This window comes from Nostoc sp. (assembly GCF_036919555.1).
Taxonomy (GTDB): domain Bacteria; phylum Cyanobacteriota; class Cyanobacteriia; order Cyanobacteriales; family Nostocaceae; genus Nostoc.
Window position 1 is genome coordinate 1 of the sequence record NZ_JBALCS010000122.1, and the last position, 98248, is coordinate 98248.

Sequence of the window (98248 nt, forward strand, 5' to 3'; positions counted from 1 at the left end):
TGGATGAATGAGGATAAAAGGTGGATGAATGAGGATAAAAGGTGGATGAATGAGGATAAAAGGTGGATGAATGAGGATAAAAGGTGGATGAATGAGGATAAAAGGTGGATGAATGAAGATAAAAGGTGGATGAATGAGGATAAAAGGTGGATGAATCCCAATACTGTTCGGTTAAGAATATAGCGATTCTCAGTTTAGCCCAATACAGACCTAACCCCCAGCCCCTTGCCTTCTAGGGAAGGGGGGTAAGATTTAAAGCCTCTCTCCTTTTAGGCTAGGGTGTACACACAAGTCATCGAATTACCCAAAACAAAAACCTCACCCTGTCCTGACTTTAATCCCTCTCCTTACCAAGGAGAGGGACAGGTTTTGCTACGCAAAACCAGGGTGAGGTTTCTTTGGAGTATTCGATAAAGCGTAAATTGCTTCAAGACAGATTTGTGTGTACACGGTAGGTCAGAGTGTATTGCATACAAAGAAGAACCGCTACACATTTCTATTTTTTAGGCAAAACCTACGCAGTATTGCCTCTTACTTTATCTCCTCACTACCTATTCTTCGTTAATCGGTAAATTCGTTGCCAGAGAAGATTAGCACTATCCGCATCTCCTTGATGTTCTTTGAGTAATGCCAGATGAGTCAGCGCCTCTTCGTGAGTAGGTTGTAAATAAATAGCTTTTTGAAAAGATTGTGCCGCCCGCTCATTTAGTGCCATCGCTTGCTGCACCTGACCGAGTAAAAGATATGCTTCAGTACTCACCTGATTTTGGTTGAGATAGTCGTTGCATAGTTTAACCGCCTCATTCAAACGACCTTGGTCGGCCAAAGCTCTAGCTATTTCTAACAAATTTACCTTTAGGTCTTTTGGCGATATGGGGTTCTGGGGAGCAACATTTAACCTCTCTTGTGCAGCAAACTTAGAATGGGTTTTTTTCGATAGCTGTCGCCTGTTGAGAATATCTATATTTTTGCCTGTTAAGCCTTGTCTTTGAAGATTGGGATGATGATTTTTGCGAACATTTTCGCACGCTGTGGACTTTCGATGAGCAACTACTGAATATTGACGAACTGATACCAATTGAGTTTTTAACAATAACCAAGCTTCAGCTTGTCCAACAAATAAGAAGCCTTCTGGCCTTAGCAACCTTTCTAGGACTTGAATGGTGCGATCTTTTGTTGTCAGATCGAAGTAAATCAACAGGTTACGGCAAAAGACTACATCATAAAGCGGCCTGTCAGCTAGAAAAGCCGGATCTGCCAAGTTACCATTAATAAAATTCACCATGCATCTCACCTGTTCACACAGGTGGTATCCTGACTCAGTTGGCTGAAAATAGCTCTCTTGAAATGATCGGCTATTGCTACGAAACGAGTATTGATTGTAGATTGCTCGTTGAGCTTTTAGCAAGCACTTTTTGCTAATATCAACAGCATCGATGTGAATCTTTATAGGATTTAATCCTGCTTCTAATAGAGCGATCGCAATGGAATATGGTTCCTCACCTGTTGCACACGGGACACTCAAAACCCGCAGTACGCCCTGGGGATTTGCTGGCAACCACTCAGATAATACGTAATGCTTCAGAAATGCAAAGGACTCTGGTTCTCGAAAAAACCAAGTTTCTGGAACAATTACGCTGTCAATCAGTGCTTCCCATTCTTGGGTAGATGCTTGCAATTTCCCCAGGTAGTTAGCAATATCCGTTATACCGCAATCTGCCATCCGTTGAGATATTGCGCTTGCGATCGCATCAGTACCAATAGAGTTTGCATCTAAACCAATCTTGCTTTTTAGTAAAGCTTCAATCACAGATTGTGCCATTTATTGAGTCTTCAGACCAATCTAAAATCAAGTATTGTGATCACTTTCTGGCAAGAGATTGAGTTGCTGTGCTTCTGAGAACAAGTACTCAACGCGAAGACACTGAATCATCCCTTGCTCGTCTACAATCATTTTGCCCAAATATGGCGCTCTATCTATCTGGATATTGGGATTAACAAATTCAGACTCAGACTTGTGTAATGTTTCTACAACTTGTTCTGTCATCAAACCCAAAATATAAGGAGCCTTAAGTTCTGGATTATTACTCCCCCAATAATTGACTAATACAATTCTAGTACTCAGGTACTCACAAGAGGGTTTGCCACGCATCAACTGACATAAATCGATTACTGATACAATGCGTCCGCGATAGTTAAAAACACCAGCGATATACTCAGGCTGGTGGGGCAAAGTTTTGAGCAGGACAAGTGGTATTACTTCTACAACCTGTCGGCTTTCTATGGCATATCGCTCATTCCCGATGTTGAGAAGTAACATTAACATTAATTTACACCTCCAGGGCTACCTTTTGTATTCCTTGTAAGCTATGCAAGACGCCTATCCTACGGTGATGAAAAATTTATTGCAGGCATATTCTAAAAACTATATGTTACTTTGTCAGAGTTTTAGGGAAATCTATTACTAGAACCTTAGATATGAATAAAAGTAGATTTTTTCCGATATTTACTTCTATGTAATGACGTATTGTATAAATCCCCATTGTCCAAAACCTGTTGACCCACTGAATGCAAACAACCTTATTTGTCGTAACTGTGGGTCAGAAATACTGTTGCAAGGTCGCTATCGGGTAATTAAACAACTAGGACAAGGTGGCTTTGGTAACACTTTTGAAGTTGACGAGTGTGGGAAAACTAAAGTCTTAAAAGTGCTGACTGAGAATAACCTCAAAGCCATTGAACTGTTTCAGCAGGAAGCAAAGGTTTTGAGTCAGCTAAACAGTGCGGGTATTCCCAAGGTAGAACCAGATAGTTATTTTACTCTTTTACCTAAAAATAGCTCTGTACCATTGCACTGTTTAGCAATGGAGAAAATTGAAGGCGTAAATTTAGAGCAGTGGATGGAATTTCGTAATTATCAACGTATTTCTGAAGCTAAAGCTCTCAATTGGCTCAAACAAATTGAACGAAATTGAAAAAGCGTTACAAATGCCTAAAATACTATGGCAACAAACGACAATTCAATCAACCAATGGGTCTAAATCTGCTGCGTCATCTAGTTCTGTCGTTACTATATCGCTTGGTGGAGTCAAATCACTCAATGCTGCTTCTAAGCAAACTCAGACAAGTAAAAAACCTTGGCAAATTTTTATCGGCTTAGGAGTGGGATATTTTGCTGTTGTTACTGCTGCTCTTAACCTACCAAACAGTAAAAGCCCAGTTTCTGTTTCTCCTCAAGAAAAGGCCCCACTGGCTATTCCTAGTTCAGTTCCTTCACCAGTTACCAAAGTTGATGAAACCCCAACAAATGCTCAACCTCAACCCACAATAAGCCCTCTAACTTTGCCTACATCGGACACACTAGAAATCGAACAAGCTCAAAGAGAAGCTATAGAAAAAGAAAAAAATCAGGCTGCTTTAAAAGTAGAGCAAGAGAGACAAGCGGCTATTAAAAAAGAAGCTGCTACAGCAGAAAGAGAGCAGCTAGAGGCTGTGATAAGAGAAAAAGAACATCAAGATGCTTTAGTAGCACAAAAAAGGCAACAAGCCGATAAAGACCGACAAACAAAAATTGAACTTGAAAAGACTCAAGCTCTCACTGTAACATCAGAGTTTGATAACCAAGCTTCATTATATATGGGGCAAAATCTGCCAATTTCGGCTCAAGCAACTTTTCCTAAAGGTAGCAAAATAAAGCTAGAAGTTGCGCGAACACAAGAACAGCAAATGATGGGCCTGATGTATCGACCCGCTTTACCAGATAACCGGGGTATGCTGTTTGTATTTCCCTCAACCCAACCAGCAGTCAGATTCTGGATGAAAAATACCCCCGTATCTTTGGATATACTTTTTCTTCACAATGGGGTAATCAAGTATATTGAGACTGCTGCACCTCCCTGTAATAGTGAGCCTTGTCCCACCTACTACAGTCCTTACGTACCAATAGACCAAGTAATTGAACTGAGGTCTGGACGAGCAAAAGAATTAGGTTTACAGATAGGTGATAATGTCAAAATTGAGATTAACTAACCATATAATCCTACCCACCCAACCACCTTAGATATCGTAGTTTATAGGTTAGGTTGACGTAAGAAAACCCAACAGCAACAAACTTAATTTTTATCAAAAATACCTGATACCCTTAATTTCAGGTTGCCATGTATGACAATATCTGTAAATTCATTGCCGAAAACTTCAAAGATGACTTAGCAACTTGGTTACTTGGTTCACCGATTAAATTAACAGAACTTAGCCCTACTGAATTATCAAGCGAACCAATTCGCGCCGATTCATTAATTTTATTGCAATCTGATGATTTAGTTCTGCACACCGAATTTCAAACCGACCCTGATGAAGGTATCCCCTTTCGGATGTTAGATTATCGGGTTAGGGTTTATCGGCGCTTTCCTAACAAAGCAATGCGCCAAATAGTAATCTATTTGAGAAAAACAAGTTCAGAATTAGTCAGGGAAAACAGTTTTAGATTAAACAACACTTACCATCAGTTTGAGGTAATACGCCTGTGGGAAAAACCTACAGACAGGTTTATGAGTATTCCAGGTTTATTACCCTTTGCGGTGCTAAGTCAGACAAACGATCCTACAATGGTATTAACCCAAGTAGCCAAAGCAGTTGAAGCAATTACCGAGCGCCATCTGCAAAGAAATATAGCTGCTGCTAGTGGAATTTTAGCAGGTCTGGTGTTAGATAAAAATGTAATTAGCAAGATTTTAAGGAGTGAGATTATGCGCGAATCAGTCATTTATCAACAAATCCTAGAAGAAGGCGAAGCCAAAGGCGAAGCTAAAGGCGAAGCCAAAGGTAAAGCAGAAACAACAAGAAAGTTGGCTTTAAATTTGTTGGGAATTGGAATGAGTTTAGAGCAAATTGCTCAAGTTACTGAATTACCTATTGAGCAAATTCAAGTTTTACAAGAGGAGATTCAAAAATCTTAACTTTAACTAATCACTTTATAAAATCGCGGCTACACAAGCAAAACCCGCGATCGCTTGCACCACTACAACAGGTCTAATTCCGGCTTGTTCTGTACCAACAACGGGATTGAGATCACACAAAAGCACATCTCCCCGTGTGATATCTACCACTGAATTTCCCCACGCGCCAAGCGTTCTTCATAATCTTCTAAATTAGATAAATAGTCAGAAAAATCTGATTACACTATTTCCACTGACTCGCTAAACTGAAGCCATAGTTCCCAGTTTTTAGCGCTATGCTTCATTAGTAGGAAGTCTATAAAATCATTCACTTCATGAAGTAAAGATTCTGGCATTTGCCGGATTTTACCAATGGTTTGATCCTGTATGCTCATAATAAATGTTTTTAGCTCGATTTATCTTTATCGACAAAAAACAAAGACCTGGAGATTATAAAACCCAGGTCTAAAATTCAAACTAAAACTCAGCACTTTGCGGTGTACGCGGAAACGGAATCACATCACGAATATTTCCCATACCCGTCATAAATTGCACGAGTCGTTCAAAACCCAAGCCGAAACCAGCGTGGGGGACAGTACCATAACGACGCAAATCAAGATACCACCACAAGTCTTCTGGGTTTAATCCTTGTGCTAGCACTCGGCGTTCTAGAACTTCCAAGCGTTCTTCGCGCTGGGAACCGCCAACAATTTCGCCAATTTTGGGTGCGAGAATATCCATTGCGCGGACGGTTTTTTCATCGTCGTTTAAGCGCATATAAAAAGCTTTGATTTGCGCTGGATAATCTGTAACGATCGCAGGCTTTTTAAATAATTGTTCAGCTAGATAGCGTTCGTGTTCTGATTGTAAATCTAAACCCCAACTCACAGGGTATTCAAATTTCACATCAGCTTTTTCTAAAAGTGCGATCGCTTCTGTATAAGTTAGGCGCTCAAATTGATTATTAATAATATTTTCGGCTGTTGTCAACACAGATTTATCAATGCGTTCATTGAAAAATTCCATATCTTCTGGGCAAGTTTCCAACACATATTTAAAAATGTGTTTCAGAAACGCCTCAGCTAAATCCATATCGCCTTCTAGGTCGCAAAAAGCCATTTCTGGCTCAACCATCCAAAATTCTGCTAAGTGGCGGGAAGTATTGGAATTTTCTGCACGGAAGGTAGGGCCAAAGGTGTAGACGTTAGAAAACGCCATCGCCATCACTTCTGCTTCCAACTGGCCGCTAACTGTTAAATATGTGGGTTTGGCAAAAAAGTCTTGGCTGTAATCTACTGCTTGGTTTTCTGTGCGGGGAATATTCTTTAAATCCAAACTGGTAACGCTAAACAGTTCACCCGCGCCTTCGCAATCGCTAGCAGTGATGATCGGTGTGTGTACCCACAAAAAGCCTCTTTCGTGGAAAAATTGATGAATTGCTGTCGAACAAGCATTTCTGACCCGGAAAACTGCACCAAAAGAATTGGTACGCGATCGCAAATGTCCAATGGTTCGCAGAAACTCAAAGGAATGGCGTTTCTTTTGCAGGGGATATGTATCGGGATCAGCTTCTCCGTAAACTTTCACTGTTTCGGCTTTCAACTCAATTCGCTGTCCTTTACCAAGAGAAGCCACTAATACCCCTGTCACCTCAACAGCAGCACCTGTATTCAATTTTTTCAATATAGCTTCATAGTCTGGCAAATCTTGATTAATGACGACTTGCAAATTAGCTAGTGATGAGCCGTCATTGACTTCAATAAAAGCAAACCCTTTGGAATCGCGTTTCGTCCGCACCCAGCCTTGCACTTGGAGAGACTCATCAGGTTGACCACTTCGCAATATTTCTGCAATCCGTCGATTTACCATATTTACCCAGCATAAGACTTTAATATCCAGCCTATGATAACGCCCATTCCACCAAAGCGGACGACTTGCCAGAAAGGTTTTTTCAGGCTACGCCAAGAAAATAACTGGCTTTCTAAGTTTAGTTCTAGCATTTCCAACTGCTGTTGAATTTGCCGTAACTCTGCTTTGAATTGTGGTGTCTGAGATTTATTGTGCTTCAGTTGATCCCGGTGCTGTTGCCATTGTGCCTGTTGTTGGCGATCACGTTGCACTTGATCATACCGCTCTTTTAAGGACAGGAGCGATCGCTCTACTTCCTCTAGTTCTTGTTCAAAATCTGGTTCTGGAGTTTCCCCTGGCGGTTGTGATTGTTTAGACGGCTTCATGTACAAGTAGTAAACTAAGATGAATATGAGCCAAACTTTAAAAGTCAAGAGTCACTGGTTATTAATCAAATGACAAATGACAAATGACAAATGACAAATGACAAATAACAAAAATTATGTCTCAATCTACCCAGCTGCCTAAAACCAGTCAACTGAATGAACTTAGTACTCTGGAAATAGCTCAAGCCCTAATGGAAAGGCTGACTATTTCCCCTAATGATTGGCATCGCCTCAAGTCTAACCGCAATTCCCGCGCTAATGAACAAGTGGCAGCAGCTATTGTGTATCTTTTAAAAAATCAGCCACAAGAAGCTCAAGCTAGATTAGAACAAGCAGTTGGTTGGTTAGATCGCTCTATTTCTGCGCCTCCCTGTCCGACTCACGGGAAAAGTTAGGAGTTAGGAGTGATGAGTTAAAAGTTTTAAATTATTAACTCCTAACTCCTAACTCTTAACTCCTAACTACGTTATCGTCGCAGAGATAATCCCCGGCGATTTTCCATTTGTTTACAAAGCCTCAATTCTGTGCCTTTGCGATTCCACTCTACCTGATCAAAAATTTGATGGAGAAGAGATAAACCACGACCACTTTCTGCCTCATCTGGTGGGAGATAGTCTGTTAATTCTTCATCACTACTAGATGAAGGAGTAAAGCCGCTACCCTGGTCTGATATTATCCACCAATATTGATTATCTATTAAGGAAAAGCGCACTACAACTGTTTTACTTGGATCAAGATTATTGCCATGTTTAGCGGCGTTTACTAGGGCTTCTTGAAGTCCTAGCCGCAATTCTGCTTGTAACTTTGCTGGAATTTCTGCCAACAGTAAATCTAATATTGGACAAAGATAGAGGGTTGAGGCAAAACTAATAGTGCCCCAATAACGTCCAACTGGACGGAGTGAAATAGTAATCACAAGAGATACCCCATAGCTTTCAGTTAGCTAGACATCAGTTTGCTATTACAGGCACCCTGATAAAACTTGAGGTGGTCATGCTGCCTTCAAACTTGCGTCTTTAAAACTAAATTTTGAAAATGCTAGGGAGCATTGACTTCATGTATGAGTTGGGATTGTTTAGATATATAGCGGCTGGAATAAGTTTGATAATCAAGTCAGCAACTTAAAAAGATGCTAGTAATTTAAGAGAGTATTGGCATACTCTAGCTAATTGCCGATTTGTAATTTACACAATCCAATTTCACATTTTTAAGAGCCTATGCAACTTGAATTTCTTTAAACAAAACGAATTTCTATTTTTAGCTTAATTCAATTTTAGCATCTTTAGTATGCAGTAGACTAAAAATTTCAAATTTCAGTTTTTGTAAAGGAATTATCACCCTTGTCCAAATGTGATAGCACAAGAAAGGCGGCAGCTTCAACATGAGCAGTTTGAGGAAAAAAATCAGCAGGTTGCACCCGTGTGATAGTATATTGCCCATCTTGACAAAGCAATTTCAGGTCGCGGGCGAGGGTAGCTACTTTACAGCTGACGTAAACAATCCGAGATGGTTTCAATTCCCGTAAAGTGTCGAGGAGGGCGCGATCGCACCCTTTACGTGGCGGATCGAGTATTACTACTTCTGGTGTTGTGCCCATTTTTGGCAGCAATTTTTCTACTGCCCCGACTTGGAATGTCACATTATCAATTCCGTTGTGGTGGGCATTCAAAATAGCTTGGTCTACTGCTGCTGGTTGCACTTCTAATCCTGTAGCTTGGCGTACTTTTTTGGCGAGGGGTAAAGTTAAAGTTCCAATACCACAATAGGCATCAACTAGCAACTCATGCCCTTGAAGATTGAGTTCTGATTGAATTACCTGCAATAGTGCCTCTGCTGTTTCTGTATACACTTGGAAAAATGTATCTGGGCGTACTTGAAATTCCAGTCCAGCAAAAATTTCACGCAGGTGGGGGACTCCAGCGATGCAACGGGTTTGTGATCCAAAGATAGCATTTGTGCGATCGCCATTGCGATTGAGCGACACTCCCACTAACTGGGGATAGCGCTTTAACCATTCCTGGGCTTGGGTTTCAATTCCTGATAAATTCCAGTCCTTCACCACCAAAGTCAGCAACATTTCCCCAGTGTGTCGGCCAATGCGTAAACCGAGATGGCGAATTTTTCCAAGGTGGCGCTGTTCGTCGTAAATTTGCCAACCCTGCTGCTGAATATCCTGCTTAACTTCCGCAAGTAAGGGATTTAATCGCGCGTCTTGGACTGGACATTGATTTAAGTTAATTAATTGGTGACTACCTTTTTGGTAGTATCCAGCTTGTACCTGTCCAGTTGCCGATTTGCCCAGAGGATATGTAGATTTGTTACGGTAGTTGAAAGCAAAAGGGGCAGCGAGTACCTGATCTACCGGTGGTTGGACAAAACCGCCAATGCGTTCCAAAGCTTGGATAACTTGATTTTGCTTGGCTACTAGCTGGTAATTATAATCAATATGCTGCCACTGGCAACCACCGCACTTGTCAGCCACAATACAACTAGGTCTAATCCGGTGGGGTGATGGTTCCAATAGCTCCTGGAGCTTCCCGTGGGCGTATTTGGGTTTAACATGTACTAAGCGGACGATCGCGCGATCGCCTGGTACACTATCTGGGACAAACACTACACGCTCATCAGCGCGTCCCACTCCATCGCCTGTATCACTCAGATTAGCGATCGTAACTTCAATTAATTCACCTTGTTGCCAAATCATTTTAGTCATTGGTCATTAGTCATTGGGCATTGGTCATTGGGCATTGGGCATTGGGCATTAGGCATTGGGCATTGGGCACAAGAGGCAGGGCGCAGGGGGCAAGGGGGAGAATTAAAAATTACCTCTTTCCCCTCTGCTCCCTACTCCCCACTCCCTCATCTCCCCAAACAGATAAATTCAATACATAAGTAGCTCCGATCCCTTCACTTGTGTACCTCCGACTCGCTAAACTAACAGATAATATTTCAGGTGATTTCAATCATCATGACTGTAATTAGCCAAGTTATTCTCCAAGCCGACGACGAACTGCGTTATCCCAGCAGTGGCGAACTTAAAAATATCAAAGACTTTTTGCAAACCGGCGTACAACGGACGCGGATTGCGTCTACCTTAGCCGAAAACGAAAAAAAGATAGTTCAGGAAGCAACCAAACAACTTTGGCAGAAGCGTCCTGACTTTATCTCCCCCGGAGGTAATGCTTATGGAGAACGTCAACGCTCTCTATGTATCCGTGATTTTGGCTGGTACTTACGTCTAATTACTTATGGCGTACTTGCCGGTGACAAAGAACCAATTGAAAAAATTGGTTTGATTGGCGTGCGGGAAATGTACAATTCATTGGGCGTTCCCGTGCCTGGAATGGTAGAAGCGATCAATTCCCTCAAAACAGCCTCCCTTGGCTTGCTGAGTGCGGAAGACGCTGCTCAAGCAGCACCCTACTTTGATTACATCATTCAAGCGATGTCTTAATACAAAGTGTGTGCTGGTTCTAGGAGTATACTTGCGGTTTACTAGAGTGAGTGCAAGATATTACCGCTCGATAGGCATAAGATCCCGAATTTGATCATATCTTCCCCACATTTGGTAGTGACTCTGGCAAAATCTCTGTCAAGTTATCAACCAGTTGTGGGGAAATTTTATTGGATATGGGCATTGGGCATTGGGCATTGGACATTGGGCAAATGACAAATGACAAATGACATCCAAATACAAAAAACCGACAGTCCTTGATTAAGGCTGTCGGCAATTAAGTGTGTTCCCTATTAATGACTCGGCTAGAGTTCAGTTGTCATTAATTATGCCAAGCTTGCGATCGCAGGGAGACGATCCTAATCATACATAAATGTGATTCTCGTCACTTGATTGTTACAGCTAAACTGCATATACCGGAATAATCTCTGAGTTTCAGTACATATCCGCAAAATATAGTGTCCTAAATTGCAGTATAATTACTTAGTTAAACTATCTTTAAACATGGCGCTTTAATTTACAGAAAAGTAGAAGTGCGTAGCTTGCCGCCGTAGGCATCGCACTTTGCAACATAAATTAATTTAGCATCCCAAAATACTTTTAACGCCATTCACCAACACAGTTACTAATTCAAGTGATGCGGTGGTTGCAGTAATTGTATTAACCATTGCTGCTACTGCTGCTGATATCGCCTCTATACTAGCTCCTGCTATAAGTATTGTTATTACTGTACTTGCAATAAAAACAATTCCAGTAGCAGCTATACCCGAACCAACTGAAATTCCGCCAACTATAAAAATAACAATAGTCCATTCCAATGGATTAGAACTGTGACAAGCCTGAATAAAGAGGATTATAGGAAAATTCATTTTGCTTACTTAAATGTTGCATTTAGTTAATATTTATTTGACAAATAAGTCTTTATTTCTTAAAATAATTGTGAAATTACTCGAATAATTATCAACCTTCAGCTTTTGGCTAAGAAATTACGTATTTTTGCAGTTGCTTTGATTGAGCAAATCACAATGGCGCGATAAGCTAGAGTTAGCAGCAGAACTGATTTACAACGTCTTGCAACAAACCTAGCTTGGGGTAACGATGGCAACAGAACAAAAGCACAGCACTTATTTATCAGAAGCCGAAAACCGTTTGCGTCAACTTCCTCCTGAGAAGTTGCGAGTAGCTGTTGCAATTATTGCTTATTTACAAAAAACAGAAGAAAGCGAAGCTACTGAAAAACTATTATTAAATATTCCTGATTTTGCCGAATCTTTCCGCGAAATTCAACAAAATGAAGACAAATTAGAAAATACTGCCTCAAATCAGATTGCCTCAGATGAAGAAGTATGGCAGGCTTACTTAGCAGTTGAAAAAAAATGGGAAGAGGTTTTTCGCCGCCTTGCAGACTCCTAAATTCCTGACTATTTCTCAAGTCTTAGATATTCACCAACGCCAAATTCAAAGATTTGGTGGAACATCAGGTGTCAGAGACGAAGGCTTGCTAGATTCAGCATTGGCACAACCTCAAGCCACCTTTGGCGGTGAACTTCTCCATCCAACAATTCACGAGCAAGCAGCAGCGTACCTGTACAATTTAGCAATGAACCATCCATTTATTGATGGCAACAAGCGCACTGCATTTGCGGTTATGAATACCTTTATAACCTTAAACGGCTACAGTTTGAACTTATCGCAAGAGCAAGCTTACAACTTGGTGATTCAAGTAGTTCAGAAAGAAATATCCAAAGAAGAATTATCTGTATTTCTAGAACTGCAACTACAGGGTAAGTAAATCGATAGAATAATGCTCTGTACAATTGGTGCATAATTTCCATGACCGCCACATCTCCTGCTTTCTTTTCTCCCCAAGAAATTGCTGCTGAAGGTTTAAAGCCAGAAGAATATGAAGAAATTGTCCGCAGGTTAGGGCGTCATCCCAACAAAGCTGAACTGGGAATGTTTGGGGTAATGTGGTCAGAGCATTGCTGTTACAAGAATTCTCGGCTTCTACTCAAACAATTTCCCACCGATGGACCCCGCATCCTTGTGGGTCCTGGTGAAAATGCTGGTGTTGTAGATTTGGGCGACGGACTCCAACTAGCCTTTAAGATTGAATCCCATAACCACCCCTCAGCTGTAGAACCATTTCAAGGTGCAGCAACGGGAGTAGGCGGTATTCTCAGAGATATCTTTACAATGGGTGCGCGTCCCATTGCTCTATTAAACTCACTGCGCTTTGGTTCCCTAGAAGATGCCAAAACTCAAAGGCTGTTCCAAGGCGTAGTGGCGGGAATTTCACATTATGGTAATTGCGTTGGGGTACCCACAGTGGGCGGTGAAGTTTACTTTGACTCTGCTTACTCTGGTAATCCTCTGGTGAACGTTATGGCACTGGGGTTGATGGAAACAGCAGAAATCGTCAAATCTGGAGCATCTGGCTTAGGCAACCCCGTGCTTTATGTTGGTTCCACCACTGGGCGCGATGGTATGGGAGGCGCGAGTTTTGCTAGTGCAGAATTAAGTGATCAGTCAATAGACGATCGCCCTGCTGTGCAAGTGGGCGATCCATTTTTGGAAAAGTCGTTAATTGAAGCTTGTCTGGAGGCGTTTAAGACGGGTGCAGTTGTCGCCGCCCAAGATATGGGAGCGGCGGGGATCACCTGTTCTACCTCAGAGATGGCGGCAAAAGGCGGTGTGGGAATTGAACTAGATTTAGATCAGATTCCCGTCAGAGAAACAGGAATGATTCCCTATGAATATCTGCTTTCGGAATCTCAAGAACGAATGCTGTTCGTTGCCCACAAGGGGCGTGAGCAGGAATTAATCGATATTTTCCACCGTTGGGGACTTCAAGCCGTTGTCGCCGGTACAGTCATCGCTGAACCGATCGTGCGGATTTTCTTCCAGGGTGAAGTAGCAGCAGAAATTCCGGCTGAAGCTTTGGCGGAAAATACCCCACTATATCATCGGGAATTGTTAACAGAACCCCCAGAATATGCGCGTCAAGCTTGGGAATGGACTCCTGATTCCTTACCTGATTGCACAACTGCTGGAATAGAACTCCAAGGACACCTGCAAAGTTGGAATGATATTCTGTTAACTTTGCTCGATACACCCACGATCGCTTCTAAAAACTGGGTATATCGTCAGTATGACCATCAAGTACAAAATAATACAGTAATCCTACCAGGTGGTGCAGATGCGGCTGTTATCCGTTTGCGCCCCCTTGAAGAAATCCCCAATCTAAAATCCCAAATCCCAAATCTAAAATCAGGGGTGGCAGCGACGGTAGATTGCAATCCTCGTTATGTTTATCTTGACCCCTACGAGGGAGCTAAGGCAGTGGTGGCAGAAGCTGCACGCAATCTTAGCTGTGTGGGTGCAGAACCTCTGGCGGTGACAGATAACCTAAATTTTGGCTCTCCAGAAAAACCGATTGGTTACTGGCAATTGGCAGAAGCTTGTCGCGGTTTGGCGGAAGGTTGCCGAGAATTGGCCACACCCGTCACGGGCGGAAACGTCTCTTTGTACAATGAAACTCTCGATTCCGAAGGCATCCCACAACCAATCTATCCCACTCCTGTTGTGGGTATGGTAGGTTTGATTCCCGATATAACCAAAATTTGTGGACAAGGTTGGCAAGCATCTGGTGATCTAATTTACCTATTGGGATTACCCATACAATCCAAAATCCAAGTTGCGCTTCCAGCGCCCCAAAGGTGCGACCCAAAATCCAAAATTACTCTGGGAGCATCTGAGTATTTAGCCACTATCCACAGTACTGTTGCTGGAAAACCGCCACGGGTAGATTTTGACTTGGAACGCCGCGTCCAGAAAGTTTGTCGTGAAGGAATTCGTAATGGTTGGGTACGTTCAGCCCATGATAGTGCTGAGGGAGGAGTGGCGATCGCAATAGCAGAATGTTGTATTGCTGGCAAGCTTGGTGCCGAAATCAATTTAGAAATAGCACCAATGCAGTTAAACCGCCTCGATGAGGTGCTGTTTGCCGAAGGTGGTGCCAGAATTTTAGTTTCTGTAGCATCAGAACAACAAGAAATTTGGGAATCATATTTACAGGAACATCTTGGTCAAGAGTGGGAAAAATTGGGTGTAGTTGGTAATTTTGAGACTGATTTGGGGGTTTTCACCACTGATAACCAAACCTTAATCAAAGTTAGTATCGAAGATATGAGCGATCGCTATTCCCATGCGATCGTCAGACGTCTCGCCATCCCCACCAAGACCCCCAAAGAAGTTAGGAGTTGAAAGTGAGGAGTTAGGAATAAAAAGCATAACTCCTAACTCCTAATTCCTAACTCCTCACTCCTAACTGATTTGTTAGGCATAATTACGGTACTGTTTTAATAGATGGTTAAAGATTTGTTAAGAACTCTACCACCATCTATCCAGATAATCCCAGTGACTTGACTACCGATTTTAGATTTTGAATTTTAGATTTTGGATTGGGGGCGTTGCTTCTGGTTCATGTCTTGCTCCTACTGGGCGAAACAAATCTAAAATAGCCACTCTCAAATCCCAAGCCGCATCCCTACTATGGTGCGATCAATCCAAAATCGTCAATCTAAAATCCCAAATTGATTGACCCCCCCACCAGGAGCAAAGCTAGCATGATTTCTATTCATTCTGTCACTTCGGATGAATACCCCGATCAGACCAACAACCCAATCAATAGTCATGAAAATCAGTCTGACAAGCCAGAAGAAGCTTGTGGTGTTTTTGGCATCTACGCCCCAGGAGAAAACGTTGCTAAACTGACCTACTTTGGATTGTATGCCCTCCAGCATCGGGGTCAAGAATCAGCTGGTATTGCCACCTTTGAGGGAACACAAGTACATCTTTACAAAGATATGGGCTTGGTGTCTCAAGTCTTTAATGAATCCATCTTGGATCAATTGCCTGGTAGCCTTGCTGTTGGTCACACTCGTTATTCCACCACAGGTTCTAGCCGTAAAGTTAATGCCCAACCCGCAGTACTGGAAACCCGTTTAGGTTCATTGGCACTAGCACATAATGGCAATTTAGTTAATACTGTGCAACTGCGTCAAGAGTTGGTTGAGAATAAATGTAACTTAGTCACAACAACAGACTCAGAAATGATTGCTTTTGCGATCGCCGAAGCCGTCAATGCTGGCGCAGATTGGCTAGAAGGTGCAACTCAAGCATTTCACCGTTGCAAAGGAGCCTTTAGTTTAGTCATTGGCACTCCTAGTGGCGTCATGGGTGTGCGTGACCCCAATGGCATTCGCCCCCTAGTAATTGGCACTTTGCCTGGTAATCCAGTCCGTTACGTTTTGGCTTCGGAGACTTGTGGTTTAGATATAATTGGAGCCGAATACCTGCGAGACGTGAAACCAGGTGAATTAGTTTGGATTACTGAAGAAGGTCTAGCTTCCTATCATTGGAGTCAACAGTCCGAGCGGAAATTGTGTATCTTTGAGATGATTTACTTTGCTCGCCCTGATAGTGTCATGCACAACGAGAGTTTGTACAGCTACCGAATGCGGTTAGGGCGGCAATTAGCTCAAGAATCTGCTGTAGATGCCGATATTGTCTTTGGTGTTCCTGATTCTGGTATACCTGCTGCCATCGGATTTTCCCAAGCTTCTGGTGTATCCTACGCCGAAGGACTGATTAAAAATCGCTATGTTGGGCGAACTTTCATTCAACCAACACAAATGATGCGCGAGTCAGGTATCCGCATGAAACTCAACCCCCTCAAAGATGTGCTGGCAGGTAAACGAGTAATCATCGTAGACGACTCGATTGTACGGGGTACTACCAGCCGTAAACTAGTCAAAACCTTGCGTGAGGCTGGTGCAGTAGAAGTACATATGCGAATTTCTTCTCCGCCTGTAACTCATCCCTGCTTCTATGGCATCGATACCGATTCTCAGGATCAGCTGATTGCTGCTACTAAGTCAGTCGCCGAAATTGCCAAGCAACTGGAAGTAGACAGCCTCGCCTATCTCAGTTGGGACGGAATGCTAGAAGCGACACGAGAAGACACCAATAGTTTCTGTTCTGCCTGCTTCACTGGAGATTATCCTGTAGCGATTCCTGAGCTAGTGAAGCGTTCTAAGCTGAGTTTAGAAAAGGTAGTGGTGTAGAGGCTCCGACAGACTGAAGTCTGCCGCTACACAAACAAAGCCCGCCTGCGCGGGCTAAATAAATGCTTTCAATCTCAGGTTAGAATTGGTAAATCATTCAACAGTCATGGTTTATGAACCAGCCGATATCTGAGAGAGTGCGCTGGAATACCGCCGATTTAGAGTTGTTTCCAGATAACGGGAACCGCTATGAAATTATTGACGGAGAATTGTTTGTGACCAGAGCGCCTCACTGGAATCATCAAAAGACTTGTGTCAGAATTAGCACTTTTTTGGATAATTGCTCACAGACTACTGGTTTGGGAGAAGTTGTGACTGCTCCAGGCATAATATTTTGGCGATAATGATAATGTGATTCCTGATGTGGTTTGGGCTAGCAACGGGAGATTGCCCTTACTTTTAGACGAGGCGGGGCATTTGACTGGTGCGCCAGAACTGGTAATAGAGGTTCTATCTGCTGGTATTGAGAATGAAAAGCGAGATCGGGAACTTAAGACAACTTTCGCTATTAGACTCAGAAACTAAAGTTTTACTCAGCAAGAGGTGTCAGAGAATATTGGATTGTGGATTGGCGCAGGCAAAAGGTGGAAGTATATCGACGTGAACAAGCGAGTTTAAAGTTAGTTACTACGTTGTTCAATGGTGATGAGTTGAGTTCGCCGATATTGCCTGATTTTACTTGTGCGATGTCTACGACGGGCTACGTCTACGCATCCTTATTTACTTAACACAAGTTCGCAGAATTGACGTAATTTCTTACTATTTGCAATGAATATGGTAGGCAAAACCCAACGCCAGATGTTTCTCCTTTGGCGCTAGCCTCTCGCGGATGGGAGAAGGGCAGACGCTGCGCGTAGCTTGCTTGTATTGCAGGGGTACAAATCGGGGAACCAGTCCAATGCACTAGCTCACCTACGTGTATTTCAAAAATTACAGCAGAATTCAAGTATTTGAACCACATCTGTCGTAGGGGCACAGCAATGCTGTGCCCTTACTGCGTAGTCTATTTACCTGAAAATAGCTGTAAATAGGAGTCCTATATATCTTCATAATAAATGTAGATATTACTTTAATTTTTAAAAAATCTTACCACATTGAAATACTAATACTATATAGGACTCATATCTGATTTTTGAACAAGATTTCGGATAAAACCCTGATCAAACGGGATTTTCAGTCTCAGTATGTTTTCAGAAATCAAATCGGATTCCTATATTTGCAACCATTTAATATTTAAATTTTTATCTTTTTAACGTAATTATGAATTTCAAAAAAGCTAATTAGTGATTATACGGAGACTTTATGATAACTAATTTTTAGCATTCTTTTATAAAAATAAGAATAAATCTTCCGAGAAATATAGACAAGTAAATAAAAAATAAGTATTAATTAATCCATGGGTTCTGTTTTATTAAATCTAACAGTAGCTGCTCATTGCTCTGCTTTTATTGTGTAAATAATAAAAGCAAATTAATATAGCAATCCGAATTTAATCGTGAAAAAATACGGAGATTAAAAGTACGCATTTATTTATAAGTTTTTCAGCCTTTTACTCTCTTACAAATGATTTAGGCTCGCTATATAAATAGCAATATCATCAAGGCTAATCATAAAGTTTAAAAAATCTTGTCTTAAATAAGTTGGGACTATGGAGATGGCTTTTAATTTAGATACAAATTTTCAAATAGATGTAGATCATATTAATTTAAAAGAAGCATATTCAACAGTATTTGGTTTACATAATCCGAAGATTCCTTTTGTCATTTGGTTACTAGAGAATCCTAATAGCCCCTTGGCATTACCTGGTAAAATTAGTCTTCACGATCATGATTATATTCACATACTTTTAGGTAGAGGGATTTCTCCTCAAGATGAAGCTTTTGTAATTGGATTTACTATGGGAAACGATTTAAATACTAATAGAATGCATTTATTGATATTTAAGTTTTTTGCTCAATTTATATATCCATATCCATATAAATTTTCTAAATTAGATTTAATAAATTTTGACTTAGGTTTTATTTATGGCAAAAAAATTAAAATAAAACAAATGAATGAGATAGTTTTTGAAAATTATCACAATGAAACCATAAATTATCTCAGAAATTATTTTGGGATTAGTGCTGATGAGATCCAACTAATACGACATTTTGAAACTTGGTTAATGCCCGATTCTAATTATATCTAAAACAAGAGTATGAAAATGCACCTACCTTATAAACTGAGATTTCTTCCCTCTCACATAGTAACTGTAACAGTACTGCTAACGTTACTTTTATTTATTCCTCAAATTTGGCTTAATTGGCAAGCATATTATCATTTCAATAGGATTACTAAAAATGAATTTCAACTCCAAAAACTCAGTGATAAAATTATCTATTTTGATGAAGTATTAACCATGTCGGCTCGCATGAATGCTGTTACAGGTAAACTTACTTGGGAACAACGGTATCGGCAATTTGAACCTCAACTCGATGTCATCATTAAAGAACTTATTAAACTAGCTCCTAAAACATATGAAAATGAGGACACCAAAAAAATTGATGCTGCTAATCAGCAGTTGGTCAGAATGGAGTATCAATCTTTTGATTTAGTCAAGAAGAATCAAAAAGAAGCAGCCCAATTACTATTGTCTAGTCCCGAATATGAAATTAATAAACACATTTATGCCGATGGTGTTGCTAAAAGAAACCGTAATATCTCACTTCAGTTACAGCAGGCAGTTGCTGAATATCGTCAAAGAATATTTTGGGCAATTTTAGAATCTATCATAAGTTTAATAATACTTATTCCGGCATGGTTTTTGGTATTAAATTTATTGCAAGAATATTTAAAAGCAAAAAAAATCGCTCAAGCTGCCTTAGAAGAAGCTAATTATATATTGGAAAAGCAAGTTGCGACGAGAACAAAAAAATTAAAGCAGAAAAATATTCAACTACAACAGACACTGCAAGAATTGCAAAACACTCAAGTACAACTGATTCAAACTGAAAAGATGTCCTCACTGGGTCAGCTAGTCGCTGGTGTTGCTCATGAAATTAATAACCCCGTTAATTTCATTTATGGTAATTTAATGTATGTTAGAGAATATATTCAGCAATTACTAACTTTAACTAATCTCTACCAGCAACAATATCCTGATGACAACCCAGAAATAACTATTTTAATTGATCAGATAGATTTGGAGTTTCTTATTGATGATCTGCCGAAAATCTTATCCTCAATGGAAGTTGGTACTGATCGTATCCGCGAGATTGTGCTAACCTTACGGAACTTCTCCCGTCTTGATGAAGCGGAAATGAAACCTGTTAATATTCATGAAGGAATTGATAGCACGCTGTTAATTTTGCAGCATAGTCTCAAAGGAAAATCCGAACAGCAAGAAATTACAATTATCAAAGACTATGGTAATTTGCCTCTTGTAGAATGTTATGCAGGAGGATTAAATCAGGTCTTCATGAATATCCTGAGTAATGCTATTGATGCTTTACGTCAACAGGAAATGGAGCGCTTAAAAGAGGAGATTAAACAACACCCTAGTTTCATTACTATTTATACTGAAATTAAAAATCAAGAGTGCGTAGTTATCAGCATTAAAGATAATGGTTCAGGAATAACTGAGGAAGTTAAAACTAGATTGTTTGACCCCTTCTTTACTACTAAACCTGTAGGCAAAGGTACTGGTTTAGGATTATCTATTAGTTACCAGATTGTAGTAGATAAGCATAAGGGAAAAATTAAGTGTGTTTCTGCACCTAAAAAGGGGACAGAATTTGTGATTGAAATTCCTATCAAACAGATAAGGCAAGCAAAAATATTAACAAAGCCAGATAGTAAAGTTAGGGAGTGCCTCTAGGGATAAGCTGTTTAACTGTGCTGCAAAAACTCAACCTTGGGTAATAACGGGTCAGTCACAATACCCACACCGCTAAAACCCCAGCGTTTAAGTAAGTTTCCCAACTGTGTACGTGCAATAGATTCCACAGTAAAGCGGTTTGCTACTTCTGCCGCATGGGTATTGAGATAGCTTAAGGCATCAAAGTTTTCCTGAAACAGCAATAAATAACCTGATGTTTCGGCATCAGGACGAGCGATGAGATAATTACCGTCAGTTTTTGAGCGCACCAAGTAATAGACTTCAGACAGCATGGAGATGAGGTTAAACCAATGACTAATGACTAATGACTAATGACTAATTGAGATTTTCTAGGCGAATGCGTGGGTCGGCGGCTTTTAACATCAAATCGGCGATTAAATTGCCAAGAATCAGCAACACTGCGCCCATTATCAAGCTTGCCATTAACAAATATAAATCTTGAGCTTGTAAAGCCTGTAAAGTCAACCTCCCTAAACCGGGCCAGTTGAAGAAAAATTCGGCGATGAAGGCACCGTTTAATAAACCAGCTAATTCAAAACCCAATAAGGTAATCAAGGGATTTATGGCGTTGCGGAGTGCATGAACATAGATAACGCGGTTTTCTGGCAGACCTTTGGCACGAGCCGTTTGGATATAATCTTGGCGCAGCACATCCAATAATTCGCCGCGAGTGATCCGTTGTAAACCAGCAAAACTTGTAATTGAGAGGGCGATCGTGGGTAAAATCATGTGCCAGCCGATATCTAAGATTCTGCCAAACCACGACAGTTCCGAGTGATTGATGCTAGTCATGCTACCCACTGGGAATAAAGGCGAGGTGAGTTGGGCGAAAACCAGCAGCGCTAAGACAGTGATGAAAATGGGAAAACCTTGTCCGGCGTAACTAATCACCTGTAAAACCCGGTCTGCTAGCTTATTTTGGTTAACAGCAGCAAAAATCCCTAGAGGGATAGCGATCGCCCATGTGACAATTAAAGATGCAATCGCTAATAGCAAAGTCGCTGGAACCCGTTCCCACAACAGCGATGCCACTGAACGTTGATAAATAAAACTCGTGCCAAAATCCCCTTTTGTCAAGATTCGCCATAGCCACAGCCAAAATTGCTCTGGCCAAGACTTATCCAAACCAAACTGCCGCTTGATTTCCTCAATTCTTTCAGGAGATATCTTCGGGTTTTGCCGCAGCGTATCTACATAATCACCGGGAGCGAGTTGAATAATGAAAAACGACAACGCTGCCGCCAAAAACAAAGTCAGTAGTGCCTGCAATAGCCGCTTTGCGACATAAACAAAAGTTTCGCTCGTGACTAGCCTGATTAGCCAATCCCGACCTGTCTCCAATGAAATTCTCGTAGATGTCATTTATCTTTTGTCCTTTGTCATTTATCTTTTGTCCTTTGTCATTTATCTTTTGTCAGTTGTCAGTTGTCAGTTGTCCTTTGCAAATGACTAATGACCAATGTCTAATGACTAATGACAAATAACTAATGACAAATAACTAATATTCAATTAGAGAGATAATCGGCACATCCGGCAAATATTTACGCCCTTGTAAATCCCGTAGCTCGATAATAAACCCAAACCCTACTAGTTCGCAGCCAATCTTCTGTACTAATTTTGCTGTCGCACTCGCAGTTCCACCCGTGGCAATCAAATCGTCCACAATCAAAACTCGGCTCCCTTGGTGTAAAGCGTCTTGATGCACTTCTAGGCAGTCTGTACCATATTCTAGTTCATACTCAATTGAGTGAACGGCTGCTGGTAACTTCCCTTTTTTGCGGACGGGAATAAAACCAACTCCTAATTTATAAGCCAGAGGTGAGCCAAAAATGAATCCCCTCGACTCTATACCGATGACATAATCCGCGGTTATTCCAGCTTCGTTGCATTTTTGTGTTAAAAAGTCAATAGTATAGCGCAGTCCCTCTGGATCGCGCAGCAGCGTAGTAATATCCCGAAATAGAATTCCGGGTTTGGGGAAATCTGGGATGTCACGAACGAGAGACTTCAAATCCATAAAATAGGGGATGGGGAGTAGGGAGTAGGGAAAGTTAGGAGTGAAGAGTGAGGAGTTATTAATTTAAATTCATAGCTATCCCAATCCCCAATGCCTAATTTCAGATACCTGAAAAATCGTACACTATAATGTCATACGCTGGGAGTCGAGGCTGAAGCTTCGCCCTTCATTGACGATAATTGGAATCTAAACCAAGCTAGAAAAGGTATTGCACTAATAAATGAGGTGAATTAACTGATGTTTTAAAACTTTGATTTCAATATAGGGAAATCTTTGAGTAGAAAGAGTTAACTAATGTATATATCAGGTAGTCATGCTACTGCTACAAGTCTAATGTTCAAGTCTTGGCTACCGATCTTAAATTTGTTTTATCTAGTCTGTTGGAACCGCACAAGGTATTTATAGAATGAATGTCTCAGCAAGTTTAACGCCGTTCAACAGTCCAACCCAAGACTCACTGCCGACGGTTCTGGACACTTTACCAGATCCTGCGATCGCTTCCAAGACGTGTCCTCGAAGAACGCGGTTGCAAATTGATCTGATTTTACTGGCAATTGAAGCTTTAGAGCTTGGTGGTTCGGAAGCAATCCTGGCTTTTGCTCAAGAGTTGAATCTTAAAGGAATTGTTAAAGACAGGGTGAATTTATGGCGGATGCGTAGCTCTAACCCGCTACGAAGAGCGCACATGCGCCGTCCCTTAACTATTATGGAAGCAAAAGCTCTGGTGGTTATTGCTTGCTACATGGCGCGGCGTTTAACTGTTGTCATCCGCCAGTTACTAATGATATGTCAACAAATGGAAGAAAAGCAGATTCCATTAGAACAGAATTTGCGCCTATCTAATTACCTAGAGCGGTTTCGAGCGCATTTTAAGAGCCGGATGAATGCTCGCCGTTCTGGTTTACTGGCATTAAGCTCTGATGAAAAATTAGATGAGCTAGCGATAAATTTGTTAGGACAATTACTATTTTGTACCGGTACAGCTGGAATGCAGAGGTTCTGGATTAGTCTTTTTGACGGTGAAGTGGAATGAATATTCAACGTAAGTACAGTCTACCTAATTGTACACTGCTTTTAGAGGGGTTAAGTGATGTTACTAGGGCTGCACAGTTCCAGGAAATGCGCCCGGAATTATCAATATTGGTAAATGCAGAATGTACTTTATCTGGTTACAATCAACCCCTAACGGGAGGGCGAGAATTTTTTGAAAGTTTGGTGAGGGCTGTTAGTGGCTATGCCCAAGAATTTTTAAGTAGTGTACCCAACCCGCAAGCACACAACCAGGAATCGGAGCTAGTAGAGTTTCAGAAAGTTAACAGCAACCGACACAGGTTAATCATACATTCAGAAGGTGTTCCAGAGGGGTTCGAGTCTCACTCTAAAAATTCCAAACGTCCGCCGATTGAAATAGATTTGAATACGGAGCAGTTGTTTGATTTAGTGGAAGCAGTGGATCAGTTTTTTGCTGATAGCCAAACTTTACCAGAATTATCCCTAGAACTACAACCAGTTACCAGACGCTATGGCGGTGCTAGTCAGGCTTTGATCAGGCAAGCAGTTCCTGCTGCTGTGGGAGTATCAACTTTAGCAGTAGCAGCGATCGCTTTTAACTTGATTCCACCTCCCCAAATGCGTCCACCGCAGCCAGATGAGCAAAGTAGCTCTACAACAAAAAGCATCACTCCTCCAGTATCAGTTGCTGCAACTCCCATCGCTGCTGCAACTCCCATACAAACACCAACGCCCACAACTAATGCAAAGCCGGTAGTTAAAGATTTAGAAGCACTTTTAAATACGGTTCCAGAAATTACTGATCCATCGCAGTTACGTGCATTGAATCGCCAAGTGTACAACCAAATTCATCCAGCTTGGACTAATCGCTCAGGATTGAACGACGATTTAATTTATCGTCTGGGTGTAGCTGCGGATGGAGCGATCGTTGGTTATAAAGCATTGAATAAAGAGGCGAATCTAAGAGTCGGGCAAACTCCTCTGCCTAACCTACTTTACAATCCTGCTAACCGCACTCCCATTTCTAATGAACCGATCGCCCAATTCCGAGTAGTGTTTAATACAAAAAGTGTACTAGAAGTTAGCCCTTGGCGGGGATATGCTACTACACCAGAGGTACTCGGCGCAAAAATTACTGACTCTAATATAGTCAAAGGTTTAAACCAAAAACTTTATAATACAGTTCGCCAAACCTGGAGTGGCACCCCCACCTTTACACGAGATTTGAAATACCGGGTAGCGGTTAACAAAGATGGTGTAATTGCTGACTATGAACCACTCAACCAAGTCGCCTTTGACTATTTCCGGGAAACACCCCTTCCCAAGATGTTCAATGCTATCTACGGTTCCAATGTAGCAGCTCCCAACAATAAAGAACCTCTCGCCCACTTTCAAGTGATATTCAAGCCTAGCGGCAAACTTGAAGTCACTCCTTGGGAGGGATATCAATAATAGGGTATTGGGCATGGGGTATTGGGCATGGGGCATGGGGCATGGGGAAGAAAATTAAGTTCCTATTCCCTATTCCCTATGGATTTTAGATAAGCATTAAACTTGAGTAACAGTTCATCAAGAATTGCTTTAAATCTGCTTACCTGTTCATTTGTCAATAACTGTCTGGCGTAGGCTAACCTCAACCAACTGATAGTTTCATACAAAGACCCTCTCGCAATCTTGACAAAACGCCGATTGTCTTGGTCATTGTACCTACCTCTACCTTCTGCGATGTTCGCACAAACACTATCAGCAGACCGAACAATTTGCTTGCCCAGTGTATCTTTAGTGAAATGATCCCATCCTTTAACAATATGCCAAATTTGATTAGCTAGCTTCTCAGCAAGTTGATAAACTTCTAAGTCCTCAAAATCAGGTCTTCTCACAAAAGTCCATTGAGCATTTATTGATCAATAGTTCCCAATGCCCAATGCCCATTTACCTTGTAATCCGTCGCATATAATTTCCCCACAACTGAGCTGCTTGAGCGCTGCTACCAGATGTAGGGGAATTATTGTCGTTTCCTAGCCAAACACCAGTTACAAGCCGCCGGCTGGGGATAAAACCAATGAACCATAAGTCAACGTTTTTATCAGTCGTGCCAGTTTTACCAGCTTCCCCCAGTCCAATGGCAGCACTACGACCAGTACCTCTTGTGATTACGCCACGCATCAAACTAGTCATCTCATCGGCTACACCATTTGGCAGCACTCGTTTGTTAGCATCTGGATCTTGGTCGAAGGAGTAGATTACACGGCAGGTTTTGATATCTTTGCGATCGCGGCAATCACCACTGTCTAAAATTCGGTTAATGGCATGGGGAGGATTCAACACACCGCGATTACCAATAGCACCAAAAGCACCAGTCATTTCCAAAACATTGACCACGCTTTGACCCAGTACCAATCCGGGAACTGGATCGAGGGATGATTTTATCCCCAAACGCTGCGCCATTGCCACGACTTTATCCAGCCCAATTTCTTTGGCAACTCGCAGGGCGATGGGATTTTCTGAAAGCGCCAGCCCAGTAGCAATATCAAAGCTAGTGTCAGCACCAGCACGGCAGGGTTTATAAGTAAAGCCTTGCCAAGTTAAAGGGGCGCAGGAATAACTATTGGATGCTGAAATTCCCTGTTGGATAGCGGCGGTGTAAGTAAAGATTTTGAAGGTGGAACCTGGTTGTCTTTTGGCTTGGACAGCACGATTGAACTGACTTTTTTTATAATCAGTGCCGCCCACCATTGCCAAGATGCTGCCGGTACTGGAGTCAAGAGTTACCACCGCCCCTTGAGAAAAATTAAAATTTGCGCCACTATTATTGACTGAATTCCGCAACGCGGCTTCTGCCTGGCTCTGGTACGCTGGATCGAGCTGGGTTTCAATGATATAGTTTCCTTCTCTTGCGGCTCCCTGCCCCAAGATTGATTCCAACTCAGAGAAAACGTAACTGTAAAAATAAGGAGCGATCGTCTTAGCTTGCTGTTCGCAGACTTTAGGACTAACTTGGACGGTGGAACGTCTGGCTCGGTTCGCATCCTCAGGTTTAATTTTGCCCATCTCCAGCAACCGCTTAATTACACGATTGCGGTATTCAGCAGCTTCTAGCTTATTGTGACTATCCCCACAAAAATCGAAGCCGTTGGGGGCTGGTAAAATTCCTACCAAGGTTGCTGCTTCTGCCAAAGTTAATTCTTTAGCCGACTTCTCAAAGTAATATCGGGATGCATCCTCAAAGCCAGAGGTATCTCCTCCCAAAAAAACCCGATTTAAGTACATCAGCAAAATTTCATCTTTGCTGTAAAAGGTTTCAAGCTTCAGGGCGACAACTGCCTCCCGCAATTTGCGTCCAAGGGTATCCTGTCTGCCTACATACTCGCGGAACAAACTGCGGGCAACTTGCTGGGTAACAGTACTGGCTCCTTGTTGCACATCTCCGCTGCGGCTATTGATCAACACGGCTCGTAAAATCCCTAGAGGGTCAACCCCAAAGTGCCAGTAATAACGACTATCCTCTGAGGCCACCACCGCAGCAGGCAAATAAGGGCCAAATTCCTCTAAATGCTTCATGTCTACATGAGAGGTAGTCCGAGGCTCTCTCAGGGGAGTGGCTCCATCACGAGCATAAACAACCACTGGAGCGCGTGTAGCTGTAGGTAGAGGTTTTACTGAAAATTTCAGCCATTCAACGCCAATTACCAATGCCAAGAGGGCGCTGACACCGCCAATACCATAAGCTGTCCAACTTGCAGCTTTGAAATACCAAGCTGGTGGATCGACGTATTGCAACCGCACAGAAGCGGCGAGTTCTGGAGGTCCCAGGGTGAGAATATCGCCGTGACGCAGTTCCAGGGAACTAACACGACGCTTGCCACGATAAATGCCATTGGTGGAGTTTTCGTCTTTGATGACGAAAGCTGGTGTGCGTTGAGTAGAATTCCGCGATAGCGACAGGTGAATTTGGCTGACAACAGGGTTACGGATGACGATATCGCTGGATTTGGAGCTACGACCTAGAATATAGCGATCGCCCAACAGTGGATATACCTCTGCCTTATCCGCCCCCGCGTCCTGCACCCAGAGTTCCGGTACTTTGGCATTCGGCTTGAGTGCTAATTTGGAAAAATCGACCCTAGCTTGGATAGTATGTACCGCTTGAGTCAGTTGACCAATTAACGTTTGTGGCTTTTGAGGGGGTTGGGGAGAACTCATCGGCTATTCACATCACAGTTTTTAGTGAAGAATCGGGCAAATTACAATCTATTTAGATGTTAGTCTTTCATCATTTTACTCATAAGCCAAAGCATAAATTGGCTATACGGAACTTTTTAATCTAATTTATACTTGAACTTCCCTTGTGACTATAATTAATTTGTGATTTTCCTCACTTATTTACAGAGGTATAAATTTTTGCTCGATTCTCAAAGGCTTATTTTATCTACTATTACTAGTTCAATAACTAGAAACATAGCTTTTGCTTTGTATTATTAAACACTAAATCTCAAGAAACAACAGATTTAATTTTTACCAATTTACATATCCAGATATTCTCAACTAAACCTAAATATCTTCATTTAGGAAGATTTTCTAAATCTTATTGTCTGTTTTAATAGGTCGAGTGTTCCGTTAAGGTTAATTTCAGAATGATGGGAAAATCTCTGACCATGATTGGTACAGCTTTATCTTTGGCGCTCACCGCTAACATTGCTGTAGGTCAATCCAGTAAATCCCCCATAGCCCAATCCAGTAGCGACTCCACTAGCGCACCAGCGGAAATCAAGATGTCGCCAGAAGGGATGAAAATTCTGTGCGAGTATTTTCCGCTCAACTCTCGCTGTCCCAACGGCACAGCTGTCACCCCTAGCGCTCCTAGTAGCACTACAGTACCAGCAGAAACCACGCCCAATAACACCACCACTCCTGAAAGCACTCCAGCACCAGGAAGCATGACGCCTCCTGGATCTAGCACTCCTGAAAGCACTCCAGCACCAGGAAGCATGACGCCTCCTGGATCTAGCACTCCCGAAAGCACTCCAGCACCAGGAACCATAACACCTCCTGGACCTGGCGCTCCTCGCAACTTAACTCCAGCACCAGGTAGCTCAACCCCACCTGAACCTGGCACTCCTGGCAGCACTACCGAACCAGGTAGCTCAACCCCACCTGAACCTGGTACTCCTGGCAGTACTACCGAACCAGGTAGCTCAACCCCACCTGAACCTGGCGCTCCTAGCAACTTAACTCCAGCACCAGGAAGCGTTACCCCACCTGAACCTGGTACTCCTGGCAGCACTACCGAACCAGGTAGCTCAACCCCACCTGAACAACCTGGCACTCCTGGCACTCCTGGCAGCAGTAGCGAACCAGGTAGCTCTCCCAGTACTCCAGGCTCTAGTTCCCCAACAACTCCTGGCAAGGGTAATTAAATTAAAAGCTGAGGCATAATCTAAATACTAGTTTGTCATCAGCGATCGCTGGTGCATCTTCACCTGTTACACCAGTTATGTGAATTGGTGTAAGATAAAAAATCACAATTGCTCGAACTTATAGATCAAGTCTTCGCATATAGGACTGAGCAAGGGTTTTAGTAATCGATAGCCTGGGATTAACCATCCCAGGCTTTATAGTTTAATGTGACCTGCCAGTTGAAGTCGGTGTTTTTTGCAAGGAAGCAATTAACAGGCAAACAATACCGATACTAATAAATGAATCTGCCACATTAAATACAGCAAAGTTAATCAGGCGAAAATCAAGAAAATCAACGACGTAGCCTAAAACAAACCGATCAATACCGTTGCCCATAGCTCCACCTAAAATCAAGCCATAGCCCAACTGATCCCAAAAATTTAAGGTTGGACTAAACAAGGCCAACACTACCAATACTAAACTCACTCCTAAAGATAGCCAGCGCAACCACTCTACTTTCCCACTTAACAGACTAAAAGCGGCACCAGTATTAGTGACATAGGTGAAGTGAAATATTCCAGGTAAGAGTGGTAGGGTCTGCCCTAAGCTAAAGGTTTGCACCACCCAGTATTTTGTTATTTGGTCTAAGAAGAAAGCGATGAAGGCAGCGAAAAAGAAAAGGCGATTTTTTAAACGCATGGCGAATTAGTCATTAGTCATTGGTCATTGGTCATTAGTCATTAGTCATTAGTCATTAGTCATTAGTCATTAGTCATTAGTCATTAGTCATTAGTCATTAGTCATTAGTCATTGGTCATGAGCTTTTGACAAATGACGAAGGACAATGAACTAATAAAACATTAAGTGACGCAATACATATGCTATTACAGTAACGGCACACACCACAGTTAGTTGCCCTGGTAGTGCAAACCAAGAGTATCTGAGGATTGCTTGCATCAAGGGTAGATTTTCTGCGCCTTTCCACTGAAAAATATAGCTAATAATCAAATAAGTAATACCGCATAGGTGGAGAGTTAACAAGCCACAGATGCAACTAAAGGCGAGAGTTTCTAGTCGAGGTCTAGCTTTAAAAGCAAACAAGCCACAAATCCAACCTCCAGGAATAAACCCTAGTAGATAGCCAAACTGAGATAGCTTAACATAACCAATTCCGCCGCCATTGGCAAATATAGGTAATAAGGTTAACCCCATCACTAAATAGGCAATTTGCGAGAGCGCACCGGCATTTTTGCCTCCTAAACAACCCACCAGCAGCACTGCGCCAATTTGAAAACTGACTCCTAAAGAAAAAGTCTGAATTCCGTGCTGACTCCAACTCCAAGGAAGGGTGATGCCATAAGCTTCTAGGAAAGTGCCACCCATTGTTAAGAGTAAGCCAATCATAGACCATAGTAATTGATTGGAAGCAGCAAACATTTATTAGACAACCAAGGAAAGGCAAAAGGGAAAACCAATAGCAAGCAGTATATTCATTAATATTGAAATTAAATTTGTACTGACATCTTAAGAACTAGCATATTTTCTTTTGCCTTTTTGGTATGTAATTTTTCTTTCAGTTCTGCGAATTGTGGCTTAGGTGTCTATTGTCTAATTTTATTAACTGGGGCGTGTTCTGATTCTGGACTTTGACCTAGAATATGGTAAAATCCACATGATCGAGCTTAGTATTTGTAGTGAACTACCTACAAAGTGCTTAAGATATTTCCTGAATGCAGTTTTTTTAGGCGATCGCTCCCCGGATCTCGCTGCACTCTACTCGATACAATTCTTCTTTTTAAACTGCGTTTTATACCCATAACTATGGTTCCTGAGTTTGCGTTGCCCTGGGCTGTACCCCTACGGGGAAGCAAGCTACGTGCAGCGTCTCCTAGAGAAGGGTCGAAGGAAAGTTTTCATTCATAATCCTTTCCTCCAACAAGAACTGCCCTCTGCACTTCGGCAAGTGTTACAGTGAGCCTGCCGAGCTGCTCAGTCACCACCTCCTGCCTTCTCTTATAAGCCTTTTGTTTTTACCACGCTTTATCATCCATCTATTGACATACTTTTTTGATGACTTGACCAACGAACCTAATACTAGGACTTACGCACTGTACAAATTTATTATCTTCTGCATCAACGAGAATACGTCGTTTCAGGCTTTTAGAAATCATCCTTTGATAAATAGCGTAGGCGTAGCCCGCCGCAGGCATCGCCTAAAAAGTGTCGAAAAATCTAGGTTTAATGGCTGAAATCCATACTACATATTTAGTTTTTCCTGTCAATGCGTAAGTCCTATATACTATGAATAAAGTTTTGTAAATAAATTTAATCTATTTTATCTAGTCCTATTTACAACCGAAGATCAAGCTAAGTAGAAGATTTATCAATCAAAACTAAAAATAAGGGTTTGATTTTCATCAAAAAAATGCTTTTTTTTTGCTTTGTTAACCTATTGTTAATCTCAATTGTTGTCCTTTAGGGGTATCTTAGAAACGCTCACCTGGAAATATAATAAAAAATTGATCGCGATGCTCTCACGTCTTAGGGTCATAAAAAATCATCGCCTCACAGGTTCAATTTCAGTGTTAGCACTGACAATCAGCCTAGCAGCTTGTGGCGGACAACAAACTCCAGATAGCACAGCCACTAAGGAAACACCTTCTGGCACTGCTACAGATACTACTGCCTCTAGCCCAACTAAATTAGACCTTGGCGGAACCGTAAAATTAACCGGGGCTGGTGCGTCTTTTCCCGCACCACTGTACGACACCTGGTTCACGGATTTGAACAAGAAATATCCAAATCTGCAAGTTGACTATGCATCAGTTGGTAGCGGTGCTGGAGTTGAGCAATTTATCAAAGGTACTGTAGACTTTGGTGCCAGCGATGTTGCTATGAAGGATGAAGAAATCCAGAAAGTGCCACCGGATAAGGGTGTTATTTTACTGCCTGTAACTGCTGGTAGCATCGTGCTGAGTTACAACTTGCCAGATGTTCCAGAACTCAAGCTGCCACGGGTAGTTTACGCCGATATTCTACTAGGCAAAATCACGTCTTGGGATGATCCCCAAATTGCCAAGGCTAACCCAGGTGCAAAGCTTCCTAAAGATAAGATCGTAGTTGTTTATCGTTCCGATGGTAGCGGAACTACCGGTGTATTTACAAAACATCTCAGCGCTATTAGCCCGGAATGGAAGACTAAAGTTGGTGAAGGCAAAACTGTCAACTGGCCTACGGGAGTCGGTGCTAAGGGCAACGAGGGTGTTACAGCCCAAATCCAACAAACTCCAGGTTCTATTGGTTATGTCGAGTACGGCTATGCCAAACAAAATAATCTCAAGTTTGCTGCTTTAGAAAACAAAGGCGGCAAGTTTATTGTAGCTAGTGAGGAGTCAGCCTCTAAAGCTCTGGCATCTGTAGCTCTACCGCCTGATCTCCGCCTGTTCATTTCCGATCCAGGAGGGGCTGATTCCTATCCCATCGTGACTTATACCTGGATTTTGGCTTACAAGAAATATCCCAATGCGGCAAAAGCTAAGGCAGTTGAAGCTGCGATCGAATACGCTTTAACTGACGGTCAGAAGCAAGCTACTGCACTAGGGTATGTTCCTCTACCCCAAAACGTCATCACCAAGGTAGCTGCTGCTGCTGATCAAATCAGTCCAGAGTATAAAATCTCTGTTGCCAGTGGTAGTAGCGCTAGCAAATAAGCATCAAACACCCCTAATCAATAATTTAATTGATGAACTGGTCGTTTTATGGACATTAGTAACTGGGAACACAGGGTTACTAATATATCAGTCTAAATAGATGATGAAACGACAATTTTACTAATCTGGCTACCTCACACATTTTTGTCTGATTTAATTGTTAAAATCGGTATTCATGACTACAAATTCTCAAAATCTGTCATCAACGATAAAAAATCGCTCTGAGGCAGAAAAGTCCCTAGATCGGGGTTTTATTTGGCTGACTAAAATTTTTGCCTTTGGGGTTGCGGCCACTTTATTATGGATCGGGTCACAAGTTGCAATTGGCGCTTGGCCTGCTATTCAAAAGTTTGGTGTCAGCTTTTTAGCCAACACTACTTGGAACCCAGTTAATGATAGCTACGGGGTGCTACCTCAAATTTATGGAACTCTCTTGAGTTCTTTCATTGGTCTACTGATAGCAGTACCAATTGGGGTTGGTACTGCTGTTGTATTGAGCGAGGATTTTTTGCCCGGTAAAGTGAAGCTGGTACTGGTTTTCGCAGTAGAACTGCTGGCAGCTATTCCCAGCGTTGTCTACGGCGTGTGGGGTATTTTTGTTTTGGTGCCAATCTTAACCAGCTTGGGAAAATGGCTTAATAGTTACTTTGGTTGGCTGCCATTTTTTAGCACTTCTCCTACAGGACCAGGAATGTTGCCTGCGGGAGTCATATTAGCGATTATGACTTTGCCCATCATCACAGCCTTATCCCGTGATGCCTTGATTTCTGTACCCCCCAGTTTGCGCCAAGCCTCTGTAGGACTAGGAGCAACGCGCTGGGAAACAATTTTGCAAATTCTCATCCCAGCAGCCTTTTCGGGCATAGTTAGTGCTGTGATGCTGGGACTCGGACGGGCAATGGGAGAAACAATGGCTGTAACGATGTTAATTGGCAACTCCAACAACATCAGTATCTCTCTTTTAGCACCTGCCAATACGATTTCTTCTCTACTAGCAAATCAATTCTCAGAAGCTAGTGGTTTGCAAGTTGCGGCTTTAATGTACGCGGCTTTAGTTCTATTTTTCTTGACACTGGTAGTCAATATTCTGGCAGAGTTGATCGTTCTGAGAGTCAAGCGAATATAGCTTAGTTTTGGGTTAAATTATGACTTCTAGTTTTCCAGAGCGCAGTTTAACTCGCTCTCCCATGTCTCAGAGAACACTGTTTAATACAGTGATGACTGTAGTCGCATTTACCTGCGGAGTATTGGCACTTTTACCTTTGCTAGCAGTGCTTTCTTACGTGATTATTAAAGGCTTTAGCAGTCTGAATCTGGCCGTATTTGTGGAATTGCCACCCAAAGCTCTACAAAAAGGAGGAGGCTTTGGTAATGCAATCTTAGGCACGCTGCTAATGGTAGGAATTGCTGCCTTGATTAGCATCCCCTTTGGAGTTTTGGGGGCGATTTACATCACAGAATTTAGTTCGGCGAAAGTAGCTAGATGGGTACGTTTTGCGGCTAACGTCCTTAGTGGAGTCCCCTCAATTATTGCTGGGGTATTTGCCTATGGCATTGTAGTTTTAACACTGGTAAAGTTGAACTTAGGATCATATTCCGCTCTCGGTGGAGGGTTTGCACTGGCAATTTTGATGTTGCCAATTATTTTGCGAACTACTGATGAAGCCTTGCAGTTGGTATCGCAAGATTTGCGACAAGCATCTGTAGGGTTAGGAGCGACTAACTTTCAAACAGTGAGTCAAGTAGTTTTACCAGCAGCTTTACCAGCAATTGTAACTGGAGCAACGCTTGCGATCGCCAGAGCATCTGGAGAAACCGCACCTTTACTATTTACTGCTCTGTTTTCCAACTTTTGGCCAGATAGCTTATTCCAACCAACAGCTTCCCTTGCTGTTTTGGTTTACAAATATGCCATTTCTCCGTTTAAAAATTGGCAATCACTAGCTTGGGCAGCATCTTTGATTTTGGTATTGATGGTTTTAATTACAAGTATCATCGCTCGCTGGGCAACTCGTCAAAAAGCCTAGTAAACATCCTATCTACAGTGCAGATCCACATCGCTAAAACTAATACTACACTTAATTTATGGCTACTAATATTAGCACAGTGAATGATACTGAAACAGTTTTACGCACCGAAAATCTTAACGTTTACTATGGTAAGTTTTTAGCCTTACAGAATATCTGGCTAGATATACCGAAAAATCAGGTGACAGCCTTTATTGGCCCTTCTGGTTGTGGTAAAAGTACGTTGTTGCGATGCTATAATCGCCTCAATGACCTGATTGAGTCTTTTCGCGCAGAAGGTCAAATACTTTTTTACGATAAAAACTTATATGCATCCGACATTGATCCTGTAGAAGTGCGTCGTCGGATTGGGATGGTGTTTCAAAGACCAAACCCATTTCCAAAATCAATTTATGACAATATTGCTTTTGGAGCTAAAATCAACGGCTACAAAGGTAATATGGATGAATTAGTCGAACAGAGTTTGCGGCAAGCGGCTTTGTGGGAAGAAGTCAAAGATAAACTGCGACAAAATGGCTCGTCTTTATCTGGTGGACAACAACAGCGATTATGTATTGCTCGCGCGATCGCAGTACAACCTGAAGTTATATTGATGGATGAACCTTGCTCCGCCCTCGACCCTATTTCCACCTTGCGGGTTGAAGAACTAATTCACCAACTTAAAGAGCAATATACCATCGTTATCGTCACCCATAATATGCAGCAAGCGGCGCGGGTTTCTGATAAGACAGCCTTTTTTAATGTTCGGACTACAGAAACAGGTGGTCGTAATGGTTTCATGGTAGAGTACGACGCAACAGAAGTAATTTTCAACAATCCTAAGCAGGAAGACACCAGAGATTACGTTAGCGGCAGGTTTGGATAAATATTACATATTGTTTATGTTGTAGCGATGAGGGATACTCGGAAATTAAAGCTGTGCGATATCCCTCTAGTTTTTTTATCGGAAGTCTAAGGGTTGAAGACCTGTACCATTACACGTAGCTTAAATTTCAGTCGAGGTTTAAATCCCTGTCTAAAATTGTCTAAAATGTTTGAATTTTGTTAGCGCAGCCTAAAGCCTTCTCTTCTCCCAAGGGGAGACGCTACCGCGAACGAGAGGCAACGCCTTCGGCATGGCTTCACTTAAAGCGAATCCGCGTACTCCTGCAAAGAAGCAAGCTACGCGCAGCGTCTCCTAGAGAGCGTCATTTTGAATTGTTAATTGTTCGTCAACTTTGGCGATCGCTTGATCAATTATGGCTGTTTCTTGGTCAAAAAAAAGCAATAATTAAGCTGTTTAACATTAGACTTGCATTGACTGGGCGGGCAAGATACTCACTCTACAATAGTCCGACACATAGCGCAGTAATAGTGTTGGCAAGACTTGCTATTTATTTCATACTTGCAGGTCTTGCGATCGCTACCTACATAGTAGGCATTGCTGATTGAAAAAGTTATTTTAGCAAACCCAGACTTGCTTCTTGCACCAGTGCATCTCAGAGTTTTTTCTAAGCGGGCGGCGGGAATCGAACCCGCATTAATAGCTTGGAAGGCTATAGTTTTACCACTAAACTACGCCCGCGCATTTCCAACCCTCTAAATTTAGCACAGTCTTTACGAAAATTCAAGCATCTATAGGAATCCGATTTGATTTCTGAAAACATACTGAGACTGAAAATCCCGTTTGATCAGGGTTTTATCCGAAATCTTGTTCAAAAATCAGATATGAGTCCTATAGTTGGAATTAGTAGGTTGGATTTTGATCCTGACATACAGATTGCTCAAACCTGGTTTTGTACCATCGTTGTTGTGAGCAGCAATAAAGTTTTCTGTTTTGAAAACTTCGCTGAGGACTTGCTCGTATGTGCTTTTTTGGCTTTGGAGTCTTGCTGGTTCTATTTCTAGAACTACAGCCTGTTGAAAGTTGCCATTGTTATCAATTATTAAGCTAGCCAAGAGCTGTGCTGGTTCAAGTCCAGAATTGTGGACAAGAAAACTTGAGTCTAACTGTTTTGTGTTGCTTCCCTTGTATAAAGCGATAACGTCGGGTAAAGCATCTTGTCGCAATCTTCCTGCTTGTATCAAGTTACTCACTTCATCTTTAGCCAAAGGAGCTACTATTGCTACCGATGCTCCCTCAGTCGGAGTTGGTGGAGTTTCCCTAGTTCGAGTTGGTGAAGTTTGTTTAGTGGGAGTTGGTGGAGTTTCCCTAGTTCGAGTTGGTAAAGTTTGTTTAGTGGGAGTTGGTGGAGTTTCCCTAGTTCGAGTTGGTGAAGTTTGTTTAGTGGGAGTTGGTGGAGTTTCCCTAGTTCGAGTTGGTGAAGTTTGTTTAGTGGGAGTTGGTGGAGTTTTTCTATTTTCAGCTTCCGAAACTGGTGGATTTGATGGAATACCTGTTGGTAGTGGCGTTCCTTTTCCCAGTTTGATTTCTTGACGGCGATTCCAAGGTAAATTACCGACTGGAACTGTAGGTGTGGGTTTTGGTGTGGCTGTGGGTTTCGGCGTGACTGTGGGTTTTGGTGTGGCTGTGGGTTTCGGCGTGGCTGTGGGTTTCGGCGTGGCTGTAAGTGTCGGCGTAGGAACTCTCTGTTGCTTAAAGGGTTTGCTTTTAGGTTGAAATGCGTAAGTTCGGCTCTTTTGCTGGAGATTATCCGCAGAATTGATTGCGCCAAAATCTTGATTTCTGGGCGTAGTTCGTCCTCTTTCTGGTGAAGGTGCTGGTACAGACTTTTGAGTTGAGGATAGTGGCTTTGGCGAAACTGTTTTGACTATTAATTTTGATTTTGTTTTGGGAGTAATGTCTATCAATTCAATGGGAACAGCAGATTGACTTTGCTGGGGAAACCATAGACTAAATGCATTAGATGAGCGCATCAGCCAGAACGCCAGCAAGTGCAGAGAGACTGAACCCATAACGACAGAAATCCACAGACCGGGTGGATCGGTGTGTCGTCTCCAGACCTTGGCTGGAATTGGAGTTTTGTCTGCAACCGATGGTGTCATATTATAGAAACTGGATATGATTAGGCACTCTTACTGATTGCTAATGTTTTAACCGTGTCGCGCAAGTCCCTACCCACAAAAGAGCAAGTTCGGTGGGGATTATGAACACTTCAACCCTTTGGCGCAGGCTCAGGGCAGGCAAGCTCAGTGATCACGGGTGATGAGGATTGTATAAGGGTAGTTCACAATACCAGTCTACATTTTAGCGATTAACGATTATCTCTGGTGTAACAACGAAAGTCAAAACTGTTTCATCTACTCCTTTAAGTTCTAGCGGACTACCTTTAGTAATTTCTTCTTCTTGCAAATAATCTGCCACGGCAGCAGAAACCAGGATAGTACCGGGAAGAGCGGCAACTTGCAACCTTGCAGCAATATTCACACTTGGGCCAATGGCAGTATAATCGGCACGTTCAGCGCTACCAAACATCCCCACAACAGCAGTACCTTGGTGGATACCGCATCGGAACTGTACGCTAGTAAGTTTGTCGCCATCGAATACACCTTGATCTTGCCAGCGCTGGTTCAACTCAGCCAGTGAGTGGTGCATTGCTCTGGCTGTATTGATGGCACGACGCACCTGTTCATTAGGGGTTAGTTCTTCTGGCGCTCCGTATAAAGCTAAGATAGCATCTCCCATAAATTTATCTACAGTGCCGCCATTGGCAAATACAACCTTGGTCATGGCTGCTAAATATTCATTTAGCAACTCTGCTACCCGCCGGGATCTGAGAGTATTTGCTAGCTGTGTAAAACCCACGATATCACTAAACAAAACTGTAATTAAGCGTGGTTCTGGGCGCAAATCTAACATTAAGTCTCCGGTTGCGGCTTTTTGCACCAATGCAGTCGGCAAAAAGCGCTTTAGCACCGATTCTGTTAGATAAGTATTTAACTCCACGATTCGTCGTTCGTTTTCCTTTAATGCTAAAAGATTCCGAACTTCCGCCAAAAGTTCCCGGTCATTGAATGGTTTTGCTAAATAAGCATCCGCCCCATGTTCTGTACCTTCGATGCGGGTTTCCTCGTCTACTTTCGCTGTCAGCAGAATGATTGGTGTTCCTCTCAACTTGTCCTCATTGCGGATCATCTGAATCATCTCAAGTCCGCTCACCAAGGGCATCATTAAGTCAGTCACAATCAAGTTGGGTATAATTTCCTTAGCGATCGCATACCCTTCAGAACCGTTACGAGCTGTCTGCACATGATAGCCGTTGCGGCGGAAAATCTCAGATACATAGTTTCGCAGATCTGGGTTGTCATCTACAACTAAGATTGAGTGCTGAGTCTTAAGTGTTGACTCTTGAGTATCAATACTGGGGGAGAAGTTTCTTGTAATATCTTCAATATTGTCTATTGTTGACTCTAACAGTTCTAAATCAGCCAATTCTACGCTAGCACGGCTCGTGTTCACTTCGATAGACGTTTCTAGTACTTGCTGTGTGGGTAAATGAGCATTTCCAGTCACAAGCCATAAACAAAAGGTAGTGCCTTCGCCGTAAACTGATTCCACAGTGACTTGACCGCCATGTAATTCTACCAATTCTTTAACTAAAGCTAAACCCAAACCACTGCCTTCATAGGAGCGATTTGCGGAACCTTCAGCTTGGCGGAAGCGCTCAAATAGATAGGGAATTTGTTCTTTAACAATGCCAATTCCAGTATCTTGTACTTGCAATATGCAACGATCGCCCTCAGATTTTAGTCTGAGGGCGATCGTGCCACCTTCGGGAGTAAACTTCATGGCATTTGACAGGAGGTTGTAAACCACCTTGTCAAATTTTTCCATATCCAAGTACACCGTAGGACATTCATCTAACTGGGTAGTGAGATGCAGTCCTTTTTTCTCACAGTAGGGGCGAAAAGACTCAACAATTTGGCTGACAAATTCGACTAAATCGCAAGGGTGGAAATTAGGCTGCATTCTCCCCGCATCCAGGCGTTGTAAATCCAGCAGTTGATTTACCAGTCGCAGCAGACGGCGGGAGTTACGCAGGGCGATCGCACTTTGGGAGTAAGATAATCCCTCACCAGCCGCCACCGCCGACTCTAAAGGCCCTTGAATCAAGGTGATCGGTGTGCGAAACTCATGGGAGATATTTTGGAAAAATTCGGTTTTTTGTTTATCTAATTCCAGTAAGCGTTCAGCTTGTTGGCGAGTTTTTTGATACAAGTGTGACTGCTGCACAGCGATCGCGGCTTGAGCTGCTACTGCTTTCGCCAAATCAACATCAGATGATAGCCATCGGCGGACTTTGTTACCTTCATGCAGGGTAATACTACCGATACATTTACCATCAGCCAATAATGGCACAAACATTAGCGATCGCCCTGGCATTTTTAAAGGCAAATTAAAACCTTGTACTCCTAAGAGAGAATGGCTGACATTACCAATTACTACCGGTTCAAGTGTCTGTAGCATTTGTTGGAGGATGGGATTCTCCTGTATAGATGCTTGAGAGTAGGGTATTCTCTGAGTCAATAGGTTCTTATTGCTACTTAAATTTTTGTCTGGGACTGGCGATGCCTGGGTTGGGCTGTGCCTACGCAAATTTTCCGGTTGTTGAAAACTGTCATACAAGCCCACACACTCGGCATACTCATCTTCCTCTGTCCACAAAGACAGGACACAGCCATCGACTTGTAAGGCTTGTCCCAATTGCTGGGTGATCGCCGCAAAGATATCTTGGGGATCTAAGCTAGAGCGAATCGCGCTAGTAATCGTATTAATTAGGGCTTCTCGCTTGGCAAGTCCACGGACTTGTTCGTAAGCAAAAGCTTGAGACAAAGCTAAAGCTGCCTGATCCGCTACCATCAACACTAATTGCACCTCATCATCCCCCCAGAAGCGAGGCACAGAACACTGATGCAGTGCCAGCACTGCCATCAGTTCTTGTTGGCAGATCAGTGGCACAACTAAACTAGAACAAATGTTAGCGGCAGCAAAAGCTGCTTCACGTTGGTGCAGTTCGGGAGTATCCCCGTGAATACGCTCATCATCGATCACATCGTGAATCACCTGGACTTCGCGGGTTTCCCACACCGTCTGAGCCAAAACAGGCAGAGGTTCGGGGATGATCGGACTCAGATCTCCCTTTCGGGAAAGAGGAGAAAGACTTACTGCAACTTCCGTTCTGCTCAAGAGCTCAAGAGCTTCTTCAGAAAGAGCTTTCTGATAAATGAATCCCTTGTCCGCCAACTGCTCATCTTGGAAGGGACGCAACAGACAGACATCCACTTCCAACATCTGTCCGACTGTATCAACAATTGCCTGCAAAATTTGGCGATAGTCTAAAGCACTGCGAATCGTATTTGTAACGGTATTCAGCAGCGATTCTTGTCGGAGTGTGCGGGTAAGTTCGCGGGTGCGGGCTTTGAGGACATTGTGGGTATCCAAGGCTTGGCGTACCAATGCTTTGAGTTCCTCGGCTTCCCACGGTTTGGTGACATATTTGAATACCTTACCAGCGTTGATTGCTTCCACCAGGTCTTCGACATCGGTGTAACCAGTTAAAATAATCCGAATAATATCTGGATATTGAGTTGCTGTCAGGCTCAAAAATTCTGTACCGCTCATCATCGGCATCCGCTGATCGGAGATGATCACTGCGACCTCTCCCTCTTGAGCCAGCAGATCAAGTGCCGCAGGCCCAGAGTTTGCCCTTAGCACCTTATAGTCCCGATAGAAAGTGCGGTAAAGCAAGTCAAGGTTGTCTGGTTCATCATCGACAACCAAAATTTTAGGCTTACTGTTTGCTGGGGATTTCATGCACCGCCTTCCTGCTGCAACGGCAGTCGGATAAAGAATAATCTGATCAGGTAAGGATTTTTCTGAGTCAGGTAAGAGCAGAGCATTTTGACCAATAAGGCTGTTTGGCTACATGACTGCTGAGTGTAGGAGTGTTTACTCACAGTAATTCGTCTCAATGGCTTATGCCCATTACCGTTTGCTTTGGTGCAGTGTAATTGCTTTCATAGTCAGTTTTAGGGTTATAGAGTCGATGCTTGCTTGCCAAATCTTCTTTCACCTCCTGTGAGCAATGTCTGATATCACATACAGCGCTCATAGCTAGCTGAAAAATCCACATGAAGCTGCATACTAAGTTTTCCCTCCGCAGCCGTTTTACTAACACTTGCAAGTAAATTTTATTTTTGGTAGTCATGGTAGAGTCAGCAATATTAAAACAATAAGATTTAAAGCCAAAGTATACTATTAGACAAATACCTCTTTCTAATTTAGCAATCAGAACTATCATTAAGACAAGTCGTAGTGGTTAAGAAGTTAGGGATTAGGAATCTTGCAGATTCTTCCCCAGTAGCTGTACAGCCTGTTCCCATAACCTAGTAGCAAAGTCCTGTTAGTGTAGTGGCAATTGCATAAACAAGTTCAGTACTGCAACCAAAGGTGGTTTGCAACCAGAGTTTATTGGTGGTGTACTTACTTAACAATTTTGTCGGTTATGCCTACGGACAGGTTATGCTATTTATCTACCCATAGGGTACGACTTTACGTTTTTGTGGTGAACACACTGATATCCTCCCTACCTAAAGCAAGGGAAAGATTGTAGATTTATGAAGCTATGAAAAGGAGTCAGAAGTCAGAATCCAGGAGCGGAGCCGGAGACGCTCCGCCTCCGGTCAGAATACCCCAGCAATCAAGTCAGGGGTTTCAAGCAAGGAAAATTTTTATTGATCTCCACGATTAAAATCGGGGGCAAAAGATGCACGATTCATCCACTTTTTCGTTCAGAATACATTCTGTATTCTGGCTCCTGACTCCTGAATTCTTCTTCGGTAACTTCTAAGACTTTTTCAAAAATGCAGGCTATAAAGCTCCAAACTAAAGTGTAAAACTTTGTATGCTGCACAGGCAAAAGCACATTAGCAATCTTAGATCAGTTCAATCTCCTGGGTAGATATGAAGTTTTTATTCAATTTAAATGGTGTTTGAGGATATTTGAGAAAATTTTCGTTAAATAAAATCAATACTAAACTAGCCTTGAAATATCGGTTTTTTCATCCATACCAGCAACAGCCAGTCGATCCAGCTTGCTGCCAATTTCAAATTCGTACAGCTACACCTGCTGATTTAATCGGTGTTGCCCAAATTATTGCTGAAAGCTTTCACTCCCAAAAAGGTATGTGGGGATGGGTTTTTCCATTGCTACGTTTGGGTATTTACGAAGACTTAAGGCATCGCATGGCATCACCTCCGCCGCGTCATATTTGTTTAGTCGCCTTTGAAACTACTACTGGCACGGCTAATAATTTAGTGGGAAGTGTGGAGCTGGGTGTACGTGACAGTGATTCGTGGAGCCAGGTTGGGATAGGTTTTCCTTACTTATCTAATTTAGCGGTTCACCCAAAATACCGTAGACATGGTGTGGCTTCAGGGTTACTGACTAGCTGTGAAAAAGTCTCTCGTGAGTGGGGATTTCAAGACTTATATCTCCACGTTTTAGAAAATAATCATCAGGCAAGGCAACTTTATTTCAAAGCGGGATATCGGGTGCATAAAGTCGAATCAAATTGGAATACATTTTTACTAGGACGCTCAAGCCAGATGTTCTTGCACAAGCACCTGAGTGCTGATTCCACTATGTGAATTTTATTTTGGCAATTGTAAATTTTGATGTTGTAATTAGTTTGGAGAAAATCTATCACCAATATCGACAATCAAAGTACAAACTAATCTAATTAAGAACTTAGTTAATATTAGCTAAATCTAGCTAAATACCTAGATGTATATAGCTTTGGATAATTCTTTTGAGGATATTTCATTTAGAGTTTTTACGACTATTCCTATTCATCAATATTCATAAAAGTATAACTTGGGAAAACTTAATTTAAATAATCAAACGTTAAATTATGTCTTTTTTTATTTTTCTTTAAATAATAATTATTTTAGTTTAGAGTATTTTATATAGAGAAATAAATAAATTCTAATGAAAATAGCTTTACAATTACTTTAGGAAATCAGCAATCCCTCATAATAACTTTGTAATTAAGATATTCATCTTTATAAAAACTTTAAGAAAACACTCTCGGAATTTGGAGACAAATCTAGTTATATCTCATAAAATATGATCACTCAATTACTAAACAATGCCTGTTTATTACTATCTTAGTTAAATTGACCAAAAGACTCTTGATAATAAAAGAATTCCAAAACCTGATTTGACATAACAACTAGTTAAGTTTTGAAGTGCATACTACTACCAAATTCGTTGAAAGTTTAAAAAACATGGATAGCGAACAGCATCGACGCTATCAAACCTCTATGGTATCAACTTATTACCCTGAAACTAGTTTCCTAGACTCTGTTGTCATGGCAGATGGAACTGAGCAATCGCAAGGCTCGGATATCCTTACACGTTTACACAGTGGAAAAGTTTTCATCGTCAATAGTCGTAGACGAAATGGATTAATACTTTTTAAACGCTACCATGCAGAGTTTGCTGGGCCTGGGGCTGCTGTGGGTGGGGATTATGATTGTGATTGCCAAAGGGCATTGCCTATAGGTAATCTGTCTTTATTAACTCCCGAATGTAATGAAGAACGTCAGAAGGCTTACTTGATTAGACGACAGTGGATTCGATTGATCAAACAAATTACAGAAAACCCAGTGCCTGGGCAGCGAGTCCAAAAGATTCTCGATCAATTTGAACAATACTTTCCGCCAGAAATAGTGGCTCTTCTGCCGGATGTTGCTTTTGCTTTTTTAGTAGGTGTGCTGCCACAAACAGTGGGAATAGTACGCCGTTTGGGCAGTGAGGTGGACAGCCAATTTCATTACTGAGTCAATTGCTAAAATTCCAAATTTGCCAAAACAGCTTGGACTCGATTAACGATGCGGGCGTTTTCCTCTATTGTCCCGACAGTAATTCGCAATCCTCCACTAATGTATCGTACAAGGGTGCCGAGTGTTCTAAGTTTCTGGTGGAAAGTTTTTAATGCAGCATCTTGTGAATTAAAGCCATTTTGTTTCAGACGTAGGTAAATAAAGTTAGCAGCGCTTGCCGTAATTTGTAGTTCTGGTTGCTGGGATAAAATTTCGATGAGTTTAGCTCGTTCACTCAGAGTTTGGGGAATTGACTCCAGCAAGAGTGTACGGTTTTGTAAAGCAGCCAATGCTGCTGCTATGGAAAAGCTGGGGAGATTATAAGGTAAACGAACTTTTTCTAAAATGGCGATCGCTTCGGGATGAGCGACGCAATAGCCAACACGGAGAGCTGCCAATCGGAAGGCTTTAGAAAAAGTACGTAATATTACCCAATTCTGACGCTGTGCTAATTCACCTACTAAAGTAGTTTGGCTGAATTCAAAATAAGCTTCATCAATTACTACCAAAATATGCTGTGGTAAACTTCTTAACCATGTCAACTCTGCCGCAGTTAAGCTATTGGCTGTCGGCGAATTGGGATGCACTACGAAAACTACGCGAATCGGGGGATTTTGAGTTTTTTCGAGCGCAGATTGTGCTGCTTTTAAGTCAATTTCAAAATTTGTTTCATTTCTACTCACTGCCACTACAGGAATGCCCAAAGTTTGTGCCAAAATTCCGTACATAGAGAAAGTGGGATTGGCAACTAAAATTGAACCTTCTCCTCCTAGACAGGTGGCGATTAATAAAGAGCGGATTAGTTCATCTGAACCATTTCCAACAGAAATATTGGCAGCAGTATTCGATAGCGAGAGGGCGGCTGACTCATTGACATACTCAGCGATCGCATCCTTAAGTGTTTCATGTCCGCCATCGGGATAACGATTTGTTTCAATTACTTGCTGATACGTCCAGGCCAGCTTCTCTTTTAACTCAGGTGGTAAATCGTAGGGGCTTTCATTTGTATCCAGCCGATCAAACTGTGTGGGGACAGAATCGGCTGTATCGCTACTGGGGTGAGGTTTGTACGCGGTGAATTGTGCTAAATCTGACCGAATGAAGGGAAGCATATCAATTTTAGATTTTAGATTTTAAATCAATACTGTTCAAAAAAGACTTATTTTACCCTAACTATCCTTGATAATAGGTGAATATAGCCTCTTTGGATCTACGAGTTAAGTAGTACTTACTGAAAAATATTCGGTTAGGTCTAAGTTTAATATTTTACAGCCTCAAGGTAATTGGCAAAAGAGGCGAATTGCCTGCCAAGTTTCTTCCATAACATTACCCAAGGCGTGGTAACTGTCGAGTTCGACTAACTCCACCCAAGGACGCGAACGCCCAAAGTTGCGACTGGCTTTGATGGGGATGACTTCATCCTTTTTTCCATGCAAAATCAGGGTGGGGATAGGACGTTGCAAAAGCTTTTCTTGGTATTGAGTAGCATCTGTAACGAAATCGTAACTTAAAGGAAGCGATCGCTCCTCCCCATAGTGGTAGACCATGATATATTTTTCTTGCTGCCAACGCTGTAGTTCTTCATCACCTAGCTTGGGCAACCAATGGGATAAAAACCCAAAAGCTGGGGCTAGTAAAACTAAGCGTTGCACTTGTAAATTTTGCTGTCCCAAGTGGGCAGCAGTCAAACCGCCCAAGCTTGAGCCAATTAGTGTTACTGGCGTAGAATCATTGTTGAATTCTGCGGCAACTTGAGTTAGCTGACGAGTGATTGTCAACTGGGAAAAATCGCCAGCATTCAAGTCGGGAATTTTCAGCTTTGTCTGTATTTGGGTAAAGCGATCACTTATATCCCGCGCTTTGGCAGAATTAGGACTTGAAGCGAAACCGTGAAGATATATGTAGTGCAAAGCTGTAGATAGTTAGGAGTGAGGAGTGAGAAGTTAAGAATTTTAAGTTTTAAGTTATAAGTTTCTTTCTTCAACTCATAACTCATAACTCCTAACTCCTAACTCTTTCGTATTACCGCATTGTGACAAATTCCTCTGCGGCTGAGGGATGGATACCCACAGTGGCATCAAAGTCTTTTTTGGTTGCGCCCATCTTCACAGCGATCGCCACACCTTGGATGATTTCAGCTGCATTTTCACCCACCATGTGAGCGCCTAGCACTTTATCAGTGTTGCTATCAACCACCAACTTCATCATTGTCTTCTCTTGCTTACCTGTCAAACTATGGTACATGGCGCGGAAGCGAGTGTGAAAAATTTTTACAGCATCACCAATTTTCTCCCGTGCTTCGGCTTCTGTCCAGCCGACTGTAGCGGCTTCTGGGTTAGAAAATATTGCTGTGGGTACAGTTTGGTGACTGAATTCGCGGCGGTTATTTCCGAATTCACTATCGGCAAAGGCACGACCTTCACCAATGGCTACAGGAGTTAAATTAATTCGGTCGGTGACATCGCCAACAGCAAAAATATTCGGTTGACTAGTTTGACTATATTCATTGACTGCGATCGCACTTGTGGTAGGATATCCAGGCCCTTCGATAGAACTAGCGACAATATCAACCCCAGCGTTTTTTAAACCTAGTCCATCGATATTGGGAGTCCGACCAGTCGCTACTAAAAACACGTCGGCAATTACTGGTTCTTGGTCGTCCCCTGATAAAGTCAGTTTCAACCCTTCTGGTACGCGTTCAACTGTCTTTACCACATTATTCTTAATCAGTCGAATTCCGTGGTTCGTCATCCCCTCTTCGATTTGTATGCGGACATCCTCATCAAACCCGTTCAAAATCTTTTCACCTCTGGTAATTTGTGTCACCTCAGAACCCAAACCGCGCATAATACAGGCAAATTCCGTGCCGATATAACCAGCACCAATAATAACGATATGTTTTGGTTGTTCTTTGAGATGAAAGATTTCGTTAGAGGTAATGCCATGTTCAATCCCTGATAAATCTGGCTTTACAGGATACCCACCAACAGCAATTAAAATTTTGTCTGCTGTAACTTTGCGTCCATCAACTTGTACAGTGTGGGGGTCTACCAATGTAGCGCGACTAGGAATTAGTTCCACACCCGCTTTTTCTAAAAAGCTGATGTGTAGTTGCGACAGTCGCCGAACTTCCTTATCTATAGATGTAATGAAATGTTCCCAGTCCAACTCCACATTACCCACTTTCCAGCCATAGCCGGAAGCGTCACTGAATAGTGCGGGAAAGTGAGAACCATAGACCATGAGTTTTTTGGGAATGCAACCGCGAATTACACAAGTGCCACCAACTAAATCATATTCAGCGATCGCCACTTTTGCCCCATAGCTAGCCGCTCGTTTGGAAGCCGCCAAACCTCCAGAACCCGCACCAATTACAAACAGGTCGTAATCAAAAGTCATAAATTTATGTATCTCTTTAGTAACAAGTTAGTTCCTGGGAACTTACACAGAATGCGATTGAACTATATAAGGATATCCGGTAAATCCTGTGTAAGTCCTGTCCTTGAATTAATCTAGCGTTAGCAGATGCTATCTCGTCGTAGGGAATATCACTTTTTGCTTTGGTGGCTGTAAAGCCAGTAGTTAACACTTGTTATAATTTTGCCCCTAGCGCTGAGTATAAATCTATGCACCAGCTACGTTGGAAAAACTAAGTTTATAAAATATTGCTACAAGTCTGAAAGTCCTAGCAAGGTCAGGTAGTTCCCCTGTCCTCACAACAATGAGAAATCAACTGATGAGACTTTCTAATATAAGTTACCTCAGCAGTTTGATGTGATTGATATTTGCGAATAGTCTGAGAGGGGTTGCTGTTCCCGTTTCAGTGGGCGGTCTACTACTTCGGTTCTGGTAGAGTTTTAGGTGGTTGGCCGCTGGACTGGAGGAATTATTGGAGGAATTACTGGAGGCTCGATTGGAGGAATTACTGGAGGAGTAACTGGAGGAATCACTGGAGGCTCGATTGGAGGAATTATTGGAGGAGTGACTGGAGGAATTATTGGAGGAGTGACTGGAGGAATTATTGGAAGAGTGACTGGAGGAATTATTGGAAGAGTGACTGGAGGAATTATTGGAGGCTCGATTGGAGGAATTATTGGAGGAGTGACTGGAGGAATTACTGGAGGCTCGATTGGAGGAATTACTGGAGGAGTAACTGGAGGAATTACTGGAGGCTCGATTGGAGGAATGACTGGAGGAATGACTGGAGGAATGACTGGAGGAATTACTGGAAGATTTACTGGAAGATTTACTTGAGGAATGACTGGAAGATTTACTGGAGGAATTACTGTCCTACTACCGTTATTTTTCCCAGGAAGCTGCTGAGTATTTGATAGAACTTGTCCTACGTCTTCAAAGGAATTTAATAGGGAATTATCTTCAATAGGGTGTATTGGGGAATCGTTTGTAATAATGTTGTTGGTGGAGGAAGTTGAAGCACTAGTAGTTAGGTCTGCAAAAGATGGGTTTTCAACTACTCCCTCACCTGTTATTGGCGACTGTGCCCTCAAAGCCGCAGCAGTTTCAGCTTGAACGCTAGCGATCGCTGGGTCAGACTTAGGCGTAAGATTTTGCCTATTCAAATCAAATCCCCGAACCAGATCGCTCGTTTGATAAAAATTTTTGAGATCAAAATCGTATAAGCCCTGAAATTTGCCTTTAACTATAACCATCATCTGTCCTGCTTGCAGCACCTGAGTTTGAGAAGCTTCCTTATTAGAAACTTCAATGCCGCTATTTGTCAGCGCACCCACAATCGTGGTATCTGTTTGTTGGTTGTAGCGGACAAATAATGCTGAACCACGAATTGCTGCTGCTGCACTTGGCGTTTGTATAAGTGTTTGCCCCCTTCCAGGAGGGATAAGCAGCAATGCGGTTCCGTTTGATAGTCTAAAGCTGCGAGTCTTTGGTAAAAATTGAAATATAGCCTGTTCCCCAACTCGTGCCAAAGAGCCGTCGTTAAAACGCAAGTCTGCGAGGGAAGCTCGACCAGTTGACAACCCATCCCCAGGAATCATTGTATCTGATTTGCGTGCAGGACGCTTCTTCTGTCTATCTCTGGGTATCAGTTGTACCAAGTTGCGGAGGTTCTGAATCTCTGCTCGCGTCAGAGGAGTTATGGCATTTACCCGATTTGGCAAAGGTAGTACTATAACTCCCCATAAACCAATCACTAATAGTGGAAAGGATTTATGAAACATAGTTTGAGAATTTGTGAACTTCAACTAATACCAAAAAATTTGAAGATTTAAGCTATTGCTAATTGTTAGAGTAAGTTTTTTTTAGGTAAAATCGTTTAATTTTCAGTTGACATTTAATACATAAAAGACATAATAGATAAACTATGTGTTTAGTTTGTTTAACTTTTTATTCTGAAAGTGACATTGTATGCAATCAAGTCTGTGGCAGATTTCAAAGTTAGTACTTGATATAAACAATTAAATGAGGAGTATTTTAGAGATAATCCTTTCTAATCAGATCAGTCACAGGGTCATGAGTTATGCAGGACAAGAAGTTGTTAGGGGTATGTTGTGAAATGAATCACTGGCTGTATTTCACTAAAGTTCAGCAAAAATCCGATCGAAGCATCTCAGTTTTGCAAAAAAATCTGGGAAAAAATCCGAAAAGCAGCAATTTAAGTTTGTAGTCTCAGTATATACCTACAAAGCTAAAATAGATGCACTCAATTGTATATTCTGAGTCGGAACTTCCGATAAAGCTTGTAGGTCTACATTTGTCAAACGCGATCAACGCGATCTAATCAGATGCGACTCAAGAACTGGAAGAATTTGTTTTTTTGTATTTTGTTAGCGTCCAGTGGTGGAAGTTGGTGTTGCATTAGAGTAGATGCGGCAGAATCTGCAAATACAGATATTTGGAGTCCTAAAAATTTAGTAAGCACACAGTTAAATTATCAGCAGTTATGTCAGAAGTTGGAGCCAGAGGTAATTAACTCTTTGTGCAAGCAGTCCAGTGAGTCGCATCCTTTAGACTCCCAGATGCCGTTAAATCTGGCACAGCAAACACGAGAAACAATTCCAGCCCCTGACACAACCCAAAAACCTGAAGATACTCAAAAGCAAAATGACTCACCACAGCTAGAATCGCAGCCAAGTAATTTGCCAACATCTCCTCCAGACTCAAAAGAGCAATTATTAAATACACCTGAGATAAATTATTCTCAAAGGTTAGAGAGGCTAATACAGTTGGTGCGATCGCCAAAACTACCACCTGAGTCTGATAGCGATCGCGAATTGGGGTTGCGTGTGCGGTTACTACCCTTAGAACAGCAGCCACCCCCACCAACAGAACAAGCCGTAGTTAAGTTTCAACCCATAGGCTCTCTACAGGGACGTGTAGGCTACTTCCAGACAAGTAACATTTTTTCCTCAAATGATAGTCCAATAGAAGATGGTTTAATTATTTCTGGACTGACGTTAGCCTCTGCATATTTCCCTTTGGGATCTAAGACTTATTTAAACGGCTCAATTGATGGCAATCTGATTCGTTATTTAAGTCAGTCACAATATGATTATAACCAGGTAAGATTTAATCTCAGTCTTTACCAGCAGCTATCCCAGCGAATGTACGGAGAAATCAGTTGGAGCAATCAACAGTTATTTTATGCCAACAACAGCGATCGCCTAGATAGCTTTAAAGCAGGCGATCCCTTTTTAAACGAGAATTCCCTCGAACTGTCTTTGGGACGGCGAGATATCTTAACTCCAAAATTAACCCTAGATAGCTTCTACGAATTGAGTTTAAATTTTGCTGACCCCCTAAGTCGTAATCGGATAATCAATTCCTTTTGGGTGTCTCTAAACTACTACTTGCAAAAGCCTCTCCAAGTTGGTATTGACTACCAGGCGAACTTCTCTGATTTTACACAGCGCGATCGCGAAGACCAATTTCATCGGCTATTCGGGCACTTAAATTACCAAATATCCGATACCACTAATATGAATGTGCAGGCTGGAGTGAGTTTAGGTAGTTCAACCGACGAAAATATTGATTTTGATGGCTGGTTCTTCAGTATTAATTACAATTTACAATTAGGTCAGTTTTGAAATTTGTTCTTTGTCATTTGTCTTTTGTAAAAAACCAATAACAAATGACAAATGACCAATGACTATAAATAAGAAATCCAATCACTCCAGCTGCCAGCATAAAGTTTAGCCTTGCTAATGCCAGCTAATTCTAAAGAAAGTAAATTCACACATGCAGTAACGCCAGAACCGCAATATACCAAGATTTCTTCGGCTGTTTCTAGTTTCTCCCACCGACGGCGTTGTTCATCTTCAGAAAGTAGATAGCCGGATGAGTCTGTAACTTCTTGCCAGGGATAGTTGACTGCACCGGGAATATGACCAGCAATTTTATCAATTGGCTCTCGTTCACCTCGGTAGCGATCGCTTTCTCTCGAATCTACCAATACTACCTCGTCGCTATCTTTCCGGCTTTTCACCGCCGTAATATCTACCACCTTTTCTGTTTGTACTTCAGCTACAAACGTACCCATCCGGGGTTGAGGAATGACATCGGTAATCGGATAATCAGCTTTTTGCCATCCAGCAAAGCCTCCATCTAGTACTGCTACTTGCTCATGTCCGAGATAGCGCAACAGCCACCACAAACGAGCCGCAAAGGCAAAGCGCGAATCATCGTAAGCTACAACTAAAGTTTTTTGGTAATTTACCCCAATTGCCGCAAATTTATTCGCTATATCATTGGGGTTAGGTAAAGGATGTCTGCCGCCATGCTTACCTACTGGACTGGAAAGATCGTGATTTAAATCTAGGTAATATGATCCCTTTATATGACAAGTCTTGTACTGTTGTTGTCCTAGTTGTGGATCGGCTAGAGAAAAGCGACAATCCACAATAACGACTTGCGGATCTTCTAGATGTTCAAACAGCCAAGCTGGCGAAACAACAAATTGGGTATTGGGCATTGGAAATTAGGCGTTATGCATTATTTAGAGGACTTACGCAACTTGCACAAATACGATTTATTATTATTTTTTGTACTTGGTCGGTGGTGGCGGTATCATCAGTTGCGATCGCGGGCTAATCAGGTCTTTGTCGAGTAGGATGATATTACCATCTTTTGCACCGGAGCCTAGCGATCGCTCGTAGGTTAGGTTAAGGAACAAATACCAAGTAATTATGGCAACTTTGAGTACACGTAATTTAGAAATGCGATCGCCTAGCATTCCCGAAAGTAAATTATCTTTGGTGTGGAACTAATCTGCACTGGGGTATTAATTACTGATTAATTTACAGCTTGTAATTGCTGCACTCGCTCTATTGTTAAGCCTGTAATTCTTGCCACTATTTCCACTGATATACCTTCACGCAATAATTAAGTGCGACTTGCTCTAATGCTTTTTCGGCACCTTTTTTTTCCCAACTCGTGATAATTTGCATATTAAATAATTCAAGTTTTTTTATCAAATGTCAGACTTAGAGAATTTTACACCTAAGCTTACAGCAGATGGTTCTTTCACCTTTGTCTCTCAAGAGTTTGGTGAATCCTTTCACAGCCATTATGGAGCGAAACAGGAGAGTTTTTTCAAATTTGTGGAACCTACTCAACTAGCTACAGCCGCCCAAAAACCAGTCTTGCGATTGTTGGATGTTTGTTATGGTCTAGGATATAACACAGCTGCTGCTTTGCAGACAATTTGGGCAGTGAATCCTAGTTGTTGTGTTGAAGTAATTGGTTTAGAACTGAATCCAGCAGTGCCACAAGCTGCGATCGCTCATCATTTGTTCGATAATTGGAACTGTAACTATATTGAAATTTTGAAAGAGCTAGCTTTTGAGCATCAAGTCCAAACACCTTGTCTGAAAGCGAAGCTACTAATTGGCGATGCTAGAACTACGATAACACCAGTACATCAGTCGGGTTTCTCTTCAGATGCAATTTTCCTCGATCCCTTTTCACCACAACAGTGTCCTCAATTATGGACTGTTGAATTTATTAAACAACTGTCATTGTGTTTACATCCAGATGGTTTATTAGCTACCTATTCTTGTTCTGCTGCTGTACGCACAGCACTTTTGTCTGCTGGCTTGATCATCGGTTCTACCCCACCTGTGGGAAGGCGATCGCCTGGTACTGTGGCAGCCCATTCTGGGAGTGCTGAGTTGAAAAACTACTCAGCACTTCCTCCCCTCTCGCAAGCTGAAAAAGAACACTTGCTAACCCGTGCTGCTATTCCCTATCGCGATCCTCAATTGAGCGATCCAACCGAAGTTATAGTGATGCGGCGACAACAAGAGCAACAAACCTCTTGGCTCGAGCCTACTTCCTGTTGGCGAAAAAAGTGGCTGTTGGGAATACAAGGCAAGGATTTTATGGGAACTAGTTTGTAGTTAGATTGCGATATCTACAACGGGCGTAGCTGGAGCAACTATCAAGTCTCATCCTCAGTCCTTAAATTCCAGAAAAGTTAGACATTTTTTTTGCCAAAAATTCTGATTTATTTTCCAGATAATCAGGCAATAAGTTTTTACGAGTCAAATAGTTTAGTTTTATGGTAGTATTCAATTTTACACTCAGATTACCAATAATTGAATATTCTTATACTTAAATAAATAATTAAGTAAAAACACTTACATTTACATTATTACTATAAAGATTTAAAACTCAAAACCCAATATCTCGATATAAAGCAAGCGATGATAAGGCTTTCTGGGGGCGCTAGGTTAAAGCGCTAGGTTAAAAAATATCCGTAAAAAGCCTGGTTTAACATTTGTAACAATTCATCATACTGGAAGTAGAAGTAATAAGTTTGACAACAAGATACACCTTGTTCGTAACATAATAAATATATGCTGCAAAAAACTCAGATAGGGAACTTGACATCATGCATAATCGCTATGAAAACTCTGGCTCAGATACAGTCGAATATTAAATTTTTTTGAAATCTGACACTGTTAACTTATGGAAAATTAAAATTATGCCGTAGGATCGCAAAATACGGAGAGTTATTCTTTAGGCTGAGCTCAAAAAGAGCTTATGCTTGAAGATAGGCAAGCAGTGTCTTCTTAAATAAAAGCTAATGTTAATTGAGGTAATGATTCATTGGTATCTAGAACACTATAAGCCAAAGGTTCTAAAGTGAATGCATGTGATTTAGATCCGCCGAAGGTTTTAGTAGTTGACGATCATGCTGCCAGTCGCATGACTGCTTTTTCCCTCTTGGGGATAGAAGGATACGAAGTGATTCAGGCGGACAATGGTTTTATTGTTATGGAATTGGTAACTCAAAAACAACCAGATTTGATTTTGCTGGATGTGATGATGCCAGGAATGGATGGATTTGAAGTGTGCCAATTGCTCAAACAGGATGAGCAGACTAGGCTAATCCCAGTGATTTTTATTACGGCGTTAAATGATAGGCGATCGCGCATTCGCGGAATTGAAGTTGGCGGAGATGATTTTATCATCAAACCCTTTGATCGGGTGGAACTGGCGGCGCGTGTAAAGTCCTTGGTGCGGCAGAAGCGTCTGAACGAAGATTTAGACCATGCCGAACAAGTACTATTTTCCATTGCCATGTCTATTGAAAGTCGCGATCCCAACACAGGCGACCATTGTGAACGCTTGGTAAAATGGGGACAAGTTTTTGGTGAATACCTCAACCTCTCACGCTACCAAATTCGAGATTTAATCTGGAGTGCTTATCTCCACGATATCGGCAAGGTGGGTATTCCCGATGCAGTGCTGCTGAAAAAAGGCAAACTCACCCCCGAAGATTGGCAGATCATGCGGCAGCACGTTTTGATTGGAGAAAAAATCTGCCAGCCACTACGCAGTATGCGGGGTGTAATTCCGATTATTCGCCATCACCACGAACGCTGGGATGGCTCAGGCTACCCTGATGGACTCAAGGGGGATGATATTCCCTACCTGGCGCAAGTATTTCAGTTAATTGATATTTACGATGCCCTAACCAGCGAACGACCTTACAAAGAAGCTCTTACTTCAGCAGAAGCACTTTCAATAATGCAAAAAGAAACTGATTTCGGTTGGCGTAATCCCAAACTAATGCAGCAGTTTCTAGAGTTTCTTCACTCCTGTCAGGAAAAAGAGAGAGTCGGGAGTCGGGATAACGATTTGTAGGTGCTGTAATGAACGCTAATTGGTATTATTATAATTTCAGCTTATGGTAGTTGTAGCAATTCTAGCGGCGGGACGCGGCACACGGATGAAATCACGCTTACCCAAGGTTTTACATTCTTTGGGTGGGCGATCGCTAGTAGAGAGAGTTCTCGACAGTGTAGAACCACTTTCGCCCTCACGGCGAATCGTAATTGTGGGATATCAGTCTGAGGAAGTGAAAGCCGCTATGCATTCAATTCCCGGTTTGGAGTTTGTCGAACAGACTGTGCAATTGGGAACAGGTCATGCTATCCAGCAATTACTTCCCTATTTGGAAGACTACACTGGTGATTTACTGGTACTTAACGGCGACTTACCGTTGATACGCAGTGAAACCCTTAAGCAGATGTTACAAACTCACGCCCAAAATAAAAACGCCGCCACTATCCTCACTTCGCACCTATCTGATCCCACAGGCTACGGACGAGTTTTTTGTAACGATGAAAATATTGTGCAGCAAATGGTCGAACATAAGGATTGTACTGCTGCCCAAAGACAAAATCAGCGGATTAACGCTGGAGTTTATTGCTTCTGCTGGCAAGATTTGGCAAAGGTGCTACCCCATCTACAGACAAACAATGCTCAAAAAGAATACTATCTCACTGATGCCGTGACTCAGGTGGGACAAGTCATGGCAGTAGATGTGGAAGATTACCAAGAAATTCTCGGCATCAACGATCGCCTGCAACTGGCAACAGCATCTGAAATTTTGCAAAAACGAGTCAAAGAAAAATGGATGCTAGCGGGTGTCACCCTCATCGATCCTACAAGCATCACCATTGATGAAACAGTGGAATTACAGCCGGATGTAATTATTGAACCCCAAACTCATCTGCGGGGAAATACGGTGATTCAAACCGGAAGTCATATTGGGCCGGGGAGTTTAATTGAAAATAGCCAGTTGAGTGAAAATGTCATGGTGCAATATTCGGTAGTAATAAATAGTACTGTCCACGCGGGAAGCCGCATTGGCCCATATTCCCATTTGCGCGGTCAGGTACAGGTGGGTGCTGGTTGCCGTGTGGGGAATTTTGTAGAATTGAAAAATACGCAATTAGGCGATCACACCAATGTAGCACATTTGTCGTATATAGGTGATGCCGTTGTCGGCAATCAGGTGAATATTGGTGCCGGTACAATTACTGCCAATTATGACGGCGTGAAGAAACACCGTACCAAAATAGGCGATCGGACAAAAACAGGTTCCAATAGCGTTTTAGTGGCTCCACTCACCTTGGGAGATGATGTCTACATCGCAGCTGGTTCGACGATCACAGAAGATGTTCCTAATGATTCTCTAGCGATCGCCCGTACTCGTCAGGTGGTGAAACCAGCTTGGCGCAAGAAGATCGAATAAAGCGATAATTAAATCATCAGACTAGCTGATTCAAATAGAGATAAAAGATGAGGAAAACAAAACAAGTTACCGCGATTATTGAGCGTGAGAAAAACGGCTATGTATCGCTTTGTCCAGAACTTGATATTGCTAGTTAAGGTAACACCATCGAAGAAGCAGGCAGTAATTTGGTTGAGGCATTGGAATTATTTTTTGAGACAGCTGACCCCTCTGAAGTCCAAGATCGGCTAATTACAGAAGTCTTTATTACGCGCCTAGAGGTAAGCGTTGGGTAAGCTGCGCGTTCTTTCGGGTGGGGAAGTATGTCAAATTGTAGAGATGTATGGCTTTCTACAAGTACGCCAGCGCGGTAGCCATATTATCATGCAGCAGCAAACAGAAGACTCAACTATAACCGTTCCTGTTCCTAATTATGACGAGCTTCGTGTCGGCACTTTACGATCATATTATTCGCCAGTCAGGATTGCCACGCGCTCTTTTTGAGGTGAATTAGCAAAAGGTACAGGTTGAGCAATCTCATGGTGCATTAATAACCTAATCCACCATTGTATCTTAGTTATTTCACCACTTAAGTACAATCAAATGGTTTGTATGGTTTTAGCTTGTCCCATTTGAGTCATCAGAGCAAGACGAACATAATATGGAAGAACTGCTAGAACTTAGGCAACTTCTAGAACAAGGCAAAATCCATGAGGCGCTGCTGTTAGTGGATGAGTTAGAAGAAATAAGCCTCAGTGACAAAATCAATAAAATTGATAGTTGTGGTGTGATTCTGCTCATCCATTTAATTAAACAAAAGGCTGAAAAACGTTCTACTCGTTCTTGGGATGTTTCTATTGAAAATACGGTGCGTGAAATCAATCAACAAAATAAACAAGCGCCGCAAATCCAGTGGTTTTTACTTGAATCAAGCAGAATTAATGGATATTCTGCAACAAGGATATCAAGTTGGACTGAAAAGAGCGGCGCTAGAAGCTTTTGACGGGCGTTATGAAGCCCTAGAATTAGCAGCTATGCTTGACCAGCAAGAAACTTTAGCCCAGGCGCTGGAACTGATTCAACAATAGCCAATCAATTCACTATCATTCCACTCCAAAGTATCGCCAATTTTTTCGCCGTCGTGGTAGGCGGCGAGTAAGATTTCGCTAGTTTTCCCCCAAGCGATCGCTCCACTCACATCTAAGGCGATCGCTCCCAAATCCCGCTTGTTCTGGTGCGCTTCCCCAAACGATCGCTGCATGGCATCTTTCAGCGACATACCATCAGTAACACGCACTACAATCCTTGCTGCTAAACACTCATCAATGATATCTTCCCCAATCCCAGTACAGCTCACACCAGCATTACTAGTAGCATAATTACCTGCTGGCATCGCCGAATCACTTACCCTTCCAATCCGCTCAAATCCCTTACCACCAGTAGAAGTGCCAGCAGCTAGGCTACCGTAAGAATCTAAAGCTACCACGCCGATGGTACCGCGCCCAGCATTGCTAGTTTCTACCAGTTCGGGTTCTGCTACCACACCAGCCATTGTGCTTTTAAAATTATCCTGGCGCTCTTGTATCCACTCTTGTAAGCGCAAATCAGTTAAAGCGTTATAGCTAGGAATTTGCATTTCCCGCGCCAACTCAGCGGAGCCTAAATCCGATAGCACTCGATCTGGCGAGTTTTGTAAAAATTGCGCTAACTCAATCGGATTTTTCACCCGCGAGATATTAATCACACCACTAAACCGCCCTGATGCGCCATCCATCAAAGAAGCACTCATGCGGATTTGCCCATCAGATTGCAGTACTGAACCAGTACCAGCATTAAAGCGGGGGTTATCTTCGAGTATTTGGCAACCCTGCACCACCGCCTCAGAAGCAGTTGCTCCTGACAAGAGCAGAGAATAGACCTCTTCTATGACTATATAGAGCGATCGGCGCACTGCCTCTAATCCTCCTTTACCGTGGAGAGAACTACCAGCCCCGCCATGAATAATTAATTTAGGTTGCACCTGTGACTCCATTAATCCCTTGCGCTATTTGCGTCTGTGTTGCGGTTAGTTTCATTTTGAGCTTCAGAACGGCGACGACGACAACGTTCTGAGCAATATTTCACATCGTCCCAGCAATCTTGCCACTTTTTACGCCATGTGAAAGGACGTTGACATACCGGACAGATTTTTGTCGGTAGGTCAGATTTAGAACGCACACGTCCCATATAAATACTGTGTAGATAAGAATTTGATTTCTGAGAGAGATGGAAGATAATTATAACCAGTTTGCCACGAAGGGAGGATACTTTGGGCGAACAAATGTAATGTCAATCTATCTTTAGACTTATTTATTAGCTACTTGTCTAGGAATATAAACCTATGGGCAGATTGTTCAACTCTTAAGTAAGTCTGTAAATTTTTCTTGATTAGGGGTTTTCGTACCATTGTCAATGGCTCTTACCTCCTTCAATACATACAAGAAAACATTCAGAAGTGAGATTGCAAAAAGGTAGGTATGAATAAACCTAACTATGTAAACTTGCCAAAATCATTGCGATCGCAACTCAACTAGATGCTAGGCGCAGCTTACTTCTCGATAGTGGTACGTTTCACTTGCAACTACATACTTGTAGGTAATAAAAAAGTACTATGCGGACTACTAAATAGCGATTGGTGGAGCAACATGGCTGAAATACCCAAATTTTATGTAGTATATATGTATTATATAAGTTTTAAAACCTTAAACTAGAAAAGTGAGCAAGTTTTGGTCTGGTAAGTGATTGTAGGAGCCAATAAACTGTGACGTAGTTCAGTAATAACCGCAGTCTTTTTTGAAATCTAAATAAACTTGCTATTTCCACGTACGCACATACAATAGTAGAGACAAAACACCTCAAGAAGGGCAACTATGAGAATAAATGCTCGGAGTTTCACCTCTTTTATACCAACTGAAGGTTGGGTACTTATAAATAAATTAGTGCAAAATATGGCGGCATTTTTTCCGCTCAAGCGATCGCTAGATTGGACTGGAGGTACTCGTTTTTTTCGTACCCTAGTGGCATTTGTCGCTATTTTGCTCGTAGTCCTAAGTTATGCAACCCCTAAAGCTTTTGCTTCAGATCACCAGGACACAACTTTTCTTGCCACTAAGCTCACTGCTGCGGATCTCACAGATTTGTATGTGTTTGAGAGTCCGACAAACCCCAACAATGCTGTCCTTATAATGGATTTCGATCCTCTGATTGTTTCTGGTGAACAAAGACCATTCGATCCAAATGTTCTTTATCAGTTCAAGATTGATAACACTGGCGACAGTATTGAAGATGTCGTACTCCAATTCAATATAAATCGCACACGCTTACAACAAACTGTTACAGTCCGCGGTCCAAGTCGTCCAATCATACAAGGAACAGACTCAGCTTTGCTTCCAGAAAGTTGGCGAGGGCAACTCAACCAAACATTCTCCACATCTAACGGCATCAACTTCTTTGTTGGCACACGCAAAGACCCGTTCTTTTTCGATCTAGAACAGTTCTTTAAAATCATCCCGGATCGGAACTATAGCCTTCAGCCTAATCCCAGTCCTCCTTTCCAAGTTCTTTCCTTTAGACCACCTGGACAAGCACAAGACACCCTAGCCCCATTCAATGTCCACTCAATTATTGTCGAGCTACCCAGGAAAATGCTTGGTAGTGGCAAGATTGGTGTTTGGATGACAACTAGTGTTAATACTCCTAGACTCAGAGATCGGAATTTTGCTCAGATTGAGCGGTTAGCAGTTCCAGCCCTGAATGAACTTTTTATGGACTTTAAAGCTCATAATAATAGTAATCTTCAGACACCAACCCAAGACGCTAGCAATCAATCCCAATTCATTCGAGCCTTTGTCAAAGCGATCGGTAGACCTCAAGGTATAGCCAATGCAGTGATCTCAGTGGCGATTCCTGATGTTATCCAAGCTGACCTTTCCAAACCTAGTGGGAGTTATTTTGGTACTCAGTTAGGCAATAACTTTGGTGGTAGAAGACCAAAAGATGACGTAATTGATGTAACAGCATCTGTTGTCTTTGGTAATGCAGTTACAGGGATTACTCTAGGCCAAATTCCGGGGCTGACTAGCGATAATGTTGGGCCTAATGATGCCAACTTTCTTCCTACCTTCCCTTATTTAGGTAATCCTTTGTAAGATTTATGCATCTACGAATACTATGGGTGTTAGCGCTGACTAGCCTACTGGTTTTACTAAGACCCTCTGATACAGAAGCGCTAAGTTTAGGCTACACCAATGGTAAGTCAGGTATATATTCCTGCACCGTGCAACTGCTGACTGTTAATTCTAGGCAGATATTACCAGGAAAGCAGTCAGCTTTAGTCTTACCCGATTATTTACAGCGATCGCATATTATCAGCGTCTATGAGGAGAAAGTTGCCCAATCTCCCAATTCCTCAATATTTTTACGTCTGTTGGCTGATCAATATTTGAGACGCTTTCGAGAAATGGAAGATGTGTTACGAGCAGAACAAGCGGCATATAGATCCCTGGCACTACAGTAAATAAGTTTTACAACTTCAAACTAGAAAAGTGAGCAATAAGTGAGCAAGTTTTGGTCTGGAAAGTGAGTAGTAGAAGCCAATAAGCTGTGAGGCACTTCGGTAGTAACTGCACTATTTACGTTTACAATACTAGAGACAAAACACCTCAAGAAGGGCAACTATGAGAATAAATGCTCGGAGTGTCACCTCTTTTATACCAACTGAAGGCTGAGTACTTATAAATAAACTAGTGCAAAATATGGCATTTTTTCCGATTAAGCGATCGCTGACTAGAGCTACTCATTTTTTTCGTCCCATAGTGGCATTTGTCGCTATTTTGCTAGTAGTCCTAATCTATGCAACTCCTAAAGCTTTGGCTTCAGACCACCAGGACACAACTTTTCTTGCCACTAAGCTCACTGCTGCGGATCTGACAGATTTGTATGTGTTTAAGAGTCCGACAAACGCCAAAAATGTTGTCTTAGTGATGGATTTCGACCCTCTGATCGTTTCTGGTGAAAGGAGACCATTCGATCCAAATGTTCTTTATCAGTTTAAGATTGATAACACTGGTGACAGTATTGAAGATGTCGTACTTCAATTCAATATAAATGGTAAAGGCTCATACCAAACTGTCACAGTCCGCGGTCCAAGTAGTCCAATCAAAGTAGGAACAAAGTCAGCTTTGCTTCCAGTAAGTTTGACAGGGCAACTCAACCAAACATTCTCCGCATCTAACGACATCAAGTTCTTTGTTGGCACACGGAAAGACCCGTTCTTTTTCGATCTAGAACAATTCTTCAAAATCATCCCGGATCGGAACTATAGCCTTCAGCCTAATCCCAGTCCTCCCTTGCAAGTTCTTTCCTTTAGACCAGCTGGACAAGCACAAGACACCCTAGCCCCATTCAATGTCCACTCAATTATTGTCGAGCTACCCAGGAAACTGCTTGGTAGTGGCAAGATTGGTGCTTGGATAACAACTAGTGTTAAAACTCCTAGACTCAGAAATCGGAATTTTGCTCAGATTGAGCGGTTAGCAGTTCCAGCTCTGAATGAACTTTTTATGGACTTTAAAGCTCATAATAATAGTAATCTTCAGACACCAACCCAAGACGCTAGCAATCAATCCCAATTCATTCGAGCCTTTGTCAAAGCGATCGGTAGACCTCAAGGTATAGCCAATGCAGTGATCTCAGTGGCGATTCCTGATGTTATCCAAGCTGACCTTTCCAAACCTAGTGGGAGTTATTTTGGTACTCAGTTAGGCAATAACTTTGGTGGTAGAAGACCAAAAGATGACGTAATTGATGTAACAGCATCTGTTGTCTTTGGTAATGCAGTTACAGGGATTACTCTAGGCCAAATTCCGGGGCTGACTAGCGATAATGTTGGGCCTAATGATGCCAACTTTCTTCCTACCTTCCCTTATTTAGGTAATCCTTTGTAAGATTTATGCATCTACGAATACTATGGGTGTTAGCGCTGACTAGCCTACTGGTTTTACTAAGACCCTCTGATACAGAAGCGCTAAGTTTAGGCTACACCAATGGTAAGTCAGGTATATATTCCTGCACCGTGCAACTGCTGACTGTTAATTCTAGGCAGATATTACCAGGAAAGCAGTCAGCTTTAGTCTTACCCGATTATTTACAGCGATCGCATATTATCAGCGTCTATGAGGAGAAAGTTGCCCAATCTCCCAATTCCTCAATATTTTTACGTCTGTTGGCTGATCAATATTTGAGGCGTTTTCGAGAAATAGCAGATGTGGAAGATGTGTTACGAGCAGAACAAGCGGCACGTAGATCCCTGACACTACAGCCGCGTCATAATCAGGTTTCTTCCATGCTCCTAGCATCAGCTTTACTATCTCAACATCAGTTTCGATCAGCTTTAGACGTGTTAAATAATTCATCTGTTGATAATCCCAATATTGTCTCAGTGAGGGCATCGATTCAGATGGAGTTGGGTGACTATGAAGCAACTCATCAACTATTGCAGAACCTTGCACAGGAAGAATCGAACTCTGGTCATAACGCAGTTGTCGCCCGTTACTTAGAGTTAACTGGCAATCTCGCCTCGGCACGGCAACTACTAGATGAAACTATGCAGGAGATGGACTCTTTCTACACGATGAGCGCAGAAACTCGTGCTTGGTTTCATGTGCGGACTGGGGATCTGGCTTTTGCAGCCGGGGACTTTGCCCTGTCTGAGCAGCGGTATCGGGAGAGCCTTGACCTCTTCCCCCGGCATATAGCTGCGTTTACAGGATTAGCCCGCCTCTATGCGGCACAGCATCGCTGGCAGGATGCTCTGAATGCAGCAAACCAGGGTATAGAACTGATGCCACAGGTAGAAACGCTCTCGTATAAGGCTGATGCTCAACTAGCTCTGGGAGACCAAAAAGGCGCAACTGAAACTGAAGATTTGATTGGAGTAGTAGCTTACCTGAGCAAGGTTAAAGGAATCTACGATCGCGCTTTGGCAGTCTACTACACCGAACACGGAATTCATTTAACAGAGGCTCTACAGATTGCCCGTAGTGAACTAGCAGTGCGAGACGATGTATATGCAGAGGATACTTTGGCTTGGGCAGCTGCGGCTAATGGGCAATGGCAAGAAGCACAACGGGCAGCACAAAGGGCAACTCGCTTCGGGACAGAGGATGCTTTGCTGCAATTTCATGCTGGCATGATTGCACTTCACTTAAATAACCGTGAGGAAGCAATAAAGCGACTAACTCAAGCTGTTAGCCTCAATCCTCAATTTCATCACAAGTATGCTGATCAAGCTCGTCAAGTCTTGGCAAACCTAATGCGTTCTGTCTCTCAAAATAACCTCTCCCACTCCTAACGCCATAGGGAGTTCTTTATGAAAAAGCTGCTACATTGTTTGGCTTGGAGTACTGTAATCATCGCAATATGTTTTTTTTGGATGCCGAGGGCAGATGCCCATCCTTTAGGCAATTTCACCATCAATCACTACGCAGGAGTGCAGGTAGCGCCGGATGGTGTGGGGATTGATTATGTTCTAGACATGGCAGAAATTCCTGCTTTTCAGGAGATTAATCACTTAGATACTAATCACAACCGCAAAGCTGAACCTATAGAGACGGTTGAATACCCTGACCAAAAATGCCAAGAAGTCAACTCACACCTGGAACTGTTGATCAGTAAACAGCCTTTAGCACTGTCTTTGATAAAATCAACAGTCGAATTTCCTCCAGGTGTAGGGGGATTATCTACACTGCGGCTGAGTTGTAATTTTCAGGGGAGGACGAGGTTAGTAGGCGCGAATGAATTAATATTTGAAGATCAGTTTTATCCACAGCGCTTGGGCTGGCGTGAAATTACTGTGGCTGCAAATGGCGTTCCTATTCAAGGTGATTTCACCTCTTTGAGTATTACCAACCGCTTGAGAGATTACCCTACTGAGTTACTTAGCAGTCCTCTCAACCAGCGTCAGATTTCCTTTAAACTCAATCCGTCTCTGACATCGAGTCAACAACCGCCTCCACCGTCTGTTAAATCATCTAGTCGCTTAGATAATGCTTTGACAGGAAGAAGCAACGATGTCTTTACTAACCTAATTACCCAGGAAAATCATAATTTCCTGACTATCCTAATAGCTTTAGCGATCGCCTTTTTATGGGGTGGTTTACACGCTCTGTCCCCTGGTCATGGGAAAACGATAGTTGGTGCTTATTTGGTGGGTTCCCGTAGTAATGCCCAACAAGCCCTATTCCTGGGGCTGATTATCACGATTACCCATACATCTGGCATATTTGCGCTAGGGCTGGTCACTCTTGGCACATCCCAGTTTATTTTGACAGAGCAATTGTACCCTTGGTTAAGCGTACTCTCTGGGGTACTGGTAACTGTAATTGGTCTGAATTTGTTTATCAGTCGATTGCAAGCCACTCAGGTCTCTCATTCAAATGACCATGTACATAGTCATGAACACAGCCACGACTTGCATCATCACCATCACCATGACAACAACCATGTACACCATGAGCATTCGCATCTACCGCCTGATGGTGATCTAAGTTCCATGAAGTGGTCTAGCCTACTAGCGCTGGGAATATCGGGCGGCTTGTTACCTTGTCCTTCGGCCTTAGTAGTGTTGCTGAGTGCGATCGCGCTGGGACGAATTGGCTTTGGATTAGCGTTGGTATCTGCCTTTAGCTTAGGTCTAGCAGCAGTACTAACTGGAATCGGGTTAATGCTAGTCTACGCCAAGGATCGATTTGAGCATTTACCATTCCAGATACCCAGAATAAAAATGTTACCAGTGGCAAGCGCCTTATGTATCACCCTAATTGGCTTAGGCATTACTTCACAGGCTTTACTCGCTCATCCCTGGAACTAGATGAAAGTGCAGAAAACAAAACCACTCAGTTTTGTAAAAACAACCTTGAATAACTATAGGACTCATATCTGATTTTTGAACAAGATTTCGGATAAAACCCTGATCAAACGGGATTTTCAGTCTCAGTATGTTTTCAGAAATCAAATCGGATTCCTATAGATGTCAGAAAATCTTATTCCGAGGAAAATATGAAACGATTTATCTTCATCTTTTTAATAAGTGCTTTGTGCATAATCGGCTACTTTGAAATTAGCTTGTCACAGGCTGAAAAACTTTTTTGGCTCAATTTGAGTCTTTGAAATCCTGCTCACGAAATCATTTTGCACTTCGCACTGCAAATTTTCGCTGATTAGTACATTTGTCGGGGCGTATTGCAATACGCCCCGACGATGGGATATTTTTTTAATTTAAGTTCTGCAAAATGGATGGTTTGCATTTCTCGCCATACCATAAAAAGGGCAATTTCATGCCTAATTCAGAGGGTTATAGTCTGAGAGTAGATGATCTAAAAGCTTACCTTCATAATGATTTAAATATGAAGCAGATGTTCCTAACTCCTGTAATTTATGGTAAACGAAATCACGTTCAAATGTTTCGATACCTTCTTCTAAGTTTCCATAGAGTTCCTGAAAGGTGAACTCAGTTGCTAAGGCTAAGGCAATTTGTTCTCGGTCTTTACCAAGTGACCGACCCTTGAATTGATAATCACCTTGAGAATGCTGGGATAGTAGCCCAAGAGCGATCGCTAAAACCAGAATTTGATAAGCTAGTTTTAATTCCCTACCAGAACCAATTTCTTCGGGGATTAAATCGGGAATGTTTTCGTCTTCGTCGATTTGTTCACTCTGAGTCCGCTCATAGCAGTCTCGATAAAACTCAATTTGACTGAGAAAATAAGCCGGAAAGCCCAACGAACGCGTCAAAACACACAATCTCTGCTCATCTTCAGCTACCAAGGCGGTTAAGGTGCGACTAAATCGACTGTAAAGCCCAAAAATTTGTTCTTTATCTTTTGCTCCCATCCAGAGGGTAATCTCGCGTTGAGAAGTTGGGTTTAAATTAGTGTCAATATCCTGAATTCGCAGCAACAAGTTAGCGCTATTATAAAATTGATTCAAGCACAAATTGGCAGTGTTGGCGGCAATTAAATCTGATTGGTTTAATACTTCCCCAATAGACAAATTGCTCAATTGCTCAAACTGCTGGCGAACAAAGGGGATAAGTTGATTTTTAAATGCTTCAGCAGAAATTTTCCACGACTGAGAGCGGCTAATTCGTTCCTGAGTGAATGTCTCAGTTGTTAGTGTGGTCAGGAAAGTTTGATAATAAGCATCAATATCCGCATCGGTGAGAACTGTGAGTTTAACTTACGAGAACTTCGTCGTCGCTTGATCGCGTTGAGCAACCAAATCATTGTATATCTCAGACAAGTTGCTAAGAGTTTGCCGTAAAGTCTCAGCCCTTTGTTTAGTTGTTTTAATCAGAGAATTCAATGCCTCGACGCGGAGATTTTGGGCGTATAAATCATACTCCAACTTTAATTGTTCATTATAGCTACGACGTAATTCAACAATAGTTGCTTTAACACTGCTTTCTAGTCGTTTAATTTGTTTCTGAACCTTTTGAATTCGACCGCGAATGTTAGTACTGTACTTCAGCCAAAGGATACCCAAGTAAGTCAGAATTGTTACCGCACTCCAAAGCAGGTAGGTAACTAAGTTAGCCCAAAACTTTTGCAATAATAGCAATAGTCTTGATTGATTGAAAATTCCGATCAGAATCAGCAAGCCTAATAAAGCAGTAGCAATAAAAATAGGATAAATGACCAGATACTGAGAGCGAAATTGGTTTTCTTCTGCTAGCAGTTCATTTAGTTGATCTGTGGCTGTTTCAAGTTGATTTTCAATAGCAGTTAGGTGATTTTGAGCTACAACGATCGCAGCTGCGGCTTGTTCACGAGCGCCAGCGATCGCTATAAAACGAATTTGTCGAGCTTGTTCGATTTCTGCATTTAACCCTTGGCGATAGTCAGCAATTGCCGTTTCTAGCTGTTTTTGAGTTGTTTGAAGCTCTTGCAGTTGTTCTTCAGAATTTCTTTCAGCTAAAATATCCTGTAATTGTTGCTGCCGCGATTTTAAGGACAGAATTTGGTTGAGCAGCTTTTGGGTGATTTCTTGATTAATTGTTACCTGTAATCTTGAGTCGAGAAATGCTTCCGCCGCACGCAGTTCTGTAACCAGATTCTGGGATTGATCACAAACCATCTGCAACTAAATTTTGCAAATCGTCTGGACGACCGACTACAGTTCCATTTTTGTTAACTCCGTCAATCAAAAATACCGGATCAAAGGGAGGGCGATCGGCTTTGACTTTATTCTATTGCTTGATTTTAGGGGTTGTTTTCCGTCTTTTTTGCAACCCCCTGAACGCTTACATAATTTTAGTTATTGATTAATAGCTGAAACGATGTTTTTTGTCAAAAATTTTAGTGAACGAACGCTTGATAACACTTAATCGAATAATCGAAAAAATCGATAAATTCTTCCTATTTTAATTATAAAAACAGAAATTAAAATAACCCGATATTATACGACAAAATATTTATGTAAAAGTTCTACTGAAACTGCGCTGAACGTAATGCTGTGCTTGAATCTGACCTAAGTGGAAACTTGCTCCAATTCCAAGAAGCGATCGCTAACATTGAAAACCAGTAGAAGAAAAGTGCTGTATGACTCCAGACGTTTTCGGTCAGCATTCCAACCATTGCTGCTAAAAGAAAAGCAAATAAAACTGAACAAAACTGTTTTTGTGAAGGATCGCTCAAGGGAGAGCGAATAATTTGCAGCAGTCGTAGTAGTTGTACTCCCAGAAACAAAAGAAATAAAACCAGACCGACAATTCCTTCCTCAACTAGTGCCCGAACATAATCATTATGTGCCCAAGCAAACATAGGTCCAAAAGCATTTGTTGTTTGAAGTCCATAGCCAAGCAGGGGAAAATGTTGCCAGTGCCCGACGAGTGAAGTCCATTGAGCAATTCTCCAATTAAAGCTATTGTCATCGGACGCAGCGAGCAAGACGGCACGCGATACATCAATATCTGGATTGAGCAATGGAGTTTGTGTAACAGAAGCTAGGCGTTCTCTGCCGTAATCGGTACTCGCAAATAACCCAACCATGACAGCAAGCAATAAAATTCCTCCAAACGTTTTGGCAAAATTTAGGCGAGGAATGACCAGTGTAGCAATCAAAACTACCAGCATACCAATGCCTACTAATACCTTAGTAGTCACCAAATAAAACACGAGTATACCAAGCAAAAGAAACCAAGGAAGGCGTTTTTGGGCAATGCTAAGTTTCCAGTAAACTAAGCCGATGAAAAAAATTAGAAAGGTTACAAATGTGTTTGCTAAACCTAATGTTCCATTAATGCGAAAATCATGCTGATTAGGATTAACCGCAAGAAACGATGGCAGAAACTGACCAGGAACGACAAGTTGCAGAAAGGCTGTTGAAAGAGGGATAACCAGCGCGAGAAAGAGACTGTTAACGATTTGCTCCGGATGCAACCGTTCTTTCAACTGAAGTGTCAGTAGGTAAGACATCAACCAAGACAAAACTCGCACCCACTCACGAACCGCATCTGACAAATATTCGCTACCGAATCCTAAGCCACCTAAAGGAAGCAGAACAACCCATATTCCTTGAACGACTAACCATCCTGCGAAAAAGCACCAGAAACTATCGATATGTACAGTCTGTTTGGATAAAAGGCGAACAATCACATAGATTAGCGTCAAGGCTGAAATTCCAATCGCAAATGCACGAGTCAGTCCTTGGTCTGAAAAAGGATCAAGCGCACTTCGTAGAATTAAAAGCCCAATAACAGTCAGCTCAAAGTTTTTGAAAAAGAAGGTAATAAATGCAGGAACAAATAGAATTAGACCGACATAGAGAGGGTTAACTCCAATGAGAAAGCCGGCCACAATTCCCATCAATATGCCAATTAATCCAACCCAATACCTTGAATATGCCATTTGTATTTTTCTGATTGGCCTAAGCAGTTTTTGAGCAGTTGCGGTTTACTATTTAATGAAATTAAAGTCTTTTATTGCTAAACTTCCCAATGTCCGCGACTGCCGTCGGGTAAACTCACCAACTGACGGATTACCATCTGGATTCACTACACCCTGTACCTGTTGCCACAGTTCTTGCTGTGCGATCGAAAGATCATACGTGTGCTTTCCTGTTTTGCGAACATGATACCATTGAGTTTTATTACATATTTTGCACCAAAAAGCTTCTAACCACTCGTCCTTCAGAGGGACAGTGGACTTGTTCGATAGCAACAATAAAGCAGTCTTGCGACTAACTCCACGTTGTTGGAGCTGAACCGAGAGGTTGGCAAATAAGAGATATTTTTGGCTAACGCTATCTAAATAGGAAGCATCGATTGAGCAGTGGATTTTGCGTCGTTTTGAACGTTTCCGGTTGAGATCACATCTTCGCTGCATTCGATTTTACTCCACACAACTTGGAATGGGCTATTTAACAGTATTAAGTGGGTGGAAATAAATAAGAAAAATTATGTAAACAAAGGTTAAGGAAGAAATTACGATGATGCTACGCGCCATCGGCACCCACAATCTGTTTACTTTTTTCCTTATCCCTTATTTAGAGGCTTTCCATTTTTTGGTTAACTTACTTTGGTGTTATTACTGATGTAAATATTGATTAGTAATCCAATATTAAACATCATATTATGTAAAAAGACTTAATTGAATAACTTTACAAAGAATTCATACATGGCAGTATATTCCGAGATTTTGAAAAGACAAGATAAATTAATGGCTTAAGGGTAAGGAATAGAGCAATTGTGCTAGCTTACAACCAATGTAAGCACTTCAGAGGTAGGCTTTAGGCAGTTAAAATAAACACTTGGAAAGACTGGATAGATATTTATGTAAGCTGTTTAAAAAGCTTTCAGCAACAATTAATTCTTGCTCTGAATAATAATAAATTTTGAGAACGATACGCGACTGGCAATACTAAGATTGTATGATTTTAGTATGAAATTTGTAAAGACTTGCGATCAGTATAAGTGGGTGGAAAAAGTAAACAGATTGTGGGTGCCGATGGCGCGTAGTATCATCGTAATTTCTTCCTTAACGTTTGTTTACATAATCTTGCTTATTTATTTCCACCCACTTAGAATGTCAACAAAAACTAAAAGTTCCCGTAGTTTTCCGGGTAAGTAAATCGGCGTTAAAAAATCAACCTATGTAACGAAGTATAAAGTCACCAAAAAGCTAATAAATAGTTCCAGGATTTTTACAAAACTAAACATACCTTGGTTTTATCGTACCGACTTACTTATAAGGGTTTGAGATAGTTAGTGATAGTTTAGAGGCATAAAAATGAACTCCTAGTTTTTCAAAGCTGTTTTACCATTTTTCTTTTACTAAGTTAATATTTCGGACAAGTCTATTGGTTCTGGTGCAGTCGAGTCTGCAATTAAACAAATTGGAGCCAGCATGAAAATTTCTGGCGCACAGTGGAATCTTGAAAGTGTTCATCAAATTCTCTCTGTTCGTTGTGCTTCTCTCAATGGTTTACTGGCTATTTAAGTATTTCCGCCAAAAGTGGATGCTCCCAAATTTCGTAGACAAGTAAGTTTATCAATTGTATCGAAATTAAGACTATTGAAACTATCCTTAGTAACTTGGACTGATATTAAGTAAGTTTGTGTATCCTTTCTTGTAACCGGGTCAACTTTCTGAACAAAACCATTAAATACAACTATATTTAAGTGTTGAGCCATATCTGCAATAAAAACTTCTCTAATCGTTCGTAATGTGATAGCTGCTACTATATCTTGATATAATTCCCCGATTTCAATAGGCTTTATAGTTGTACCCATAATATTATCTTTACTATGATCATACTTGAGTCCTACTATTGTCGGAATAATCTTAGCATTAGGCAGTTCATAATCAATAATTAATTGTTTAGCTTCAGATAGATAAGAGACGTGGAATTTTTTGGGAAATGCTATCTGGTCTTTATCTGTATAAGAAAGATATTGGAATCCTTCTAAGGATGGGTATACTGAACTTTCTAATATTATTTCATTGTAGATAACTATAGCTGCTTGTTGCCCATTCTTGTAACCTGTTTTTAACTCATCCACCTCTGCATTGCACTTTTTTAAGTCTAAAATAAAAGTATGTTTATTTGATTTGTAATTTGCTTTAGAATCCTCTAGTGATACTTGGCGGCTAGTTTCGGCTTCTTCATATTGTTTCTTAGCAAGTTGATAATTCGATTCAGCTTTTTTCACTGCCCTCATATATGCTTTTTCTAAGAAAGGTAGGAGTTGTATAACCCACTTAAAAAGAGATGGTGGTTTGTGGAATTGTGGTATTTGTGATCTAACTAATAATTCCTGGGGCGCTTTCATTGCTGGAAATATCTCTTGAATCCGCAAGTCTTCAGCTGAAATTGTATTTTCTGTTCTTAGAGTATGCTCTAAGATATTTTGCAACTCATATATCCAATCTGCTATTTCTGTATTAATTTCATCGATATCAGCCAAACGTTGCGCCAAGTAATTATGCTTGCTAAGATTTTCTCTCTGCTCTAATGCCTTTTTGTATTTACGAACAACTTGTTTTCTTTGAATTTCAGTTCCCACGTTTTTCTGGCTCCTTCGGAAATATATCTTCAAACAACTTCTACTCTAAATCACTCAATCCCTCAAAATGTCCTGCGATAGCCTGATACACACTTCTGTGCCGATAAATAAGCAAGCTATGACATTTTTTGATTAGTGGGATAGGTTCTTGTTTAAAGGCGCAAGGCTTTGCACCTCTAGTCATTACTAATTCGTAATTAAGAAACGGGTTAGAGTAACCAAACTCTACAATTCGTCACGTTAGGGTTAAAATCCACATACATAACATAAATATGAATTAGTAATTACAAACTCATAATTGTTAGTTGTGACTCTAGAAAGCGCCAATTCGGTGAAAAATTACGTAAAAAGTTTTGCTAATTAACCATAAGTCATATAAGGGGTGCCAATTTGTTTGGTATTGCAAGTCTAAGTCAACTATTTGTTCAAAATCTGTGACTTGAGACCGACCATTTATTTGCCATTCGCCAGTTAAACCAGGCTTGACATTTAAACGTTGCCAGTGGCGTTTAGTATAATGGACAACTTCATCGGGTGTGGGCGGACGTGTTCCTACCAAACTCATTTCACCTACTAGAACATTCCAAAACTGAGGTAGTTCATCAAGACTAGAACGCCTCAAAAACTGACCCACCTTGGTTACTCGGAAATCATTTTTGTTTTTGAATATCAATCCGTTAGCTTCATTGTTAACTAAAGACTTTAATTGCTCTGCATTGCTCACCATCGAACGGAATTTGCGAATCACAAACGGGCAACCTTGAAGTCCATAGCGTTCTTGAGTGAAGAAAATAGGGCCGGGACTATCAATTTTAATCGCGATCGCTACAGGTACAAATACAATGGCTAGAACTAGTAATCCTAGTAAGCTACCTATAATGTCTAAACAACGCTTAAATTTAGACTTTACTGAGATATGTGGAGTAAATTGTAATTCTCTAGTTGTAGCACTTTGAATAATGCTGCGTAATTGTTTGGGGTACATCATTCTTGACAAACTAAAGTGAGTCTATGTTGCTAATAGGTTTAAGTAGAGAAATAAATCTGCGTAAGAATGTTAACAATTCAAAATACTTGCATTAAAGACATTTTGCCTACGGCACGCTAAGCAAGCTACAGACGGGGTTTAAACCCCGTCTGTAGCTTGCTTAGAGCAGGGTAACTGGGGCTACGTGTAGACGTAGCGCTGCATTCGAGCCAGTCGTGTGGGCGGAATAGCCACACGTGCGGCTATTCCGCCCTTGTGGACTGCCGTTAGCGTAGCGGTAGCGACGTAGGAGCGTCACCCGTTCGCTCAAGGCGTTCCCGAATGCGAGTGTGTCTGGGTTAGGAGAAAGGTAGGGGTCTCCCGACTTGAACGAACTGGCGTTGAGCGCCGGCTCCCGTCGCTCAGAACTTTGTAAGAGAGGGACTTTCAACCCTTTAATTTACAATAATCATCCAAAAGGTAAAGACTCTAACACTGCTAGCGGCTTCCTCTTCTAGCCTAATTTAACTAATTACTAATCTAATGCTTAATCTTTGGGTTTAATTACCCTCGTCTGTACGTGGTTTTTGCTTCAGCCTGTAAATTGGCAGAGGTATTAGTAACTGGCTTTAATTACGAATTAGGATTTATCAAGTATGAATGATTGAAGATTCTTCCGATTAATAATCAAATCACTGATTTGTTCAGATTTTATTGTCTATACAATATAGTATAAATACTATATTGTATATGTTTAGAAAAACTTTTGTCCCTCAGTCTGTTGGAAGTGATCGCCTTTGTTTGCTTTAATCTCATGTTTTGGCGTTTCTTCCATCATGAGCTTACCCTCTTTGTTTGATGCACGCAAGAGGTTTTTGGGGTCAGGAGTTACATTGACTACTGTTCCTAAAATCGAAGCACCACTGCGTTGTAAATCATCAATCATTTGCTGTGCGATCGCTTTAGGCGTAAAGTCAGGGCGCACAACTAACACAACTCCATCCGTCTCACCACTTAAGGTCATAGCATCAGTGTATTCACGCAAAGGAGAAGTACAAATAATTACTAAATCATAAAGGGTCATTGCAGTCGCAATCAATTTTTTCATCGCCGTCGCTTCTATAACTTGGGCATGACGATTGGGGAATCCGCCATATGTCAATACATCAAGACCCTCGATCTCAGTGTGTTGTACCACTGACAGCAGCGATGCTTCTTCACATACAGCATCAGTCAAACCAGGCTGAGCAGACAAGTTAAAAAAGTAGTGCTGTAATGGATTACTCAAATCAGCATCAATTAGCAGTGTTCTTTTAGACAACATTGTTGCTACACTTGCTAAATAGACACAGACACTCGATTTTCCCTCGCCACTGATACTACTAGTGATGAGAATAGACTTCAGCTGGTTTTTGTTGTTGAGTTGTAACTTTTTGAGCAACCGACGATAAGGTTCAACTGCTTTTGGATTGTTCAAAAAGCGGTCTAACTGACCCGGTTGTATTGGTAATCGCTGGGCAAGATTTCCCAACACTGGTAGCTTAATCTGATCTTCTACTTCCTCTGCGCTGCCAATCTTTGTATTTAGCATTTCACCCAAAAGAATTACACCGATCGCTAACACTAAACCTGCTGTTGTTCCTAACAGCAAAATAACCATTGGCTTCGGGTTTGCAGGCGAAGTCGGAACGGAAGCCAGCCCGACAATATGAACATTACTGACGAGTTGCGCTTCCGCGATCCGTGCTTCTTCTAACTTATTCTGTAGTAAATTGAGAGTTGCGCCTTCCTGTTCGTGCCTACGGACTAAAGCAGAGAGAATTCGTTGCTTAACAGGTAACTCAGTCACGCGCGATTGCAAAGCAACTTTTTGGCTTCTGATAACTTTTAGCTTATCTATTAATGCGTTGTACTCAATTTCACCCGTAATGTACGTAGAGATCAAGCTACGGCTCAAGTCATCAGATGCAACTTCGTTTGCAGGAATCGATGATTCAACAGGAACAATCCGCCTAAGACTTTGATTATATAGAGCGCGTGTCTCATCTCGCTTTTGAAGCAAGTTAATCACCGATGGATGTTGATCGGAGAAACGACCCCGAGCCTCAATAATTTGCGAGTCTAGTTCAATAAGCCTAGCTCGCAAACCTTTAAGTTCGTCATCTTGACCAGCACGTGATGCTGTATAAGCACTTTGAATATTTTTGCTGCCAATAACTTTTTGAAGTTGTTCACTTTTTCGTTGTGCTTCTTGAAGTTGTGCCATCAATGTGCGTTCTTGATCTTCCAAAGTGGTTAAGCTGTTAGTCAAACTGGTATCTTGAGTTTCCAGAGAAACAATGCTGTTAGCTTGTTTGAACCGACTTTCAGCCGTTTCCGCACGCGCTAGCTTTTCTTGCTGCTCCGGGATTCGCCCCTCAATAAACTTCCGAACTGATGAAGCTTGTTGACGAATGGATTCTCCATTTTCTTGCACCATTGCGTTAGATATCGCGTTTAGCATAGCTGCAACTAACTCTGGATCTGAATCCTTGTATCGCAATTCCAGAATATTGGTAGCGGGTACAATTTTTACTCTGAGTCTAGAACCAATTTTATCAACTGAGGTGATTTTATGAGATAATTTTTTATGAGATAGCATCTCCAATGCTCGTTTTAAAACGCGCTCCGAGGAAACTAATTCCGCTTGAGTTGCAATCGGGTTTGCATTTCCTGAGGTTGTATTTGCCGCTAACGCTTGGCCCAGATCAGAAACGCTAACTCTTCGATCATCAAGAATCAACCGAGCTGAACCTTCGTAAACTGGTGGGGTCGTTTTTAAGTACAAATATGATACGACGAGCACCGAGGCAAACGAAGCAAGCGCACTCCAAAAATTGCGTTTTAGTGAGAACGCTAACGCTGGCATACTTTTCATGAAATCTTTCCTGTTATGAGAAATATTTTTCGTGCTATCGAAGCTATTAATAGGCTAGATTGAGGATTGCATTGTTGTCGCTTCCAGCTTTTATTCTCCAATATTCATAGCTTTTGAGAGAAATAGTCAAGGCTATAAATTGTAGAAGAGTGTCTATTTTTGATGCTGTGTTGACTTCACCGAATGTGGATATCTTCACTAATTTAGATTAGCTGTCTGCTTCCAAATACTTAGTACCGAGTGCTGACTCCATTAATGTAGCAGATTTTACCTGATCTGCATATAGTGAGGCTAGTGTCGAAGTAGGAACAGTAAGTGGTTTTGTTGAGATTCTATTGTACAGATCAATAAACTTGTTTGTAATTTGCTCCCAATTATAGTTCGCGCTTACATAAATTTTTGCTTGTTCAGCGAATTTTTGAATTTCTTGAGTGTTATGGATTGCCCAATCTAGCTTCTCAATACATGAATTAACATCTCCTTTCCGGAAAAGTAGGCCTCGATTTTGTCCGAGAAGTTGCCTATGAGGCAAAATATCGCTGGCAATAATTGGAACACCCTCTGCCATAGCTTCTAGCATTGCCATCGGTAATCCTTCAATATCTGAAGGTAGCACAAACAACCCCGATCCTCTCACAATTTCCGCCAGGCGAGCACCCAAGAGTGGACCAGTAAAAAGAATATTTGGATTGTTGTTAGCTAAACTGAGCAACTTTGCTTTAAAGGTGGGAGAATCATCTCCTCCGACTAAAACCAGTTTCCAACCTGATTTTTGAAGTGATTGAAATGCTTTTATCAACAGATCAGGACACTTTTCAGGAACCAGCCGGCCTAAGAACACCATGTACCGTCCTCGCACTAAACCCAACGAGGAAGTCCAAGTAAATTTAGTATCAGAAGCAGGATAGCTGGCTGGGGCGTTAGGAATATAGGCAGAGTCTCGACTGTAGTTGTTAATAAAGTATGATTGCAATGCACCAGACACTACAACCATTTCATGGGCATTGGAAACAGCAATTTTTTCACCCAGCAAGATAGACAACCGCGCCAGTTTTCCCCATTTCGCACGTTGCCAGTCTAAACCGTGGCAAGTGACGACAACCTTAGCTGGTGAGATCATGCGCGTTAACCAACTGAATAACGATGGTCCTAAAGCATGAAAGTGAACAATGTCATAATCTCCAGCTGTTAGCATAGCGCCTAATGCTGAGCTAATGATTACATCTGAACCGCCCACTTTGGGACACGGTAGAGAAATCACTCGAACTCCTTTGAAATCATATTGTCTAAATGCAGGCATTCTTGTGTAAAAAGAGCGAGCAAAGAGGTCTACCGAGTGACCCTGAGCAACCATGCGTGGATAAATTTCTGCACAATGATGCTCGATACCGCCTTCTTCTGGGGGCAACCCTTTTGCACCTATAACTGCAATCTTCATGTTCTATTCAGGTAAATGAAACTTTTGGAAAATAATACTAATCCGCACTTAAATTAGACCAATTCAAAAAATAAATTGGACTCAAAAAAGTATTATGGGATAAGTTATTGATTCTATATGTCTTAGAAAGATGCTTTGATTTCTCGATCTAAAAAAGCAAATAAATTTTGCTCATAAAGAATCTTATTGCGAGCTTCCAAGATAGCAGGAAGGCGTTTTTCATATTCACCAGATTCAATAATCTCTTTAATCTTTTTCGAGCAGTTTGGATCGTGAATATCAATTGGAATATAGCACTCTTCGGGTAAATACTTGTTTACATTTGGGCTGCCATAATATAGCGGTAGAGAGAAAGAAAGCAGACAGTCTGCAATTTTTTCAGTCCAGTAAAAAGGAACAATACTGTTTTCGACAACAATCGAGTATTTACAAGGAGAAAGAACTTCCCATTTTGTTGGTGCAATTCCCCGATAGTTTGAATATTTATTGAATTGATTGCTTTTTCCCCAAAGCGAAAACTCTAAATTGCTAGAAACTAAGCGCTCAATAAATTCCAATTGGGCTTTATGTCCTTCTAAAGTTTTGAGATCTGAAGAAATCATACACAGCGTTTCTGTCTTTTGAGGTAAGGAAGCCTTCGCAAGAAAGTCCCAACTACGATCAACATGCATCAAAACATAGGGTGGGGAAGGCAGATATTTAGTTGGGTACTGTTCATATAGATCTGGGCAGTTGGTATAAAAACGGGAAATTTTGTGATGTTCATGGGATTGATCCAAGCGAAACAGTTTCACATAGTCTGGTGGTTCCATGTGTAAACCCCACACTTTATCTGGCGTAGGTAAGTTGATCGCAGGTAAAGGATTTCCTGCATAATCGTGCGTACTCGTATTTAAGATGACGTATAGATCTGCCTCTCCTTCTCCTAAAAACAATGTGCTTCCCCACTGACAAGATCCTTTGGGAGTTTGATCGGTGATTCTTTCCCAAAGTGTTGGAAAGTTAGAAATCAAGCGAACAGTGACTTCAATTCCTCGTTTTTGCTTGTCGCTGGCAGACAATCCTAAAACCTTACGTTTTTGAATAGCATGAGCTAACTTTTCTAGCTTGGCTGTGAGCTGAACTTGCATGGTGATGAAAGACTTAGAGAATAGTAAAAAGAAAATCTATTGACATAGAGGCAATGCGGCTTTGCATAAATGCGGGATGAATTTGCGGTTGAAACCATTGAAAATTCGTGACAAACTTGGCGAAATCATCCCATGATTTAGCAACGCCAGACAATGCTACTCAAGCTGAGTTAAATCAGCAGTTTTAGACAGACAATCGTTCGTGTACTTGGCGTGCCTGCCAACGCTGCATCATTCTGGCACAAACGTCTTTGACGATCGCGCTGGCGTGAAAAGGTTTTGCCACATCGGTACAGGCTTGTACTGGAAAATTTTGCCTTGAGGCAAGCACTCGATCGAGAGCAGCAGCTAGGGCTTCGGCTGTGCGCTCCTTGCAAACTACGCCACTTTGAGGCGTGAGTAAGTTGGGAGTTTCACCGCAATGAGTTGTGACGATGGGCGTACCACTGGAAAGCGCTTCTAATACTACGACTGGTAAGCCTTCATAGACGCTTGAGAGTACAAAGACACTGGCAAGACGTTGTAGTTTTGCTAATTCGCTTTGCGGTTGCGCTCCTAGCATCGTGATGCGATCGCTCAAGTTAAGGCGGCCAATTTCGGCGCGAATCGGTTTTTCAAGATCGCCTTCTCCTGCAATCAGTAAGTGAGCGTTGGTATCGGCAAGTACTGTCATTGCTTGGATTAGTAGCAGAGGATCTTTTTGCGCGTGGAGTCTACCTGCAAATAAAATGAATCGAGTTTGCTCGGTCTTACCAAGCGATCGAGCGAACGCTTGTTGAGCTTGTTCGCGCTCGGTTGCAGAGGCTGGAAAGAACACATCATCATCAACTGTATTTCGCAAATATTGCACGCGATCGGCACACATCGGATAGCGCTCTTTGTAAAAGGCTAGCGAAGCTGTATTGCAGGAGAGAATTTCGGTAAACTGAGGCACAACTTGACGTTCAATCGCAAAATAAGCAGATGGAAAATACTGCCAGAGAATACTGCCTTTACGAGTAGAGGATTGGATCTGTTGTTGAATGTCGTTGTGAATAAACAGGGTTTTGTCTCCTGTCCAATGTCGCGTTGCCAGCGTCGGTTCTAGCCGATGAAAGTGCATAAAATCCGATGCAAGGCAACGACGAAATAATGCAGCAGTATAGCGAACCGAGTCTGGAATCAAACTTTTGCCGTTCTCTTTTGGCTGTGTAAATAAAGGTAGAAAATGAATTTTTCGACCCGCCAAATTCATTTCCTGCCAGATTCCGGGTTCAACCCGCTTCTCTACCTGGGTTCCCACTAGCCGCAACTCAAAAGTGTCAGGTGCATACTTGAAGAAAGAGCGTATGACAGTCTGAATACCCCCTAAACTATTGCTCCACGGGTCAAACTGGTAAAAAACCGTTACAATCGGTCTACGCATGAGTTTTCCATAAAATGAATTATTTGAATATGCGAAAAAGCTAGCGAAGCTCATGGTCAAGTAATGAGATTAGTCATATAACCTAAGTTGCAGGTTAAAATACAGAATACAGAATACAGAAATGTATAATTAATATTGCACAGGCACTTACCAACCAAACAGTTTGAGAATTTGGTCTAGAGTCCGAATAAGAAGCTTGTGGCAATAGGGTTGAGTTTTCTGAAGCCAGTAGTGTATCAGCTTGTCAAAATAACTACGTGGGTCACACATGGAATTCGCAGGTTCTTTGCCGTAGCGCTCTCGGTATACCCCTGCCCAATCGACCCACCAAATGTTTTCGCGTCGGAAGTGATTGGCACCATACTTATCAATTAGATCCAGTACCTGCCAATCCCACCAAGGGCGACCGATACGGAGGATACTAGTCATGTCAATACCATGCTCATAGTAGCCTTGTAGCCACCGATCGGGGATTGGGTGGATCTGCTCATCGGAAACAATATGCGCGCGGTGATATTGTCGATAAATCTCGACTGCCCGACGTTGTGGATGGTTAAGCTTCTCCCAACACTGATACCAGCGCGTTTTACTCTCCTGGCGATCCCAATCTGCAAACTGGTAGTGAATTGCCTTAACATCGTGCAAAACATAAGTTGGCGCTCCTGCTGGAATTGGAATACGCGAACTGTGAATCAGCGAACCTGTATGGTCGCTATCATCATCCATAAAACCAAAAGCGTAGTCGTAGGGAGAAGTCCAGTAGTGTTCCAAATCACTGAGAAAATTGACCCACTTAAAATGGATGACAGTGCCAATTGGCGCAGTCAGAACTGTTTGCCATTCAGGACTGGTCGTGAAGTTAGCGGTTAGAGCTTCATCAGCATCCAGCGCGATTAAAAGGCGTGGACCAGGAATACGGCGAGCTTCTTCCAACAGCATCTTCTGCCTCTCTACTTCGTTGTAGATCGGTGAAGGGTTATGCAGCAGTGTAACTTTAGGATAGCGTTTGGCAATTTCAGGTGAACCATCGGTAGACATCTGATCGAGCACAATAATCCGATCTGCCCACAAGCTGGCAGACTGTAGGAATCGGTCAAGAATCCACGCCTCATTTTTGACAGGAGTAAGGCAAATGACGGTAGGTTTATCCATGTTTGTTAGATTGTCGGTAAAATTTATAAAGGTAAACAAGCTAGGCAAACCCGCTTAATTCATTTGTAAGTCTAGATGCGATCGCTTGTTGAGCTTCGGTCGTAGACAGTAGGAAGGATACTTGATTATCAACCGCTATCGGCGTTGCTCCCGCTTCGCTCGCAGTTAAATCATGAAATTAGTACGATTCGATTCTAAATATCATCAAGAAAGTGGTACAACCAGAATTGACTATCTCTTAACAAGAGGAGGAACTACATATAGTTTCTGATTTTTTAGAACAGATAACACTTGAGCATCAACTACATTCACCCCTCCGTAGGGAGCGAACTCTGCTGCACTGAAGTTACCTTTGATGTCAAAGTCCCTAACGCCAGTATCATCCATGTACCAACCGTAGGTTTGAATCGCTTCTAAAATGCGCCGGGCGGGGAGTGAAAGATTTAAACTAGCTAAATTGAGATTGGGATCTAGCTGCACCAAGAACCCATATCCAAGCAAGCCCCGATTGTTTTGGTGGATAGATTGGTCATAGTTACTAGCTGGATAGACAATCGCTTTCCAGGCATTGCGAACCGGACCCGATAGGGCGTGAGGAATTGGTTGTTGAGGATTAATCGCTTCTCCAGGACGAATCAGCGTTACGATATCTGATTTATTTGCAGCGTTAATTCCGCCTGCATCTCCTAGACTTGGCAGTTGATCGGGCTGTTGAATATGCATTGCCGACCAGTCACCAAGCAACGGTTGACAGTTTTCGATGGTTCCCCAAGTAGCTACAGTTTTGTTTGTGGCGCGATCGAGCCAAACCACTGCACGATCCGATTGATTGCGAGGTACTCCATTGCCAGTACTGCCGAGTTTGGTATTAGCACTGTCAGGAATATGCCATTTGACGTTTAATCTAGTCCAAGGATTGAGCTGGGGACAAGTGCCAATTTTGGCATATTGATTTGCTTGCTCCAAATGAATCGTGCGGATTGGATCGCTAGCACTGCCAATGACAACTCCGATGCCAAATTCATCAGAGCCATCACCAGATGATCCTAAAGTTGAGATGTGACCACTTTGAACATAACCAGCCGGAAGTAGGACACGGGGAAAATTCGTCGGAATCTCGTGATAGAAAGGAGCATCGATGGAGTAAGGCTGAGGATAACTTCCATCTAAAGGTTGGGGTGTCTGCTTAGACCAGTTCTGAGGCTTAAGTTTACGAAGCTCGTCTTTATCCAACGAAATATCAATCCCGACTGATTGATACATACGAATGATTTCTTTGCGCTTCTCGGCGTAACCCGATTCTAGGGTAATCCCTGGTGTTGCAGTTCGGTCATAGATTTGCTCAACTGTACGTGAGCGAGCTGTGAGATGCGGCTGATACTGACTGAGTTCGTTACTAAAGGCAAGGTTAGAGATATCTGCTGCATTAACCGTGAGCGAGGACGAGTTGTGAGTGAAACAACTGCTCACTAGAATGACTAAAGCAAACAACGCAATGTAGGAAATCGTAGATTGCATTCTTTTATTCATAAGTGAGTGCATAATCTGCTCCAAGCTGAGTCATAACAGGTCGCTAATCGTATTCGTTTATGAAGAAAGAGGTATAGATTGCACGTTGTGAAAAGACCAGTAAATGCCATGATTGTTGAGCAGTTGATCGTGAGTGCCTGCTTCAACGATTTCACCGTTATGCATGACAACAATCCAATCTGCATTGCGGATCGTAGACAATCGATGGGCTATAACAATGACGGTTCGATTTTGGCGTAAGCGTTCGATCGCATCTTGCACAAGGCGTTCAGAATGAGAATCCAGCGCGCTGGTGGCTTCATCAAGAATGAGAATTTCTGGATCTCGCAGAATTGCCCGTGCGATCGAGAGACGTTGACGCTGACCACCTGAAAGCTGTACACCCCGATCGCCTATTAAGGTATCATAACCACGCGCTAATTGCTGAATGAATTCATCCGCATTGGCTAAAGAAGCAGCCTTGAGGATCGCATCATCGCTTACCGTTTCGAGACCATAAGCAATGTTATCGCGAATCGAAGCATTGAATATGTATGTGTCTTGGCTGACGATTCCGAATTGCCGCCGTAATGACGCGACATCATAATTCCGAATATCTTCGCCATCAATATAAATCGTACCTCTTGTCACGTCATAAAAACGTGGTAAAAGTGCTGCCACCGTTGACTTACCAGCTCCAGACGAGCCAACCAACGCTACAGTCTGACCGCAGGGAATGTCTAAATCAATATTTTTGAGAATGGTTGTGCGATCGTTGTAACCAAAGCTGACTTTGCGAAAGTGAACTCCCTCGCGCAGATGGGAAAAAATGCGTAAGCCTGACTGAGGTTGCTCAGATTGCGTAGAAAACAGTGCGTCACACACAATACTTACCGAAGGCAGATATTGATGAATTGCGCCGCGCGCGATATTAATCCGTTTTGTGACTGGCACAACTTTGATCAGCGTCAGCATGAATGCCATTAGTGCGGAGGTTGACAGCAACCCTCGCGAAATCAGCAGTACATAGCTGACCATTAAAATCACCATAGCTACTGCCATAGTGGAAAACTCAGTCAACGGCTCGACTAGTCCAACTTTTTTAGCAACTAGTATGCTAGTGTCTGTGACTTCATTGGAGATGCGTTCAAAGCGATCTAACTCGTAGCGTTCTGCTGCGTAAGATTTTACAACGCGGATGCCCGCCAAGGTATCGAGAATGCGAATGTTAAGATCATGTCGCGCATTAACTACTGCTGTACCAAACTTTCTAATTCGACGCAGCAGTTGGTTTAACCCTAAGCCCACACTGCCAATCAGAAGGACAATTAGTAGCGTTAGTTGCCACGAAACCAACATCATGGTTCCGAGATAGGCCATTAAAATAAAACCAGCAGTGATCAACGAAATCAGAAATGACAGCATAATGTTAATGCTAATCACTTCTCCTAGGGTGCTTGACAACGTGCCTAACTTTTGGTTATCAAAGAATGCGATCGGCGCGTTGATATATTTCTCGTAAAGGCGCATTCTTAATAAAGCGATGAGTTTCTCGCGATAAACGCTAGTTAAAACCTCAGCCATGTAGCTAAAGTAGCTTTTTAGGGCAAGCGATACTAGCATCGTCAACACCAAAAGTCCGATCAGCGTTACTTTCGGCTGTTGAGTTACCCAGAGATCAACACCTGGCAAAATCCCCGCAGGCAGATGAAAGCCATTTCCCTCATTGAGCAGCAGCCGCAAAAAGGGAATTGTGAGACCGATGCCTAAGCCGTCTAGCAGCGCCGCTAAGATCATTGCTATCATTCCCAAGTAAAGACGCTGGCGAGGAACGTTCATACCCACCTGCACCAGGCGTTCCATGCTTTGCCAGTGGGAATTCACTGGGAAATTCCATCGGAGTTTTTTGCGGTGTTGGCGGCGACCCAATCGAAGGCTTCTAATTTTCACAATAAATTCTTAAACTGTATGAATGGTTAAACTGACAATAGTTGCTTAGTCAGTAAGCAGTCAAAATCATCCGTGACAATGAACGCTAAACAATTTAATCAGCGATCGCTCAAATAGAAGGACGCAACCAAGTTTCTACAAAATATCCCCAACGCAGGGATAACTCCATCTGCAACGGAATACGGATTTGCAAAGCTGACTCAAACGGATTGATAAGTTTCCAAGAATCAATCAACGCTAGCAGGAGTCTCAACAAACTACTGATTTGCTGTCGAATTCTCGATTTACCCAACATATGTTCAATCAATGCAACTGAACGCCCTTGCCAAAAGTTGCGCCGCACTAACCATTCGGGATCAATGCGTTCTTTAGGAATCCAATGATCAACCGCAGCTTCGGGATGGTAATAGAAACCCCCTCCCTGATTCTGGAGAGTAGCATTGAGTAAATATTCTTCGCCGGAAAGTAGACTCTTCCCTCTGCGCCCTAGCTTCTCGTGAAAGCCGCCGATTTTCAAGAGCGCATCACGTTGGTAAGCTACATTTGCGCCCCAAGGAAACTCATTGGGGCGGAACCAGCGAGGCTGATCGCCACCATCAAGGATCGTAAACAAACTCTCCATCGTTGGGCGAACCCAATCCGGTTTAGGTAACTCCCAAAGCGGGCGGATCAATCCCCCGACACAAACAGGTTCAGGCTGCACAGTTTGGAATGCGTGCAGCAGAGAAGCTAGCCAACTAGGAGAAGGAATGGCATCATCATCAAGAAAGGCAATGTATAAACTCTTTGCTTCCTGTAGACCAGTGTTCCGTGCTTTTGATAAGCCTTGAACCGGTTCAAAAACGTAGCGCAGATGAGGAAGCGAAGATGCAAATTCTTGGCAAACGGAGGGTGTGCGATCGGTTGAGGCATTGTCTACTACTAAAATATCAAATCGATCTGCTTCCAACGTTTGATGACGTAGAGCATCTAGCGCTAAGTACAGGCGATCAGCTCGGTTATACGTGCAAATCACCACCGAAATACAAGAAGCACTTTCGGCAAGCGGAATCGATATATGATCGGAGACTTGAGCTTTCATGGGAAAGAGAATTTCATCCTAAAATCAGATTTTTATCAATTTCTGTATTTATACAACAGCTTCAGATTGAATGACTGAAATCCAAGCGCGATGTGCAGACTCCATATCAAATCCATCAAAATAGCGGGCACGAATCTTATTTGCATCGATCAAATTGGTTTCAAACTTTTTCAAAGTTTGCACAAAGCCGTTAAATAAAGTATCTGCATCCGGAGAATCGAGTAGCAGTCCCACATCTGGGTGTCCAGCATAAAGATCTGGAATACCACCGACCGCTGCTGCTACACAATAACGTCCTGCCTGAACGAGTTCTAGCAAGCTAAAACAAGGTCCTCCCTCCCATCTAGACGGATAAATAAAGAAATGACAGGTACTGATAATTTGATGTAATTCACAACGATGATCGTAAGCACCGTGAAAATAAACAGAGTCTTGAATACCGGACATTATGGTTAAATGTTCAAGGGTTTCGCGATCTGATCCGCCTCCGTACAAATGAAGTTCAACGTCTTGTCGTAGTTGCCGAAGTATAGCGAAGGCCTGCAAGATCACATCTAAGTTTTTATGCTGAATATCTAAACGACCCATAAAGCCAATTTTCCAAGGAGGTGCAGATGGCAGAGGAACGGTTTCTGAAAAAAAAGTCAAGTTGTGTAAGGGAATAACATGCACTTTGCCTGTATAACCGTACATTTCTTTAAACTGATGCACTGAACAGTGCGAGACAGAGACCACTGCATCAGTTTGGATGATCGCTTGCTGAGTCTGTTTGGCATAGGAACCGACAATGCGGGGTGAGAGGGGCCAAAATTCCGGTGTGAACATCCAACTAACTGCTATCTTTGCTCCACAACGATGAACGATCTGAACAAGGTTGAGGTAGATTGCTGGCTCGGGTTGACAGACGCAGAAAACCCAGTCTCCTGGCTTGAGTTGTGTTTTGAGCCACAGTAACATGATTCGCTTTCTAATCTGCCAGCGTTCACCTGGTAATTTGGGCTGACGATAGATTTTGATACCTTTTGCTGCTAACTCATCGGCGAGCGGTGATGGCTGACTTTCGCTTACCACTACTTGAAAGGGTATTTTTTCAGCCTGTAAATGGATTGCGAGAGCATGAATATATGTTGCAACACCGCCGGGTCCACCCCAACTATCGTAGTAAAGAAAAATCATAAAAATCTACCTACTAATACGCTTGATGTAAATTAAGAAATAAGGTAATTGATGCAAGATGATGATAAGTACTCACGCAAAATTATTTATGTCAACCTTAGTTTGAATTCACAGATTACCTTTACGAAACTGGTCTAAAATGTAATCGCAGGCACGAACTGTCAAAGCCATAATTGTTAACGTTGGATTCTGACAGCCTTGAGATGGAAAGCAAGAACCATCGGTGATAAATAAATTTGGTACATCCCAGCTTTGATTAAAGCGATTCAGCACAGAGGTCTTTGGGTCATTTCCCATGCGCGCCGTTCCAACTTCATGAAAAGCGGTGCCAGGAGGAGCTAATGTGCGGCTTTCAGATTCGACTAAAAACCCAGCCGTTTCTGCCATTTCTTTGAGAGTTTGTTGTTGGTCTTGAGCCATTGCAACTTCATTGTCTGAAAAGGCGCAAGAAATATGAGCCACAGGAATTCCCCAAGCATCTTTGCGATCGGGGTTTAGGGTGACACAGTTTTCAAATCGGGGTAGCATTTCGCCAAAAGCAGTCATAGTGAAGGGGACTCGATCAGAGTCTTCTGGAACTTCCCGCGCCGCCGAACCTTGTATTCCGTAACCGCGAATAAAGTTAGGATGGCGATCGCGAATGTTGCGAAACTGGGGAATGTAAAACCCCCCTGTTGGCTGGTTGCGAGCAAAGGATTCTGGGTTGGGAATGACGCCTTTGACTTCTATGGAATTGAGATGATCCATCAGATAATGACCCAGCACACCTGAAGAATTGCCTAACCCGTTTGGATGCTGACGAGTTGCAGAATTGAGCATTAGACGGGTCGATTCAATCGATGAGGCACATAGAATCACGACTTTGGCATAGATTTCGTAACTTTTATGCGTATAGCGATCAATAACTGCTACTCCCTTGGCTTTACCCGTATCAGAATCGACTATGATCTGGCTGGCAATACTGTTTGAGCGCAGCTTCAGTCGCCCGGTTTTTTGAGCGATTGGCACAGTAGATGGTGGCGGTGCAAAGCGCCCAGGAATAACTCGGCGATCGCTCCATCGACTTTCGACAGCAACTTTGAAAACTTCTTCGCCATCGCTCAAGACTCGATGGGGAAGAACGACCGAATCAGGAAGATGAGGAATTCCTTCAACAGTTCCTCGTACACCCACCCAGCGCTCGACGTGAGCATAGTAAGGAGCGAGGTCTTGATGACTGATTGGCCAATTTCCTCCATATCCATCGCGATTGGCTGCTTTCAAGTCGTAGTCTGATAGGCGATAAAGTTGTCGCCCATGAGCTTTAACAATCATGCGTCCACCAACTTGTCGGCTGCGGAGCCAAATAAACGGTTGATTGTCTGGGGTAGTGTAGGGATTGTCGATATCATCAACAAAATTTTCATAATTCCATTCCCAAGCAACCGCTTTGGATTGAATCGGTTGGCGTTGGAGCGAGAGCGATCGCTGATCGACTTTGCCTCGATACTTCAATTTACGTAAAATATCTTGCTTGAAAATCAACCATTCTTTCTGGCGGGGTGTTTCACCTGCATCAAGCAAGCAAACCTGCATTCCGCCTTCAGTAAGTTCTTTTGCAGCCCAACCACCGCTAGCTCCTGCACCAACAACAATCGCATCATAAACTTTTTGCTTTGCCATACCCATAACAACCGAATTAAGTGTGAATTTATTGAGTTAACTGAGTTTCTCAAACTAATGATTAGAACTTCAATATCGCTAAATTTTTACATGTTGATAAACTGGTAGAGCTAAGGTTGAATCATCTGGATCAATCTGCATTTTTTGAATTTGCTTCGCTGCAAGGTGTTGAGCTTGTTTGGTCGCTTTCAAAAACCTGCGATCGCGTGGAATCATCAGCAAAGATGAGAGAAAATAGCGGACTTTTGTGCGCCAAGAAAGTTGATTTTGCGGTCTATTTCTTAAGAAATCCATGATCGCTCTAGAGTAAACGATTCCTTTGACTAACTTGAGCAAATATCGCTCGCTCAGACGCTCGATCGGCATAATATGGACGAGTTTTAAGCCTGAAAATCGACCTAATCCTAGTCCCACATCTAAGGCAGCCAAAGCAATATCAAAATCTTCGCAGGACAACAACAAGTCACCACATCGCCCTAAACTCAAGCGACGCGGATCTGACTGTACTAAATCAATGTACTTTTGCGCCACTGGCTTACGAATACACATACCCGCCCCTACAGGCATGGTTTCGGCTAAATCTAGGTTTGACCAAACATCTTGGTCGCACTGTGCGATCGCTAACAAGGGCCACATCGGACGAGTCCATTCTTGTGGTATTCCACCTTGAAATTCGGCAGTTGATTGGCCGCCCCAAGCACCTAAATGCGGATGATTCTCGGAAATTTTGAGTGCATGGTACAAATAATCTGGGTTTAAAACATTGTCATCATCCACAAAGATGGAAGTAGCTCCTTGACTTTCCTTTAAACCCCGGAAGCGAGCAAATACGACTCCTAGTTGGGGTTCAAGAATGTGTCTAGCATGAGGATGCCAACTCAGGTCGATGGAATCTGCCAAAGGCTGCTGGCTGGCGTTATCAACCAACAGTAGCTCCCATTGTGTTCGAGGTAGTGTCTGGGATTTCAGTGCTTCTAGAACTCGGTCGAGATAGGTTGGCTGGGGATTATGACTGCAAATCACGACACTGATGACAATATTCATACAATACTTATTTCCCTGATTTCTATAACAGGCAATTTTTCAGAATCTCGGATATCCGCTGGCAATATCAACATAATGAATTAGCGAAGTAAGCGCGGAGGTTGTCGTCCTTGATAAGCAAGCTTTGCTGTCCAAGTGCCGACAAAGTGATGCCACAACACAGCTAGCTTTAGCAAATCTTGCGGTAATTCCCATCTGGGCGATCGCTTAATCGGAGCGACAATCACGCGAGCGATCGTTGTCCAAGGATAAACGGCTAAACCAATTAAAAACTTGATGAAGTACTTTAGTGGTTGTGGAACTGGAGCCATTTGGGGATGATTTGCAGTTAGAAAAAACCAGCCATAAGCATCTCGTTCTAAAACATAAGTAAAATCTTTCAGTTGTGTGCGGTAGGAGTGCTGCACGACTGCCTGACCTTCTTCGCAAATCTTTAGCGTATAGTGTCCTGATTGCACTACCCGCCAACTCATCTCAACATCTGGCCCAGAAAAATTTTCTTGATCAAAGAGTCCGAGTTCATCGAAAACCGCTTTGCGGTACATAACATTAGCCGTCACAACATAGGGCTGAATCCGAGCCGTTCCTCGGCTATGATTTGGGCTTTTGAAAACGCATCCTTCAAAGTAATTGACGTAGTTGGTAATCGTACGTGGTACTAAACTACCCCCGACAGCACCAACCTGGGGCTTATCAAATGCTTGCCAAAGTTCTAGTAACCAATTAGGACTGACAATGCAATCGGCATCGGTAAGGGCGATAAACTCTCCTTTAGCTTGGCGGATAGCTGTGTTGCGGGCTGCATAGGGACCAGGTACTGGCTCTTGCAGCACTGTAATTGGATAAGTGTGTAGAATACTCAAACTTTGATCGCTTGAATTGTTATCAACGCCCAAAATCTCTAACCGATCGGGCGGCCAGTTGAGCGCCATCAGCGAATCCAGCAGGTTAGTAAGTTCTTGTTCCTCGTTATAAATCGGGACAACAACAGAAATAAAAGGCAGGTCAGTATTCATAGCGCTTTGGCAGAAATCAGAGGATTGCGGGGACGATGTAACCATTTGCGCGTCAGACGTTCAACAATAAATTGCGGAATTGCTCGGTAGCCTTGTTTGAGCGATTCCCAAGCCAGTTGCTTTTTACCTGAGCGGAAGTAAGCCCAAGCCACATCTACTTGGCGACGAGCGATCGCTAGATTGATTGCCGCCTTAGCGCTGGGATTGTCACTTTGAACGCCTTGTTTCATGACCAAGAGTTCATCGAGGGCAATCTGGAGATAATCGACGGTGAGACTACTTGGACGCTTGCGGTAAATGGTGAGAGCATCAGCAATAAAACTGACTTCCCATCCATCTTGAGCAATCCCTAACCAGAGTTGATAATCTTCACCTGTGCGAAACCGAGCATCAAAACCCCGTCTACCTTTGAGACACTCGGCACGAATTACAACTGTGCTGCTGGTTCCTGTCCAGTTACGGATGAGAAAATCTTGCCATTGCAGGGTAGATTTAGTAGGTGGTGCAAACCAAGGCATCAAGCGATCGCCTTCTGGACGATCATAGAAAACTTCAAACCAGTTGAAACTCAAGCCAATTTTGCCAGAAGTCTGCATTCGCTCAAAATGAGCTTCAAGTTTGCGAGGATGCCATAGATCATCTGCATCTAAAAAGGCAATCAACTCTCCTTTTGCTAGTTGTAAGCCTGTATTGCGAGCCGCAGCGGGTCCCGCATTGGTTTGATAGACATAACGCAGCGACTGATGATGGGAGAACTTGTGCACTCGATCAACCGTATCGTCGGTTGAACCATCATCAACAACAATTACTTCAAAATCACGATAGCTTTGAGCAAAAACTGAAGCCAAAGACTGCTCAATATAAGCGCTGGCATTGTAAACCGGGATGATAATACTGAAATTAGGCATGACTAAAAAGACAAAGGCTGATAGGCTGGCTTTTGTAAAGGGCGAATCAAACGAGCAGGCACTCCACCTACCAAGGTGTAGGGCGCGACATCGCAAGTTACCACTGCACCTGCTGCAACTACGGCTCCGCGTCCAATTGTGACACCTTTAAGCACGATCGCTCTTGTCGCAATCCACACATCGTCCTCAATCCGAATTGGTTCCGCCGGGGAAGGACAATGCCGATCTTCTAATCCGTGGAAGTCGTTGTCTAGAATCGACACTCCATTGGCAACTTGGACGCGATCGCCGATTGTGACCTCAACTTTGGCTGAAATCGTGGTGTCGGTATTGATAAAAACGTGATTGCCAATTCGCAACACACCATCAGCACCAACCTCTAGTTGACTACGACCCAAATGTGACCAGATGCTGAAGTCATCACCAATGATCAGCTGTCCAGCATTTTGGATTAGGGGAATCCCCCAAGATTTTGGCGCAGTACCAACCGAACTACAATCTCGTAATGCCCATCGAGTTATAAGCGTATTTTTTTGCTGACGAAGCCAAGTAAACATAGAATCTTGTTGTTGCCTCAATGTGGTAGAAAATCAAAGCGAAAAAAGTCGCGGGTGCTAAATCTTTCTTTGAAAATGGCAATTCGCTCATCAAGGCGAATCTGGAAGATACCAACGTTATTGTAATAGTTCAACTCCTTACTAGGAGCGATGTAGCGATCCCATCTCATATCCGTATCAAGTGATAAATAGTGGATGAAATTATGAGGGTTAACATCCCTGGCAGATCGGCGTCTTTTCAACCACAATTGTATCTGCTCCGGATCGCGATATTGATAGTGGCAATTAGGAATTTTATAAGAACACTTTTTAAGTTTTTTCTGTCCTTTCGGAGCCATATAGCCGTGGGGATTGCCTGCATTGCTCTGTTCAGGCCACGTTAAATCTGCGTCGATCTTAAACAAGCGTTGCTCAATATTGGTAAAGCGGTAGTATCGGCGTCGCTGGGTAATTGGTGTTTCCCGCGACTCTAATCCTTTTTGATATCTTTGCCAATCTACGTCAGTAAAGTGGAAGTTGTATTGAATCGTATTAATTTGTTGGGCATCTTCTTGTTCTGCAATGCGAATTGCTTGACATGGGTCTTTTGCCAGAAACTCATCAGCATCAAGAATATATAACCAGTCGCCGATCGTAAAGTTATCGCGCACTGCATTAAAAACTTGAGCGCGTAGACCATCAGAAAAGGGGACACTTTCTTGTCGGAATGGAACAACTACGTTATTAGCAGCTTTTTGAACTTGCTGCCAGGTATCATCTATGCTTCCCGTATCAAAAACGTAGATTTTATGGCAGAAGTTACTAGCAAACTGCAAAGTCTCAGCGATCACGTCGCCTTCGTTTTTAGCTAAACATATAGCATGGATGCGTGTCATAATAAATGTTCTGTAACAACCGTTCGATTATGTTCTAAAAGTAACGATGGAAATTAGCGAAAAAGCCTTCGGGGGAAAGCCACTCTAACCAGAGTTTCCGACATTCAATTTGAAGGTCTTGAAATTGTTGTGGTGTTAGTCGAGCATGAAACTCGCGGATGCGATCGCCTAGATAGGGCAAATCTGCTTCTTCAACCCATATGCAATACCGCTTCCAATCAATATATTGATCAAATGGTAGTTCGCAGTCAGTATTGATGAACACCGGAATTCGACCACAACTAAGGGTCTCGTAGAAACGATAGGAAAAATTGCCGCCGCCTCTAGTACAGAGAATATAGTCACTGTTGAGCATATTATCGACGAATTGCTCACGTTGAGGCAGAGTCAGTTTTTCGGTATGATGAAGCACATCGTGAATTCTAAAGTTGCATTGCAAGCCTCGACTCTTAGAAAGAATGAACAATGCTTGCGATCTAATCCGCGAACCATATAGCCAGGGTAAGTCGTGTTTTATAAGTTCAATTCCAAATTTCGATGCAATGTCAGCTGCTTTAGGAGTTGCGCCAAGTCGCAAACGCAGCTGATTTGTGATCTGATTTCTCGGCTGCACAAGCGAGCCATAACCGCAATAGCCAACAATCGGCTGACTAGACTTGCTCCGCAATGGTATTTTTCCCTGACAGTAGTTTTCTACAAAATCTTCACTCCAAGCGGGAATGACGAACTCGTTGTGCAGACGAGTTGAACAATTGATAGATGTGCGAAAGACTAAAGCATTGTCGAGTTCAACAGATGTGGTCGCATCGTCCAAGTAAAAAACAACGAGCGGAATACCTCGGCTCATTGTTTCTTGAGACATTTGTTGAACAATCTTTAGAGACTCAGGATGAGTGGTAAATTTTGACCAATCAAAAGGCAGCAGTGCTATTTGAGCGTTTTCTAGCTGAGTCAGCTTGAATAAATGAGAAGCAACATCAATGTAGGTGTTGTAGCGACGGCTCATGGGATTCAATGAGACTTCATCGCTTTTGCCCCAAAAGGGATACAACATAGCAATATGTTGTATCCCCTCAGGCAAATAACATCGATCCGAGTAAATGTGCAATTGCTTTGCAACTACTTCTTTTCGTTTTGCATATGTATTTGTCATGTCCAAATTTGTTTAAAGTTTTTCAATTGCCTAGTGCCGGAAACAGCAAAATACTTGTTTAGATAAGTTTAAATAACCAACGATTTTTGTTACACGAATTCTGTCATTCGACCTCCTTTTTTCAGCAAAAACGCAAAAATTGAAGGTTACGTTGGAGAAACTGAGATCAAAATGACCATCAAAGCTTACTCCGAAGCATCAAGATATGCTTAATTTCTCATAAATTTTTCAACAATGAGGCTTTGTGAATCCAATTTCAACAAAGCTTGGTTTTCTCTCTCACCCTGCTAGTTCCTAATATCTCTGCTAAACTAACTTTTTTCTTTTACTATTTGTGCAATCCAATTGAAATGATCTGCTATTTTTCAAATATTCAGCCATCTACGTTTAATCTGATTATTTCTGCGACACATCAACAGATATAACCTTTGATTAGGGTTTTTTCTTACTCACGAGTGCGAAACAACCTTAAACGAGCATCTATATTGTACGCAGCTTCGGTAATTAGAATCTAAGTATTCCTCAGTAGATATAATCTATACTGTTTATCTAGCTTTACATAATTTGGTGTTTTACCCCGATTTAACTTATGAGCCTTGCTTTCATATAAATGTAACATCTCTGGTTAGCCGATACATATACTTTGCAGTATCTTTACCTAAGTTGTTAAAGGTATTTATATTCCATCGGGTTAGCGGGACTTCATCCGTGAGAGGTTAAGGTAATTGCACTAGGGTAATCCAAGAAATAAATGATCCAAAATGCTGGGATACTGGAGAAATAATCAGCGTGCCATCTGTCCCATGTTTCCCGAATCTCTTATTCAACTCACCGACAGCCTTAAATCCCTTTACATCAAAACATCTCAGAAATTAAAAGGAAGTGACCGACGACAATTTATGGCAGAAGTAGTTAAAGGTTTGGGACGAGGAGGACAAATAATCGCAGAAAGGGAATTAGGCTGGAATAGACGTACTATTCGTAAAGGGATGCAAGAATTAGAACATGGAATGTCGATTGCTGATTCATTTAAGCTTAGGGGACGTAAGCGTACTGAAGAAAACTTGCCTTCAATACTTTTGGACATAGTGTCAATTGTAGACCCGCACAGCCAAATAGACCCAACTTTCAATAGTATTAAGCTATATACTCGCCTCTGGGCAGCAGAGGTTCGTCGTCAACTGATTGAACTCAAAGGATACCAGCATGAAGAACTGCCTTCAATTGAGGTTATTAGACAATGATTGAACCAATTAGGCTATGGCTTAAAGCGGGTTGCTAAAATCAAACCGATAAAAGAGATACCAGAAACTGGAGCTATCTTTAAAGAAGTTAATCGTATTAATCAAGAAGCTGATGAATAGCATTCGACGCTACGAATTTCTATGGATGCAAAGGTGGAGATAAAAGTTGGGGAATTTAACAGAGGAGGAAAAACTCGTGTCGCTACTGTTGCGTTGGCTCATGACTTTTCCGATTGCCCACCTTTAACTCCCTACGGTATTTTTTTACCTCAAGAGAGTGAGCTATTTTTATTTTTCGTTCAATCCAAACTGACTGCTGATTGTATTGTTGACCGACTCGAAGATTGGTGGTTAGGTGTTCTAGACCGTTTTTCTCACATTCGTAAAATAGTTATCAACCAAGACAATAGACCAGAAAATAGCTCTCGGCGAACTCAATTTATGTTTCGTATTCTTGAATTTGCCCACAAATTTGAACTGACAATCCAATTAGCTTACTATCCACCCTACCACAGTAAATACAACCCGATTGAACGAGCCTTTGGATGGCTTGAACAACATTGGAGCGGTAGTTTACTTTCGAGCGTTGATACTATACTACAGTTTACTTAAACTTTAACTTTTAAAGGTAAAAATCCTATAGTTACTTTAGTTAACCGAGTTTACCATACGGGAGTTAAATTAACATTGGATGCAATGGCGGAAGTTGAAAAGCAAATTCAACGTTTACCAAACCTGAAAAAATGGTTCGTCGAAATCTTTTGTAACTCTGCTTGATTTTTGGATCATTTTTTACTTGGAATACTCTTAGGGCAATTAACAACACCAAAAGCCCTAAAAGCAACCAAATGATTATTTTTCGTCCCAGTGGCATCAAAATATATAAATGAACTTCAGCACTGACAGGACTAACAATCGGATTATCTGCGGTTAGGACTAAGGTAAAGGTGCGATCGCTTGATCTGCGATCGTCAACACCAAACGCAAGCTACTAGCGCCCCCCTTTGCCTCTGCTGGTATCTCTAAACGCACGGGAATGACTGTTGCTTGATTAGCAACTAACTCGATTGTGCGATCGGATGGAATTAAGCGAATACCACTTTGCTGAGGGTCTTCCAGTTGCAAACTTACGTTACCATTGACATTACTATTGAGCGGTTCAGTAGTTGTTCCAGGTAATACTGGCTGCAAATTGGCAGTGGGTAAATTGACATCAAGCTTAGGTGTAATCAGCACTGGCCGGATATTTTCAGCCAGCTTGTTCAGTTCAACTCCTCCAGGATCTCGCAATACCTGTCCCTTCCCACAAAGGGCTGGATTACTAGCAAAGTCATTCAGCTGCTTTTCGTGTTCTTTTAATCCTAAAGACACAAAAAATATATAGGGCTTGCATTGTTGATCAGGTAAAAGTTGGGTATTGCTAGGAATAGAAATAGGATTAGGAATACCAGGCACATCTTCTAATCCGTCTGTCAGAAACACTATACTGACAGTACGACCAAGAGCATCAGCACGTTTGTTTAACAGGGCAGAATGTTGCAAAGCCTTTTGTATAGCTTTCCTGTATAAGTACGGATACCTTGAGCTTGAAGTGAGCTAATTATTTCCTTGAGTTTACCCCTATCTGCATTACTGGTAATACTGACATCATTAGCATTTACGGTGACATCTTGATCAAAACTATAAATAGTAACTGTGTCGCCTAATCTGGCCGTGTTAACAAATTCAGTAACAGAATTCTTTACTGGTTCAAAAATATTTTTCGTTCCACGGACACCACGCATTGAAGCAGAAGTATCTACTACTAAAATCCAGTCAATTCCCCCTTTAGGAGTAGTCTGAGCAGATGTACCACACAAGTTATACCATTTCTGTTTGAAGATGCGCCCATAAGACTGATACAAAACTACAGGCTGTAGGGGCAATTCATGAATTGCCCCTACATGAATAAAGCGCAGCCTTATATAGAATTGGTATAAGTCGTTTACCTTCTCCAAATTCTTCTTGCAAGAATTTGAGTGCTAAAGGGAGTTTTTTTTAAAGTGAGATTGACTTAGAGGATATTGTTTGGTGCTTTTGGGAGGGGGCACTTTTAGCTTGGCATCAAGTTGATATCGAACTAACTGGTATACCGTTTTATAAGCAATATTGAGTCCTAATTCGCTGATTAACCATTGTTCAATCTGACCATAGCTTTGGAATCCTTCTGGTTCGGACAATCTTCTGTTTAAAGATTCTAAGTTTTCTCCACTAGACCTATCCTTAATATAAATATTATGAGATAATTAAGGAATAAAATAAAAACTAAACTGCATCTAGTATGACAACACCTTTACAAAGAATAAA

Annotated in this window: 85 protein-coding genes, 1 tRNA gene and 4 pseudogenes; 37 read left to right on the forward strand and 53 right to left on the reverse strand. The window is 42.2% G+C overall.

Going from position 1 to position 98248, the window contains the following annotated elements; all coding sequences use genetic code 11:
• The coding region (locus V7K36_RS32540) for a hypothetical protein (RefSeq protein WP_335122027.1) at window positions 1-183 on the forward strand (183 nt) is incomplete at its 5' end.
• A 364-nt stretch (window positions 184-547) separates the two neighbouring features.
• Here the strand turns inward: V7K36_RS32540 and V7K36_RS32545 are convergent.
• Together V7K36_RS32545 and V7K36_RS32550 are read right to left on the reverse strand one after the other, a co-directional pair.
• Window positions 548-1822: a CheR family methyltransferase gene (locus tag V7K36_RS32545; RefSeq protein ID WP_335122029.1), complete on the reverse strand. Its 1275-nt coding sequence runs from the start codon at window positions 1820-1822 to the stop codon at window positions 548-550.
• A 27-nt stretch (window positions 1823-1849) separates the two neighbouring features.
• Window positions 1850-2326, reverse strand: a complete 477-nt coding sequence (locus tag V7K36_RS32550) for a chemotaxis protein CheW (RefSeq protein ID WP_334833430.1) — start codon at window positions 2324-2326, stop codon at window positions 1850-1852.
• Window positions 2327-2519: 193 nt separating this feature from the next.
• On the opposite strand from V7K36_RS32550, the gene V7K36_RS32555 reads away from it, so the two are divergent.
• From V7K36_RS32555 to V7K36_RS32565, 3 genes are all read left to right on the forward strand, one after another.
• Entirely contained in the window at window positions 2520-2975 is a 456-nt protein-coding gene (locus tag V7K36_RS32555) for a 4-Cys prefix domain-containing protein (protein ID WP_335122031.1), read from the forward strand.
• A gap of 595 nt (window positions 2976-3570) precedes the next feature.
• Complete coding sequence (locus V7K36_RS32560) at window positions 3571-4029, forward strand: DUF192 domain-containing protein (RefSeq protein ID WP_442944258.1); 459 nt, start codon at window positions 3571-3573, stop codon at window positions 4027-4029.
• Window positions 4030-4157: 128 nt separating this feature from the next.
• The gene (locus tag V7K36_RS32565; RefSeq protein ID WP_335122033.1) at window positions 4158-4955 is read left to right on the forward strand and encodes an Rpn family recombination-promoting nuclease/putative transposase; all 798 of its coding nucleotides are present in this window, start codon (window positions 4158-4160) and stop codon (window positions 4953-4955) included.
• Between the two features lie 15 nt (window positions 4956-4970).
• Here the strand turns inward: V7K36_RS32565 and V7K36_RS32570 are convergent, their stop codons facing one another.
• The 4 genes from V7K36_RS32570 to V7K36_RS32585 all read right to left on the reverse strand — a co-directional run bounded on the left by V7K36_RS32570 (window position 4971) and on the right by V7K36_RS32585 (window position 7168).
• Window positions 4971-5105 (reverse strand): type II toxin-antitoxin system PemK/MazF family toxin, encoded by a 135-nt coding sequence (locus V7K36_RS32570; RefSeq protein ID WP_335122035.1) that lies wholly within the window; start codon window positions 5103-5105, stop codon window positions 4971-4973.
• 68 nt (window positions 5106-5173) lie between these two features.
• Window positions 5174-5329, reverse strand: coding sequence for a DUF2281 domain-containing protein (locus V7K36_RS32575; RefSeq protein ID WP_335122037.1), 156 nt, complete (start codon window positions 5327-5329; stop codon window positions 5174-5176).
• Window positions 5330-5411: 82 nt separating this feature from the next.
• Window positions 5412-6803: an asparagine--tRNA ligase gene (asnS, locus tag V7K36_RS32580; RefSeq protein ID WP_334830533.1), complete on the reverse strand. Its 1392-nt coding sequence runs from the start codon at window positions 6801-6803 to the stop codon at window positions 5412-5414.
• A 2-nt stretch (window positions 6804-6805) separates the two neighbouring features.
• Window positions 6806-7168: a hypothetical protein gene (locus V7K36_RS32585; RefSeq protein WP_334947042.1), complete on the reverse strand. Its 363-nt coding sequence runs from the start codon at window positions 7166-7168 to the stop codon at window positions 6806-6808.
• Window positions 7169-7284: 116 nt separating this feature from the next.
• On the opposite strand from V7K36_RS32585, the gene V7K36_RS32590 reads away from it, so the two are divergent.
• Window positions 7285-7563, forward strand: a complete 279-nt coding sequence (locus V7K36_RS32590; protein ID WP_334830530.1) for a DUF6439 family protein — start codon at window positions 7285-7287, stop codon at window positions 7561-7563.
• 71 nt (window positions 7564-7634) lie between these two features.
• Here the strand turns inward: V7K36_RS32590 and V7K36_RS32595 are convergent, their stop codons facing one another.
• Window positions 7635-8084 carry an ATP-binding protein gene (locus V7K36_RS32595; RefSeq protein WP_334830528.1) on the reverse strand — a complete coding sequence of 150 codons (450 nt, stop codon included), beginning with the start codon at window positions 8082-8084 and terminating at the stop codon, window positions 7635-7637.
• Window positions 8085-8474: 390 nt separating this feature from the next.
• Complete coding sequence (gene rlmD, locus V7K36_RS32600) at window positions 8475-9881, reverse strand: 23S rRNA (uracil(1939)-C(5))-methyltransferase RlmD (RefSeq protein WP_335122039.1); 1407 nt, start codon at window positions 9879-9881, stop codon at window positions 8475-8477.
• A gap of 255 nt (window positions 9882-10136) precedes the next feature.
• On the opposite strand from rlmD, the gene V7K36_RS32605 reads away from it, so the two are divergent.
• The gene (locus V7K36_RS32605) at window positions 10137-10622 is read left to right on the forward strand and encodes an allophycocyanin subunit alpha-B (RefSeq protein ID WP_335122041.1); all 486 of its coding nucleotides are present in this window, start codon (window positions 10137-10139) and stop codon (window positions 10620-10622) included.
• A 581-nt stretch (window positions 10623-11203) separates the two neighbouring features.
• On the opposite strand, the gene V7K36_RS32610 is transcribed toward V7K36_RS32605, so the two are convergent.
• Complete coding sequence (locus V7K36_RS32610; RefSeq protein ID WP_335122043.1) at window positions 11204-11491, reverse strand: hypothetical protein; 288 nt, start codon at window positions 11489-11491, stop codon at window positions 11204-11206.
• Window positions 11492-11720: 229 nt separating this feature from the next.
• Between V7K36_RS32610 and V7K36_RS32615 the strand changes: the two genes are divergently transcribed.
• From V7K36_RS32615 to V7K36_RS32645, 9 genes are all read left to right on the forward strand, one after another.
• Window positions 11721-12035, forward strand: coding sequence for a hypothetical protein (locus V7K36_RS32615; RefSeq protein ID WP_335122045.1), 315 nt, complete (start codon window positions 11721-11723; stop codon window positions 12033-12035).
• On the forward strand, window positions 12022-12414 hold the full coding sequence (locus tag V7K36_RS32620) for a type II toxin-antitoxin system death-on-curing family toxin (protein WP_335122047.1): 393 nt from the start codon (window positions 12022-12024) through the stop codon (window positions 12412-12414). The genes V7K36_RS32615 and V7K36_RS32620 overlap by 14 nt, the downstream gene beginning before the upstream one ends.
• A gap of 41 nt (window positions 12415-12455) precedes the next feature.
• The gene (purL, locus tag V7K36_RS32625; RefSeq protein ID WP_335122049.1) at window positions 12456-14888 is read left to right on the forward strand and encodes a phosphoribosylformylglycinamidine synthase subunit PurL; all 2433 of its coding nucleotides are present in this window, start codon (window positions 12456-12458) and stop codon (window positions 14886-14888) included.
• 362 nt (window positions 14889-15250) lie between these two features.
• On the forward strand, window positions 15251-16750 hold the full coding sequence (gene purF / locus V7K36_RS32630) for an amidophosphoribosyltransferase (protein WP_335122051.1): 1500 nt from the start codon (window positions 15251-15253) through the stop codon (window positions 16748-16750).
• Between the two features lie 113 nt (window positions 16751-16863).
• On the forward strand, window positions 16864-17094 hold the full coding sequence (locus tag V7K36_RS34370) for a Uma2 family endonuclease (RefSeq protein ID WP_442948539.1): 231 nt from the start codon (window positions 16864-16866) through the stop codon (window positions 17092-17094).
• Window positions 17095-17101: 7 nt separating this feature from the next.
• Window positions 17102-17275, forward strand: coding sequence for a hypothetical protein (locus V7K36_RS34375; protein ID WP_442948540.1), 174 nt, complete (start codon window positions 17102-17104; stop codon window positions 17273-17275).
• Between the two features lie 38 nt (window positions 17276-17313).
• The gene (locus tag V7K36_RS34380; RefSeq protein ID WP_442948541.1) at window positions 17314-17478 is read left to right on the forward strand and encodes a hypothetical protein; all 165 of its coding nucleotides are present in this window, start codon (window positions 17314-17316) and stop codon (window positions 17476-17478) included.
• A gap of 926 nt (window positions 17479-18404) precedes the next feature.
• Window positions 18405-18938, forward strand: coding sequence for a hypothetical protein (locus V7K36_RS32640; protein ID WP_335122053.1), 534 nt, complete (start codon window positions 18405-18407; stop codon window positions 18936-18938).
• Window positions 18939-18953: 15 nt separating this feature from the next.
• Window positions 18954-20606 carry a sensor histidine kinase gene (locus V7K36_RS32645; protein WP_335122055.1) on the forward strand — a complete coding sequence of 551 codons (1653 nt, stop codon included), beginning with the start codon at window positions 18954-18956 and terminating at the stop codon, window positions 20604-20606.
• Between the two features lie 11 nt (window positions 20607-20617).
• On the opposite strand, the gene V7K36_RS32650 is transcribed toward V7K36_RS32645, so the two are convergent.
• From V7K36_RS32650 to V7K36_RS32660, 3 genes are all read right to left on the reverse strand, one after another.
• Window positions 20618-20899, reverse strand: coding sequence for a hypothetical protein (locus tag V7K36_RS32650; protein ID WP_094339700.1), 282 nt, complete (start codon window positions 20897-20899; stop codon window positions 20618-20620).
• Window positions 20900-20942: 43 nt separating this feature from the next.
• Entirely contained in the window at window positions 20943-21989 is a 1047-nt protein-coding gene (locus V7K36_RS32655; RefSeq protein WP_335122057.1) for an ABC transporter permease, read from the reverse strand.
• Window positions 21990-22125: 136 nt separating this feature from the next.
• Window positions 22126-22644, reverse strand: a complete 519-nt coding sequence (locus tag V7K36_RS32660) for an adenine phosphoribosyltransferase (RefSeq protein WP_292761274.1) — start codon at window positions 22642-22644, stop codon at window positions 22126-22128.
• Window positions 22645-23050: 406 nt separating this feature from the next.
• Between V7K36_RS32660 and V7K36_RS32665 the strand changes: the two genes are divergently transcribed.
• Together V7K36_RS32665 and V7K36_RS32670 are read left to right on the forward strand one after the other, a co-directional pair.
• On the forward strand, window positions 23051-23677 hold the full coding sequence (locus V7K36_RS32665; RefSeq protein ID WP_335122059.1) for a DUF3038 domain-containing protein: 627 nt from the start codon (window positions 23051-23053) through the stop codon (window positions 23675-23677).
• Complete coding sequence (locus V7K36_RS32670) at window positions 23674-25107, forward strand: DUF4335 domain-containing protein (RefSeq protein ID WP_335122061.1); 1434 nt, start codon at window positions 23674-23676, stop codon at window positions 25105-25107. Before V7K36_RS32665 ends, V7K36_RS32670 begins: the two co-directional genes overlap by 4 nt.
• Before the next feature lie 62 nt (window positions 25108-25169).
• Here V7K36_RS32670 and V7K36_RS32675 read toward each other — a convergent pair whose 3' ends face one another.
• The 5 genes from V7K36_RS32675 to V7K36_RS32695 form a co-directional block, all read right to left on the reverse strand.
• Complete coding sequence (locus V7K36_RS32675; RefSeq protein ID WP_335122062.1) at window positions 25170-25535, reverse strand: four helix bundle protein; 366 nt, start codon at window positions 25533-25535, stop codon at window positions 25170-25172.
• Between the two features lie 52 nt (window positions 25536-25587).
• Entirely contained in the window at window positions 25588-27858 is a 2271-nt protein-coding gene (locus V7K36_RS32680) for a transglycosylase domain-containing protein (protein ID WP_335122064.1), read from the reverse strand.
• 502 nt (window positions 27859-28360) lie between these two features.
• Window positions 28361-29062: a hypothetical protein gene (locus V7K36_RS32685; protein ID WP_335122066.1), complete on the reverse strand. Its 702-nt coding sequence runs from the start codon at window positions 29060-29062 to the stop codon at window positions 28361-28363.
• 212 nt (window positions 29063-29274) lie between these two features.
• A complete protein-coding gene (gene lspA / locus V7K36_RS32690) occupies window positions 29275-29751 on the reverse strand; it encodes a signal peptidase II (protein ID WP_335122068.1) in 477 nt (158 codons plus the stop codon).
• 150 nt (window positions 29752-29901) lie between these two features.
• A complete protein-coding gene (locus V7K36_RS32695; RefSeq protein ID WP_335122070.1) occupies window positions 29902-30489 on the reverse strand; it encodes a biotin transporter BioY in 588 nt (195 codons plus the stop codon).
• A 1091-nt stretch (window positions 30490-31580) separates the two neighbouring features.
• Here V7K36_RS32695 and pstS point away from each other — a divergent pair.
• From pstS to V7K36_RS32720, 5 genes are all read left to right on the forward strand, one after another.
• Window positions 31581-32762 (forward strand): phosphate ABC transporter substrate-binding protein PstS, encoded by a 1182-nt coding sequence (pstS, locus tag V7K36_RS32700; RefSeq protein WP_335122072.1) that lies wholly within the window; start codon window positions 31581-31583, stop codon window positions 32760-32762.
• A 175-nt stretch (window positions 32763-32937) separates the two neighbouring features.
• Window positions 32938-33888 carry a phosphate ABC transporter permease subunit PstC gene (gene pstC / locus V7K36_RS32705; protein ID WP_334827505.1) on the forward strand — a complete coding sequence of 317 codons (951 nt, stop codon included), beginning with the start codon at window positions 32938-32940 and terminating at the stop codon, window positions 33886-33888.
• Between the two features lie 19 nt (window positions 33889-33907).
• Window positions 33908-34789: a phosphate ABC transporter permease PstA gene (pstA, locus tag V7K36_RS32710; RefSeq protein WP_334941262.1), complete on the forward strand. Its 882-nt coding sequence runs from the start codon at window positions 33908-33910 to the stop codon at window positions 34787-34789.
• A 58-nt stretch (window positions 34790-34847) separates the two neighbouring features.
• Window positions 34848-35654, forward strand: a complete 807-nt coding sequence (pstB, locus tag V7K36_RS32715) for a phosphate ABC transporter ATP-binding protein PstB (protein WP_334827501.1) — start codon at window positions 34848-34850, stop codon at window positions 35652-35654.
• Window positions 35655-35830: 176 nt separating this feature from the next.
• Window positions 35831-36220, forward strand: coding sequence for a hypothetical protein (locus V7K36_RS32720; RefSeq protein WP_335122073.1), 390 nt, complete (start codon window positions 35831-35833; stop codon window positions 36218-36220).
• Window positions 36221-36282: 62 nt separating this feature from the next.
• On the opposite strand, the gene V7K36_RS32725 is transcribed toward V7K36_RS32720, so the two are convergent.
• From V7K36_RS32725 to V7K36_RS32735, 3 genes are all read right to left on the reverse strand, one after another.
• A tRNA-Gly gene (locus V7K36_RS32725) sits at window positions 36283-36353 on the reverse strand.
• A 137-nt stretch (window positions 36354-36490) separates the two neighbouring features.
• Window positions 36491-37774 carry a hypothetical protein gene (locus tag V7K36_RS32730; protein ID WP_335122075.1) on the reverse strand — a complete coding sequence of 428 codons (1284 nt, stop codon included), beginning with the start codon at window positions 37772-37774 and terminating at the stop codon, window positions 36491-36493.
• Window positions 37775-37976: 202 nt separating this feature from the next.
• A complete protein-coding gene (locus tag V7K36_RS32735) occupies window positions 37977-41543 on the reverse strand; it encodes a response regulator (RefSeq protein ID WP_335122077.1) in 3567 nt (1188 codons plus the stop codon).
• Between the two features lie 1188 nt (window positions 41544-42731).
• Between V7K36_RS32735 and V7K36_RS32740 the strand changes: the two genes are divergently transcribed.
• Together V7K36_RS32740 and V7K36_RS32745 are read left to right on the forward strand one after the other, a co-directional pair.
• Window positions 42732-43379 carry a GNAT family N-acetyltransferase gene (locus V7K36_RS32740; RefSeq protein WP_442948542.1) on the forward strand — a complete coding sequence of 216 codons (648 nt, stop codon included), beginning with the start codon at window positions 42732-42734 and terminating at the stop codon, window positions 43377-43379.
• Between the two features lie 639 nt (window positions 43380-44018).
• Window positions 44019-44573 carry a hypothetical protein gene (locus tag V7K36_RS32745; protein ID WP_335092623.1) on the forward strand — a complete coding sequence of 185 codons (555 nt, stop codon included), beginning with the start codon at window positions 44019-44021 and terminating at the stop codon, window positions 44571-44573.
• An 8-nt stretch (window positions 44574-44581) separates the two neighbouring features.
• Here the strand turns inward: V7K36_RS32745 and V7K36_RS32750 are convergent, their stop codons facing one another.
• The 4 genes from V7K36_RS32750 to V7K36_RS32765 form a co-directional block, all read right to left on the reverse strand.
• Window positions 44582-45727 carry a histidinol-phosphate transaminase gene (locus V7K36_RS32750; RefSeq protein WP_335122080.1) on the reverse strand — a complete coding sequence of 382 codons (1146 nt, stop codon included), beginning with the start codon at window positions 45725-45727 and terminating at the stop codon, window positions 44582-44584.
• Window positions 45728-45889: 162 nt separating this feature from the next.
• Window positions 45890-46525 (reverse strand): YqiA/YcfP family alpha/beta fold hydrolase, encoded by a 636-nt coding sequence (locus V7K36_RS32755; RefSeq protein ID WP_335122082.1) that lies wholly within the window; start codon window positions 46523-46525, stop codon window positions 45890-45892.
• 112 nt (window positions 46526-46637) lie between these two features.
• On the reverse strand, window positions 46638-48014 hold the full coding sequence (gene gor, locus V7K36_RS32760; protein WP_335122084.1) for a glutathione-disulfide reductase: 1377 nt from the start codon (window positions 48012-48014) through the stop codon (window positions 46638-46640).
• Window positions 48015-48472: 458 nt separating this feature from the next.
• Window positions 48473-49813: a FecR family protein gene (locus tag V7K36_RS32765; protein WP_335122086.1), complete on the reverse strand. Its 1341-nt coding sequence runs from the start codon at window positions 49811-49813 to the stop codon at window positions 48473-48475.
• Window positions 49814-50377: 564 nt separating this feature from the next.
• Between V7K36_RS32765 and V7K36_RS32770 the strand changes: the two genes are divergently transcribed.
• Window positions 50378-51679 (forward strand): hypothetical protein, encoded by a 1302-nt coding sequence (locus tag V7K36_RS32770; RefSeq protein WP_335122088.1) that lies wholly within the window; start codon window positions 50378-50380, stop codon window positions 51677-51679.
• A 62-nt stretch (window positions 51680-51741) separates the two neighbouring features.
• Here V7K36_RS32770 and V7K36_RS32775 read toward each other — a convergent pair whose 3' ends face one another.
• Both V7K36_RS32775 and V7K36_RS32780 read right to left on the reverse strand, forming a co-directional pair.
• Complete coding sequence (locus V7K36_RS32775) at window positions 51742-52563, reverse strand: sulfurtransferase (RefSeq protein ID WP_335122090.1); 822 nt, start codon at window positions 52561-52563, stop codon at window positions 51742-51744.
• 63 nt (window positions 52564-52626) lie between these two features.
• Window positions 52627-52824, reverse strand: coding sequence for a hypothetical protein (locus V7K36_RS32780; protein ID WP_335122092.1), 198 nt, complete (start codon window positions 52822-52824; stop codon window positions 52627-52629).
• Window positions 52825-53065: 241 nt separating this feature from the next.
• On the opposite strand from V7K36_RS32780, the gene V7K36_RS32785 reads away from it, so the two are divergent.
• The 5 genes and pseudogenes from V7K36_RS32785 (at window position 53066) to V7K36_RS32805 (ending at window position 58205) form a co-directional block, all read left to right on the forward strand.
• Window positions 53066-53989 carry a tRNA (5-methylaminomethyl-2-thiouridine)(34)-methyltransferase MnmD gene (locus tag V7K36_RS32785; RefSeq protein WP_335122094.1) on the forward strand — a complete coding sequence of 308 codons (924 nt, stop codon included), beginning with the start codon at window positions 53066-53068 and terminating at the stop codon, window positions 53987-53989.
• 736 nt (window positions 53990-54725) lie between these two features.
• Window positions 54726-55742, forward strand: a pseudogene (locus V7K36_RS32790) (response regulator); the annotation flags it as partial.
• A 43-nt stretch (window positions 55743-55785) separates the two neighbouring features.
• A complete protein-coding gene (gene glmU, locus V7K36_RS32795) occupies window positions 55786-57138 on the forward strand; it encodes a bifunctional UDP-N-acetylglucosamine diphosphorylase/glucosamine-1-phosphate N-acetyltransferase GlmU (protein ID WP_335122096.1) in 1353 nt (450 codons plus the stop codon).
• A gap of 318 nt (window positions 57139-57456) precedes the next feature.
• A complete protein-coding gene (locus tag V7K36_RS32800; protein WP_335122152.1) occupies window positions 57457-57621 on the forward strand; it encodes a type II toxin-antitoxin system HicA family toxin in 165 nt (54 codons plus the stop codon).
• A gap of 157 nt (window positions 57622-57778) precedes the next feature.
• Window positions 57779-58205 (forward strand): annotated as a pseudogene (locus V7K36_RS32805) (DUF29 family protein).
• On the opposite strand, the gene V7K36_RS32810 reads toward V7K36_RS32805, so the two are convergent.
• Both V7K36_RS32810 and V7K36_RS32815 read right to left on the reverse strand, forming a co-directional pair.
• Window positions 58196-59149 carry an isoaspartyl peptidase/L-asparaginase gene (locus V7K36_RS32810; protein WP_335122098.1) on the reverse strand — a complete coding sequence of 318 codons (954 nt, stop codon included), beginning with the start codon at window positions 59147-59149 and terminating at the stop codon, window positions 58196-58198. The pseudogene V7K36_RS32805 and the gene V7K36_RS32810 overlap by 10 nt on opposite strands.
• Window positions 59149-59343 carry a DUF2256 domain-containing protein gene (locus V7K36_RS32815; RefSeq protein WP_094350216.1) on the reverse strand — a complete coding sequence of 65 codons (195 nt, stop codon included), beginning with the start codon at window positions 59341-59343 and terminating at the stop codon, window positions 59149-59151. Before V7K36_RS32815 ends, V7K36_RS32810 begins: the two co-directional genes overlap by 1 nt.
• Before the next feature lie 683 nt (window positions 59344-60026).
• On the opposite strand from V7K36_RS32815, the gene V7K36_RS32820 reads away from it, so the two are divergent.
• The 5 genes from V7K36_RS32820 (at window position 60027) to V7K36_RS32840 (ending at window position 66025) form a co-directional block, all read left to right on the forward strand.
• Entirely contained in the window at window positions 60027-61304 is a 1278-nt protein-coding gene (locus tag V7K36_RS32820; RefSeq protein WP_335122100.1) for a DUF4331 domain-containing protein, read from the forward strand.
• A gap of 5 nt (window positions 61305-61309) precedes the next feature.
• Window positions 61310-61672 (forward strand): hypothetical protein, encoded by a 363-nt coding sequence (locus V7K36_RS32825; protein ID WP_335122101.1) that lies wholly within the window; start codon window positions 61310-61312, stop codon window positions 61670-61672.
• 238 nt (window positions 61673-61910) lie between these two features.
• Entirely contained in the window at window positions 61911-63101 is a 1191-nt protein-coding gene (locus V7K36_RS32830; protein WP_335122154.1) for a DUF4331 domain-containing protein, read from the forward strand.
• A gap of 5 nt (window positions 63102-63106) precedes the next feature.
• A complete protein-coding gene (locus V7K36_RS32835; RefSeq protein ID WP_335122103.1) occupies window positions 63107-64507 on the forward strand; it encodes a tetratricopeptide repeat protein in 1401 nt (466 codons plus the stop codon).
• 18 nt (window positions 64508-64525) lie between these two features.
• Entirely contained in the window at window positions 64526-66025 is a 1500-nt protein-coding gene (locus tag V7K36_RS32840; protein ID WP_335122104.1) for a nickel/cobalt transporter, read from the forward strand.
• Between the two features lie 470 nt (window positions 66026-66495).
• On the opposite strand, the gene V7K36_RS32845 is transcribed toward V7K36_RS32840, so the two are convergent.
• The 4 genes from V7K36_RS32845 to V7K36_RS32860 all read right to left on the reverse strand — a co-directional run bounded on the left by V7K36_RS32845 (window position 66496) and on the right by V7K36_RS32860 (window position 70538).
• Window positions 66496-67215: a hypothetical protein gene (locus V7K36_RS32845; protein ID WP_335122106.1), complete on the reverse strand. Its 720-nt coding sequence runs from the start codon at window positions 67213-67215 to the stop codon at window positions 66496-66498.
• 177 nt (window positions 67216-67392) lie between these two features.
• Complete coding sequence (locus V7K36_RS32850; RefSeq protein WP_335122108.1) at window positions 67393-68289, reverse strand: hypothetical protein; 897 nt, start codon at window positions 68287-68289, stop codon at window positions 67393-67395.
• A 350-nt stretch (window positions 68290-68639) separates the two neighbouring features.
• Window positions 68640-70061: an O-antigen ligase family protein gene (locus V7K36_RS32855; protein WP_335122110.1), complete on the reverse strand. Its 1422-nt coding sequence runs from the start codon at window positions 70059-70061 to the stop codon at window positions 68640-68642.
• Window positions 70062-70109: 48 nt separating this feature from the next.
• Window positions 70110-70538, reverse strand: a complete 429-nt coding sequence (locus V7K36_RS32860; RefSeq protein WP_335122112.1) for a hypothetical protein — start codon at window positions 70536-70538, stop codon at window positions 70110-70112.
• Between the two features lie 969 nt (window positions 70539-71507).
• Between V7K36_RS32860 and V7K36_RS32865 the strand changes: the two are divergent.
• A pseudogene (locus V7K36_RS32865) lies at window positions 71508-71651 on the forward strand (ISKra4 family transposase); the annotation flags it as partial.
• Here the strand turns inward: V7K36_RS32865 and V7K36_RS32870 are convergent.
• The 19 genes from V7K36_RS32870 to V7K36_RS32960 all read right to left on the reverse strand — a co-directional run bounded on the left by V7K36_RS32870 (window position 71648) and on the right by V7K36_RS32960 (window position 94658).
• Window positions 71648-72718 (reverse strand): hypothetical protein, encoded by a 1071-nt coding sequence (locus V7K36_RS32870; protein ID WP_335122114.1) that lies wholly within the window; start codon window positions 72716-72718, stop codon window positions 71648-71650. The pseudogene V7K36_RS32865 and the gene V7K36_RS32870 overlap by 4 nt on opposite strands.
• A 313-nt stretch (window positions 72719-73031) precedes the next feature.
• Window positions 73032-73703 (reverse strand): sugar transferase, encoded by a 672-nt coding sequence (locus tag V7K36_RS32875; RefSeq protein WP_335122156.1) that lies wholly within the window; start codon window positions 73701-73703, stop codon window positions 73032-73034.
• Between the two features lie 163 nt (window positions 73704-73866).
• Entirely contained in the window at window positions 73867-74136 is a 270-nt protein-coding gene (locus V7K36_RS32880; RefSeq protein WP_335122116.1) for a hypothetical protein, read from the reverse strand.
• 303 nt (window positions 74137-74439) lie between these two features.
• A complete protein-coding gene (locus V7K36_RS32885; RefSeq protein WP_335122118.1) occupies window positions 74440-76512 on the reverse strand; it encodes a GumC family protein in 2073 nt (690 codons plus the stop codon).
• 298 nt (window positions 76513-76810) lie between these two features.
• The gene (locus tag V7K36_RS32890; protein ID WP_335122119.1) at window positions 76811-78040 is read right to left on the reverse strand and encodes a glycosyltransferase family 4 protein; all 1230 of its coding nucleotides are present in this window, start codon (window positions 78038-78040) and stop codon (window positions 76811-76813) included.
• Between the two features lie 122 nt (window positions 78041-78162).
• Window positions 78163-79170: a glycosyltransferase family 10 domain-containing protein gene (locus tag V7K36_RS32895; RefSeq protein ID WP_335122121.1), complete on the reverse strand. Its 1008-nt coding sequence runs from the start codon at window positions 79168-79170 to the stop codon at window positions 78163-78165.
• A 184-nt stretch (window positions 79171-79354) separates the two neighbouring features.
• A complete protein-coding gene (locus tag V7K36_RS32900; RefSeq protein WP_335122123.1) occupies window positions 79355-80575 on the reverse strand; it encodes a glycosyltransferase family 4 protein in 1221 nt (406 codons plus the stop codon).
• A 147-nt stretch (window positions 80576-80722) separates the two neighbouring features.
• Window positions 80723-81727, reverse strand: a complete 1005-nt coding sequence (locus V7K36_RS32905; RefSeq protein WP_335122126.1) for a glycosyltransferase family 2 protein — start codon at window positions 81725-81727, stop codon at window positions 80723-80725.
• Window positions 81728-81958: 231 nt separating this feature from the next.
• Window positions 81959-83245 carry a hypothetical protein gene (locus V7K36_RS32910; RefSeq protein ID WP_335122128.1) on the reverse strand — a complete coding sequence of 429 codons (1287 nt, stop codon included), beginning with the start codon at window positions 83243-83245 and terminating at the stop codon, window positions 81959-81961.
• 69 nt (window positions 83246-83314) lie between these two features.
• The gene (locus V7K36_RS32915; RefSeq protein WP_335122130.1) at window positions 83315-85186 is read right to left on the reverse strand and encodes an ABC transporter ATP-binding protein; all 1872 of its coding nucleotides are present in this window, start codon (window positions 85184-85186) and stop codon (window positions 83315-83317) included.
• Window positions 85187-85295: 109 nt separating this feature from the next.
• Window positions 85296-86267, reverse strand: a complete 972-nt coding sequence (locus tag V7K36_RS32920; RefSeq protein WP_335122132.1) for a glycosyltransferase — start codon at window positions 86265-86267, stop codon at window positions 85296-85298.
• Window positions 86268-86315: 48 nt separating this feature from the next.
• Window positions 86316-87443 carry a glycosyltransferase family 4 protein gene (locus V7K36_RS32925; protein ID WP_335122133.1) on the reverse strand — a complete coding sequence of 376 codons (1128 nt, stop codon included), beginning with the start codon at window positions 87441-87443 and terminating at the stop codon, window positions 86316-86318.
• A gap of 108 nt (window positions 87444-87551) precedes the next feature.
• Window positions 87552-89105: a GMC family oxidoreductase gene (locus V7K36_RS32930; protein ID WP_335122134.1), complete on the reverse strand. Its 1554-nt coding sequence runs from the start codon at window positions 89103-89105 to the stop codon at window positions 87552-87554.
• A gap of 78 nt (window positions 89106-89183) precedes the next feature.
• Window positions 89184-90149: a glycosyltransferase gene (locus tag V7K36_RS32935; protein WP_335122136.1), complete on the reverse strand. Its 966-nt coding sequence runs from the start codon at window positions 90147-90149 to the stop codon at window positions 89184-89186.
• Between the two features lie 80 nt (window positions 90150-90229).
• Window positions 90230-91165: a glycosyltransferase gene (locus tag V7K36_RS32940; protein WP_335122138.1), complete on the reverse strand. Its 936-nt coding sequence runs from the start codon at window positions 91163-91165 to the stop codon at window positions 90230-90232.
• Complete coding sequence (locus V7K36_RS32945; protein WP_335122140.1) at window positions 91162-92073, reverse strand: glycosyltransferase family 2 protein; 912 nt, start codon at window positions 92071-92073, stop codon at window positions 91162-91164. The genes V7K36_RS32940 and V7K36_RS32945 overlap by 4 nt, the downstream gene beginning before the upstream one ends.
• A 2-nt stretch (window positions 92074-92075) precedes the next feature.
• A complete protein-coding gene (locus tag V7K36_RS32950) occupies window positions 92076-92630 on the reverse strand; it encodes an acyltransferase (protein WP_335122142.1) in 555 nt (184 codons plus the stop codon).
• Window positions 92631-92647: 17 nt separating this feature from the next.
• Window positions 92648-93505, reverse strand: a complete 858-nt coding sequence (locus V7K36_RS32955; protein ID WP_335122144.1) for a glycosyltransferase family 2 protein — start codon at window positions 93503-93505, stop codon at window positions 92648-92650.
• A 34-nt stretch (window positions 93506-93539) separates the two neighbouring features.
• Entirely contained in the window at window positions 93540-94658 is a 1119-nt protein-coding gene (locus V7K36_RS32960) for an exostosin domain-containing protein (protein ID WP_335122146.1), read from the reverse strand.
• An 821-nt stretch (window positions 94659-95479) separates the two neighbouring features.
• On the opposite strand from V7K36_RS32960, the pseudogene V7K36_RS32965 reads away from it, so the two are divergent.
• A pseudogene (locus tag V7K36_RS32965) lies at window positions 95480-96679 on the forward strand (ISAzo13 family transposase).
• Between the two features lie 159 nt (window positions 96680-96838).
• On the opposite strand, the gene V7K36_RS32970 reads toward V7K36_RS32965, so the two are convergent.
• A complete protein-coding gene (locus tag V7K36_RS32970; RefSeq protein ID WP_335122148.1) occupies window positions 96839-97444 on the reverse strand; it encodes a hypothetical protein in 606 nt (201 codons plus the stop codon).
• A complete protein-coding gene (locus V7K36_RS32975; RefSeq protein WP_335122150.1) occupies window positions 97423-97899 on the reverse strand; it encodes a vWA domain-containing protein in 477 nt (158 codons plus the stop codon). Before V7K36_RS32975 ends, V7K36_RS32970 begins: the two co-directional genes overlap by 22 nt.
• Between the last annotated feature and the right edge of the window lie 349 nt (window positions 97900-98248).

Excerpts from the sequence above, each read along its gene's own strand:
- V7K36_RS32655 (WP_335122057.1), bottom strand. The coding sequence starts at position 21,989 with ATGACATCTACGAGAATTTCATTGGAGACAGGTCGGGATTGGCTAATC.
- V7K36_RS32830 (WP_335122154.1), top strand. The coding sequence starts at position 61,911 with ATGGCATTTTTTCCGATTAAGCGATCGCTGACTAGAGCTACTCATTTT.
- V7K36_RS32925 (WP_335122133.1), bottom strand. The coding sequence starts at position 87,443 with ATGATTTTTCTTTACTACGATAGTTGGGGTGGACCCGGCGGTGTTGCA.
- V7K36_RS32605 (WP_335122041.1), top strand. The coding sequence starts at position 10,137 with ATGACTGTAATTAGCCAAGTTATTCTCCAAGCCGACGACGAACTGCGT.
- purL (WP_335122049.1), top strand. The coding sequence starts at position 12,456 with ATGACCGCCACATCTCCTGCTTTCTTTTCTCCCCAAGAAATTGCTGCT.
- V7K36_RS32555 (WP_335122031.1), top strand. The coding sequence starts at position 2,520 with ATGACGTATTGTATAAATCCCCATTGTCCAAAACCTGTTGACCCACTG.
- purF (WP_335122051.1), top strand. The coding sequence starts at position 15,251 with ATGATTTCTATTCATTCTGTCACTTCGGATGAATACCCCGATCAGACC.
- V7K36_RS32800 (WP_335122152.1), top strand. The coding sequence starts at position 57,457 with ATGTATGGCTTTCTACAAGTACGCCAGCGCGGTAGCCATATTATCATG.
- glmU (WP_335122096.1), top strand. The coding sequence starts at position 55,786 with ATGGTAGTTGTAGCAATTCTAGCGGCGGGACGCGGCACACGGATGAAA.
- V7K36_RS32905 (WP_335122126.1), bottom strand. The coding sequence starts at position 81,727 with ATGGATAAACCTACCGTCATTTGCCTTACTCCTGTCAAAAATGAGGCG.
- V7K36_RS32590 (WP_334830530.1), top strand. The coding sequence starts at position 7,285 with ATGTCTCAATCTACCCAGCTGCCTAAAACCAGTCAACTGAATGAACTT.
- V7K36_RS34370 (WP_442948539.1), top strand. The coding sequence starts at position 16,864 with ATGAACCAGCCGATATCTGAGAGAGTGCGCTGGAATACCGCCGATTTA.
- V7K36_RS32585 (WP_334947042.1), bottom strand. The coding sequence starts at position 7,168 with ATGAAGCCGTCTAAACAATCACAACCGCCAGGGGAAACTCCAGAACCA.
- V7K36_RS32850 (WP_335122108.1), bottom strand. The coding sequence starts at position 68,289 with ATGGTTTGTGATCAATCCCAGAATCTGGTTACAGAACTGCGTGCGGCG.
- V7K36_RS32770 (WP_335122088.1), top strand. The coding sequence starts at position 50,378 with ATGCGACTCAAGAACTGGAAGAATTTGTTTTTTTGTATTTTGTTAGCG.
- rlmD (WP_335122039.1), bottom strand. The coding sequence starts at position 9,881 with ATGACTAAAATGATTTGGCAACAAGGTGAATTAATTGAAGTTACGATC.
- V7K36_RS32640 (WP_335122053.1), top strand. The coding sequence starts at position 18,405 with ATGGCTTTTAATTTAGATACAAATTTTCAAATAGATGTAGATCATATT.
- V7K36_RS32820 (WP_335122100.1), top strand. The coding sequence starts at position 60,027 with ATGAGAATAAATGCTCGGAGTTTCACCTCTTTTATACCAACTGAAGGT.
- V7K36_RS32940 (WP_335122138.1), bottom strand. The coding sequence starts at position 91,165 with ATGAATACTGACCTGCCTTTTATTTCTGTTGTTGTCCCGATTTATAAC.
- lspA (WP_335122068.1), bottom strand. The coding sequence starts at position 29,751 with ATGCGTTTAAAAAATCGCCTTTTCTTTTTCGCTGCCTTCATCGCTTTC.
- V7K36_RS32840 (WP_335122104.1), top strand. The coding sequence starts at position 64,526 with ATGAAAAAGCTGCTACATTGTTTGGCTTGGAGTACTGTAATCATCGCA.
- asnS (WP_334830533.1), bottom strand. The coding sequence starts at position 6,803 with ATGGTAAATCGACGGATTGCAGAAATATTGCGAAGTGGTCAACCTGAT.
- V7K36_RS32680 (WP_335122064.1), bottom strand. The coding sequence starts at position 27,858 with ATGAGTTCTCCCCAACCCCCTCAAAAGCCACAAACGTTAATTGGTCAA.
- V7K36_RS32810 (WP_335122098.1), bottom strand. The coding sequence starts at position 59,149 with ATGGAGTCACAGGTGCAACCTAAATTAATTATTCATGGCGGGGCTGGT.
- V7K36_RS32895 (WP_335122121.1), bottom strand. The coding sequence starts at position 79,170 with ATGCAAGTTCAGCTCACAGCCAAGCTAGAAAAGTTAGCTCATGCTATT.
- V7K36_RS32645 (WP_335122055.1), top strand. The coding sequence starts at position 18,954 with ATGCACCTACCTTATAAACTGAGATTTCTTCCCTCTCACATAGTAACT.
- V7K36_RS32950 (WP_335122142.1), bottom strand. The coding sequence starts at position 92,630 with ATGTTTACTTGGCTTCGTCAGCAAAAAAATACGCTTATAACTCGATGG.
- pstS (WP_335122072.1), top strand. The coding sequence starts at position 31,581 with ATGCTCTCACGTCTTAGGGTCATAAAAAATCATCGCCTCACAGGTTCA.
- V7K36_RS32920 (WP_335122132.1), bottom strand. The coding sequence starts at position 86,267 with ATGAAAGCTCAAGTCTCCGATCATATATCGATTCCGCTTGCCGAAAGT.
- V7K36_RS32825 (WP_335122101.1), top strand. The coding sequence starts at position 61,310 with ATGCATCTACGAATACTATGGGTGTTAGCGCTGACTAGCCTACTGGTT.
- V7K36_RS32960 (WP_335122146.1), bottom strand. The coding sequence starts at position 94,658 with ATGACAAATACATATGCAAAACGAAAAGAAGTAGTTGCAAAGCAATTG.
- V7K36_RS32765 (WP_335122086.1), bottom strand. The coding sequence starts at position 49,813 with ATGTTTCATAAATCCTTTCCACTATTAGTGATTGGTTTATGGGGAGTT.
- V7K36_RS32670 (WP_335122061.1), top strand. The coding sequence starts at position 23,674 with ATGAATATTCAACGTAAGTACAGTCTACCTAATTGTACACTGCTTTTA.
- V7K36_RS32900 (WP_335122123.1), bottom strand. The coding sequence starts at position 80,575 with ATGCGTAGACCGATTGTAACGGTTTTTTACCAGTTTGACCCGTGGAGC.
- V7K36_RS32550 (WP_334833430.1), bottom strand. The coding sequence starts at position 2,326 with ATGTTAATGTTACTTCTCAACATCGGGAATGAGCGATATGCCATAGAA.
- V7K36_RS32735 (WP_335122077.1), bottom strand. The coding sequence starts at position 41,543 with ATGAAATCCCCAGCAAACAGTAAGCCTAAAATTTTGGTTGTCGATGAT.
- V7K36_RS32935 (WP_335122136.1), bottom strand. The coding sequence starts at position 90,149 with ATGAATATTGTCATCAGTGTCGTGATTTGCAGTCATAATCCCCAGCCA.
- pstC (WP_334827505.1), top strand. The coding sequence starts at position 32,938 with ATGACTACAAATTCTCAAAATCTGTCATCAACGATAAAAAATCGCTCT.
- V7K36_RS32615 (WP_335122045.1), top strand. The coding sequence starts at position 11,721 with ATGGCAACAGAACAAAAGCACAGCACTTATTTATCAGAAGCCGAAAAC.
- V7K36_RS32610 (WP_335122043.1), bottom strand. The coding sequence starts at position 11,491 with ATGAATTTTCCTATAATCCTCTTTATTCAGGCTTGTCACAGTTCTAAT.
- V7K36_RS32955 (WP_335122144.1), bottom strand. The coding sequence starts at position 93,505 with ATGACACGCATCCATGCTATATGTTTAGCTAAAAACGAAGGCGACGTG.
- V7K36_RS32910 (WP_335122128.1), bottom strand. The coding sequence starts at position 83,245 with ATGCAATCTACGATTTCCTACATTGCGTTGTTTGCTTTAGTCATTCTA.
- pstA (WP_334941262.1), top strand. The coding sequence starts at position 33,908 with ATGACTTCTAGTTTTCCAGAGCGCAGTTTAACTCGCTCTCCCATGTCT.
- V7K36_RS32730 (WP_335122075.1), bottom strand. The coding sequence starts at position 37,774 with ATGACACCATCGGTTGCAGACAAAACTCCAATTCCAGCCAAGGTCTGG.
- V7K36_RS32575 (WP_335122037.1), bottom strand. The coding sequence starts at position 5,329 with ATGAGCATACAGGATCAAACCATTGGTAAAATCCGGCAAATGCCAGAA.
- pstB (WP_334827501.1), top strand. The coding sequence starts at position 34,848 with ATGGCTACTAATATTAGCACAGTGAATGATACTGAAACAGTTTTACGC.
- V7K36_RS32650 (WP_094339700.1), bottom strand. The coding sequence starts at position 20,899 with ATGCTGTCTGAAGTCTATTACTTGGTGCGCTCAAAAACTGACGGTAAT.
- V7K36_RS32785 (WP_335122094.1), top strand. The coding sequence starts at position 53,066 with ATGTCAGACTTAGAGAATTTTACACCTAAGCTTACAGCAGATGGTTCT.
- V7K36_RS32695 (WP_335122070.1), bottom strand. The coding sequence starts at position 30,489 with ATGTTTGCTGCTTCCAATCAATTACTATGGTCTATGATTGGCTTACTC.
- V7K36_RS32835 (WP_335122103.1), top strand. The coding sequence starts at position 63,107 with ATGCATCTACGAATACTATGGGTGTTAGCGCTGACTAGCCTACTGGTT.
- V7K36_RS32890 (WP_335122119.1), bottom strand. The coding sequence starts at position 78,040 with ATGAAGATTGCAGTTATAGGTGCAAAAGGGTTGCCCCCAGAAGAAGGC.
- V7K36_RS32860 (WP_335122112.1), bottom strand. The coding sequence starts at position 70,538 with ATGCAGCGAAGATGTGATCTCAACCGGAAACGTTCAAAACGACGCAAA.
- V7K36_RS32745 (WP_335092623.1), top strand. The coding sequence starts at position 44,019 with ATGGATAGCGAACAGCATCGACGCTATCAAACCTCTATGGTATCAACT.
- V7K36_RS32545 (WP_335122029.1), bottom strand. The coding sequence starts at position 1,822 with ATGGCACAATCTGTGATTGAAGCTTTACTAAAAAGCAAGATTGGTTTA.
- V7K36_RS32565 (WP_335122033.1), top strand. The coding sequence starts at position 4,158 with ATGTATGACAATATCTGTAAATTCATTGCCGAAAACTTCAAAGATGAC.
- V7K36_RS32750 (WP_335122080.1), bottom strand. The coding sequence starts at position 45,727 with ATGCTTCCCTTCATTCGGTCAGATTTAGCACAATTCACCGCGTACAAA.
- V7K36_RS32930 (WP_335122134.1), bottom strand. The coding sequence starts at position 89,105 with ATGGCAAAGCAAAAAGTTTATGATGCGATTGTTGTTGGTGCAGGAGCT.
- V7K36_RS32875 (WP_335122156.1), bottom strand. The coding sequence starts at position 73,703 with ATGTACCCCAAACAATTACGCAGCATTATTCAAAGTGCTACAACTAGA.
- V7K36_RS32815 (WP_094350216.1), bottom strand. The coding sequence starts at position 59,343 with ATGGGACGTGTGCGTTCTAAATCTGACCTACCGACAAAAATCTGTCCG.
- V7K36_RS32775 (WP_335122090.1), bottom strand. The coding sequence starts at position 52,563 with ATGCCCAATACCCAATTTGTTGTTTCGCCAGCTTGGCTGTTTGAACAT.
- V7K36_RS32855 (WP_335122110.1), bottom strand. The coding sequence starts at position 70,061 with ATGGCATATTCAAGGTATTGGGTTGGATTAATTGGCATATTGATGGGA.
- V7K36_RS32660 (WP_292761274.1), bottom strand. The coding sequence starts at position 22,644 with ATGGATTTGAAGTCTCTCGTTCGTGACATCCCAGATTTCCCCAAACCC.
- V7K36_RS32665 (WP_335122059.1), top strand. The coding sequence starts at position 23,051 with ATGAATGTCTCAGCAAGTTTAACGCCGTTCAACAGTCCAACCCAAGAC.
- V7K36_RS32780 (WP_335122092.1), bottom strand. The coding sequence starts at position 52,824 with ATGCTAGGCGATCGCATTTCTAAATTACGTGTACTCAAAGTTGCCATA.
- V7K36_RS32945 (WP_335122140.1), bottom strand. The coding sequence starts at position 92,073 with ATGCCTAATTTCAGTATTATCATCCCGGTTTACAATGCCAGCGCTTAT.
- gor (WP_335122084.1), bottom strand. The coding sequence starts at position 48,014 with ATGACTTTTGATTACGACCTGTTTGTAATTGGTGCGGGTTCTGGAGGT.